The following is a 91,352-nucleotide window of genomic DNA, read 5'->3' on the forward strand; positions in this document are numbered from 1 at the left end:
CGCCGTCGGCGGCCACGTCGAAGTCGATGTAACGTTCACCCCTGGCCACCACCCGGATGGCGTCGGTGAGCCGGTGGGCGGGCGCGTCCTTGACCAGGAAGCCGCGCACCCCCGCGGCCATGGCCCGCTCGAAGTTACCGGGCGTGCCGACACTGGTGAGAATGAGCACCGGGGGCGGCTGTTCCAGCTCCTTGATCAGGCCCGCCGCCTCCAGGCCGTCGATGCCCGGCAGCCCGATGTCCAGCAGCGCCACGTCCGGCTTGGAGCCGACGACGGCGGGCACGATCTCGTCGCCCCTGGACACCTCCTCGACCACGCGGATGTCCCGCTCCTCCGACAGGAGGGCGATCAGGGCACCTCTGATGAGGTCGTGGTCCTCCGCGATCAGAACTTTGATCATCTCCGGTCTCCTGTAGCAGAGGTGAGTGCGGCCGCCGGGAGGCGGCCAGGAACGTCCAGCGACAGCGTGAACCAGCCGTCTTCGGTGTGCCGTCCGCAGCTCCCGCCCACCTGCGCGAGCCGCTCGTCGAGCCCGGCCAGGCCGCTCCCGCCCACGGTCGCCTCGGCGTCCGCCGCTCCGGCGGCGATCGAGTCGCTGTCCGGGCGCACGCCGTCGTTGGCGACGGTCACCGTGATGCGGTCGCCGTCGGTCTCGACCCCGAGCAGGCAGACCGTGGCGTCGCTGTGGCGCAGCAGGTTGGTGGCCGCCTCGCGCACCGCCCAGGCCAGCGCCACGCGGACCTCCGGCGGCAGCGAGGGCGGCAGTTCGGCGAAGTCGCATCGGACGCCGGCGGTCTCCAGCACCCGGCGCACCCCGCTCAGCTCCCTCTCCAGCGACATCTCGCGGTAGCCCTTGACCACCGCCCGCACGTCGTGCAGCGAGCGACTGGCGATGTCGTGGATCTCCGTCAGCTCGCGGCGCAGCCGCCCGATCTCCTCGGGCGGGATCCGTGTGCCCAGCTCGGTCCGCATGGCGATGACCGAGAGGTTGTGCCCCAGCACATCGTGCAGCTCACGGGCGAACCTGAGCCGCTCCTCGGTGATGGCGAGCTTGGCGGCCTCCTCGCGGGTGCGCTGCAACTCGGCGAGCAAGGTCGCGAAGATGGTCAGGCCCGCGAGCGCGCCGGCCGTGAGCAGGTTCTGCAGGGAACCGAAGAGCACCCAGCTCAGGTCCTGCGAGGCCGGCAGGACCAGGCCGGCGGCCAGCGAGGCGAAGAACCCCAGCGCCGCCCACCGGCCCCGCAGTGTGACCGCGAACGCGAGCGGAAGCATGAACCCGACGCTCAGCCAGGTGGGCCCGGCGGCGAACGGCACGGCGAGGGCCGCCACGCACATCACGGCCAGCACCGCGAGATCCCACCGCGAACCCCGGTCGAGCACGGCCCGCACCGCCAGCCACAGGTAGCAGCCGGTGAGGCCGATGATGAGGACGACCGCGGTCACGACCCTGACGGAGGAGTAGGCGCCGAGCGCCTCCGCGAGCGGCACGGCGGCGAAGGCCGCCATGCCGGCGAGGAAGACCCCGGCCGTGGCGCGGGCCAGCCGTACGATGCCCGGCCCGACGCCCCTCAGCCTCTGCGAGGCTCCCACTTGAACCACCTCTTCGCGGCGAGCAATGAGAGGACGAGCCAGGCGGCCAGGACGAGCCACCCCGGCCACATGACCAGGAAGCCCTCCAGGATCCCCACCTTGGGGGGCACGCCGGCCCCGGCGTGTCCCACGTAGTCCCGCCCGAGATAGGCGGTGCTGACCCCCTCGGCCACCCGCCCGAACGGGAGGAAGGAGGACACGATCCGCAACCAGCCGGGGAACGCCGAGACGGGGTAGGCGAACCCGGACAGGCCGATGGCGAGCAGCAGGAACGGCAGGCTCACCACGACCGTGGAGCCCTGCGCGGGAATCCTGCCGCTCACCGCGACGGCCATCGCGGCGAACACCGCGAGCCCGAGGAGCACCGTGACCACCAGCAGGGCGGGATTGGCCGGCAGCTCGACACCGTGCATCACCCTGGCCAGGCCGACGATCAGCACGAGCTGCAGCAGGCCGATCGACAGCACGGTGAGGATCTCCCCGCCGAAGATGGCGAGGTCGGGCAGCTCCGTCCCGCGCAGCCGCTTGAGTATCAGCAGTTGCCGCCGCACGACGAAGGACTCCACCAGGGTCATGAAGCCCAGGTTGGCGATGCCCATCACGATGACGCCGGTCATGATGGCGACATCGACCGGCGCCCCGTCCCTGGTCCCGCCCGGCAGCATCAGCGGCATCAGCCCGCCGAACACGACGGGGAAGAACAGGGCGACGCCGACCGACACCGGCGTGCGCCAGAACAGCGTCTGGGTCAGCCGGAAGTGCGCGAGCGTGTAGGCGGTCACGTCCTGGCCTCCTCCCCGCGCGCGCCGGCGATGTCGAGGAAGACCTCTTCGAGCGTCGCCTGCCGGACGTCCAGACCGCTGAGCCGTACGCCACGAACATGCGCCCACCCGAGCACGGAGTGCGCCACCGACTCGGGCTCGGCGGTGAGGATCACGCACCGCCGCCCGGTCACGGTGAGCGCGTCCTGCTCACCCACCGGCAGCCCGTCGAGGGCGGTGTCCTCGGGCAGCTCGAAGGCGACCCGGCCCGAACCCCGGCCCAGCACCTCCGCCATCGTGCCCTGGGTGACGATGGCGCCCTTGTCCATGATGGCCACCCGGCCGGCGAGCTCCTGGGCCTCCTCCAGGTAGTGCGTGGTGAGCAGCACCGTCATCCCGCCGGCCGCGAGATCCCTGACCAGGTCCCGGACCCGGTGGCGGGCCTCGGGGTCGAGCCCCGTGGTCGGTTCGTCGAGGAACAGCAGGTCGGGGCTTCCGAGCGTGGCCAGCGCGATGTCGAGCTTGCGCCGCTCACCGCCGGACATCCGCTTGACCCGGGTCCGGGCCTGGCCGGACAGCCCCACCAGCTCCAGCGCCTCGGCCACGGGTCTGGCGCCGGTGGTGAACCTGCTCCAGGCGGCCACCGTCTCGGCCGCCGACAGGTCGCCGAACAGGCCGGACTCCTGCAGCACCAGGCCGATCCTGGCGCGCGGGGCGCGGTGTCCCGCCGGGTCCTCGCCGAACACCCGCACCGTGCCCTCGGTGGGCCTGAGGTAGCCCTCCAGGATCTCGATCGTGGTGGTCTTGCCCGCGCCGTTCGTGCCGAGGAGGGCGAACACCTCCCCCTCGCGTACGTCGAAGGAGATGCCGTCCACGGCCGTGAACTGCCCGTAGCGTTTACGAAGTCCGGAGACCTCGATCACCGTCTCGCTCACCGCGTGTCGCCGAAGCAGACCGAATTGCACAGGGCGGTGCCGATCGAGCTGGCCGTGCCGTCCGTCGTGAACGCGACAGAGCCGCCGGCCGACTCCAGCTCGCTGATGTCGAACTCGCCCTGCGGCTGGGGCGGCAGCGGCGGCGTGGGCACCCCCTCGGGGTAGACGATGCCGTACTGGCTCAGCAGGGGCCTGGGGTCGCCGTCATAGCGGCCCCGCAGCCCGCCGTCCTGCCACGCCGCCGCCACCAGCCGGGCGAACTTCCTGCGGTCCTCGTCCCCGAAGACGTACATGCTCTCAGCCATCAGAGGTCTCCTAGTCTGTGTGGATTCCGGACAGAGCGCGATCGCTCAGAACGTGTCGCCCGTCGTGTTGGGGACGCTCGGCCCGGTCATGCTGGTGAGCGTGAGAATGGTGCTGACCGTGCCGGGCTCCGAAGAGCCGGCGGCCGACTCCAGGTCGGTGATGTCGAACTCGCCTTCCGGCTTGGGCGGCAGCGGCGGCGTGGGAACCCCCTCGGGGTAGACGATGCCGTACTGGCTCAGCAGGGCCCTGGGGCTGCTCTCGTAGCGGCTCCGCAGCTCGGCGTCCTGCCACGCCGCCGCCACCAGCCGGGCGAACTTCCTGCGGTCCTCGTCCCCGAGGATGTAGATGCTTTCGGCCATCAGCGGTCTCCTTGTCTGTGCGGATCGGACTCTGCGGGGGCGCCGCCGATGAGGAAGTCCCCGACCGACGACTCGGTGGCCCAGTCGAGGCCGAAGGTGCGGGCGGCCAGGTCGGCGTCGCCGCTGCCGAGGCCGCAGGGCGCCATGCCCATCGCGGTGGCCACCAGGTAGAGGGTCTGGTAGAGCGCGCCGACGGTCTTCAACGTGGCGGCGTAGGCGATCGAGGAGTACTTCCACGACATGCGCTGGAAGCGCGAGGTGATGGTGATCAGCACGTCGGGGCTGGCCGTCCCGCCCGTGGCCAGGCTCGCCGCGGCCAGCATCGCCCGCGCGTCCTCGTCCCTGGCGGGGAGGGTGACGAGCCGGTGGCCGAGCGGGTCGTAGTAGTAGGCGCCGCTGTCCAGGCCCTCGCACCGGGCCACGGTCAGGTACAGCTCCAGCTCGTAGACGGCGCCGCCGCCCGGGTAGGGCCTGCTGCTGGCCTCGTACGGCATGCCGGGCGCCGGCCCGAAGACGCGCCTGACCCTGGCGGCCCGGTAGAGCAGCTCGCCGAGCTGCCGGATCGTCGGCGGGCCGGCGTACTGGCGCACCGATCTGCGCGACTCCAGCACGGTGGTGAACGGCGGGTCTGCCGCGGCGGCCTCCTCCAGGGAGGGCGTGTACAGCTCGACGGCGGCGCCCTCGGGAGGCTGCTTGATCACCGGTGGCGGCGGCGTCTCGTCCAGGAAGCGGAAGGTCGCGCCGAACGGCTGGTCGTGCCGCCCCGCTCTGCTCCTGGCGTGAAAGAGCAGGTCGTGGAAGTCCCACGAGCGCAGCGCGGGGTCGCGTTCCTCGGCGTCTCCGGCGAAGGCCATGCCGGCGGCGACGAGATGGCCGATCGCCTCGGGCGCCTCCTTCACCATGACCGGGCGGCCGAGCGCGGAGAGCAGCGGCATGGCGTCCTCGGTGAGCGTGACGCGGTGCCGGGACAGCGGGGACTCCAGGACGAGTCCCTGATCCGTCCTGCGGACGAGCGCGAACCTCGACAGGCGCACGGTGTCACTCGGAGCGAGCGCGGGCAGCCGGAACCGGGCGTCGCGGGCGATGGGCACCACCCGCAGCAGCGGCTCGACCGCGTGGACGAGGACCGCGCTCAGCCGCGACAGCGTCAGGTACAGCAGGGCAGCGTCGTGGCTGGTGCCGCCCGCCGCGAGGAGCCGCTCGGCCAGATCGTCCTGGTCCGCCAGCGTGCCGGGCAGCTCGCGCAGCAGCGACTCGACGGCCTGCGGCAGGCCGCGCAGGGTGACCGTGCCGAAGGGTTGCGCGATGGTCAGCGCGCCGCCCGCGGACTCGACGACCGCGTCCTCGCGCAGCCCCACCATGGGGAGGGGCGCCGGGCCGGTCACAGGAACATCGTGATGGGGTTCATCTGCTCCTCCGGGGTGGGCTCGGCGAGCCAGCCGAGCCGTACGGGCACGTCGTAGAGGCGGCCGGGGGCCAGCCGCCGCCAGAAGTGGCGCAGGCCGGGCACGATGACCTTGACGACCGGCAGGCCGATGTCGGGCCTGGTCTGGTCGAGCACGAGCATCTCCATCCCGCGCTCCTCGACCAGCGCGCGGGCCGCTTCGACGTCGTCGAGCAGGTCGGCGGTGGCCGGCCGGGCGTAGGCGGACGCGGGCACGGAGATCGAGGTGGGCGAGAGGTAGGGGTGGTCGGCGACGCGCGCGTTCGTCCACCAGTCGACCTGGTCGCGCTCGGGGAACCGGTAACGGGTGACGCCGTCCGGGCCGACGTCGATGACCGCGGGGATGAACTGGTTCAGCTCGGCCAGGGCGCGCTGGACGGCGATGCGCACGTCGAAGTGGGCGCCGAAGGCCATGAGGATGTCCTCGGTCGGCCCGTCGACCCGGCGGCTGACCGCGGCGGCCACCGGGACGCCGAGGTCGTTGGTGAGGTCGAGCACGTGCAGGTCGCGGCCGAGACCGGCGTAGACCTCCTGGAACTCGGAGATCCACGGGTCGGCGAAGGTGCCGAGGTCGAAGGCGGGCCGGCGCAGGCGGTTGTACCACCACACGGCCACCGCGTCCCGCTCGACGAGCTCCATGAAGCCCTGCAGGACGGCGTCCTCCAGGGAGGAGCCGGCGGCGTTGCCGTTGGAGTCGGCCCAGGTGTAGAGCGGGCCGGTGGAGCGTTGGTCGTTGTAGTAGTAATAGAGGTAGCCGGTGGGCAGGTACTTGTGCCGCCGCTCGGTCAGCGACCACACGGGCGTCCATTCGATCGCGGCGTCCTCGTCGAAGGGGTCGTTGACGTAGGAGTAGCTGGAGGTGGCGCGGACCTCCCGGCGGGTGCGGTACTGGGCGTCGCTGTAGAGTGAGCAGGCGTTCGGGTGCACGGCGTCCGCGCCGAGCTCCCGCAGGCTCGCCGTACGCCTGGCCTCGTCGCCCTGGAAGATGCCCGAGTAGCGCTCCATCGCCTCGCACATGGCGCTGACCTTGGCCTGCAGGTCGGTCATGCCCTTGCCGGCGCTCTGGGTCCGCAGGCCCTTGCGCAGCATGGCGAGGTCGCGGGTCTCCCGGGAGAAGTTGTGCCCGGCCACGTACGCCTTGACGAACGGCGTCCTGGTGTCCATCCGGGTGAGTTCACGGATGACGCCGGTGACCGGGCTGACCAGGTGGGCGTACCGCTCGGCGGTGTCCTCCGGGTGCTTGGAGCGGTGGCCGCCGTCGGCGGTGAAGGTCTTGGGCCGTGAGCGCAGCTCGACCGGGGACTGCGCGGCCGCGGCCATCAGGCCGGCGTCGCCGCACTCCGGGCACTGCGGCCTGCGCCGCAGCTCGTGGCGGGTGGCGCCGAGGCGCATGGTGTCGAAGGTGACCAGGTCGCGCTGCTGCGGGTTCCTCGCCCCGGCCAGCCACTTCGCCGCCTCGGCCGCGACGAGCCGCACGCCCGCGCCGCGGGTCAGCGCCAGGTCGGCGGCGGGCAGGGCCAGCGGGCGGCTGCTCCGTAACCTGTCCTCCACGTACGTCAGCGACTGCCGGTGCCCTTCCAGCCGCTGGGACAGGCATCGCCAGCAGCCGCCGTCGCCCTCCCCCGGCTGGAAGACGGGGCCCAGCCAGAGGACGGGGCCGGTCGTGCGGGCCAGCAGCCATGGGCGCTGCTCCGCCAGGTGCCGCCGGTTGACGTCGGCCAGCTCTCCGCGCAGGTAGTCGTCGGTCAGCACGACGGTCAGCGCCGCGTCCTCCCCGGGGCCGGTCACCTCCACCCCCTCGGCGACCAGCAGGTCCCGCAGCTCCTCGGCGGGCACGTCCCCGACGGTGAGCAGCTCGGCCCGCCCGCCGCGCACCGCGGCGACCGCCTCCTGCGCCTGGAGTCCGGCCATCTCCCAGTAGGCGGCCGTCCTCCGATCCACGTCCTCGGTGACGTCGACCAGCAGATCGCGCTGCCTGAGCATGTGGAGCACGTAGTAGACGTTCTCCGGCGGGATGTCCGGCTCCACCGCGACCAGGATGTCGTTGACGGTGTGCTTGCCGTCGAGCAGGCCGGCCACCGCCTCGATCGACCGGCCGGTGAGCACGTGCGTGTCGCGCTCGTTGATCAGGAAGACCCCGTCTCCCTCGATGACCTCGACCCTGAAATGGCGGCGGAAAGCTGGTCGGGCGTCCATAACGTTCCTTTCGGTCAGTGCACGAGGCGCAGCGAGGCGACCTGGTCGTCGGCGAGCCGGAGGAGGGTGAGCCCCGCCGCGGCGAGCCCGTCGGTGGCGGACAGGGACAGGCGGTCGGCACGCCGCCGGTCGGCGAACCAGCGGCCCGTGTGGTCGCGGCGGCGCAGCAGCTCGGCGGCCAGTTCGCGGGCGGACCGCTCCAGCGCCCCGTCGCCGGTCAGGCGGGCCGTGTGCAGCGCCACCTCGGCGTCCACGACGAGCCGCGCGCAGGAACGTCCGGCGTCGGGCGCGCAGTACCTGGCCACGCGCTCCCGCAGGTCGCCGGGCACCTCGCCGGTGAGGAGGTGGGCGGTGGCGACGGCGGCGAGCAGCGAGCCGGGCGTGTCGAGAGCGAACCGGTGCGCCAGCAGCGGCGCGGCGGCAGCGCCGGTCTTCCCGGGGCCGGCCTCCCCCAGCGCGCTCGCGCTGGCGGCCAGCGCCCACACCAGCCCGTCCACCCCGGTGGGCACCCCGTCGAGCGCGGGCACGCCCGGCGGGTACGGCGACCGGGCCGCGCCGCCGCCGGCCAGCTCGGCCAGCAGCTCCTCGTGCAGCCGCGCGGCGAGCGCCTCGGCCGCGGGGACCGCCGTCGGGGCGGCCTCGCGCAGCTTGTGCAGGGCGAGCAGCAGCCCGGCCCGGCCCAGCACGGGTTCGGCGCTGGTCGGCAGGGACAGCTGGGCCTCGGCGAGCGGCACCAGCGCGACCGCCCGCTCCACGAGCCTGGTGTCGGCCAGGGTGGCGCCGCAGCGGCTCAGCGCGTAGATGGTCGAGCCGAGGCCCACGAACGCCCCGACGGGCGCGAGTGTCCCGCACATCCTGCGGTAGACGCCCGACTGCGTGGACAGCGTCGCGAACTCGGCCGAGGCGTCCAGCGCGTCCTGCGCGGCCGTCCAGTGGCCGGGGGCGCCCGTGTTGGCGTACAGCTCGGCGAGGAAGACGGCGAGGCCGGCGGTGCCGGTGAGCAGGTCACCCTGAAGGGGTTCGACCTGGTCCAGGCCGTGCGCGGGATAGGTGACCACGCCGATCCAGCCGGACCGCTCGCCGACGGGGCCGCCCGCGGGCGTGCCGAGCGGGACGGCACTGGCGAGCACCTGGTCGGCGAGCTCGCCGGCGCGGGCGAGCAGCACCTCGGCCTCGGGCTCCGCCCGCCGGCCCGACAGGTCGTAGACGTACTGGCCGATCTCGCGCACCGTGCGGGGCCGGGGCCCGGGGCCGGGGAACAAGGTGGGCAGTTGCCCCGCGCCCGTGAAGTCCAGGCAGGTCTCCAGCACGGCGAGCTGCTCGTCCACCGGGAACCCCGCCAGGTCGGCGAGGCGGTCCTGAACCCGCTGCCACGCCGTGCCCGAGAAGTGCCCGGGGATCTCGACGCCGTCGGAGGTGAACACCGAGTCCGAGCCGGGCCTGGAGACGAACAGGGGGATGTCCATCCGGCGGAACGCGTCGATCTCCTGCTCGACGATCTCCAGGATGTCCTCGCGCCCCGGGTCCCGCCGCAGCGTCTCGCGGGCGCTGCGGAACAGGTGGGCGAAGGTGATCTCCCTGGCCATCCCGTCGATCAGCGCCCCCGGGCTCAGGCTCATGCCGAGCAGCTCGACGCAGTCCCAGGTGCTGCGCCAGATGTAACGGACCGGCGCGTCCTCCAGAAGCGCGAGCGGGCCGCGGGCGTCGGCCAGCAGCTCCCGGTTGCGTGTCAGGCAGTCCTGCATCTGCCGGTAGCCCTCGGCCACCTCGTCGGCGTAGCGGCTCGGGTCGGCCAGCTCGCCCGCGCCCCACGTGGGCCGGTACGGCGGCGCCTCCCAGCCGAGCGGGTACAACTGGGGGTTCTGCGCGACCTGCTCCTGCAGTCCGGCCATGCAGCCGATGTCGTGCGACTGGACGCCGCCCGCGATCACCCGGGGAAAGCTGATGACGGCGGTCTTGACCACCGTCTCCTCGACCTGCCCCCACAGGGACTGGATGCGGTCTCCGATGAGGGCGGGCTTGCTGATGCGGCCCTGGAGGACGTTCTCCAGGTCGATGAAGACCGGCGTGTCCCCCTTGGCGACCAGGTTGTCGGCCCACAGGTCGCGGCACTCCAGGAACTGGGCGAGCCTGGCCAGCATGCCCAGGCGCGTGTAGTAGCGCCGTACGCTGTCCTCGTCGGTGGCGGGCTCGGCGGTGACGTACTCCTCCCAGCCGTAGCCGTCGCGCAGGAGGACCGCGCGGGTGTGCAGGGTGAGCGGCAGCCCGTGGTTGTTCAGCAGGGTGCACACGTCCATCAGCCCGACCACCGAGCGCAGGTCCTTCGGCTTGTAGACGACCCGCTCGCCCGAGGCGAAGGTGAGCAACGTGACCACCCGGCCGTGGTTGTGCGGGTCGCCCGAGTCGCCGGAGTATCCCGTGACCGGTCCAGGGGCGGTCCAGCCCCACAGCGTCCTGCGCAGCTCCGGCAGGTCGGCGTTCAACCGGTCGAAGAGCTCGTGAACGACGCGCCGCCACTGCAGGCAGGCCATGCCCATGACGTAGGCCAGCCCCGGGAGCGTCTCCAGCCGGTCGAGCCAGCCGGACTGGCTGACGTCCAGGCCGGGGCTCTGCAGCCAGGCGGACACGTCGTTGGCGGTGCCGGCGAGCTGCGCCTCGAACGCGAAGCCGGAGAAGCAGACCTGCGTCAGGCGCTCGATCAGCTGGCCCGCGATGTCCTCGCACGCCTCGGGGGTGACGGGGACTCCGCGTACCGTCCCGTCCTTCATGTCCACCAGCCGGTTGACGGCGCGCCTGAACGCCACGAACGGGGAGCCGGGCCGCCCGGACGCGGGGTCGGCCGCGGCCGTGGGCGGCTGGGCGAGCAGGAAGTCCACCAGGGCGTAACCCCAGTCGGGCAGCCTGCCCGGGTCGGCGAGCCGGACGTCGACGAGCCCGGCGCCGAGGTCGCGGCCGGAGCGCCTGCGGTGGTGCAGCAGCGCCCGCTTGGCGTCCTCGTCGTCGCCGACGGCGGCCTTCAGCCAGCGTTTGGTGCGTTCGGACGCCTGGCGCGGGCTGCGCCCCGCCACGGGGACGAAGAACTCTCCCGACACGCGCTCGGGGAAGGGCGCCGCCGCGGCGAGCACGGCAATCAGCCGTTCGTCCCCACCCGGAACCGCGAGCAGGCCCTCGCCCTGCGCTTCGGCGTATCCGGCGTGAACCGAGACCGTCATCTCAGACCTCCTGTCGGCGGACCATGCGGGCGAAGAGCCGGCTGTCGTCCATCAGCTCCTCGAAGGGGCCGTCGGCGACGACCCTCCCCTGGTCGAGTACGTAGATCCGATCCGCCGACTTGATGGTGCTCAGCCGGTGCGCGATCACGATCCGGGTGATGTCCAACTCGGCGATCCTCCGGCTGACCAGCGCCTGGGTGTGGTTGTCCAGGGCGCTCGTCGCCTCGTCGAGGATGAGGATGCGCGGGCGCTTCACCAGCGCTCTGGCGATGAGCAGCCGCTGGAGCTGACCGCCCGAGAAGGACGCGTTGTCCTCTCCGACGACGGTGTGCAGGCCCATGGGCATCGCGGCGATGTCGCCGTCCAGGTCGGCCAGGCGGGCCGCCCACCAGGCGTCCTCCTCCGTCGCGCCGGGCACGTCGCCGATGATGTTCTCCAGGATCGAGCCCCTGAGCACTCTGGCCTGCTGCATCACCACGCCCACCTGGGCGCGCACGCGCCGCAGATCGAGGTCGCGCAGGTCGCCGCCGTCGTAGAGCACCTGGCCGGTGCGGGGCGGTTCGAAGCCCAGCAGCAGCCGTACCAGCGTGGACTTGCCCGCGCCGGACGGGCCCGCGACCGCGACGAACTCGCCCGGCTTGAACACCATCGACACGTCGTCGAGGATCCGCATCGCGGTGCCGGGGTAGGCGAAGGAGACGCCGCTGAGCCGTACCAGCCCGCTCAGCTCGCCCGGGTCCTTCGCGCCCGGCGACGTCTCGGGCGCCCGCTCCAGCACCGGGCGCAGCCGCTCGAACCGGGGCAGGAGGGCGAAGGCCGCTTCCACCGCCCTGTTCATCTGGCCGAGCGCGAGCACGAACTGGCCGAGCGCCACGGCGGCGATCACGAAGGACGCCGTCGGGACGCCCCAGGCCAGGCCGGTGGCGGCGAGGAGCAGCAGCAGCGCCGGCTGCGCCGAGGCGCCGATCGCCGTCGACACCGCCCGCTCGCGCTGGATCGCCTCGGCCGCGCGCTGCTGCGTCGCGAACAGCCGGGACCACAGCCCGAACACCTGGGTCTCCCGGCCCGCGACGTGGATCTTGTCGATCGCGCCGAGGCACGCGTACAGCAGGGAGTAGACCTTCCCGTACTGCTCGTGCATGACCAGCTCGTGCCGCTGCTGCCGGACCGCGCGCCCGGCGAGCACGGCGAGCAGCGCGACCACCCCGCCCAGCGCGACCAGGGCCAGCCGCCAGTCCACGGCGAGCAGCGCCAGCAGGCCGAACAGGGAGAACATGCCGCCGAGGAGGGAGCTGACCGCGGCCTCGCCGAGCGCCTTGCGCATGTCGGAGATCGCGTTGGCGCGCTGGACCAGCTCGCCGGTGCTGTACCGGTTGAAGAACGGCAGGTCGAGGGAGATGAGGTGGCTCCAGACGGCGGGTTCGAGCCGTTCCTGGAGACGTCCGTGGACGCGTACGAGCACCGAGTTGCGCACGGCGAGGAGCAGGGCGCTCGCGCACACCATGGCGGCGATGATCACCGCGGTCCAGATCGTCGCGGGCCGGTCGGCGGGGTTGGACGCGGAGGTCAGCAGGCTGAAGGTGAACAGGGGGACGCCGAGCGCGAGCAGCCCGGCGCCGCCGCCGGCCGCGAGGAGCCAGGCCAGCTCCCTGCCCGCGCCGCGCAGGCCGAACCTGAGCAGCGCGACGGGGGTGGCGACGCCCTCGCTGAGCGGCGGGTAGATCTGCCAGGCGTCCGGGGCGAGGCCGGCGGCCACGGACTCGGTCACCCGGCACGGGTCCGCCGCCGGGTCCGCGGCGCGGTAGCCGCCCCGGTGCGGCAGGAGCGCCACCGGCCGCCCGCCCTCCCGGGTGAAGCCGATCATGGGGACGGTGGCCGTGCGCCACCATCGTCCGGAAAGGCGTACCCGCCGGTGCCTGACCCTGGCGGCGTCCAGCGCCGCGCCGAGCGGGTCGCCGGAGCCGGGGGCACTCTCCCGCACGGCGAACCCGCAGTGGTCGCCGAGCGTCTTGACCACTTTCGCGGCGTGTTCGGCGGTCGTCCGGGGCCGGTCAGGGGAGGGCGGCGCGCCGGCGGCGACCCCGACATCGGCGAACGACCGCCGGAGCGTCTCGCTCGTGGCCGCCACCCTGGCCACGCGCCAGTTGTCCCGGTCGGCCTCCTCCGCCTCGGCCAGCAGCAGCACCTGCTCCAGCGCCCCGCGGTGCAGTGCGCGCAGCTCGCGCTCGCTCGGCGGGTCGAGCGCCGCCGTCCGGCCGCCGCCCGCGACGGCCTGCACACCAGGCTCGTGGAGGCGGCGCGCCCAGGCCGACAGCGCGCCCGCGTCCCTGCGGACGCGGCGCACCGACGTCCCGTCGGCCGGGGAGGCCAGAACGGTGTATCCCTGCGGCAGGTCGGTGGCGGCGAAGCCGTGCATGAGCTGCCCGCTCTCCACGCGGACGACGCGGCGGCGGGGGCCCTGGCCGTCCACGGGCGCCAGCAGGACGTCGACGGAGCCGCTGACCACGTGCCAGCAGGCATAGGGGTCGATCAACTCGATCTCGCTGACGGGATAGCCGTTCATGCCGCTTCCTCGACGAGTGTGCGGTAGGGGCCGGACTCGGCGATGAGCTCGGCGTGGGTTCCCCGCTGGACGACCTTGCCGCGGTCCAGCACGAGGATCAGATCGCTGTCGCGTACGGTGCTGAGCCGGTGCGCGATGACCACGCACGTGCAGCCCCTGGCTTTGAGGTTGGCGTCCACCAGGGCCTCGGTCTCCGCGTCCAGCGCGCTGGTGGCCTCGTCCAGCACCAGCACCGAGGGGGACAGCGCGAGCGCCCTGGCGATCTCCAGGCGCTGCCGCTCGCCGCCCGACAGGTTGCGGCCCCGCTCCTCGACCCAGCCGCCCGACAGCCCGCCCCTGCGGTGGACCACCTCGGCGATGCAGGCGTCGCCGAGCGCCCGGCGCAGCCGGTACGCGGGAACCGTCGGGTCCCACAGCGTGAGGTTGTCGGCCACCGTGCCCTCGAACACCTGCAGGTTCTGCTCCACGTAGCCGATCGAGGTGAACAGCGTCTCCCTGGGCATCTCGTCCCTCGGCACGCCGTCGAACCTGATCTGCCCGGACCACGGCACGGCCGCTCCGGTGAGCAGGCGGGCGACCGTGGACTTGCCGCTGCCGGTGCGGCCGACGATGGCGATGCGCTGGCCGGGCTCCGCGCGCCACGACAGCCCTTCGATCACCGGCCCGTGCTGGCGGTCGTACCCGAAGGTGACCCCGTCGAACTCCACCGTGCCGCGCAGGCCTCCCGCCCCCTCGGGGGCGCCGGGGGGCTCGGCGTGGCGGGGGTCGGGCTCGGCGTGCAGCGCGTCGTCGAGCATGCCGGTCTGCGCGACCGCGACCTGTGCCTCGGCGCCGACCCCGACCAGCGAGGACATGGGTACGAGGAAGGCGCCGACGAGGAGCTGGGCCGCGATGACGGTCTCCATCGTGACCTCACCGCGGGCCATCAGCACCGCTCCGGTGATCACCATGGTGGCCCCGGCGAGCGAGCCGAGCGCGGCGGGCACCACCATCAGCGCCTGCGTGACCCGCATCAGTTCCTGGACGGCCGACATGGTCCGCGCCGACAGCCCCGCCCACTTGGCGAAGAACCATCCCTCGGCGCCGTCGGCCTTCAGCGACTCGGCCATCGAGACGCCGTTGAACGCCATGCTGTCCCTGCGGTGCTCGTCGAAGATGAGCCGCTGCTGGTGCGGGGCGGTGCGGCGGCTGACCGCGCGCATCGCCACCAGATTGACCGCCGCCAGCAGCACGGCGACGGCGGCGAAGGCCGGGTGGAAGGCGAACAGGATCGACGAGTGCACCACCATGGTGAGCACGGCCGCTATGACGGCGGCTACCCGGTCCGACAGCAGCAGGGCCAGCCCCGCGCCGAAGGACGTCCTGGTCACCAGGCCACCGGTCTGCCGCCGGTGGAAGTGGTCGCCCGGCAGCCTGAGCAGCCGCCACACGTACCGGCCGGACAGGTCGGCCGCCATCGCCAGCTGCACGGCGCCGAGCAGCCGCTGCTGCGCCCACATGCCGGCCAGGGTGAAGCCCACGCAGCCGAGCAGCCCGAGGAGCACGGGCGCGGACCAGGCCGCGCCATCGGCGACCAGCACCTTGCCCAGCAGGAGCCGGGTCAGCAGCGCGGTGACCGCCGCGGGCAGGGCCAGCATGAAGGCCATGACGGCGATGGCGAGCAGCGTGGACAGGTACGGCCGCACCTTCGCCAGCACCGAGCGGGCCATGGGGAACCGCGGCCCGCCCGGCGTGAAGCCCTCGCCCGGACGCGGTACCAGGACGATCCCGCTGAATCGCCGCCGGAACTCCTCCCTGCTCAGCCGGATCCTGCCCACGGCGGGGTCGTTGAGGTAGGCCCACCGCTTGCGCATGCCCTCCAGCACCACGTAGTGCCGCTGGTCGACGAAGATCATCGAAGGGACGGGGAAGCTCTCCAGCTCGTCGGCCTCCACCCGCCAGCCGCCGATGGTGAAGCCGTACTCCTCGGCCGCCGCCTTGAGCCCGGCTCCCGTGAGGCCGTCCCTGCCCACTCCGCACCGTTCTCTGATCTCGCGTACGGGGACGCGCAGTCCGTGGTGGGCGAAGATCGTGCTCAGGCAGGCGGGCCCGCAGTCGGCGTCCTCCATCTGCGGCCGGCGCTCGGTGCGGACCGGCCGCGGCCTGGTCGCGTGCTCAGCCACGACGTCCTCCGGCGAACAGGGCGTCCACGGGGCGGACGACGGCGACGGTGATCTCCCCCGACACCGGGGTGAGCGTGGCGCCCGGCCAGGCCTGCCGGTCGAGGTCGACGGTCACCAGGTGCCGCCCGTCCGCCCGCAGGGCCTCGCCGAACAGCGGGCGCAGCAGCTCGCCCGAGGCGGGGTACGGTTCGACCGCGCTCACCCGGCCCCGCGCGCCCGTGCCGCCGAACGTGACGGTCTGGCCCGGGGCGAGCGCGCCGATCCTGTCCCGGCCGACCATGAGCAGCGCCCGCAGGGGGCCGGCGGCCGGGTCGACCGCCGCGACGGTGCCACCCGCGGCGAGGACCGCGCCGGGGGCCGCCGTACGCAGCACCCGTCCCCTCGCGGTGCCCGTCACGACGTGCCTGCGTCCCCGCTCGTCGGCCAGCACGGCCAACGGCGTCGCCGGGGTCACCTCCTGGCCCACGCGGACCAGGACCTCGGCCACGCTGCCGGGCACGGGGGCGGCCACCGGCACGGGACCGGCGCCCGCCACCAGCACGCCGGTGCCGGCGACCACGTCACGAACCTGTCCCAGCAAGGCCCAGCTCGCCGCGCAGCCCGCGACCAGGATGAGCGCGGCCGCGGCGAGCCAGGCCTTGGCCCGCACCGTGGAAACGAGCTCGTCGATCCGCTCGCCTCCTGGCGCCTCCGTCGCGGTCATGGTCATCGCGTGTCACTCTCCCGGGGTCGGCGTGTACAGGCAGAAGCAGAGGCTGAGCAGGCACGGAGGGGGCGGCGGCATCTCTGCGGACCCGTCGAGGATCTCGATGACGAGCTCGGCGCCGGGCTCCGGCGGCAGCGTCGGGGCGCCTGCCCCGTCGGCCGGCCGGAGGTTGTACTCGGCCAGGACCGAGAGGGGATCGCGCTCGTACCGGAGTCTGAAGTCGGCGTCGAGCCATGACCTCGCGGTCAGCTCGCCGAACGCCCTGCGCTGAGTCGTGTCCCAGCCGATCATGTCCACAGTCATCACAAGTCCTCCCGCCGCGGGTGTGTGAGATGCTGGTCTGGCGAGGTGGTGGGCATCTGGACTGCCCACCACCACGCCTTGCGAGGTCGTCAGGCGCTCTGTCCGCCGGAGAAGCATCCGGTCGGGCAGCTCACCGTGCCGATCGTGCCGAGGGCTCCGCCCGCGGACGATTCGAGGCTCTCCAGGTCGATGGCCTGGCCGGGTTGGTCAGGCAGGTCGGGCGGGGGCAGCTCACGCGGCCAGTCGACGCCCGCTTCGGCGAGGGCGGCGCGCGGGTCTCGTTCGAACTCCCGCCTGAGCGACTCGTCGGACCAGGCGCGTGCGACGAATCTGGCGATCTGCCTGCGCAGTTCCGGGGACAGGGTGGGGTCTTCTGACATGAGGTCACCTCGTTGGTGAGGCCCCGGGGTTCCGGGTGGGTCGGGGGCGGCCGCCTACGAGGTCCAGATTCGTCATCAGCGGCAAAAGCCGCCAGAAACAACTAACACCGACATATCGTGATGTTCATCATTTCTGGTAATCAGAATTTCCCGATGGGAGCTGCTGCTCCCGATGCGCGAAACCGCGCATCTCTCTCTGGGCCTCGCGGGCCATGTCGAGCATGCGGCCCAGCTCCTTCTTGACGTTCTCCGCGTCGCCCTCCACGCCGGCGACGGCCCTGCGGCCCTGCTCGGCGATGGCGTCGATCCGGCTGCCGAGGATGCCCTCCAGCTCGCCCATCGCCCGCGCGCGCTGCGCCGCCACCTCGACCATGGCCAGCTCGGCCCTGGTCGCGTAGAGGACCCGCGCCGTTTCCGCGAAATGTGTCAGACCCGCCAGGGGGATGGCCGCCACGGAGAGGGACAGGGTCCAGGACAGCCCGCCCACGAGATCGTCGCCGAGCACCATCGACTTGGCCGTCTCGGCGACGGCCACCAGCAGGGACGCCGGCAGGGGGTACGGCCTGGGCAGGAGCCCCAGAGCCATCGCGGCGAGGAAGACGCCCGACGCGGCCCACCACTCGCCCAGGAACGGAAGCGGCAGGTAGACCAGGAGCGCCATGACCCCCACCGCCCACCGGTGCCACGGCCCGCGCGGGCCGGTGCAGCCGGCCGCGATGTAGAGAGCGAGGACCGCGATCGCCAGGAGGATGCCTGGGATGCGCCAGGGATGTGGATTCTCGATGTAGTAACCGAATGTGGGAAAGATCAGGTAAACGGCGAACGCCACGATCGCCGCGCGGCCGAGCCGCACCTCCAGTGGCGCGCGAGCCGCCGCCCTCGAACCGGGAACCCCTGTCTGGGTCACAAGCGGATCATGACAACCGATCTCGGCGGAGGCAACGCATCACTGGTTACTTTTCTCGCATATCGGATTTTTCGCGACTTCCGCACCGAACAGTCCGGCGCCGTTGATGCCGACGCCGCTGACCGGAGGCTTGACCGTCGCCCGCGAGCCCGCCGCGACCACCAGGCCCGCAACGGCCGGGGATGGGGCGGTGGTGGCACCCGGCGGCGGCGGGCCGCCGGGTGCCACGGCAAGGGCGCGGGAGCGCGCCGGACCGCGCCCCCCGCGGCACTGTCAGGTCTCCGCCACGCCCGCGCAGCCGAAGGTGGAGGCGGTGGCGACGCAGCCGGTGAAGCAGCTGACCGAGCTGGCGGAGCCGAAGCAGCCGTCGGCCGGGGCCTCGGTGCCGGCCGCGACCTCGAGCTCCTCGATGCTGAACTGACCGGCGGGCTTCGGGGGCAGCGGCGGCGTGGCCACACCCTCCGGGTACGCGATGCCGTACTCGGCCAGCATCAGGCGAGGCTCGCGGCCGTAACGGGTCTTCACGTCCTCCTCCGACCACGCGGCGGCGATCAGCCTGGCGAACTTCTTGCGGTCCTCGTCACCGAGAATGTAGAGGCTTTCGGCCATCGGGCCCACTCTCCTTCCGCCTCGGCTCGCAGCCGAGATCCGATGGGAGTGGCAGCGGGCATCTGGACTGCTCGCTGCCCCTTGTTGCAGGTCAAGCCTCGCCCGCCGGGCCCCTTCGCCGGTAGAAACAACTAACACGAACCCCTGTGACAACTGTCATGTGACACCTCCCTCAGGTGACGCCGGCGGGCGCGGGAAGACCCGAGAGGCGAACGCGCCATCGAGTGTCAGCGGGACGTGTCCGATACGGACGCACGTGGTTGCTGCGCCGGCGGTAGAGCGGTGAAGCGCCGGGTCGAGGTGGCGACGAGGAGTCCGAGTGCGGCGTAGGCCGCGCCGAGCAGGCTGGCGGCCGGCCATCCGGCGGCGCTGTAGGCCCAGGTGGTGGTGATCGCACCGAGCGCGGAGCCGAGGGAGTAGAAGGCCATGTAGGCGCCGATGACGCTGCTGCTCTGGTCGGGGCGGGCGTTGGTGAGCAGGTGCTGGCTGCTGACGTGAACGGCTTGCACGGCGAAGTCCAGGACGATGACACCGACGATCAGCGGCCACAGCGACGACCCCGCTTGGGCGATCAGCAGCCACGAGGCCGTGAGCAGGGCCAGCGACCAGCCGGTGACCGAGGACGCCAGCCCCCGGTCGGCCCATCGGCCGGCCCGGGCCGCGCCCAGCGCCCCGGTGAGACCGGCGAGTCCGAACAGTCCGATCTCGGTAGTGCCCAAGTGCCACGGCGCGGCGCCGAGCGGGAGCGCCAGCCCGCTCCACAGCGTGCCGAAGGAGGCGAACAGGAAGAACGCGACCAGTCCCCGGCTGAGGAAGAGCCGGTCGCCGACGACCAGACGACCCAGCGATGACAGCAGCTGCCCGTACCGGGCCCGGGGGCGGCGGATGTCGGCCTCGAGGGTGAATCGGGCGGCGAGCGCGAGCATCCCGCAGAGTCCGGCGATCACGAGGTAGACCATGCGCCAGTCGGCCAGCTCGCCCAGCGTGCCCGCGACCACCCGTACGCCGAGGATCCCGATGACCACGCCCGAGGTGACCGCTCCGATGTTGCGGCCGCGCTCGCCGGCCGGTGAGACGGCGGCGACGTAGGCCACCGTGATCTGGACGACCACGGCGAACAGTCCGGCCAGGGCCAGGCCCGCGATCGCGACGACACCACTGGGTGCGGCGGCGGCCACCCCCGCACCTACTGCTGTGAGCAGCATGTGCACCGTGATGAGTCTGCGGCGGTCGAACAGGTCACCGAGCGGGACCAGCAGCACCAGCCCCGCGAGATAGCCGATCTGGCCGGCGGCGACCAGCCACCCCAACGCTCCTTCCCCCAGCCCGAGGTCCTGGCCCGCGGCCTCGATGACCGGCTGGATGCCGTAGATGGTCGACACCGCCACCGCGCACACCAGCGCGAGCACGGCCCGCTGCCTCCCGGTCAATCCTGACGACATATCACCCTCCAGTAAGTTGCAAAATGCAACTCATCTGAAGCTAGGGCATACTGGTTTCATATTGCAACTCATCTTGGAGGGGGCCGGTGGACGTCGCACTTGCCGCAGGAAGCGTTTGGACCGACCCGGCCTGCCCGGTCGCACGGACCGTCGACCTGATAGGCGACCGGTGGAGCCTGCTGATCATCCGCGACGCGATGGACGGGGCGACGACCTTCACCGAGTTCCTTCAACGGCTGGGGATCGCCCGCAACATCCTCACCGACCGGCTCCGCAAACTCGTCGAGCACGGCATCCTTGACAAGAGCGCCGCGGCCGACGGCAGACGGCACACGTACCGGCTCACCGAAGCCGGGCTGGACCTCTTCACGGCCGTCGTCGCCCTCCGCCAATGGGGCGAGCGCCACGCCTTCGCCCCGGACGAGTCGCACTCCGTTCTCGTCGACGACCAAGGGCGGGAGCTTCCCGAACTCCACCCGCTCAGCCGAGACGGCGCGCCGCTCTCCGCCGAGGCGTCGCACGTTCGGAAAATTGCCTGAGCCCAGCCGCGCCAGTACCTGCCCCATCGGGCTCGCCGGGGTGGGTCACCCTGACGCGTCGGACGGACGTCGTTACTCGAGTGCACGGCGGAGCCCGCGAACGGCATTGATGAGCGCAGGCCCTCCAGTGGCTTCTTCGTAAGAATCAAGTAAGGCACCCCGCAACCCAGCACCCCTCCTCCGAGAGGCAGCCATGCAGTCACCGACCTACCTGCACGACCTTCTGGTCTCGACCATCTTCACCGAAGGGCTCGATGGCGAGATGGACCTGTGGGCGCTGGGATTCAGCGCCATGTGGGTCAAGGGCGCGGACCTCGACGCACTCGCCCTGGACTGGTGCCTGGACCTCGCCACCCGTACCCCGTGCCACCTGAGCGAGATCCTCGATCACAACATCGACGACGGATCCACCTGGGTTGCCGAGGCCAACGGCTGGATCGGCATCGTGCCGGCGCATGCCGACGGCGAGTGCCTGCGTTCCATCACCGAAGGTGGCCGGCAGGCTCTCGGCCTCCGCATGGACATCAACGGGAACGCATATTTCGATTACGCCCGTGACGGGCACATACTCGTCTCATTCGACCCGACCTGGCCGGAGAAGCGGTACGGCGACGACCCGCACGCGCTCGATCACCTGATGGACGGACTGCGCTTCCAGATCAGCGATGACGACGTCCTCGACGATCGTGTGGAGGAAATGGAGAGCATCAGCTCCGCCTTGGCGCTGATCGGACGTATCACGGAAACCGACATCGCCATCGACTGGTTCCTGGCGCAGCACTCATGCATGAGGCCCACCTCCTGACGTGCTCGCCGCCGGTTCCCGCACCATGAAGACGTCGACCGGGTCCTCGGTCTCCACCGTGAACCCGTGGCGTTCGTACAACCGTTGCGCGGCGCTCCCCCGCAGGACGTTCAGCCGGACGGTCAGGCCTTCGGCGTCGGACCGCTCCAGCAGTTCGCGCAGCACGGCCGAGCCGAGGCCGCGGCCCTGGAGTTCCTGGGCGAGGTAGAAGTGCTCGAACCACCACGCATCCTCGCCCGGGCGGAATGTCACGCAACCCGCGAAGTCGCCGTCCGTCAAGATGACCGACGTGTAGTCCGGGGAGAAGGCGTCCCGGAACCGCTGCCGGACCCGGTGCTCGTCGAAGCGGCCCAGCCGCTGCAGGTCCGGGCGCATGACCGACGCGCGCAGGTCCGCGATCGCCTCGACGTCTGTCGGCTCCGCGCGGCGCAGCGTCCACGTCATCGGGTGGTCCGACCCGATCCCGTGCGTCGCGAACCCCGGCCGCCTCCCGTCTGTTGTCATGCGCGGGAGTATCCCAGAGGGCCGTCCGCGGGCTGGTAGCCGGGGGTGGCCCGTCGGGCCCGCAGGCCGGGCGACCGAGGGTGGGCGGGCCCGCCGGCGCCGGTGACCAGGGTGGGTGGTCTGGCAGGCCGAGGGCCGGGATGGTGGGCTCGTAGGCCGGTGACCGGGGTGGGTGGGAAATGGGTGGCAGGCGGCGGGTCGTGGGCGGTTGACTTGGCCGATCTTCGTCGGAGGGAGTTCCATGATCGTGGTCACCGGGGCGTCCGGGGCGCTCGGTCGTCTGGTCATCGACCGGTTGTCCGGTCAGCCCGATGTGGTGGCCGTCGTGCGCGATCCCGTACGGGCCCCGCAGGGCGTCCGGGTACGGCGGGGCGACTACGACGAGCCGGACAGCCTGCGCGAGGCGTTCGAGGGGGCCACGCGGCTCCTGCTCATCTCGTCGCCGGAACTCGACCCGGCGCGCAGGATCAAGCAGCACCTGGACGCGGTCGCGGCGGCGGCCGACGCCGGGGTCGGCGCCATCGCCTACACGAGCCTGCTGGGAGCGGGCACCGTCGCCACCGGCGCCACCGAGGCCCATCACGCCACCGAACGGGCCATCCTCGACAGCGGCCTGCCGTACACGCTGCTGCGCCACCCCTACTACGGCGATGCCTTCGTGCCACAGGTCTCCGGCGGCGAGCTCGCCGGCAGCACCGGCGGGCGCGGGCTGAACACCGCTTTCAGGTCCGACCTGGCCGAGGCCGCCGTTCAGGTGCTGACCGGGGACGGGCACCTGGGGCGGGCGTACGACTTCACCGGGCCGTTGTGGACCTACCGGGAGGCGGCCGAGGTGCTGGGGGTGCCGTACCGGGAGGTGCCCGATGCCGGGCCGGGGCCGATGAGCTGGCTCAATGCGCAGGTACGGGCGGGGGCACTGGAGTTCCAGAGCCCGGATCTGGCCCACGTGCTGGGCAGGCCCGCAGAGTCGATGCTCGATCGGCTGCGCGAGCAGCACGCCTGACTCCTCGGGCCTCAAGTTTCGCCCAAGTCCCGCACAACCCTCTCCCGCCAGACTCCCGGGATCAGTCCGATCTTGAGGAGATTGAGGAGATCGAGGTGCGTAGAGCATGGACGGCGCTGGCCGCCGCCCTGGCGCTGGCAGGCGGCCTGACCGCCACGCCGGCGCAGGCTGCGGCCGCATCGGTGAAAGTGGGCAGGGTGACGGCCTCACCTGCCCGATATGCGGGCTCGTGTCCGGCCACCACGGCGTTCGCGGCCAAGGTCGCGGTGCGCGGCGCGAACAGGGTCACCTACCGCTGGCTGCGCGGCGACGGCACCAAGGGGCCGATCCGCACGGCCCAGGTCAAGGGCGGGGCGGTGGTCGTACGGGATCGGCAGATGTTCGCGGCGAGCACGTCGGGGTGGCAGGCGCTGCAGGTGCTCAGCCCCCGGAAGGCGACCTCGGCCAAGGCCCGCTTCACGGTGTCGTGTGACCCCCTGCGACTGGAGGACGTTTCCGAAGACAGAACGCGCATCGGGGTCACGCTGGCCACGCCCGCGCCGTACCGGGGAGCGTGCCGGGCTCCCGGCCGCACGGTGACGTTCGACGGGCGGATCACGGTGTCGAGGACGCCGGCGGCGGTGGCGTACCGGTGGGTGGACGGCGACGGCGGCGCCGAGCCGGTCGAGCGGCTGTGGCTCACCGCGCGGAGCACGGCGGTCAGCTCCCGCCGGACGTTCCTGACCGGCCATTCCGGCCACCGCCGACTGGAGATCCTGGACGTCAAGGGCCGCGTGACGGACTCCGCCCAGGTCCCCTACCGCGTGACCTGCACCGACCCGCCCGAGCCGGGCCCGGTCGCCGCCGCCGCCAACCCGCGGGTGACGCCCGCGCGGTACGAAGGGCCGTGCGGACGGCCGGTGGAGTTCGTGTTCCGCGTCGACCTCGCGGTCACCAAGCCGGCCAAGGTCACCTACCAGTGGGTACGCGGCGACGGCACGACGATCCCCGGCGAGGTCATGCTCGGAGGAGACCTGACCACGGTGCTGGAGACCACCTGGAAGGTGACGGACCCGTCGAAGGTGAGCGGCGGCTCGGCGTACTTGCGCGTCCTCACCCCGAACGCGACCACCACCCAGCCTGCCGCCTTCACGATCACCTGCCGGGACGGCGACGCGGTCACGATCACCGGAACCCAGGTCATCGAAAGCCGGAACCCGCAGCCCTGTCCGGGAACGTCCAAACAGTTCACGATCCTCTCGCAGGTCACCCCGACGCCCTCCGCGTCGCTGCCGCTCACGATCAGCTACCGGTGGCGCTGGGCCGACGGCAGCCACACCGCGCCGTTCACCCACACCTTCACCCAGGCCGCCGCACTGCGTCCGCAACGGGTCTGGGACGAGTGGATCAGCAAGACCGGCAAGATCTGGCTGGAGGTGACCGCGAACGGCAGGGTCACGCGCGGCGAGGCGATCGGCTACGCGGTCGACTGCGGTGGCAAGCCGCCCGCGGATTCATACCCGCACGTGGTCTCGGTCACCGAAGCCTCCATTACCCCGGCGACCTACCGGGGCGAGTGCCCGGTCACCTTGAAGGCCCGGGCCAAGGTGACGGTGTCGGCGCCGATGGAGCAGATGGTGTACGCGCAGTGGTACTTCGACGAGTCCCTGGCCCCTTGGCTCGACGGCGCGGCCTTCCCGCCGGGTGATCCGCTGACCAAGGTCATCGAGCGCGAGTTCACGGTGGACGAGTCCACGGGCAGGACCGTCACCGGATACATGGAGACCAGGCTGCCCAACGTCGTCGCCTCCGGCCCGATGACGTACTCGGTCACCTGCACCTAGAAAAACCCTAATTCCCTACCAATTCAATTGACTTCAGAGGTGGGGCGATCTACGTTTGATGGCGTGACGACGACGGCTCTGACCATCAGGGGTCACGTGGACTTCTGCCGCGTGGCCAGCGCGCTCTGTCCTTCCTTCCGAACGCAGGCAATCCCTCTAACGGAAGGAAAAATCCCATGTCATCCCTGTCCATCATCCCCGTCGCCGGCCGGATAGGCGCGGAGATCTCCGGCGTACGGCTCGGCGGCGATCTGCCTGCCGACGTCGTCGCGGAGATCCGCCTGGCGCTGCTCGGACACAAGGTGGTCTTCTTCCGCGGACAAGACCATCTCGACGAGCAGAGCCAGGTGGCCTTCGCCCGGCTGCTCGGCGAACCGACCGCCGCCCACCCGACCGTCCCCTCGCTCGACGGGAACGACCACGTCCTCGACCTCGACTACCGCGACGGCCAGAAGGTGGATCGCTGGCACACGGATGTGACGTTCGTGGACCGGCCGCCGCTGGCGTCGGTGCTGCGGGCCGTCGCCGTTCCGGCGGCCGGCGGCGACACGCTGTGGACCAACACCGTGGCCGCGTACGAGCACCTGCCCGCCGAGCTGCGGGACCTGCTCGACCGGCTGCGGGCCGTGCACACCAACCAGCACGACTACGTCCGCATCGCCACCTCCGACGATCCCGAACGGGCGCGGGAACGCGCCGAGGTGTTCGCCTCCACGGTGTTCGAGACCGAGCACCCGGTGGTGCGGGTGCACCCGGAGACCGGCGAACGCTCGATCCTGCTCGGGGACTTCGCCAAGCGGCTGGTGGGGCTGTCGGCGCACACGTCCGCCTCGCTCATCCGGCTGATCCAGGAGCACGTCACCGAGGTCGAGAACACCGTGCGCTGGCGCTGGGCACCAGGCGACGTCGCCATCTGGGACAACCGGGCGACGCAGCACCGGGTGGTGCACGACTTCGGCGACCGTCCGAGGCGGCTGCACCGGGTCACGATCGCCGGTGACGTGCCGGTGGGCGTGGACGGCCGGCCCAGTGTCGTGCTGAAGGGCGACGCGGCCGCCTACTCCCCGATCGCCGCCTGACCCCTGCTCCTTGCGTATGGCCCTGGCCCCGATGACGTGGCCAGGGCCATTCACATGTCCGGGCCCTGTGGGTGGAAATGGAACGGCCGCCCGGCGATGTGCCGGGCGGCCGTTCAGTCGTTTCTCTAGGGGTGGGCGATGAAGCGGCCGAAGCGGCCCTGGTGGTAGATGAGGGGACGGCCCGGGCTGTGCACCCTGGCCTCGGCGACCAGGCCGACCACCAGGGTGTGGTCGCCGACGTCCACGGTCTCGTGCGGGAGGCAGATGAGGTGGGCGGAGACGTCCTGGAGCAGGGGCGCGCCCAGGGGTCCCGGACGCCAGCGGGTGGGCTCGGCGAACCGGTCGATGTCCTTGCGCGCGAACCTGGCGGCCAGCTCGGCCTGGTCGCTGGCCAGGACGTTGACCGCGAAGTGGTCCGCGTCGCGCAGCCAGGGCCAGGTGGTGGAGGACTGGTCGACGTAGAACGAGACCAGGGGTGGGTCGAGGCTGACGGAGGAGAAGGATGTCGCCGTCAACCCGACGGGGATGCCGTCGTTCTGGGCGGTGATGATGACGACCCCGGCGGCGTGTACGGCGAGCGCCCGGCGGAACCCGTCGGGGTCGACCGCACTCCTCTCCGGCTCCTCCGGGACCGGGCGCGTCGCGGGCACCGTCGGCGCCTCGGACGCGTGCCCATTGCGGGAGCCAGGCACAGGGCGGGAGTCGGACACAGGGCGGGAGTCGGGCACAGGGCGGGGGTCTGAGGTGCGGCGGGCGTCCCGGGCCTGGCGGGCCTCTCTGGCTCGGCGGGCCTCCCGGGCGGCCACCGTCTCCGTCACGAAAGCGCCCCTTCCTTGAGCACAGCGGTCACCTGCGGCGCCACACGATCGGCCCACCCCGCCACCACCTCTCCCAGCTCCGGAATCTGCGACTCCAGCACCGCCAGTCCCGGTGTCGGCACGAAGGCGCCCAGTTCCACCAGCAGCGGGCGCAGGTGCACCTCCACCGCCAGCGAATGCTTGGGATCCCCCATGACCAGGAGCGGCAGCGCCGCCGTGCCCGCCAGCGCGTCCGGTGGCAGGCGGTCGAGGAACGACTTCAGCAGCCCCGTGTAGGTGCCCTTGTAGGTGGGGCTCGCCACCACGACGACGCTCGCGCCGGTCACCAGTTCCAGGGCCGCGCGGACCTCGGGGTGTGCGACGGGCGAGAGCAGGTGGGGCGCGAGGTCCGACAGGTCCACGACCTCGTACGCCTCCGAGGCGGCTCCCAGGCGGTCGCCGACGGCCTGGGCCGCGGTGGTGGCCACCGAGAGGGTGCGGGAGCCGGGCCGGGGGTTGCCCACGAGGGTCACGATGCTCATCGCGCCACCGCCACTTCGCGCCGAGCAGCCCGACCGGCGGCGGCGTAGCGGGACGGGGGTCTGGGCAGGCCGTAGTTCTCGCGGAGCGTGCGCCCCTCGTACTCGTACCGGAACAGGCCCCTGATCTGCAGCTCCGGCACCACGTGGTCGACGAAGTCGCTCAGGCCGCCGGGCAGGATCGGCGGCATGACGTTGAACCCGTCGGCCGCGCCGGCCAGGAACCATTCCTGGAGCTGGTCGGCGATCTGCTCCGGCGTTCCCGCGACCACGCGGTGGCCCCGGCCGCCCGCCAGGCGGTTGAGGAGCTGCCTGACCGTGAGGTTCTCGCGCCTGGCCAGGTCCACGACGAGCTTGCGGCGGCTCTGCGCGCCCTCCGTCTCCACGGGCACGTCGGGCAGGGGGCCGTCCAGCGCGTCCTCGGTGAGGTCGATGCCGGTCATGTGGGAGAGCTGCGCCAGCCCGTACGCGGGGATGATCAGGTCCTCCAGTTCCTTCTCCAGCCGCAGCGCCTCGCGCTCGGTCGAGCCGATGATCGGCGAGATGCCCGGCAGGATGAGCACGTCCTCGTGCCGCCGCCCGTAGGCGGCCAGCCGCCGCTTCAGGTCGGCGTAGAACTCCTGCCCTTCCCGCAGGGTCTGCTGGGCGGTGAAGACGGCCTCGGCGTAGCGGGCGGCGAAGTCCTTGCCGTCCTCCGAGGACCCGGCCTGGACCAGGAGCGGGTGGCCCTGGGGTGAGCGGGAGGTGTTCAGGGGGCCGCTGACCGAGAAGTGCTCCCCCGCGTGCTCGATCGGGTGGATCTTGCCGGTGTCGGCGTAGTCGCCGGCGACGCGGTCACCCAGGATCGCGTCGTCCTCCCAGCTGTCCCACAGCTTCCGCGTGACCTCCAGGAACTCGCCGGCCCTGGCGTAGCGGTCGGCGTGCGAGGGACGGACGATGCCGAAGTTGCGGGCCTCGGCCTCGCCGGCGGAGGTGACGATGTTCCAGCCGGCCCGGCCGCCGCTGATGTGGTCGAGCGAGGCGAACTTGCGGGCCACGTGGAAGGGCTCGTTGTACGTCGTCGACACGGTGGCGATGAGGCCGATGTGATCGGTGACGGCGGCCAGGGCCGACAGCAGGGTCAGGGGTTCGAGGCCGCCGAGCGCGTTGTGCCGGACGTTGCCGTGCAGGGCCACGCCGTCGGCGAGGAAGACGGAGTCGAGCTTGCCGCGTTCGGCGATCCTGGCGAGCTCCTGGTAGTGGCGGACGTCGGTGAGGCGGGCGGGTTCGGTTCGGGGGTGTCTCCAGGCCGCCTCGTGGTGGCCGACGCCCATGAGGAAGGCGTTCAGGTGGAGCTTTCTCGTCAAGTGGTCCTCCAGGTGGAGAAGCGGCGCTCGACGCCGACCAGGAGCAGGTTGAACAGCAGGCCGAGTACGGAGATCGTGATGATTCCCGCGTACATGTCGGGGATGCGGAAGCTGGACTGGGTGTCGAGGATGAGATACCCGAGTCCGGCCTTGGCGCCCACCATCTCGGCGAAGAGCAGGACGAGGATCGAGTACGCGCCCGCCAGCCGCACCCCGGTGAAGATGGTGGGCACGGCGGCGGGCAGGATCACCTTCTGGAACAGGCGGACCGGGCCGAGGCCCATCGACCTGGCCGACTTGATGAGCAGCGGCTCGACGGTCTTCACGCCGCTGATCGTGTTGAGCAGGATCGGCCAGGCGCACGCGTACAGCACGAAGGTGACCTTCGTCGTCTCCCCGATGCCCAGGATCAGCGTGAACACCGGCAGCAGCGCCACCGCAGAGGTGTTGCGGAACAGCTCCAGCAGCGGGGTGAGGAAGTCGGCGACCGGCTTGTACCAGCCGATCAGCAGGCCGAGCGGGATCGCCAGCACGATGGCCAGGCCGAAGCCGGACAGCGAGCGGGCGAGGGACGCCTCGAGGTGCTCGGGGAGCTGGCCGCCGACGAGGAGGTCGTACCAGGCGACGAGGTTCTCCGAGAGCGGCGGGACGAAGACGGGGTCGACGACGCCGAGCCTGGGCAGCACCTCCCAGGCGGCGAGGAGGAGCAGGATGGCGGTGGAGTTCGTGACCGCTCGCCTGAGCCACCGCCCGCCGGAAAACCGCCGACGCGACGGCTCCGTCAAGGCCAAAGCCGAGGTCGGAGCCGGAGTCGAGGCCGGAGTCGAGGCCGGGGTCGGGGCCGAGGCCGGGGTCGGAGCCGAGGTCGGGGTCGGAGCCGAGGTCGGAGCCGGGGTCGGGGTCGGGGCGGCCTCGTCGTACTGGTGGACGTCGCCGGGGAGCAGTTTCTGGTCAGCCACGACTGGTCGCCACCTTCCGCTCCTGCACCTGCGCCGCCGCGACCTCTTCCCGCAGCAGCCCCCACACCCGGTGCCGGTATTCCCCGAACGCCGGATCCGCCCGCAGATCTCCCTCGCGCGAGGCGAAGCGCACGTCGATGACCTCCTTGATCCGCCCCGGCCGGGAGGTCATGACGGCGACCCGCTGCCCGAGGTAGACGGCCTCGTCGATGCCGTGCGTGATGAACACGACGGTCTTGCCGGTCTGCTCCCACACGTGCACGAGCTCCTCCTGGAGGGACTCGCGGGTCTGCGCGTCCAGGGCGGCGAACGGCTCGTCCATCAGCAGCACGTCGGGGTCGAACGCGAGGCTGCGCGCGATGGCCACCCGCTGGCGCATGCCGCCGGACAGCTCGTGCGGATAGCGCTCCTCGAACCCGGCCAGCCCCACGAGCGCGAGGTGCTCGCGGGCCTGCCGCGCCCGTTCCTTCCTGGGCACGCCCTTGGCCTCCAGCCCGAACTCGACGTTGGACTGCGCCGTGCGCCAGGGGAACAGCGCGTACTGCTGGAAGACGATGCCCCGGTCGAGCCCGGGCCCGGTCACCTGCGCGCCGTCGATGAGGATCTCCCCGGACGTCGGCGCGGTCAGCCCGGCGATGAGGTCGAGCAGGGTGGACTTGCCGCAGCCGCTGGGGCCGACGAGCGTGAGGAACTCGCCCTCGCGCACGTCGAGGTCGATGCCGGACAGCGCGGTGAACGGCTGGTCGGCGTCCCTGACCTGGAACGTCTTGGCCACGTTCCGGATGCTGATCTTGGTCATGACCCGCTCCCGCCGGCATAGGGGTTGAACTGGTTGGTGTAGAGGTCGGAGACCTTGACCTGGCCGGGCTTGATCTCGCCCTCGCGCTCCAGCCAGCCGGTCCAGGTCTTGAACTCCTGGTCGGCGATGACACCGCCCTTGGCGGCGATGCCGGTGCTCTTCCAGAACCGCACGGCGTCGGCGCTCTCGTTGCGGCCGCGCTTGGCGATGATCTGCTGGAACTTGGCGACGACCTCCTCGCGCGAGTGGGTTTGCGCCCACTCGATGGCCTTCGCGAAGCCGGTCACGAACGTCTTGACGGTGTGGGGGTTGGCGGCGATGAAGTCCTCGCGGAGCACGACGGACCCGGCGGTGAACGGGCCGAACAGGTCCACGTCCTTGAACAGGGGGCGCAGGCCGCCGCGCTCCAGCGCCTTGTCCCTGAGCACGCCGCCGAGGGTGCCGACGTCGAGCTGCCCCTGGCGCAGGGCCTGCTCGGTGTTGACCGGCGGGATCACCACGAGCTGGACCTGCTTGACCTCCTCGGGCGTCAACCCTTCGCGCTTGAGGTACTCCTTGATGACGGCCTCGTGGTGGGCGCCGAGGGTGTTGACGCCGATCTTCTTGCCGATCAGGTCCCGGGCGGACCTGATCGGGCTGTCCTCTTTGACGTAGTAGCCGTTGTAGGTGGCCTGGTCGGAGCCGTAGTAGCCGATCACGGCCTTGATCGGCGCCTTGGCGGCCTTGAGCTTGACGATGGCGCCGTTGAAGGCGCCGCCGAAGTCGGTCTGCCCGGTCGCGGCCGACTGGATGTCCTGGGGGCCGGAGGTGGTGTTGCCGACCCACTTGAGCTTGACGTCGCCGAGATAGCCGAGCTCCTCGGCCAGCTCGGGGAAGGTGACGTTGCCGGCGCTGCCCTGGTAGCGCAGCACCTTCACCTCTTGTTGGGGGTTCGCCTGGGCCGTGCCGCAGGCCGCCAGGACGGCGGACATCAAGGCGGCCAGGAGGGCATGTCTGGTCTTGATCACGTTGTTTCCTCTGAAGGGGAGAGAGGGGGGTTCAGCGGTACGTGATCAGCGACACTGCGCGCTGGCGACGTGGCCGAAGTCCACGTGCGGGCGCCGGGTCAGGTAAAGGCCCATGCCTACGAAACTACGTTCCCCGGTCCCTAAAGTCAACTTTTCCTACTGGACATACATGAATTACCCCCAGGCGTCCGCGAGCAGCTCATACGAGCGGACGCGGTCGGCGTGGCCGTGCGTGATGGTGGTGATCAGCAGCTCGTCGGCCCCGGTGACCCGCTGGAGCACCCGCAGCCCGTCCGCCACCGCCTCCGGGTCGCCGACGAACTGGGTGTCGAGGCGGTCGGCCACCAGCTTCCTGTCCTCCTCGCTCCACACGTGGGCGTCGGCCTCCTCCGGAGTGGGGTACGGCATCGCGCCCTGCCCGGTGCGGATGCTGCGCACCCACAGGCCGTAGGGCTTGGCCAGCTCCCGCGCCGTGGCCGCGTCCCGCGCCACGACGACGTCGGCGGACACGATCACGTACGGCTCCTCCAGGACGTCGGACGGCTTGAACGCCTCCCGGTACGCCTCCACCGCCTCCAGCACACTGGCCGGGCTGACGTGGTAGTTGGCGGCGAACGGCAGGCCCCGCTCCCCCGCCACCTGCGCGCTCTGGCCGCCGCTGCTGCCCAGGATCCACACCTCGACGTCCGCGCCCTCGCCCGGGATCGCATGGGCGCTCCGCCCGTCGGCGGAGGTGTAGGTGCCGGCCAGGAACGCCTGGACGTCGTCGAGCTGGTCGGCGAAGTCCGGCGTCTCGGCGCCGGGCTGCTGGAGGAGGGAGGCCTGGACGGCGAGGTGCGGCGCCGCCCTGATCAGCGCGGAGAAGTCGAACGGGGGCGGGATGAGCAGCCCGTCCACCACCCTCGCCTCGGAAGGAGGAGACTCCGGGGGACGTTCCGAGGGGCGGGCGAGCTCGGCGCGGCGCTGGCCGGAGCGGCCGAGACCCAGGTCGATGCGCCCCGGATGGGCCGCGTCCAGGAGGCCGAACTGCTCCACCACCGCCAGCGGCGTCTGGTGGCCGAGCTGCACCGCCCCCGAGCCGACCCGGATCCGGCCGGTCGCCGCGGCGACCAGCCCGATGAGCACGGCGGGCGCCGAGCTGGCCACGCCGGGCGCGAAGTGGTGCTCGGCCAGCCAGTACCGGCGGTAGCCGAAGGACTCGGCCCGCCGCGCCAGGTCGACGGTGTTGCGGATGGCGTCCCGGGCGGTCCCGCCGGAGGGGATCGGCGCCAGGTCGAGGATGGACAGGGGGACCGTCATGAGGAACCTCCCGGGAACGGCCTGCTGGGTATCTCCTTGCGCAGCACGGGAGCGATGTCCGACTGGAACAGCTCCAGCGCCGAGCGGTGCTGCGCGTCCGTCAGCCCGTCGGCGTCCGCGTGCAGGTGCATCACCTCGTGCCCGAACCGGTCGTGGTAGCGGTGCACCTTGTCGATGATCTGCTGCGGGCTCCCGACCAGGATGGAGCTGCGCTCGATGGCGTCCTCCAGCGAGTGGAAGACGAGCGGGGCGCCGTACCGCTTGAAGGTCTCCTGGCGGGCCTCGAAGATCGGCCGGTACGTCTCGATGGCCTCCTGCGAGGTCTTCGCGGCGTAGTAACCCGCGGTGCCCGCTCCGACCAGGGCTTCGGCCGGGTCGTGCCCGTAGTGCGCCCACCGCTCCCGGTAGTGGTCGATCAGCTCGGCGTAGGGCTCGATGGGGTTGGTGACGTTCGCGGAGAAGAGCGGGTCGCCGAAGCGCGCGGCCAGGTCCACCGACTCCTTGCTGGTGGCGCTGCCGTGCCAGACGCGCACCGGCCGCTGGAGCGGGCGCGGCCAGGTCTCGGCCTCGGTCAGCGACGGCCTGAACCGCCCCTCCCAGGTGACCTTGTCCTCCCGCCACAGCCTGCGGAACAGCTCGTACGACTCGCGGTTGCGCTCCCACTGGTCCTCGGCGGTGACGTGGAAGAGCTGGGCCTGGGCGGCGCCGTTCCCCTTGCCGATGATCAGTTCGAGCCGCCCGCCGGACAGGTGGTCGAGGGTGGCGTAGTCCTCGTACGCCCGGACCGGGTCCAGCAGGCTGAGCGTGGTGACCGCGGTGAACAGCCGGATGTGGGAGGTCCGGGCGGCGATGTGGCTGAGCACCACGGGCGGGGAGGAGGAGATGAACGGCCGCTCGTGCCGCTCCCCCACCCCGAACCCGTCGAACCCGAGCTCCTCGGCCAGGACCGCGTTGGAGACGACCTCGCGGAATCGCTCGTTGGTGGACGTGCGGCCGTCATGAACGATCAAGGTGATGGCCAGAAATTTCACGCAATATCTGCTTTCTGGGAGGCGTAACGGTTGATCGCGCGCGGCAGGCCGAGGTGCCCGCGCAGCGTGGCGGCCTCGTACCGGCTCCTGAAGGCGCCGCGCCGCCGCAGCTCGGGGACCAGCTCACGGGTGATCGCCGCCAGGTCGTGCGGCACGGCGCCGGGCCGCAGCCGGTACCCCTCGATCCCGGCCTCCTGCCAGTCCAGCAGCAGGTCGGCCAGGTCGGCGGCGGTGCCGGCGAAGGTGTACGCGTCCGATTCGGGCGGCGCGGCGAGCCCGTCGAGCCGGGCCCTGCGCTCGGCCGCGTCGTCGCCGACGTGGACGAGCAGGTCGGCCAGGATCTTGAGCGGGTGCCCGTCCCTGGGACGGCTCCTGACCTGCTCGACGATGTCCCGCGCGTGGTCACGGCTGTGCGGGGTGACGAAGACGACGTCGGCGGCGCGGGCCGGCAGCTCGTACGGCACCGGCGACCCGCCGTGGTCGAGCACGGTCACGACCGGCTGCCCCTGCGGCGGCCTGGGCGTGATCGACGGCCCCTTGACGGAGAACCGGGATCCGGCGAAGTCGATGTAGTGGAGCTTGTCCCGGTCGACGAACCGGCCGGTGGCCACGTCGCGGATCTCGGCGTCGTCCTCCCAGCTGTCCCACAGCCGCCTGGCCACCTCCACGGCGTCGGCCGCCTCCTCGAAGAGGTCCGCGATGAGCTCCCGGGCCCGCTCGTCGGGCTCCCACCGGCCCGCCGTGTCCCGTTTGGGGATGAGCGCCGGGATCTCCCTGCGGCCGAAGTGGGCCGCCTCCCAGGCGCGGGCCGAGACCTGGACCCGCCACCCGGCGCGCCCCAGGCTGACGTGGTCCAGGCTCGCGATGCCGACGGCCACGTGGAACGGCTCCGTGTGCGTCGTCGTGGCCGTGGGCACCAGCCCGATGCGCGTGGTCAGCGGCGCGAGCGCCGCCGCGAGCAGCACCGCGTCGAACCGGCCGCGCACCTGGTCGGTGCGGTCGTCGGGCCCGTCGAGGCCCGAGGACTGCAGCCCCAGAGCGTCCTCGATGGTGACGAAGTCGAGCAGCCCGCGCTCGGCCTCGGCGACCAGCCCGGCCCAGTGGCGGGCGGTGAACAGCTCCCGCGCGTCGACGGCGGGGTCCCGCCAGGCGGCGGGATGCCAGCCGGCGCCGTCGAGCGCGACGGCCAGGTGCAGGGGCGGCCGCGTCATGCCGCGCCTCCCAGCCCGAGGTGCTCGCGGAGCGTGGCCCCCTCGTAGTCGGTACGGAACACGCCGCGTTCCTGCAGCAGCGGCACCACCTCGGCCACGAAGTCGTCCAGCCCGCCCGGCGTGAGGTGCGGGACCAGGATGAATCCGTCGGCGGCGTCCGTGCGCACGAACTCCTCGATCTGCGCGGCCACGGTCGCGGGCGAGCCCACGAACGACTGCCGCCCGGTCATGTGGATCACCAGTTCGCGGATGCTCAGCTCCTTCTCCTCGGCCACGGCCCGCCATCGCGCCGCCACGGCGACCCGGTCGGCCACCTGCACCCGGCCCTGGGAGACGCCCTGCTCGACGGCGGGCTCCACCTCGGGCAGCGGCCCTTCGGGGTCGTAGGCGGACATGTCCCGGCCCCAGATCTGCTCCAGGAAGGCGATCGCGGTCTGCGGCCCGACCTGCTGGCGGCGGATCTCGGCGGCGCGCTCGGCCGCCTCGGCGTCGGTGTCGCCGAGCGCGAACGTCGCCGCCGGCATGATCTTGAGCTGGTGCGGCTGCCGCCCGTACGTGGCCAGCCGGCGTTTGACGTCGGCGTAGAAGGCCCGGCCCTCCTCCAGCGTGCCGTGGCGGCTGAAGATGACGTCGGCGTTGGCCGCGGCGAACTCCCTGCCCTCGTCGGAGTCCCCCGCCTGGATGACCACGGGGTGGCCCTGCGGGCCGCGCGGGACGTTGAAGCGCCCCTCGACGGTGAAGTGGCGGCCCCGGTGGCTGACCGCCGAGACGGACCCGGGCCGCAGGAACCGCCCGCTCTCCTGGTCGGCGAGCACGGCGTCGGGCCGCCAGGAGTCCCACAGCTCGCGCGACAGCCGGACGAACTCCTCGGCCCGCGTGTAGCGCTCGGAACGATCCAGGTAGCCGCCGCGGCGGAAGTTCTCGCCGGTGAAGGCGTCGGAGGTGGTGACCACGTTCCAGGCGGCCCGGCCCGCGCTGAGGTGGTCGAGCGTGGCCAGCCGCCTGGCCAGCTCGTACGGCTCGTTGAAGGTCGCGTTGGCGGTGGCGGCCAGCCCGAGGCGTTCGGTGACGGTGGCGAGCGCGGCCAGCACGGTGAGCGACTCGGGACGGCCGACCACGTCCAGGTCGTGGATGCGGCCCTTCAGCTCGCGCAGCCGCAGGCCCTCGGCCAGGAAGAAGAAGTCGAACTTGCCCCGCTCCGCGGTGCGGGCCAGGTCGGCGAACGACTCGAAGTCGATCTGGCTGCGGGAGCGGGGGTCGGTCCAGACGGTGGTGTTGTTGACGCCGGGGAAGTGCGCGGCCAGGTGGACCTGCTTCATGCGACCTGCTCGCGGCGGCAGGGGACGTCACATTCGGTCATGATGTGCTCCTTGGCTCAATACCCAGTTAAACAGTAGGAAAACTGGGTATCGCTGTCAACGGAGCGCGGAAGCAGGCAGCGGGATGGCGGGGAACGGATTGTCGGGCAGCAGGATGACGCGGCGCGGATGGTCGGCCTGACCTGCGGCGTCGAGGTGGAGGAGGGCGGCGCCGATGCCGGCCGCGCCCACCATGTAGCCGGTGTCGGCCGTCACCTCGCCCGGCCGCAGCCGCCGGTAGGCCTGGTACCAGCGGTAGCCGCGCCCGTCGTGGTCGGTGGCCCGGCCGATCAGGTCGGTGGCGAGCCCGCGGGCGTACTCCAGGTGGGACTCCTCCCCCGTCGCCGCCCACAGCCCCACGAAGAACTCGATGAGCCCGGCCGTCCCGCAGCACTGGCAGGCCACGTTCCAGTAGCCCTCGGTACGGCGGCGCGGCACGCCGCTCTTGACGATGCCACTGGCCAGCCGCTCCACCCACTCCAGGTCGCCGGGGTCGCCCCCCACCCGGTACAGCTCGTAGAACATCCTGGCAACGCCCGCGGAGCCGGAGCAGAAGCCCAGGTAGTGCAGCTCCCTGGCGTGCGGCACGTGGTGCGGCACGACCGCGCAGCCGCCGGCCACGACGCTGACCTCGCGGACGAAGGCCGCGCCGCTGCGCGCGGCGAACAGGAAGCGCTCGTCGCCGGTCACCCCGTACAGGCGGGCCAGCAGGAACGCGGTCCCGGCCGTGCCGGCGAGGAAGCCGGGCGTGACGGCGTCCACGGGCAGGTCGGCGCAGTCGCCGAACCGGTGCCCGGGGACGGGCAGCCGGGCGATCCGCAGGCCCGCCTCGACGGCCGCCTCCTCGTACGCGGGCACGCCGAGGTGGGCGGCGGCCCGCAGCAGCCCGAGGATGACGCCGCCCTCGCCGCGCTGCGCGGGATCCCGCGACCAACCGACACCGCCCTCGGACTCCCGGCCCCGGCGGACGATCACGTCCGCGATGGCGGCGGCCTCGGCCTCGAACGCGCCGTCGCCGAGCACCCAGCCCGCCTCCATGAGCGCGACCATCGTGCCGGTCAGCCCGTGATAGAGGGAGACGTCGTCCTGCTCGCGCCAGGTGGCGGCGAGCCTGCGGGCCCCCTGCCTGGCGTCCTCCAGGTACGCCTCGTGGCCGGTGGCCGCGGCCAGTTCGAGGAAGAACAGCACGACGCCCGCCGCCCCCGAGTAGAGGGACGAGGGCTCGGAGGTGACCGCCGACCCGCCGTGCGGATCGGGATTGGCCAGCCAGCGCCTTCCGAGCTCGTCGTCCGCCGCGGCGGATCTGATCCATCGCCCCGCCAGGATGGCGGCGGTCAGCGGGGAATCGGCTCGGGCGCTCGACGCGCGGATCCTGTCCAGACTCACCCGTCCAGTATCCCACACATTTGGTAGGAAATTCAGGAAAGCCGGGGAACCGCCGCGACCAGTTCCCGCGTGTACGGGTGCCGGGGGCGGGTGAACACCTCCGTCACGTCGCCCTCCTCGACCACCCGGCCGTCCTTCATGACCAGGACCCGGTCGCTGACGTGGTGCACCACGCCGAGGTCGTGGCTGATGAACAGCATGGCAGTACCGTACTCGGCCTGGATCTCGGCGAGCAGGTCCAGCACCTGGGCCTGGATCGAGACGTCCAGCGCGGAGACCGGCTCGTCGCAGACCAGCACGTCGGGGCGGGGTCCGAGGGCCCTGGCGATGGCGACACGCTGCCGCTGGCCGCCCGACAGCTCGCGCGGGTGGCGGCCGGCGACGCCGGGCGGCAGGCCGACGCGTTCGAGCAGGTCGAGCACCCGCGCCCGGCGCCCGGCCGCGGGCAGGTCGAGCGGCTCGGCGACCAGGCGGCCGACGGTGTGGCGGGGGTCGAAGGAGTCGAGCGGGTTCTGGGAGATGAGCTGGATCCGGCGGCGGAGCGGGCGACGCTTGCGTTCTGGCACCTGGCTCCACGGGCGGCCGTGCAGGGTGACCCGGCCCGCGTCCGGTTCGAGCAGGCCGAGGGCCAGGCGGGCCAGGGTGGTCTTGCCCGAGCCCGACTCGCCGACGACGCCGAGCGTCTCACCCTCGTACAGGGTGAACGAGACGTCGTCGACCACCCGGCGCGGCCCGTACGACCTGGACAGGCCGGTGCCGGCGAGCACCGGCGCCGACAGGTCCGGCGTGCGGCGCGGCAGCGGCGAGCCCGGCGGCGCGGTGGACAGGGTGGTGGACAGGCGGGTGCCCCGGGAGGCGGCCGACGGGACGGCGGCCAGCAGCGAGCGGGTGTAGTCGTGCGACGGCGCCGGCAGCACGCTCCCGGCAGGGCCCTCCTCGACGACGCGGCCGTCCTTCATGACGAGGATGCGGTCGGCGATCGAGGCGACGACGGCCAGGTCGTGGCTGATCAGCAGCAGCGCGCAGCCGGCGGCCCGGCGCGCGGCCAGCAGTCGCAGGATCTGGGCCTGCACGGTGACGTCGAGCGCGGTGGTCGGCTCGTCGGCGATGATCAGCTCGGGTCCGGCCGCGATGGCCGAGGCGATCAGCACCCGCTGCCGCAGCCCGCCGGAGAGCTGGTGCGGGTGCTGCCCGACACGCAGCGGCGGATCGGGCACGCCGACCGCGTCGAGCAGTTCGAGCGTCCTGTCGCGGCGCCGTGCCCGCGGGACGACGTCGTGGACGGCCAGCACCTCACCGATCTCGGCCCCCACGGTCCGCAGCGGGTCGAGGGAGACCAGCGCGTCCTGCAGCACCAGCCCGGCGAACCCGCCGCGCAACCCGCGCCACTGCGCCGGTCCGAAGCCGAGCGCGTCCCGGCCGCCGACACTGAACGCGGCCGCCCGCACGGTGGCGCCCGGCCCGGCCAGGCCGAGCAGCGTGCGGGCCGTGACGCTCTTGCCGGACCCGGACTCGCCGACGACGGCCACGCACTCGCCGGGGGCGAGCGACAAGGAGAGGCCGCGCACGACCTCGGTCCCGCCGAAGCTCACGCGCAGGTCCTCCACGGCGACCAGGGTGGCGACCGTCGGAGGGGAGGCAAAGGTCGTCATGGGGTTCTCCCCTCGAAGCGGCGTTGGAGCCGGCGGCCGACGACGGTGAGGCTGACCACGGTCAGCGTGATCGCGACACCGGGGAATAGCGCCTCCCACCAGGCCACCCGCAGGTAGTTGCGGGCCTCTGAGAGCATCGCGCCCCATTCGGCGGCCGGGGGCTGCGGGCCCATGCCGAGGAAGCTGAGCCCGGAGGCGGCGATGACGGCCTGGCCGAGCCCGATGGTGGCCAGGACGGGGATCGGCCCGAGCACGTTCGGCAGCACGTGCCCGGCGGTGATCGCGGCCCTGGACCGGCCGAACGTGACGGCCTGCTCGACGTATCCGGCGTGGCGCACGACGAAGGTCTGAGCGCGGATGACGCGGGCGTAGTTGGGGATCTGGGCGACCGCGATGGCGAAGATGACGTTGCCCGTGCCGGGGCCGGTGACGGCGATGACGAGCAAGGCGAGCAGCAGCTCCGGCAGGGTGGACAGGACGTCGAACGACCTGGCCAGCGCCTCGTCCAGCCACTTCGGCGACAGCCCGGCGGCCAGGCCGAGCAGCACCCCGGCGGTCACGGCCAGGGCGGTCGCGGTGACGCCGATGCTGAGCGAGTGGCGGGCGCCGTGCACGACCCTGGACAGCACGTCGCGGCCGAGGTGGTCGCTGCCGAACCAGTGCGCGCCGCCCGGCGGCGCGAGCGCGCTCACCGGGTCGGCCGCCAGCGGGTCCACGCCGGTCAGCAGCCCGGGGGCGGCCACCGCCACCGCCAGCAGGACGAGGAACGCCGCGGGCGCGAGCAGCGAGCGCGACGAGGTCACGGCCGGCCTCCGATCCGGGGGTCGATGGCGCGGTAGGCCAGGTCGAGGAGGGTGCTGATGGTCACGTACACGATGGCCGACAGCAGGACGACGGCCATCACCACCGGCATGTCCCGGCCCGTGACGGCCTGCATCGCCACCTGCCCGAGCCCCGGCCGGCCGAAGAGCACCTCGGTGATGACGGCCCCGCCGAGCAGCGTGCCGGTGAACCACCCGGCCAGCGTCACGGCGGGGATCAGCGCGTGCCGGAGCGCGTGCCTGGCCACCAGCCGCGGCTCGCTCAGCCCGCGGGCCCTGGCCGTGACGGCGAACGGCTGCTCCAGCGCCCGCTCCAGGCCGCCGCGCAGCACCTGGCCGAGCACGCCCGCGATCGGCAGGCCCAGCGCGAGCGCGGGCAGCACGAGCGCCTGCGGCCCGGACGCCCCCGACACGGGGAACCAGCCGAGCGTGAACGAGAACACCGCAAGCAGCACCAGCCCGATCAGGAACGGCGGCACCGACACCGAGACCAGCTCGGCCGCCGAGGCCGCGCCGCGCAGCCACCGGCCCCGCCCCGCGGTCACGACGGCGATCACCCCGGCGAGCGACACCCCGACCCCGGCCGCCGCCAGCGTGAGCTGCAGGGTCGGGCCCAGCTGGGTGGACAGGATCTCGCCGACGCCGAGCTGGAGCTGGTACGAGCGGCCGAGGTCGCCGTGGAGCAGCCGCCACAGGTAGGACACGTACTGGACGACCTCCGGCCGGTCGAGCCCCCATTCGGCGACGATCCGCGCCCGGATCTCGGGGGTGTCGGGGCCGTCGCCGACCAGGATGTCGATGGTGTCGCCCGGCGCGAGCAGCAGCGCGACGTACGAGGCGCTGGCCGCCGCCCACAGCACGGCGAGCCCGGCGAGCACCCGCTTGACGACACCCCTGCCCCGGGCTTTGACGGCGTCCCTGCCGCGGGTTTTGGCGGTGTCCCTGTCGCGGGCCGTCACCGGCTGTCCGGTCATGTGCCGATCCGGACGTCGTACGCGCTGCGCGGCGTGCCGGAGCCGGCCTCGAAGCCCAGGCCCTGGACGCTCTTCTGCGCCGCGATCTGGTCGGCGGGCACGTAGACCGGGAACACGATCGCCTTGTCCTTCACCACGGCCTGCTGCACCTTGGCGTACAGCGCCTTCCGCTCGTCCAGGGACGCGGAGGCCGCGGCCGTGGCCAGCCACTTCTCCACGTCGGGGTCGGAGAAGCCGGTGCGGTTGATCGGCCCCTTGCGCGGCAGGATCAGGTTGAGCGCAGCGCCCGCGTCGGCGTCGCCGCGGGAGTTCTCGAAGATCTCGTACTCCCCCTCGGTGTAGGCCTTCTGCGCCGTTCCCTGGTCCACGATCTTGACCTGGAAGTCGATCCCGGCGCTCTGCTTGACCTGCGCCTGGATGGCCTGGGCGAGGATGTCGCGGCGGTCGCGGACGAACGGCGCGGAGGCGACGGAGCGCACGGTGAGCCGCCTGCCGTCCTTGACGCGGTAGCCCTGGGCGTCGCGCTGCTTCCAGCCGGCCGCGTCGAGCAGGGCGTTGGCCTTGGCGGTGTCGCCGCCGAAGGCGCCCTCCAGCGAGGCGTCGTAGAACGGCCCGCCCTTGGTGACGACGCTCCACGCCCTGGTGGCGGTGCCCTGGTAGACGGCCTTGAGCACCGCGTCCACGTCCACGGCCTCGCGGAACGCCTCCCGTACGCGCTGGTCGTCGAAGGGGGCGTGGGCGGTGTTGAAGTAGTAGGAGAAGGAGGTGCCCGAGTTGAGCGAGGTCTGGTACGTCAGACCCGGATCCTGCTTGATCATGGCGGCATCGGTGGCCGGGACGCCCTCGATGACCTGCACCTGCCCGGAGGTGAGCGCGCCGACGCGCACCGCCGCCTCGGGCAGGAACCGGTACGTGATCCGCGACAGGTAGGCCGGCCCCTGGTGACCGGACCCGGCGGGTGGCCACTTGTAGTCCGGGTTGCGCCGGTAGCGGATCTCCTGGCCCCGCACGTACGACTCCAGGATGAACGGCCCGGTGCCGACCAGGTCGGGCCCGCCGGACTTGAGGTCCTTGGCCGCCTTCAGCGACTTCGGCGAGACCTGCCCCGCGAGGGGCGAGGCGAGGAAGTCGAGGAAGAGCGCGTCCGGCTCCTTCAGCGTGATCTCGACGGTGGTCGGCGACTTCACCTCGGCCCTGGCGAAGGACTTGAGCTGGATGGAGGCGATGCCGGGGTTGTAGCCGGGCACCAGGAACTGCTCCAGGTTCGCCTTGACCGCCGCCGCGTCGAACTTCGTGCCGTCGTGGAAGGTCACGTCGTCGCGTAGTTCCAGCGTGTACGTCAGACCGTCGTCCGACACCTTCCACGACTTGGCCAGCCATGGCTGGAACGTGCCGTCCTTCTGGCGCGAGAGCAGCGCGTCGAACTGGTTGAACACGAGCAGCCGGACCTTGTTCTGACCCCATTGCTGGGGGTTCAAGGTGAGCGGCTGGGTCTCGATGGCCCAGGTCAGGGAGGCGTCCTGGGTTTGCTGGGCGGGCTGCTGAGAGCCGCAGGCGGTCAGGGAGACGACGAGGACGAAGGGGACGATGCCCTTGAGTCTCTTCACACGCATTCCTTGGGGCCGAGGCATTACCTAGCCAAACGGTAGGTAATGCATGAATGCCTGTCAACGTCATCTCGATACGCTTGATCCCCACGGACTCGAAGGAGGCAGCCCGATGATCTTCATTACCGCCAAGTTCCGCATCCTGCCCGAGCACGCCGACCGCTGGCCGGAGATCGTCGCCGACTTCACCGAGGCGACCAGGGCCGAGCCGGGCTGCCTGTGGTTCGACTGGTCGCGGAGTGTCGAGGATCCGGTGGAGTACGTCCTGGTGGAGGCGTTCCGCGACGGCGACGCCGGGGCGGCGCACGTCCAGTCGGCCCACTTCAAGCAGGCCCAGCAGACGCTGCCGCCCCACCTCGCCGAGACGCCGCGCATCGTGAACGCCACCGTCCCGCAGGACGACTGGTCCCTGCTCGGCGAACTGGCCGTCCCGGACCGCGACTAGCGCCCCGGACCTGGGGGCGGCGGCCGCCCCTCCGAAGCCCCAGGGTCCGGGCGCGGCGGCCGACCTTCCGAAGTCCAGGGGCCCACGTGTGACGGCCGGCCCTCCGAAGCCCGAGGGCCCGAGCGCGGCGCCCCTCCCCCCTCGAAGGGACCTTCGCCGGAGTACGGCGGTCAGCGGCCCTGGCGGACGTTACCGTAGGCGAACAGGCTGACCGGCCCGGGACCCGTCACGGGCTGCTCGGCGGTGACGGCCAGGGCGATCGTGTTGGTCCCGTGCTCGTCCAGGATCCCGGCGGGGAGCACGAAGTCGCGCTGCGGGCCGATGTCGCCGCCGTACTGGCCGACGTTCCAGCCGTTCAGGAAGATCTGCACACGGTACGCGGGCGACGGGTCGCCGCCGAAGCGGAGCCCGACCGGCGCGTCCTGACCCTTGGGGAGGTCGAGGCGGAACGCGGTCCGGAGCCAGGTGACGCCGGGGGTCAGCTCAGCGCTGGCGGTTTTCCAGGATTTATCGGGATAAGTCGGGAGATGCCAGCCGGTGCGCTCCCCGTACAGGCCGCCGTTGTTGAGCGGCCCGCGCAGCGGGTCCGTGCCCGGTGAGCCCTGGATGCGCCACGAGATCGGGGTGCCCCCGACAGGGCCGCCGACGGTGCCGCCGACGGTGGCGGCCACCAGGCCGCGCGGCTGCTTGAAGCGCAGGTCGTCGGCGATCCAGTCGTCGTTGTGGCCCATGTTGGCGACGAGGACGGAGATCACGTTGTCCACGCCCGGCCTGAGCACGCCCGCCGGGAGGTCGAAGTGGCCGGGGCCCGGGTCGGGGTTGGGCGGGGTCGACGCGTCGCCGGAGTCCGCCTCCACGCCTCCGGCGGCCGAGCCGAGATAGCGGCCGTTCAGCCAGACCAGGTAGTTGCCGCGCAGGCCGGTGACGGCGTTCAGGTCGATCCTGGTCTCGGATCCGGCGGCGGTGAAGTGGCCCCGGTACCAGACGTTGCCGTAGTGGTAGCCGTAGTCGTCGGCGTACAGGACGGGCAGGGTCTTCGGCTGGTGCGGGCTGACGGTCGTGGTGTGGTCGGCGGCGGTCCAGCGGGAGTCGTCGAAGCCGGGCGCGGCCTCCGGGGCCTCGGCGCGGGAGCGCCAGGCGGCCAGCGCGGGCAGGCGGACCGGTTCGGGGGCGCGGGTGGAGCCCAGGAGCGAGCCGCTCGGGGTGCGGGTGACGGGTACGTCCTCCGCGCCGATCCGCAGCCGCCTCGCCGCCGGGCCCGCGAACACCTCGACCAGCCCGCCCGCGGTGTCCGCCGCCAGCCTCAGGGTGTCGCCGCTCGCCGAGGCCGAGCGGACCAGCGCGGTGCCGCGGACGAGCACCGGCCCCGCCCCCGTCTCGGCCCGCCAGAACCCGGCCGCCGTCTCGTCCGTGCCGAGCAGGAGCAGCAGCGGCCGCCGCCCGCCGCCCGTGACGAGCACCCGGGCCAGGCCGTCGTGCGTGTAGTCGAGGCGCAGGTCGCCCCCGGTGTACTCGGCCCGTACGTCCCCTTCGAGCACCTTGACCGCCGGCCGCGAGCCGTAGCGCAGGATCGTGGCGCCGGGCGAGCCCGCGGTGCCGTACAGGACGGCGACGTCACGGCCGCCGATGGAGGCGTGCGTCATGATCTCGGACGTGGACAGGACCAGGCGCTGGCCGCCCAGGTCGTACCCGGCGACCAGGACGTGCGCGTCGCGCCCCTTGACCCGCACGGGCACCCGGTGGCGGCCGTCGGGGGCGGCCCAGTCGAGGGTGGCGTCGTCCGTGCCGGTGGCGGCCCGGTCGGCATGTTTGACCAGGACGAACTGGGTGCCGGTGTCGGGGTTCGCGCGGGCCGTGGTGGTGAGGGCGGGGTTGTCCGGCGCGGCCGGCGAGGTGACCGAATCGGTCTTGGCCAGCGGCGCGACAGCCTCCAGGAAGTAGCCCTGGCGCTTGAACTCGTCGTACTTGGGCGTGAGCTGCCGGGCCTCGGTGATGGCGGCGCCGTAGTCGTAGGAGGTGTAGACGTCGTTGGGCTGGGCCAGCCAGCCCCAGTTCGTGCCGCCGTACCCCATGTAGTACGAGAACATGGTCGCCCCGGTCGTGACCAGGTTGTTCTTGTAGAAGTACTTCATGTAGGCCGGGCCGGTCAGCTCGCGGCACCTGTCGTACCCGGCGTTGCCCAGGTCGATCGCGCCCGCCTGGTACTCGGCGGCGAACACCGGGATGTCGTCGCGCAGCCGCTCGGTCAGCCCCTCCCCCCAGGGCCCCCAGACCTCGGGAGTGGCGCACTCGAAGGACTGCGGGTAGTCGTCCACCCCCGGGATCTGCACCGCCCCCGGGCCGGTCGCCCACGTCGAGCTCCAGCTCCCGGCGTCGCAGCAGTCGTTGGTGGTGATCGGCACGTCGATGCCGTCCGCCCGCGCCTGGTCCTGGATGTCCTGCATGTACGCGGCATCGGTGTTGACCTGGTACTCGTTCTCCGCGTTGTAGAGGATGACCGGGCCGCCGCCGGTGACCTGGTGCCTGGCGATGATCGGGTTGATCCGGTGCAGCCACTCGCGGTAGGCGGCCTGGTAGCCGGGCGCGCTGCTGCGGGCCCGTCCCGGCACGGTCTTCACCCAGGCGGGCAGGCCGCCGCCGGTGCTCTCGGCGTTGATGTACGGCCCGGGGCGGGCGATCACGTACAGGCCGGCCTGCCGGGCGGTCCGCAGGAGGCGGTCCACGTCGCGCACGCCGGTGAAGTCGTACACGCCGGGCTTCGGCGAGTGGTACGCCCACGAGAAGTAGATCGAGACCGCGTTGAACCCGGCCGCCCTGAGCTTCTCCAGCACGTCCCGCCACAGCTCGGGGCTCGGCAGCCGGAAGTAGTGGAACTCGGCCGACTGCAGGACGAGCCGCTCGCCGTCCACCTTCAGCGAGTACCTGTCGTACGTGACCTCGTGCGCGGCCGCGCCGACGCCCGCAGGCACTCCCAGCAGGACGCAGAGCAGGACCGGGAACACCGCGAGCAAGCGCCTCATGGTCGCCTTCCAGGGTCGGCTGCGGACTGTCTTTAATTTGGCGATCATCCAAACAAAAGTCAACGGATCGGGCTTGCGGGGCGATCACCGCGCACGGCCTGTTACCGGAAAGTTACGAGCGCCGCGAAACCCTTCGCACGGCGTTCTCCCAGCTCATCGCCATATTTGTGGTTTTTTCCGGGTTATTGACGAAAAACACGCTAGGTCGGCACACTTCGCGTTATGTCACACCCCCGTGGTCCCTTGGCGCAGCTGAGGCGCGGGCACGAAGAGCTCGTGCTCGGGCTGCTGCGCAAGCACGGCCCGCTCAGCCGGGGCGAGCTCGGCAAGCTCTGCCAGCTCTCCCGCACGACCCTGTACGACATCCTCGCCGGGCTGGTCGCCGGCGGCGCGGTCGTCACCTCCAGCCCGCAGGACGCCCCGCGCGGCCGCGGCCGGCCGGCCGAGACGCTGACCCTCAACCCTGAGGCCGGCCAGGCCATCGGCATCGACTTCGCCCGCCGCGCGGTGCACGTCGCCGCCGTCAACCTGGCCCACGAGATCGTCGGCTCGGCCAGCGAGCCGCACGACGCCGACCTGCCCTGGTTGCAGCGGGTGGACCTGGCCGAACGGCTCGTCGGCTCCCTCAACGACGGCGGCCTGCGGCTGGGCGCGCTCAGCGCGATCGGCGCCGGCGTGGTCGGCCCGGTCGGCTGGCGGGAGCCCGAGGACGACCTGGAAGCGCCGGAGCCCGAGGACGACCTGGAGTCGGACGAGCCCGCCCACCCCGTGCAGTCGCTGCTGCGCGAGCGGTTCGGCGCGCCGGTGCTGCTGGACAACAACACCAGGCTGGCCGCCCTGGGCGAGGCGATCTGGGGCGCCGCCGCCGGCGACCGGGACGTGCTCTACCTGCGCCTGTCCCACGGTGTCGGCGGCGGCCTGGTGGTCGGCGGCGCGCTGCACCGGGGCGCGTACGGGCTGTCCGGCGAGTTCGGCCACATCACGGTCGACCCGGACGGCGCGCCCTGCGACTGCGGCGGCGCCGGCTGCCTGGAGACCGTGGCCTCGATAAGAGCCGTGCTGGACGCCTACCGCGCCGCGGGCGGGCGGGCCGACGACGTGCCCGAGCTGGTGAAGGCGATCAGGGCGGGCGACGGCACGGCCCTGACCCTCCTGAAGGACGTGGGCGGCGCGATCGGCGGCGTGCTCGCGGCCGTGTGCAACGCGATCGGCCCCTCCGCGATCGTGGTCGGCGGCGAGCTGGCGGAGACCGGCCCCGCGCTGATCGAGCCGGTCGAGCGGGCGCTGCGCGCCCGGGTCATGCCGGTCTCCAGGCACCGCGTCAGCCTGCGCCGGGCCACGCTCGGCGAGGCCGCGGGCGCCCTCGGCGGCATCGCCCTGGTGCTGCACGAGTCCCCGCTGCTGTCCCGCTCCCCCGCGGGCCCCGATCTCGCGCCCGACCTCCTCGAGGAAACCAAGCAGAGGCAACCATGACTCAGCTCACCACGCTGGCCAAATCCCCGGCGGTGCGGCGCGCCCCCAGGCGTCCCCAGCGGGCCGTCGCGCTCAACCTGATCGCGGTCGCCGCCGGGCTGGCCGTCTGGACGCTGCTGGGCGTTCTGGGCGTGCAGGCCCTGCCGACCCCGCTCGAGGTCGCGGCCAAGGCAGGCGAGCTGATCGCCGACGGCACGCTCCTGGGCGACGCGCTGGCCAGCCTGCGCAGGGTGCTGCTGGGCTTCCTGCTCGGCACCCTGCTGGCCGTCCCGATCGGCTTCCTCATGGGCTGGTACGCCACCGCGCGCGGCCTGCTCGAGCCCTACATCCAGTTCTTCCGGACCATCCCGCCCCTGGCCATCATCCCGCTGGCCATCGTGCTCCTCGGCATCGGCGAGGTGCCGAAGGTCTTCGTGATCTTCCTGGCGGCCTTCCTGTCCAGCGTCGTGGCGACCTTCCAAGGCGTGGTGGACGTGGACAGGACCCTGATCAACGCCGCCCGCGTGCTCGGCGCGTCCGACCGGACGATCTTCCTCAAGGTCGTGGTGCCGGCCTCCACGCCGTTCATCCTGGTCGGCATGCGGGTCGGGCTCGGTTCGGCCTGGGGCACGCTGGTCGCCGCGGAGCTGATCGCCGCCCAGGAGGGCCTGGGCTTCCGCATGCAGCAGGCCCAGCTCTACTACGACCTGTCCACGATCTTCGTGGGCCTGATCGCCATCGGCGTGCTCGGCCTGCTGATGGACCGGCTGCTGCTGCTGGCCGAGCGCCACCTCACCGACTGGCAGGAACGCCGATGAACAGCAAGATCTCGTTCCGGGACGTCATCAAGACGTACCCGATGAAGGACACCACGTTCACCGCGCTCGACCGCGTGTCCCTGGACATCGCCGACCGCGAGTTCGTCACGGTCGTGGGCCCGTCGGGGTGCGGCAAGAGCACGCTGATGAGCATGGCGGCCGGGCTGGTCGAGCCCACGTCGGGCGAGGTGCTGGTGGACGGCGTGCCGGTCACCGGGCCGGGGCCCGAGCGGGGGGTGATCTTCCAGCAGTACGCGCTGTTCCCGTGGCTGACCGTGCGCAAGAACGTCGAGTTCGGCCTGAAGCTGGCAGAGCTGCCCGCCGACGAGCGCAGGCGGCGGGCCGAGCGGGCGATCGAGCTGGTCGGGCTGTCCGACTTCGCCGACGCGCTGCCCAAGACGCTGTCCGGCGGCATGAAGCAGCGCTGCGCGATCGCCCGCGCGTACGCGGTGAACCCGCAGGTCCTGCTCATGGACGAGCCGTTCGGCGCGCTCGACGCGCTCACCCGGGTGCAGCTGCAGGACCAGCTCCTCGACACCTGGAGCCAGGAGCAGCGCACGGTCATGTTCATCACCCACGACGTGGACGAGGCCGTCTACCTGGCCAGGCGCGTGATCGTCATGGCGGCCAGGCCCGGCCGCGTCCAGCAGGTCATCGACGTGGACCTGCCTTACCCGAGGACAGAGGAGATGCGGCTGTCGCCCGAGTTCGGGCGGATCCGCAACGAGGTCTGGCACTCCGTCTACCACCAGGCACCCGCGGCCTGACCCTCCACCCTCCCCCTCCCCCGAAAGGAGCCACCCGCCATGCGTTCTCTTCGCCGCGCCCTGACGGCCGCCACGGCGGCGACCGTGCTGGCACTCTCCGTGACCGCCTGCTCCGGCGACGGCAGCACGGTCCGCTTCGGCTACATCAGCGACTACAACGGCGCCAGCCTGCTCGCGATCGCGAACAAGCAGGGCCTGTGGCAGAAGCAGGGCCTCACTCCCGAGATCAAGGTCTTCACCAACGGGCCGCTGCAGATCCAGGCGCTCGGCGCGGGCGACCTCGACTTCGGCTACATCGGCCCGGGCGCCATGTGGCTGCCCGCCACCGGCAAGGCCAAGGTCGTCGCGATCAACACGCTCGCGTACGCCGACCGCGTCATCGGCCGCCCCGGCATCTCGACCATGCAGGACCTCAAGGGCAAGAAAGTCGGCGTGCCCGAGGGCACGTCCGGCGACATGGTGCTCAACCTGGCGCTGAAGAAGGCCGGGATGACCGCCCAGGACATCCAGAAGGTGCCGATGGACCCGGCCACCGTCGTGTCGGCGTTCTCGGCGGGGCAGATCGACGGCGCCGGCATCTGGTACCCGCTGATCGACACGATCAAGCAGAAGGTGCCGGGCACGGTGGAGGTGGCCAGCACCAGGGAGTTCCCGGACAACTCGTTCCCGACCGCGTTCGTCGGCGGCCCCAAGGTGGACCAGGAGCTCACCGGCAAGGTCATCAAGGTGCTGCAGGAGGCCAACGACTGGCGGGCCGCCCACCCCGACGAGGCGATCACCGAGGCCGCCACGCTGCTCAAGCTCGACCCGGCCAAGGTCAAGGCCGACGCGGCGAACGTCCAGACGATGACGACGGCCGACCTGGTCGCCAAGACCAAGGACGGCACGGTCGCCAAGTGGCTGAACAGCCTGGGCGACTTCTTCGTCGGCACCGGCCAGCTCAAGTCGCGGCCCGACCCGGCCACGTACTACACCGGCGACCTCTACGAGAAGGCGTTCAGCAAGTGAACCTGCTGTTCCTGATGACCGACCAGCACCGCGTCGACACCCTGGGCTGCTACGGCAACCCGCACGTGGCCACGCCCAACCTGGACAGGCTGGCCGCGACCGGCACCCGGTTCGACCGGTTCTACACGCCGACGGCCATCTGCACGCCGGCGCGGGCCAGCCTGCTCACCGGGCAGGCGCCGTTCCGGCACCGGCTGCTGGCGAACTACGAGCGCAACGTCGGCTACCTGGAGGATCTGCGGGAGGACGCCTTCACCTTCCCCGGCGCGCTGAAGGAGCGCGGCTACCAGTTGGGGCTGATCGGCAAGTGGCACGGGGGCACCACGCGCAACGCCGCCTCCTACGGCTTCGACGGGCCCGACCTGCCCGGCTGGCACAACCCGGTCGATCATCCCGACTACCTGGCGTACCTGGAGGAGCGGGGGCTGCCGCCGTACCGGATCTCGGACCTGATCCGGGGCACCACGCCCAACGGCAACCAGGGCAACCTGCTGGCCGCCCGGCTGCACCAGCCGGAGGAGGCCACGTTCGAGCACTACCTGGCGACCCGGACCATCGAGCACCTGGACAGGTACGCGGCCGACGGCCGGCCGTTCTTCCTGGCCGCGCACTTCTTCGGGCCGCACCTGCCCTACCTGCTGCCGGACGAGTACTTCGACATGTACGACCCGGCGCTGGTCGAGCTGCCGCCGTCGATCGCGGAGACGTTCGAGGGCAAGCCGCCGGTGCAGCGCAACTACAGCGAGCACTGGACGTTCGACACGATCCCGATCGAGGTCACGCGGAAGCTGATCGCGGTCTACTGGGGCTACGTGACGCTGATCGACCGGCAGCTCGGGCGGATCCTCGACCGCCTCGACGAGCTGGGTCTGTCGGATCAGACCTCGGTCTTCTTCACCGCCGACCACGGCGAGTTCACCGGCGCGCACCGGCTGCACGACAAGGGCCCGGCCATGTACGAGGACATCTACCGCATCCCCGGCATCGTCCGGATCCCCGGTGCGGAACCGCAGGTCAGGACGGAGTTCGTGACGCTCACCGACTGCACCGCGACGATCATGGAGCTGGCGGGCTGCGACACCGGGCCCGCGGTGGACAGCCGCAGCCTGGTGCCGCTGGTCCGCGGCGAGCGTCCGGAGTGGCCGGGCGAGCTGCTCGCCGAGTTCCACGGCCACCACTTCCCCTACCCGCAGCGGATGCTCCGCGACGACCGCTACAAGCTGGTCGTCAACCCGGAGTCGGTCAACGAGCTGTACGACCTGCACGCCGACCCGTACGAGCTCAGCAACCGCTACACCCACCCCGAGCTGGCCCCGGTCCGCCGCCGCCTGATGCGCAGGATGTACGACCTGCTGCGCGAGCGCGGCGACAACTTCTACCACTGGATGACCCCGATGTACGACATCGGCCACTCCGACTACGACCCCACGCTGAGCGCTTTCGAGAAAGAGGACACCACGGCATGAAGATCCTCTTAGGCGTCGCCGCCCTGCTGTCCGGGCTGTTCAGCAACCCGGTCTCGGCCGGCGTGGTCGACTCCCTCCCCGACCCGACGGTGATCCACGCCAGGGACGGGCTCTGGTACGCCTACGGCACCCAGAACCCCGTGTTCAGCAGCAAGGGCGAGGCCGGCGAGCGGATGCTGCCGATCCTGCGCTCCAAGGACCTGGTGAGCTGGGAGTACGCCGGCGAGGTCTTCACCCCGCAGACCAAGCCCGCCTGGCACGCCGGCGCCCGGCTCTGGGCCCCCGACATCCGCTACGTCGGCGGGCAGTACCACCTCTACTACTCGCTGGCCTCCGGCGACGTCGGCCTGGCCACCGCGCCGGGCCCGACCGGCCCGTGGACGGACCGGGGCGACGTGATCCCGGCCGCCGCCCAGGACGCGTGCCCGACGAACACCATCGACCAGGCCCAGTTCACGGACGTGGACGGCGGCCACTACCTGTACTGGGGCAGCTACGACACCATCTGCGTCGCGCGGATGAACGCCGACGCCACCCGCGTCGAGGGCCCGGTGACGCAGGTCGCCAGGGGCCGCCGGATGGAGGGCGGGTACGTGGTCCGCCGCGGCGGCTTCTACTACCTGTTCTACTCCGACGCCGGCTGCTGCGACGGCTCCTACAGCGGCTACCAGGTCAAGGCCGGCCGCGCGACCAGCCCGCTCGGCCCGTTCACGGACGACGAGGGCGTGGACCTGATGGAGCTGACCTCCAAGGGCGCCATCGTCGTCGGCGCGAACGGCAACCGCTGGGCCGGGCCGGGCCACAGCGGCTTCGTCACGGACCTGTCCGGCCAGGACTGGCTGGTCTACCACGCCATCTCGACGGCCGACCCGGACTTCCCGCCGATCACCAACGGGCCGTCGGGGCTGACCAAGCGCCCGCTGCTGATCGACCGGCTGGACTGGATCGACGGCTGGCCCGTGGTCCGCGCGGGGGCCGGGCCGTCGGAGGGCGCCCAGCCCGCGCCGGTCACCTCGTACGACGCCGGGGGCACCTTCGGCGACGGCTCGCTGAACGGCTGGCAGGCCGGGCCCGGCTGGCAGGCGAGGACCGGCCAGGACGCCCACGGGTACGCGGGCCACACCGGCGCCCTGTCTTACCTGGTCTCGGCGAAGAAGACGCCGTCCGCCGACGTGCGGGCGCAGGCGGACCTGCGGGTGTCCTCCGGCGCGGCCGGGCTCACGCTCGCCCACGTCAACCGGAACAACCACGTGGCGGCCTGGCTCGACCGGGACCGCAACGCCCTGGTCACCGACGTGGTGATCGGCGGCACGAGTCGCGGCGCGCAGGTGACGGCGCTGCCCGCCGGATTCGACCTCGGCACCTGGCACACCGTGGTCGCCGAGTTGCGCGGCACCCGGCTGACCGTCCAGGTGAGCGGTGACAAGCTCGGCGATCCGGTCGCGGAGCAGACGCGCTCCCTGCCGCGGGCCGCCGCCCGCCCCGGCTCGGTCGGCGCTGTGGCGCGCGGCGCGGCCGACGCCGACAACGTCGGGGCCGCCAGACTGTACACGCCCGTCACCGAACGGGTGCCCGAGCCGTCGCCCGGGGAGCTGCTGCCGGAGTTCGGCGACGAGTTCGACGGCACGGCGATCGACGCGAAGTGGCAGTGGGTGCGCGGCCCGGCGCCCGGGGTCGCCGTCTCCGGCGGCGCGCTGTCCTGGCCCACCCAGAACGCCGAGCTGCACCGGGGCACCAACACGGCGTCGGTGCTGCTGCGGGAGGCGCCGCAGGGCGACTACACGGTGGAGGCGAAGCTGGACTTCGCGCCGACGCAGGGCAACCAGCAGGCCGGGCTCGTGCTGTACGAGAACGACGACCGGTACTTCAAGATGGCCCACTCGGTGCTGCCGCTGGCCCGCGGCAACGGGGCGATGCTGCAGGTCAGCGAGTTCTCCAAGGAGGGCGAGCGGCCGACGACCACGCCGCCGACCGCCGTGTTCAACGGGCCGATGTTCGGGGGGCCGACGGCCGGGACGATGTGGTTGCGGATGTCGTACCACTTCGACGCGGCGAACGGCGAGAACGAGGTGCGCGCGGCGACCAGCCGGGACGGCCGGCGCTGGGTGCGCAACGGCGTGTGGACCCTTCCGGCGAAGGGGCCGCTCAGGATCGGGCTGATCTCGATGAACCGGTCGGGCGCCCTCGCCGAGTTCGACTACGTCCGCACGTACCGCGACTGACACACGCCATCCCGTGGGCGCCCCCTGACGGCGGGTCAGTGGGCGCCCACGTCGGTGGACAGTCGCTGGGCGAGGTAGACCGGCGCCACCGAGGCGACGATCAGCGCGGCGGCCACCACGTTCACCACCGGCGCCTGGTTCGGCCTGAAGAGGTTCTCGAAGATCCAGATCGGCAGCGTCCGGACCCCCGCCCCCGCCGTGAAGGTGGTGACGATGATCTCGTCGAACGACAGCGCGAACGCCAGCAGCCCGCCCGCCAGCAGCGCCGAGCGCATCATCGGGAACGTCACCAACCGGAAGGTGGTGAACGGGTCCGCCCCCAGATCCGCCGACGCCTCCTCCAGCGAGCCGCCCATCCGCCGCAGCCGCGCCAGCACGTTGTTGTAGACCGTCACCACGCAGAACGTGGCGTGCCCCACCACCACCGTGAACAGCCCCAGGCCGATCCCGAACGGCTCCAGCACGGTGCGGAAGGCGTTGTTCAGCGCGATCCCGGTCACGATGCCCGGCAGGGCGATGGGCAGGATGATCACGAGGGAGACCGTGTCGCGCCCGAAGAAGCGGTGGCGCTGCACGGCGAAGGCCGCCATCGTGCCCAGCACCAGCGCGACGGCCGTCGCCCCCAGCCCCGCCTGCACGGACGTCCACAGCGCGTCGCGCACCCCCGACGAGTTCCAGGCCGCGCCCCACCAGCGGGTCGTCAGCCCCGGGGGCGGCCAGCCGAAGGTGCGGTCGGCGTTGACGGAGTTGAGCAGCACGACGAGCAGCGGCACGTAGATCACGCCGAGCCCCGCGAAGAGCGCGAGGCGGAACAGCAGCCGGGCCGTGCGCGAAAGGTTCACAGGTTCTCCAAGGCCCCGGTACGGCGCACCGCCGCCAGGTACGCCAGCATGATCACGACGGGCACGGTCGCCACCGCGGCCGCGAACGGCAGGTTGTTGGCCGCCCCGATGTTGTCGTAGACGACGTTCCCGATGAGCTGGCTGCGCCCGCCGACGATCTTGACGGCGATGTAGTCGCCGAGCGACAGCGAGAAGGTGAAGATCGACCCCGCGACCACGGCGGGGAACGCCAGCGGCCACACCACCGTGCGGAACACCCGCCACGACCGCGCCCCAAGATCCCCGGCCGCCTCCAGCAGCGAGTCCGGCAGCCGCTCGAGCCCCGCGTAGATCGGCAGGATCATGTACGGCAGCCACAGGTACGCCAGCGTCAGGATCGTCGCCGTCACCCCGAACCCCCACCCCAGCAGCCCGCCCGACGACAGCATGACCCGCCACGCGTATGCCTTGACCAGGTACGACGCCCACAGCGGCGTCAGCACCGCGATCACCAGCCAGCGTCGCGCCCGCGGCGAGGCCAGCTTGGCCATGGCGAACGCCATCGGGAAGGCCACCACCAGGTCGATCGCGGTCACCGCGAGCGCCACGCCGACCGAGCGCAGCGCGACCGTCCTGTAGACCTCGACGGTGACGAGGTCCCGGAAGTTCGCCCAGGTGAACGTCCTGACCAGGTTCCCCGTGAAGGTGTCGGTGGTGTAGAACGCGGTGACGAACAGCGCCGCCAGCGCCCCCAGGTACGCCAGCCCGAGCCACGCCAGCGGCGCCGACAGCAGCAGCGACAGCCGGACCCCGGCCCGGCGGTGCAGGAAGCCCGCGAGCCACCGCCGCGCCGGGCCCCGGGCGGCCGCTCTCACCCCTTGATCTCCGTCCAGGCCCGCGTCCATTCGGCGTAGTCCTTGCACTTCACGTCGGTACGCCCGTCGAGGCACTGCGCGATCGGCGTCGTCCAGTAGTGGACCTTGGAGAAGTACGCCTCGTCGGTGGCGTGGAACGTGTCGCAGTGCTTGGGGTCGGCGGTCTCCCGGCACGCCTTCGCGTTCGACGGCGCCTCCCCGAAGTACTCCGCCACCTGGGCGTTCGCCTTCGGCGAGATGATGTGGTCGAGCCACTTGTACGCGCAGTTGGGGTGCGCTGCCTTGGCGGCCACCATCCACGTGTCCGACCAGCCGGTCGCGCCCTCCTTCGGCAGCGTGGCCTGGACCGGCGCCTTCTCTCCCTGCGCCACGTTGACGATCACCTGCCAGGTGGTGCCGACCACCGAGTCGCCGCTCTTGAACGCCTGGATCTCCTTGGTGTAGTCGGACCAGTACTCGCCGACGATCTGCTTCTGCTGCTTGAGCAGGTCGACCGCGGCCTGGAACTGCCGGTCGTCCAGCGCGTACGGGTTCTTGACGCCGAGCTCCGGCCTGGTCGCCATCAGGTAGACGGCCGCGTCCGCGATGGAGATGGGCGAGTCGTAGGCCGTCACCTTGCCCTTGTACGGCGAGGCCGGGTCGAACACCACGCTCCACGAGTCGGGCGCGGGCTTCACGGTGTCGGTGCGCCACATCAGCAGGTTGGCGCCGCGGCCGTGCGGGACGCCGTAGGGGACGCCGCCGACCGAGTTCCACGGCTTCTCCTTCAGGCCGTCGAACACGTCCGCGTAGTTCGGGATCAGGGCGGTGTTGACGGGCGCGACCGTGCCGGCCGCGATCAGCCGCAGCGAGGCGTCGCCGGAGGCCGAGACCGCGTCGTACTGGCCGGTCTTCATGAGGTTGACCATCTCGTCCGAGGTGCCCGCGACCTTGGTGTTCACCTGGCATCCGGTGGCCTGCTCGAACGGGGTGACCCAGTCGACCTTGGGGTCGTTGCCGCCGTCCTCGACGTACCCGGCCCAGGCCACGAGGTTGACCTGGCCCTCGCCCGCGCCGAGGCTCCCCAGCGCGTCGATCTTGGGCGGCACGAAACCGCTCTGGCCCGGCGCCGGCGCGCCGCCGGTCGTGGCGGGGCCGCCACCGCAGGCGGTGACGAGCGCGAGTGCCGCCGCGGTGATAGCTAATCCGCTCGGTCGCATGTCCTCTCCTTACCTGGACGTGATCGCGAACTCGTGCCGCCGCTGCCACACGAGCCGGACGCGGGCACCTCGCAGGCCCGTCACGTCCATGGACGAGACCTGGAGGTTCTGCTGGAGCGCGATCAGCCTGCCGCCGGCATCGAGGTCCACGACGAACCTGGTGGCGGCGCCGGCGTACACGATCTCCGCGATCGTGCCCGCGGCCGACTGCTCCCCCGGACCGGCGTCCGGGGCGCCGTCGAGGGAGACGCGCAGCTTCTCGGGGCGGATGCTGTAGGTGCCCGCGCGGCCGAGCACCTTCTCGGCCGCGGCGCCGGAGATGAGGTTGGAGGTGCCCACGAACCCGGCCACGAACTCGGTGGCGGGCCGCTCGTAGACCTCGGCCGGCGTGCCGACCTGCTCGATCCTGCCCCGGTCGAACACGGCCACCCGGTCGCTCATCGTCAACGCCTCCTCCTGGTCGTGCGTGACGAACAGGAAGGTGATGCCGACCTCGCGCTGCAGCTCCTTCAGCTCGACCTGCATCTCCTCGCGCAGCTTGAGGTCGAGCGCGCCGAGCGGCTCGTCCAGCAGCAGCACGCGCGGGCGGTTGACCAGCGCGCGGGCGAGCGCGACACGCTGCCGCTGGCCGCCGGAGAGCTGGGCCGGGCGCCGGTCCTCGAAGCCCTCCAGGCGTACGGAGCGCAGCGCGTCCCGTGCCCGCTCGCGCCGCTCGGCCCGCGGCACCCTCTTCACGCGCAGCCCGTACTCGACGTTGGCCAGCACGTTCATGTGGGGGAAGAGCGCGTAGTCCTGGAAGACGGTGTTGACGTCCCGCTCGAACGGGGCCAGGCGGGTCACGTCCCTGCCGTCCAGCTCGACGCGGCCCGCCGTCGGCGCCTCGAATCCGGCGATCATCCGCAGCACGGTGGTCTTGCCCGAGCCGGACGGCCCGAGCATGGCGAAGAACTCCCCGTCGCGTACGTCCAGGTCGATGCCGTCGACGGCCGTGACGGGTCCGAACTCCTTGCGCAGCCCGCGTAGCCCGACGGCCGTCTCGCTCATATTCATGAACATAAATGCGCATCCCGGACAAAGCCATGGTCCGCAACAGAACGCAAGTTCACGCAAGAAATCATCAGATTCGCGAAACTACTTCACAACATCTTGTGTATCGGTGTGCGGACGCCTACTGTCGCCTCACCCCCGAGAGAAACGAGCACCGGATGCCACGCACGGTTCTGGCTGTCTTATGCGCGGCCGCGACGGCCCTCTCCGTCTCCCCGGCCCACGCCTCTTCCGGCCCCGCCCCCGTCGTGACGCGGGCGGCCCTCGATCCGGCGCTCGTCGCGGGGCGGGGCGCCGCCGTGGACTTCCTGGAGCAGGAGGCGGAGAACGCCGTCACGAACGGCACGGTCATCGGCCCCGACCGCGGCGCGTACACGCTGCCCGCGGAGGCGTCGGGCCGGAAGGCGGTGCGGCTGGCGCCGGGGCAGCACGTGGAGTTCACGCTGCCGCGCGCGGCCGACGCGATCACCGTCCGCTACAGCATCCCCGACGCGCCCGGCGGGGGCGGCATCACCGCGCCGCTCGACGTCACGGTCAACGGCAAGGGCCGCCGGACCATGACGCTGACGTCCCAGTACGCGTGGCTGTACAACCAGTACCCGTTCTCCAACGACCCCGGCGCCGGCCTGCTGCACCCCGACTGGTGGATCACCGAGTGCTCGTGCGTGCCGAGCGCCACGACGCCGCCGCCCGTGATCGCGAAGCCGTTCCGCCCGAACCACTTCTACGACGAGCAGCGCCTGCTGCTCGGCCGCACGTACCGCGCGGGCGACCGGGTACGCCTCACGGCCCCCGCGGGGAGCGCCGCCGCGTGGACGGTCATCGACCTGCTGGACTCCCAGCTCGTGGGACCGCCGCGGGTCAGGCTCGCGGCGGCCGATGTGGTGGCGTTCGGGGCCGACCCGTCCGGACGGCGCGAGTCGTCGGACGCGTTCGACCGGGCCATCGCCTTCGCCAAGCGCAAGCGGCTGGAGGTGTACGTCCCGCCGGGCACGTACCAGGTGAACCGGCACATCATCGTGGACGACGTGACCATCACGGGCGCGGGGAACTGGTACACGATCATCAAGGGCCATGAGGTCCCGCTCGGGAGCCCGGCGCCGGACGGCTCGGTGCACACGGGCGTCGGCTTCTACGGCAAGCCCGGCGGCAGCACGAACGTGCACCTGTCGGGGTTCGCCATCGAGGGGGACGTGCGGGAGCGCGTCGACACCGACCAGGTGAACGCGATCGGCGGCGCGATGAGCGATTCCACCATCGACGGCCTGCACATCCGGCACACCAAGGTCGGCATGTGGTTCGACGGGCCGATGACGAACGTGCGGATCACGAACAACGTGATCGTCGACCAGATCGCCGACGCCGTGAACTTCCACACCGGCGTCACCGGCTCCGTCGTGTCGAACAACTTCATCCGCAACAGCGGCGACGACGCGCTGGCCATGTGGTCGGAGAAGAGCGCCGACAGCGGCAACACGTTCGACCACAACACCGTCCAGACGCCCGTGCTCGCCAACGGCATCGCCGTCTACGGCGGCAGGGACAACACGATCTCGAACAACCTCGTGGCCGACCCGGTCAGGGAGGGCAGCGCCATCCAGGTCGGCTCCCGCTTCGGCGCCGAGCCGTTCACCGGGCGGCTGCTGATCACCGGTAACACCACGGTCAGGTCCGGGACGTACGAGCTGAACTGGAACATCGGGCTCGGGGCCATCTGGTTCTACGCGCTGGAGAGGGACATCTCCGCGGACGTCCAGGTGGTCGGCAACGACTTCCTGGACAACACGTACAACGCGATCATGCTGGTGAGCGAGTGGTCGGTGAAGGACCTGTACTCGATCACGAACGTGCACTTCAAGGACATCCGGGTCGACGGGACCGGGACGTCGGTGGTGAGCGCGCGGGTGAAGGGGTCGGCGACGTTCGAGAACGTGGACGCGCGGAACGTCGGCGCGGTCGGGGTGAACAACTGCGGCTCGTTCGGCTTCCCGCCTGCGGGCTCGGAGTTCGCCCTGACCGATCTCGGCGGGAACGACGGTGGCGGCGCGGCGGGGCCCTGGCTGGCGCCGTGGCTCCTGCCGAACACCATCACCTGCGACGACCGTCCGCCGGTCGTGGCGCCCCCGCCTCCGTCTCCCTGGTGACCGGGCCGGCGCGCTCGCCGCGCCGGCCCCGCCGGGGGCTCACACCTGCCGGTGCATGGCCTCCAGGCCCCTGACCACGGTGGTCGTCAGGATGCCGATCTCGGCGATGCCGATCGACACCGTGTCGCCGTCCTGCAGCGTGAACGGCAGGTCGGGCACCAGGCTGGTGCCGGTGGCCAGCACGGCGCCGTCGGGGAAGGAGTCGGCGCGGAACAGGTAGCCCGCCAGCTCGTCGAGGCGCCGGTGCAGGCCCGACGTGGACGCCTTGCCGTCCCACACCGTCTCGCCGCCCCTGGCGATCGTGAGCGTGATGTCCAGCGCGTACGGGTCGGAGACCTCCCACACGGGACGGATCGCCGGGCCGACCGCGCACGCGCCCAGGTAGATCTTGGCCTGCGGCAGGTAGAGCGGGTTGACGCCCTCGATGGTGCGCGAGCTCACGTCGTCGACGACCGTGTAACCCACGATCTCCCCGGCCGTGTTCAGCACCAGGCCGAGCTCCGGCTCCGGCACGTCGATCTCGGAGTCCGACCGCACCGCGATGCGCCCGCCGTCACCCGAGACCTTCCAGGCCACCGACTTGAAGAACAGCTCCGGGCGCTCGGCGTCGTAGACCAGCTCGTACACGTCGGCGGCGCGCTCGCTCTCCAGCACCCGCGCCTCGCGCGAGCGCCGGTACGTCACGCCGGCCGCCCAGACCTCCATCAGCCCGTCCACCGGCGTGAGCCGCCGCACGGACGCGGACGGGTGCCCCTGCCCGTCGGCCCCCGCCAGCCGCTCGCGCAGCCCCTCGACCGGGAGCCGCAGCAGCTCGGCCACGGTCGTGACGCCGGCCAGCTCCACCACCTGCTCGCCGTCGTCGACGCCGACCGCGGGAGCGTCGGTCAAAGGGCTGACGAACCGTACGATGTGCATGCCTGCTCCTCATTCTCATCAGACGAGTCTGATGAGAGTCTTCCCTACCCGGCCGGGCAGGCTTCTGGTGGGTCAGATCACCTCGAAATCGGCCATCATCGCCATGTCCTCGTGCTCCAGGTTGTGGCAGTGGAGCATGTACCGGCCGCGGTGGCCGTCGAAGCGGGCGAGCACGTCCACCACCTCGTACGGGCGCACGTCCACGGTGTCCTTCCACCCCGCGTCCGAGGCGGCGGGGGCCCGGCCGTTCCTGGCCAGCACCAGGAAGTGGGCCAGGTGGACGTGCACGGGGTGGTGGAAGTCGCTGGACAGGCGCCAGACCTCGGCGGTGCCCAGCCGGGGGCGGGCCAGCGGGACGCCGGGCCGGTAGGGCCGGCCGTTGATCGTCCAGACCCCCTCCGCCGACCTGCGGAAGTCGAACCCGCGGGTGGTCACGGGCGCCACGCGACCGGGCGGGCGGGACAGCACGGCCGGTACGGCGGTGTCGTCGGCGGCCCGGCGGGCGACGACGAACCGCATGACGTTCCGGGCGGGGCCGTCGGCGAGGGTGTTGACGAGGGTGACCGCGGTGCCGACGGGATAGGCCGAGAAGTCGACCACCACGTCGTACCGCTCGCCCGGCGAGATCGGGAGCTCGTCGTGCGCGACGGGCGCGGCCAGGAGGCCGGAGTCGCTCCCGATCTGCGTGAACCGGCCGCCCGGCGTGAGCCGGAGCCGGTAGCGGCGGGCGTTCGAGGCGTTCAGCAGCCGCAGCCGGTAGCGGGTGGCCGTCACCTCGGCCACCGGCCAGGGCGCCCCGTTGACGAGGATCACGTCCCCCTCGACGCCTTCCATGTAGTCGCCGTCGACCGCGGCCATGTGGCCGCCCATGTGACCGCCCATGTGACCGGTGTGACCGCTCTCGGGCGGGCTCGGGTACCGGAAGGAGCCGTCCTCGTCGAACGCCCGGTCGCAGATCATCAGCGGCAGCTCCCGCTCCCCTCTGGGCAGCGGCAGCGCGTCCTCCTCCTTGTCGCGCACCAGCGCCATCCCGGCCAGCCCCCGCCACACCTGCGGCCCCGTGAAGTCCATCCGGTGGTCGTGGTACCAGAGTGTGGCGGCCCGCTGCTCCAGCGGGTAGTCGTAGTCCTTCGTCCCGCCTCCGGGCGCCACGAGGTCGGTCGGGTAGCCGTCGGAGCCGGGCGGGGTGACGCCGCCGTGCAGGTGGGTGGAGGTGGGCACGCTCAGCTCGTTGCGCACGGCGACCGTGACGCGGCTGCCGCGCCGCAGGTCGAACGTGGGGCCTGGAAAGGTCCCGCCGTAGCCCAGGACCTCGGTGGTGGTGCCGGGGATGATCTCGATCCTCGCGGCCCGCTGCGTCACCTCGTAGCGGCCGGGGCGTACCGGGCGGGCGACCTCGGGGATCGGGAGCGGCACGGTGAACGGCCGGGGCAGGGTCAGCCGGCTGCGCAGCAGCTCTCCCGAGATCTCGGCGCACCCGGCGGCGGCCAGCGCGGCCCCGCCCAGCACCCCGAGGAACCCCCGCCTGGTCAGGGCGCTCACGCGGCGCTCGGGCGGTCCGCGCCGACGCCGCGTGAGACCTTCGCACCGGCGCCGCGGCGGAACGCCCGCCAGGTCCAGACGGTGAAGACGGCGGACAGCCCGAAGATCGCCATGCCGATCGGGAAGTGCAGCCCCAGCACCCGCCACTGCCCCAGCGCCACCTGCGCCGTCTCCAGCGCCACGAGGCCCAGACTGGCCGGCGCCGGCCAACCCGGCCCCCGCCCCGGCCGCCACAGCAGGACGGCGGCCACCAGCTGCAGGTAGAGCAGGCCGTGCGTGAACCCGGCGTTGTTCTGGTGCCAGGCCAGCAGGTCGACGTCGCCGGTGACGAAGAGCCCGGCCAGCGCGGCCTGCCCGAGCACTCCGGCCAGGTGCCCGGTGGCGAGCACCCGCAGCGACCAGACGATCCAGCCGGGCCGAGGGGAGGGTGATGCGGTCATGCACGGAATGCTCCAGGCAGGCCCCCTGGAGCCGCGTCCCACGCAGGAGGGCTTCCGGGCATACGCCCCGTGGAGTACGCCGCCCGTCCGGGGCCGCGAACGTACGACCGTGGGATGACACCGGGCCTGCACCAGGGCCGCGAACATACAACCGTGGGGCGACGACCGGCCCGGGCCCGGTCGCCTACCTTGTGAGCATGGACAGCCGGAGAACGGACGCCCTCGTCGCGGCGGCCGCCCTGGCGGCGATCACGGGAGGGACGTACGCGAACCTCTCGTGGACCGGCCCGCTGGAGCGCCCCCTCGACCCGATGGGCCTGACGCTGATCGTGGTCGCGTCGCTGACGCTGGCCTTCCGGCGCGCCGCGCCGCTGGCGGCGGGCGTGGTCGCGGCGGCCGCCGGGGTCGTCTACTACGCGCTGCACTACCCGGGCGTGTTCACCTCGGCGCCCGCGCTGGCCTCGATCTACACGCTGGCCTCGCTCGGCCGCCGCAAGGCGGCGATCTGGCTGTCGCTGGCGCTGGCCGCGGGGATGTACGGGCTCATGGCGATCGGCGAGGACGATCCGCCCCCGGGCAGCTGGATGGGGCTGCTGAGCGGGTGGCTGGTGGCCATGGTGGTGATCGGCCGGCTGACCGGGCAGGGCCGCGCGTACCTGCGGGCGGTGGAGCAGCGCGCCGAGGAGGCCGAGCGCACCCGCGAGGAGGCGGCGCTGCGCCGGGCCGGCGAGGAGCGGCTGTGGATCGCGCAGGAGCTGCACGACTCGCTCACCCACAGCATCTCCGTGGTCAACGTGCAGGTGGCGGTGGCCATGCAGTTGCTGGAGCGCGACCCGGCGCGGGCCAGGGAGTCGCTGGTCGCGATCAAGGAGTCGGGGCACGAGGCGATGCGCGAGCTGCGGGCCACGCTGGGCGTGCTGCGCCAGAGCGAGCCGGAGGAGGCGGGGCTGTCCAGGCTGCCGCGCCTGGTCTCCAGGGCCGAGGGGGCGGGGCTGCGGGTGGCGCACACCGTGGCCGGGACGCCGTACGCGCTGCCGCCCGAGGTGGACCGGGCCGCGTACCGCATCGCGCAGGAGGCGCTGACCAACGTGCTGCGCCACGCGGGCGCCGCGACGGTCACGGTCGCGGTCGAATACGATCCGTCCAGGATCGTGCTGCGGGTGGAGAACGACGGCGAGGCGGGCACCGCCGGGCCGGGGATGGGGTTGATCGGGATGCGCGAGCGCGCGGTCGCCATCGGCGGCTCGCTCACCGCGGGGCCCCACGAGAACGGCGGCTTCGCGGTCCGCGCCGAGCTGCCCGTCCGGGTCCCGGCATGACGGCGTCCGACGGGGGCGGCGGTGACGGTCCCGACGTGACAGCGGCCGGCGGCGCGGGTCCTGCGGTGATCAGGGTTCTGCTGGCGGACGACCAGCCGCTGATCCGTGCGGGGTTCCGGGCGCTGCTGGAGCTCACCGACGACATCACCGTGGTCGGCGAGGCGGCCAACGGCGTGGAGGCCGTGGAGCTGGCCAGACGCCTGCTCCCGGACGTGGCCCTGCTCGACGTGCGCATGCCGCTGCTCGACGGCATCCAGACCACCCGCAGGATAGGCGCCACCCCCGACCTCGACGGCGTCCGCGTGGTGATCCTCACGAACTACGCGCTCGACGAGTACGTCTTCGCCGCGCTCCGGGCCGGGGCCAGCGGCTTCCTGCTCAAGGACATCGAGCCCGGCGACCTGCTCCAGTCGGTGCGGGTGGCCGCCCGCGGCGACGCGCTCCTGTCGCCCTCGGTGACCCGCCGCCTCATCGAGGAGTACGTCAGCACCCCTCCCCGCCCCACTCCCGCGCCCGGCCTCGAACGCCTGACCGACCGCGAACGCGAGATCGTGGCCCTGGTGGCCCGGGGCATGTCCAACGAGGAGATCGCCGAGCACCTGGTGATCAGCGGCGCCACCGCCAAGACCCACGTGAGCAGGTCGATGACCAAGCTCGGCGTGCGCGACAGGGCGCAGCTGGTCGTCGTCGCGTACGAGTCCGGCCTGGTGGTCCCGGGAACGAGCGCCTAGATCGTCAGCAGGAACTCGTAGGCGTTCAACAGCCAGACCAGCAGCCACAGGGCCACGGCGGGAAGCCGGGCCATCACCCGTCCGATTCCGTCATTCAGCACGCAGGTTCACAACGCCCTTCTCTCGACGGCGATGACAATTCCGGTGTGCCTCCCAGACCATGCCCGGCCCGGATGGTGACGTAACAGGGTGATCCAGGACGACTAGCTGTTGACCGGCTTGCCCAGGGCGCTGCCCGCCAGCCAGTCGTCCCACGACTTCGCCCACGGCGTCGGGCCGTTGCCGAAGCGCAGTTTCCGCGACGTCCCCTTGACCTCGATGATGTCGCCTCGCTGCGTGAACTCGTAGAACCAGCGGGCGTTGGCCGGGCTGGCGTTCACGCAGCCGTGGCTGACGTTGCTGTTGCCCTGCGCGCCGGTCGACCAGGGGGCGGCGTGGAAGAACGTGCCGCTGTAGGTCATCCGGACGTTCCACTTGGTGGTGATGCGATATTCGCCCGGCTTGCCGATGGTGGCCGAGTCCATGACGGTCGACGCGGCCTTCTCCTGGGCGATCATGACGCCGGAATAGCTGTCGTCCCCGGGCTTGCCCAGGCTGACCGGGATGGTTTTGACGACCTTGCCGTTCTCCCGCACGACCGCCTGGTGGGTGGCGTTGCTGACCTCGGTGATGTGCTCGTCGCCGACGGTGAACGCCAGGCTGCGGTCCTTCGTGCCCCACAGGTCCCGGCCCGCCCGCAGCCCGGCCAGGTGCGCGACCACCGTGACCTTCTCGCCGACCGGCCAGTACTCGCGCGGCCTGAACTGGACCTCGCGGTCACTCACCCAGCTCCACGCGCCCTCGACCGGCTTCGACATCCGCACCACCAGCGACTTCTCGACCGCGACCCGGTCCTTCTCGGCGGTCACGGGCTGCGAGAGCAGGAGCTGGACGGGCATGCCGACGCCGACCTTCTCGCCGTCCAGCGGGGACATGCCGCTCTCCAGCACCCGCTTCGGCTTGAGCGTGGTGAACGTGGCCTGCGCACTGACGGGCTTGCCGTCCGTGCCGGTCGCCTGCGCGCTCACCGTGTACGCGGTCGAGGGCCGCAACGGCCACGTCGGGTGCCACGTCCCGTCCGCACCGAGGGTCCCGCGCACCTCACGCCCCTTGGCGTCGGCGACGGTCAGCTTGGTGACCTTGCCGTCGGTGGCCTTGACGCTGACCCCGGCGTCCGGGGCCACCTTCTCCGTGCCGTTCGCGGGGGTGATCGACAGCTTGGCCACCGGTCCTTGCTCCTGCGACGTGCCGGGCGCGCCGGGGCCGCCGCCCGAGCCTCCACCCGAGGTGCAGCCGGCGGCCAGGACCAGGGCCGTGGCGAAGGTGCCGACGAGTACGGTCCGGGCGTTCCGCATCGCTAATGCCTCCCACAACCTGACAAATAGGGACATTTCACACTAGACGGTATTTCTATAGCCCGGTCCAGTTCTGCCCCGAACGGCTGCGGACATGCGGTGCGCCCGGACTTCCAGCCGCAGCCCAAGATCGGGTACGGCGACGCCCGGCCCCGGGTGAGCGTGACCCCGAACTCCGGCCAGGTGACGGTGAAAGCCGTGATCGACGACCCGGCCACCCGGCCCAGGGGCTTCGTCGCGAAGGGAGAGCCGCCGCGTGTGAGATTGCCGTGCCATCCGCCCCGGACAATCATGGGGCGGATGGACTACTACCTGATCTCCGGCCCCGACGGGATCCTCGTGGAGGAGTTCGCCCTCCACCAGGATTACACCGCCGCCGGCATCGACAGCGCCGCGTGGAGCCCGGAGGCCGGCAGGTGGTCCGCCTCCCCCGACCTGAGCCGCGAGCTGCGCTCCGACGCCCGGCTCCGCGCGCTGGTGACCCCGATGGGCCGGCGCGCGGCGGCGCAGGCGTACGCGCGGCTCGGCGGGGGCGAGCTGCCCGGGGAGGAGCGGCTGCGCGGGCTCTTCCGGCAGCGCCAGCCCCTGCCCACGACCGCCCCGCTCGACCTGGGCTCGTCGCCGGACGCGCACCGCTACCGCATCCTGTTCGCGGGCGACTTCGACGCGGACGGGCTGGCGAACGCCCGCGCGGCCCTGCGCCTGGAGCCCGCCGACGACCCGCGCGTGGCGGGCCGGGCGTCGGGCGACGGCTTCGCGTGGGAGCTGCGCAGGATCGGCGCGGGCATCGCGTGGTGCGTGGACGTGACCGTACGCCTCGGGAGCGGCCCGGCGGGCGTGCTCGGGGCGCTGCTGGACCACCACCGGCAGGCGATCCGCGAGCAGGGCCTGATTCCGGTCACCGTAGAACGTTTCGCCTGACTGTCACATTTCCCAGCCCTATTCCGTCTTGTCTGTGACGTACCCATCCAGTCATAGGCGGGGTGATGATGAAGGCCAGCTCACTGGCCCAGGCGCTCGACGATCGGATCGGCGGGGCCGGGTTCCTGAAAAAGGCGATGCGGAAGGTCTTTCCCGATCACTGGACGTTCCTGCTGGGCGAGATCGCGCTGTACGCGTTCGTGATCGTCCTGCTCACGGGCGTCTTCCTCACGTTCTTCTTCAAGCCGACCATGGAGGAAGTCGTCTACGACGGCGCCTACGTGCCGCTGCGCGGGGTCCAGATGAGCCAGGCGTACGCCTCCACGCTGGACATCAGCTTCGAGGTGCGCGGCGGCCTGCTGATGCGGCAGATGCACCACTGGGCCACGCTCGTCTTCCTCGGCGCCATCGTCATCCACCTGCTGCGCAACTTCTTCACCGGCGCCTTCCGCAAGCCGCGCGACCTGAACTGGCTGATCGGCGTGGCCCTGTTCGGGCTGGTGATGCTCAACGGGCTGTTCGGATATTCGCTCCCCGACGACCTGCTGTCCGGCGCGGGGCTGCGCATCCTGCACGGGGTCACGATCTCGGTGCCGCTGGTGGGGACGTACCTGGCGATGTTCCTGTTCGGCGGCGAGTTCCCCGGCGCGGACATCATCTCCCGGCTGTTCAGCCTGCACGTGCTGCTGATCCCCGGGCTGCTGCTCGTGCTCCTGCCGCTGCACGCGGTGGTGCTCACGTGGCGCCAGACGCACACCCAGTTCAGGGCCAAGGGGCTGAACGACGGGGTGGTGCGGGGCGCGCCGTTCTTCCCGGCGTTCCTGGCCAAGACGACGGTGTTCTTCCTGTGGGTGCTCGCGGTGGTGGCGGCGCTGGCCACGGTGTTCCAGATCAACCCCATCTGGCTGTACGGCCCGTACGCGCCCAGCACGGTCAGCGCCGGCTCGCAGCCCGACTGGTACATGGGCTTCCTCGAGGGCGCGCTGCGGGTCATGCCGCCGTGGGAGTTCACGGTCTTCGGGCACACGGTGACCATGAGCGTGCTGATCCCGGCCCTGGGGGCGCCCGGCCTGCTGTTCACCGCGCTGGCGGTCTACCCGTTCGTGGAGCGGTGGATCACCCGGGACCACGCGATCCACCACCTGCTGGACCGGCCGCGCGAGGCGCCGGCCCGGGTGGGCCTCGGGGTCGCGGGGATCGTCTACTACGGCGTGCTCTGGCTGGCCGGCGGCAACGACGTGCTCTCCTCGACCTTCCACATCTCGCTGTACGCGACGACGTGGATCTTCCGGGTCCTGGTGGTCGCGGGGCCGGTGCTGGGGTTCGTGATCGCCCGCCGGATCTGCCTCGGGCTGCTGGCGCGCGACCGGCACACGGTGGCGCACGGGGTGGAGACCGGCGTGATCGTGCGCGGCGCGGACGGCGCGTTCACCGAGATCGAACGGCCGGTCACGGACGAGGAGTCCGCGGTGCTCGTGCCGCCCGCGCGGCCCGCGCTCCCGGTGGCGGCCGACGGCGACGTGCCTCCCCCGGCCCGCCGCCGCGTCCACGACGCCGTCCAGCGCTCCTGGTCCCGCTGACGAGGCTCGCTCGCCCTCGGGACAGCCGCAGGCGCCATTCGTGAGGGCGGTGGCGCCGCGGATTCGTCACGGGACGGCGACGGCGGGGATCGTGACCGGGCCGAGGAGCGGGTTGAGCACGTCCGCCTGGGACCGCCCCGGCGGGACGAGCACGTCGAGGGCCTTGGGCACCGTGCCGGGGTCCACCGAGCACAGCGGCCCGGCACCACCCTCGGCGCAGACCCCGAACTGGTACGGCTGCGGCGTCGCCGCGAACCCCCTGGCCTGGTCGGCGCTGAAGCCGTCCTGCCCGGTGAGCACCACGGCGAAGCGCCACCCGGGGCCGGGCGTCCCGAAGACAGCCTTGGGCAGGGCAACCGTGACGGTCCGCGTCGTCCCGGACGAGCGCACGGCCGCGCCCGCCTGGGCCGCGCCCGCGGCCGTCACCCAGACCGGGGCGGCGAACCCCTGCACCTCCACCCGCTGCGACCAGGCGTCCCCCAGGCGGTAGTTGCGCTGCGGGAACGCCGCGTCGCCCGACCGCGTGGCCACGGCCGGGTCCTGCGCGTAGACGTCCAGCAGCTGGGCGCCCAGCTGGTTGCCGAAGGTCGGGGTGAGGTCACGCAGCTCGGCCCGCAGGTAGACGGTCGTCGCGTCCGTGATCACCTGGAACCTGCGCAGGTCGAACGCCCCGGCGTGGAAGTCCCCGGCGGTCGGGTACGCGTACGTGCCGGGCCCGTTGTCGTCGCCTTCCGGGTCGGCCACGTCGAGCACGGTCGTGGCGCCCACGATGTCCCCGACGACCGTGCGCCGGGCGTAAGCGGTGCGGCCATCGGGGGCGGTGGCCGTCACGGTGAGCACGACCTCGCCGAACGAGACCGGCGCCTGGGTGGTGAAGGCGCCGTCCGGCCCGGCGCGTACGGAGACGACCCGGGTGGGCGCGCCGGTGTCGACGGGCGTGGCCGCGACCTCCACCCGCGCCCCCGGTGACGTGCTGCCCTCCACGGTCGCCGACGTGCCCGCGACCGCCGTGCCGTCCGCCGGGGCGGTGACGGTCAGCGGGGCCGCCTGGGGCAGGCCACGGGCGGCATAGCGGAGCCGTACGACGTCCGGCTGCTCGACGGGGCGGGTGGAGCCGAGCGACAGGACGAGCCGGACGACCTGGGCCTGGGCCCAGGTCAGCGGGGACGCCGAGCCCGCCGGGCCGCCGTCGCGGAACCCGATCGAGGCGGTGGCCGGGTCGGCGCCGTACGGCGAGGCGGCCAGGTCCGGGTTCTCCCACGCCTGCTCGGGGATCAGTCCGGTGCCCGACGACATGCCGCGCATGGCCGCCAGCAGCGTGACCGCCGTGCCGGAGTCATGGGTCTGGAGCGCCTGCTCGGCCCGCTCGCCCGCCAGCACCGGCCACAGGTGACCGGAGCCCGTGTTGCCGGTGGGCCAGGGGCGGCCCGACGGCGCGCACGAGGTGGGGTCGGGCTCGTGGCAGTCGCCGTAGCCGTCCTCGGTGCCCGCGGTGTCGGAGCCGTAGCGGTACCAGCCGGGGCCACTCGCCGTCGTACGCCTGAGCGCGCGGTCCACCACCGGCAGGCTGGCCAGCACGTCGGGGTCGTCGGCGGGCAGGATGCCGAGCCGGGTGAGCTCGAGGAAGCCCGCGTCCACCACCCTCCGCTGGTCCTCGGTGGGGCCGCCGTTGCCCAGGTTGTACGACGCGGCCGCGTTCGGGTCGCCGCCGCGTGACAGGCGCAGGAAGTAGCGCGGTGCGTACGGGCCGGTGGTCGTGACCGTCCACGACTTGACCGAGCGGGCGAAGTGGTCGGCCGTGCCCCGGTAGATCCGGGCCCTGGCCTGGTCGCCGGCCCGGGCGGCCAGCTCGCCCGCCGCGACGAGCCCGGCGATCTCGGCCGCGATCGTGGACGGCGAGTGGCCCGACTGCTCCTCCCACCGCTCCACGCCGAACGCGGGCCCGTGCGCCACCAGGAAGTCGGCCGCCGCCCGCACGCGCTCCCACACCCCGGTGAGCCCCGACTGGTAGGCCATCAGGATCGGGTACGCGGTCTCGTCGAGCTGGTCGCCGCCGGAGTCGGGCGCCAGTTTGCCGTTCAGCAGCGAGTTGCGCGGCATCCGGCCGTCGGGCAGTTGCTGACGTTCCAGGAGGAAGCGGGCGGTGTCGCGGGCCGTGGCCACGTCGCCGGCGGCGAGGAAGCCGGTGAACGCCTCGTACAGGTCGCGGGCGAACACCTCGCGGTAGGAGCCGAAGTAGACCGCCTTGCCGCCGACGAGCTCGCCCGCGCCCACCGCCTGCCCCCAGGGGCTGGCCAGTGACGCCACGACCGCGCCGGGGAACGTCTTGTCCTCGCTGGCCTTGAGCACGTTCGCGGACAGCCGGTAGAGGTCGGCGTGCTCGCCCGGCGGCCTGCGCAGGCGCGCGTCGTAGGCGGCCCAGCCGGACTCGTACCGGGCTCGGGTGCTCTCGAACGGCCGGGCGGCGGCCTCGCCCGCGGTCCGCAGCGCCGCGGCCCTGGTCCGCCCGAACCCGAGCGCGAACGTCACCTCGCCCCTCCCGTCGATCGGCAGCCTGGCGGTGGCGACCACGTTGCCGGCGGGGGCCTCGGTGTAGGGGGTGAGCTCGCGGGCGGCGTCGAGCTGGGCGGCGCCGTCGCCGGGCGTGCCCGCGTAGCCGACGCTCGCCTGCGGCAGCCGCCGCTCGGCCCGCAGTGCCAGGTGGGTGGGCACGGCGTAGTCGCGGGCGGGGGCGGAGGTCTCGGTGTTCTCGTCGGAGATCACGGGGGCGCCGGTGGGGCCGTCGACCACGCCGGTGTCGGGACCGCCGTTGGGCTGCCCGCCGCCGCCGTTGCCGTTCACGCTCGCGTCCAGCCGCACGTACAGCCGCAGGCCTGCGGGCTGGAGCCGGGTGCGCACCACCACGGCGTCGCGGTCGGGGTCGGTGACGTAGGTGGTGGTCAGGCGGTAGCGGCCGCTCCTGCTCGCCGAGGTGACGGTGCAGGTCATGCCGGAGCGGTCGGTGCTCACCTGGTACGTGGTGTCGCGGGCCTGCAGTTCGGTGAACGTCCTGCCGTCGGTCACGACGAACTGCATGGTCTCGACGTTCGTGTTGTCGATCGTGGGCTCGTACACGTCGGACAGGACGCCGCCCGCGACGGTGTACCAGACCTTGGACGTCCTGCCGGTGGCCGTGCCCACGCAGTCCTTGCGGGCCAGGCCGAAGTGCGACGGCGTGCCGGGCGCGCCCGGCGCGGGAGCGGCGGCCAGGACGGGATCGAGCGGTACGGCGACCAGCGCGGCGGAGACGAGCAGGGCAAGGACGGACCGTCGGATCGCAGGCATGCGGGACTCCCCTCCAGACCCCCGATGGGTAGAGACAAGACCAGCCCCACCCCCCTGTCAAGCCCATAGGGTCGGTCGCTGCCGGGTTTCGTCATCTGTCATCTGGAAAGCGGTCTCCGGCGAACCAGGAGTGGGCGGCGGTTGTCGTACTCAGTGGAACGATCCCCGCCGGGGTCGTCACTATGGGGAGACGCGCCGGGGGCGGTGCGCGAGGGGGATCGATGGACATCGGTGCGAGGTCATGCCCGCCCTTCCTGGGCGGGGCCAGGCGGGGGACGGCCAGGACGGTCGCCACTGCGGTGCTGGTGGCGATGACCTGCGGCGCGAGCACACTGGCGGCGCCTTCCCAGGCCGCCCACGCGGCTCCACCACCGGCCGCGGCCACGAGCGCGGCGGTATCCGAGGCGTGGGGCGCGGCGGCGGCCGGAGCTCAGGGCGTGGTGGCGATGGCCGCCCCCGACGACAGGGCCGAGGTCCGGCCGCGGCCGCGGCCCCGCGTGGACTGCCGCCGCGTCAAGTGCGTGGCGCTCACGTTCGACGACGGCCCCGGCCCCTACACCGACACGCTGCTGGCCTACCTGGCCGCCTACCACGCCCAGGCCACGTTCTTCGTCGTGGGCAGCAACGTCGTGACGTACCCCAGAGTCCTGCGCCGCACCGTCGCGGCCGGGCACGAGATCGGCAACCACACCTGGTCGCACCCCGACCTGACGAGACTGTCGCCCGCCCGGGTGCGCTCCCAGCTGGGCCGCACCGACCAGGCGATCAGGGCGATCACCGGCATCGTGCCCGGGCTCGTCCGCCCGCCGTACGGGGCGATCAACGCCACCGTGCGCCGCCAGACCGGCCGACCCATGGTGCTGTGGAGCGTGGACACCCTGGACTGGCGCTACCGCAGCAGCGCCACGGTGGCCCGCCGGGCGCTCAGGTCGGTGCGGCCCGGCAGCGTCATCCTGTTCCACGACATCCACCCGACGACCGTGCGGGCCATCCCGCGCGTGCTGCGGAAGCTGGCCGGGCGCGGCTACCGGTTCGTCACCGTCAGCCAGCTGTTCGGCGGCCACCCGCCGCGCCTCGTCTTCAATGCCGCCCCGCCTGACCTGCACTGATCGATCCTTCCGGCCAAGCGTGAACTCTTCTCGCATCCTCCGCGTATCTCCGGGTGTGAGCGGTGATCGCGCTTAGGCGCCGACCAGAAAGGATGCGTCACCGGCAGCAGGGACACCGCGTGGGCCGGCCGGGCTGCCGGCCCGCGCGGGCTGCGGGGGTCCGGCCGGTCAGCGGACCGGGGCGAGGTTCCAGGTGCGGGCGGTCTGGTCGCGGCTGCCGCTGACGGCGACCGGCCGGCCGTCGAGCAGGCCCACCGCCACCGACCAGACGCAGTCGGAGTGCCCGGTGAACGGGCTGCCGAGCGGTCTCCTGGTGTTCAGGTCCCACACGCGTACCGTTCTGTCCTCGCTCCCCGTGACCGCCACGGGCGTGCCGTCGAGGTTGCCCATCGCCACCGACCAGACGACGCCGGTGTGGCCGGTGAGCGGGGTGCCGAGCTGCTTCCAGGCGATCAGGTCCCAGACCCGGACGGTCATGTCCTCGCCGCCGGTGACCACCACGGGCGTGCCGTTCAGGAAGCCCAGCGCCACCGACCGCACCCAGCCGGAGTGGCCGGTCAGCGACCGGCCGAGCTGCTTCCTGGAGGCCAGGTCCCAGACGCGCACGGTCCCGTCGTCGCCGGTGGTGACGGCCACGGTCGTGCCGGCAGCCTGGCCGACGGTGACCGCCCACACCCCGCTCTCGTGGCCGGTCAGCGGGTCGCCGTACTCCTTGGCCGTACGCAGGTCCCAGACGCGGGCGGTGCCGTCGGTGGAGGCGGTGACGGCGACGTGCCGGCCGCCGATCCGGCCGGTCGCCACGCACTTGACGTCACCCTTGTGCCCGGCCAGGACGCGGGACGCGCCGGCGGGGAGGTCCCAGACGCGGGCGGTGTCGTCGTCGCTCGCGGTGACGGCGATCGGCGCGCCGTCGAGCTGGTCGAGGACGACCGATCTGACCCATTCGGTGTGGCCGGCGAGCGGGGGGCCGATCTGCCGGGAGGTGCGGAGGTTCCACAGGCGGGCGGTCTCGTCGTCGGAGCCGGTCAGGGTGACGGGGACGCCGTCGAGGGTGCCCAGGGACACCGCCCGCACATCGTTGGTGTGGCCGGTCAGGGGCTTGCCGAGCTCCGCGCCGAACCGGAGGGCGGCCGCGGCCGGGCGTACCGGATCGCGCTCGCGCGGCCATATCGCCACGGCCACGGCCGCCGCCGCGGCGGCCACTCCGACGGCCAGCACCGCGCGGCGCGGCACCCGGCGGGGCGGCGCGTCCTCGAAGTCGGGCGGCGAGGCGTCGGGCATGGTCAGGGTGTCGTCGCCGGTCAAGGCGCGGACCAGGTCGTCCGCCGTGAGCCGCCGCGCGGGGTTCTTGTCCAGGCACGTGGTCACCAGCGACCGGAGCGACGCGGGCACTCCGGACAGGTCGGGCGGGTCGTACAGGAGCGCGTGCAGCACCGCCGCCACCGACTCCCCGGCGAACGCCCGCCGCCCCGTCGCCGCGAACACCATCGTGGCCGCCCAGCTGAACACGTCGGCCGCAGGGCCCACCTCCCCGCCGCTCACCTGCTCGGGCGCCATGTACCCGGGTGTGCCGAACACCCCGGTCTGCGTGACGGCGTGGTCGAGCGCCCGCGAGATGCCGAAGTCGATGACCACGGGGCCCTCGGGCCCGAGGATGACGTTGCCCGGCTTCAGGTCGCGGTGGACGACTCCGGCGCGGTGGATGGCGGCCAGCGCCGTCGCCGTCGCGACCGCGAGCCGTTCCAGCCCGCCGCCGGTGCGGGGGCCGTCCTTCCTGACGGCGCGTTCGAGGGACTCGCCGCGTACGTACTCGCTCACGATGTACGGCCGGTCGGCCTGCATGCCCATGTCCAGCACCCGCGCGGTGCAGAAGGGGGCGACCCGGCGGGCGAGGTCCACCTGCCGGAAGAACCGCCGCCGCGCCTCGGGATCGTCCGAGAGCCGGGCGTGCAGCACCTTGATCGCGACCTCGTCGCCCGACGGGCTCAGGCCCACGTAGACCACGCCCTGCCCGCCCTCGCCGAGGAACCGGACGAGGCGGTAGGCGGCGATCTGACCGAGGTGATCCCCCGATTGCGGACGCGACACTGCTTCCCTCTTCGAATCGCGCAGGAGCTTCAGCACCGGATACTACGATTCGGAAGGCCCTCATGGATGACCCCGGAGGGCGACATAAATGGACATATTTGCCCTGGTCAGAGAAACGTCATGCGCTGTTTCCCGGTGATTCATCTCCCGGAGAGCGCGGGCGGCCCCGTACCGGACGGGGCCGCCCGCGGCGTCAGGCGAGCAGGCCCGCCAGCGCCAGAACGGGCTCCGGGTGACCGGCCAGGAGCGCGGCGACCTCCCCGCGGCCCGGCGCCGGGGCCTGCCACGAGCCCTCGCAGCCGAGCAGCCCCGCCACCGCGTCACACGCGGCCGGATGTCCCAGGAGCAGCTCGGCCACCGGCCCCGACGCGACCGGCCCTGACCCGACCGGCACTGCGGCCGCCACGGCGGCGGGACGCGCCGTCCACGGCGGCACCCAGCCGTCCACGGCGGCCAGCGTGCCGGGGAACGTGCGCCCGGCCTCGCGGACGAGCACCGGCATCAGCTCGCCCGCCTGGTCCCGCAGCGTCGTGATCAGCTTCGGCAGCCACGGCAGCAGCACCCGGTCGGGCAACTGCCCGAACGCCTTCGAGATCACCTCCACCACGAAGCCCGACAGGGTCGGGACGGGCTCCATGGCCTGCACGAACCCCAGGATGTAGAGCGGGAACGACGGGACGACCAGCGGGTTGGCCAGCAGTTCGTCGCACCGCGCCCGCAGCTCGGCCAGCGGCAGCAGCCCGAGCTGGGTCCGCGCCGCCCACAGCAGCGCCACCTTGTCCGGCGCCTCCGGGTGCGACTGCTGCACGGCCAGCTCCAGCTGGGCCCGGTCGCAGCCCAGCGAGAGCGCGAGGCTCTCCATGGAGAACAGGAACCCCAGCATGGCCGCCACCTGCCGCGCCCCCGTGTCGTCGGACACGAAGGCTGTCGGCAGGAGGGTGCAGTAATGCGCGTATCCGGAGGTCGCGAACTCCTCGCACCAGGCCGGCAGCTCCGGCTCGTGGGCGCGGTAGTAGGACATCAGCCGCCGGATCCTGCGCAGCACCTCGGGCGCGTCGTCCACGCTGCGCTCGGACGCCAGCAGCTCCACGGCCCGCTGCCCCAGCTCGTCGGCGAAGCGGCGGCTGCCGAGGAAGAGCACCGCGTCCTCGACGGCCGCCAGCGCGACGGCCGCCGTGGCCTTGGGGTCCCACACCGAACGGCGCAGCCGCTGCTCCATCACCTGCTCGATGGTGACGCCCTCGTAGCCCAGCTCGATGATCGAGCGCTGGTGCTTGCCGAACGCCAGGTCCCAGCTCTCCTGGATCGAGCGCTCGCCCAGCCCGCGCTCGCCCATGATGGGGCGGACGGCCTCCGACGGCAGCAGGTACCGCAGCATCCACAGCAGGTCGGAGCAGGGCACCAGCTCGGGATTGGCGTTGAGGTCGAGCAGCGCCCGCTGGATCGTGCGCTTCTCCAGGTCGAGCTTGAGCGGCGCGAGCCGGTCGTACACGTCGCGGGCCAGCGGCGGCAGGGCGTCGTAGCCGACCTCGCCGACGCGGTCGCCGCCGAGCATGATCTCGCACAGCCGCCGCACGTCTCGGCGGCCCGGCACGACGTCCTTCTCGATGCAGGTGACGGCCGCGTCCTGGAAGTCGTACGGGGTGGGCCTGGCCCGGTTGCGCATGCCGGCGAGCAGGATCGAGGTCTCGAACACGGCGATGGCGTCGGCGGTGCTGGCCAGGTAGCCGTTGCGGCGGGCCAGCCGGACGATCTCCACGCTCCAGCCGAGCAGCTCGGCCTCGTCCAGCTCGTCGAGCGCGGGCGGCTTCGACAGGAACCCGGTCAGCTGGTCGGCCACCTCGCCCTGGGGGACGGGCGCGGGCAGCTTGGCCACGCGTTTGCGCGCGCCCCTCTGCCCGGCCAGCTGGAACGGGGTCAGCTTGCCGCGGGTCAGCGCCTTGTCCCAGGTCGCCGCCGCGATCGACACGGAGCCGGAGGCCAGCCCGAACTGCGCCTCGATGGCCGAGTGGCTGGACGGGATGAGGCCGTACACCCATTTCGTGCCGGTTCGCGGGGTGATCTCGAACGTCGCCGTGGACTTCAGCCCGAACTGCTCGACGTGGCTGGCGGCGTGGAAGGCGCCGCACACGTACAGGCAGTCGGCCGGGTCGGCGCCCGAGGTGGCCAGGTGCTCGCGCATCCTGGTCCACATGTAGCGCTCGCGGTCCTCGTCCACGGTCCGCCGGCCGCCGTCGCGGTCGAGGCGGCGGAACAGGCTGCCGATCAGCACCATGACCTGGCGGTAGGTGTCGTAGTCGGCACCCGACAGCGGCTGCTCGACGTACTGGTCCCACCACTCGGACCAGTGGCGCACCTTGCCGTGGTGCAGCAGGTGCTCCTCCAGCTCGGCGAAGCGCGGGCGCAGGTCGCCGAGCTCGACGCCCACCGCGTCGCCGTGCAGGCCGGCCTCTTCGGCGTGCTCCTTCTTGCCGGGCTCCTCCTTCGGCGCCCACTGGAAGACGTGGTCCGTCGAGCGGTCGACCAGCACCAGCTCGACGCCGGGGGTCTCCAGCGCGTATGAGATGGCCTGGTACTCGGCGGACGCCTCCGTGATGGGCGCCACCACGCTGAGCGGCGCCCACGACGGCGGGAAGCCGTCGATGTCGGTCGCGAACGCCTGCACCGCCACCGGCAGCCGGCAGTTGCGCAGCTCGGTCAGCAGCGGCCGCAGGTCCTCGCAGAGCTCCAGGTAGATGACCTTCGGCTGCTTCTCGCGCAGCCTGCGCACCATCGCCAGCGCCGAGGCCGGCGAGTGGTGGCAGACCGGGAAGATCTCCAGCTCCTCGCGCAGCGCCCGGTCCACGTCATCCACCAGGCCGGACAGGATGTCCGACACGGCCACGGGACTGCCGGCGAACGCGCCGGCGGCGTCGAGGAGCTGCTCGCGGAGCGCGCCGAACGGGCTCGTCTGGCCGGTCATGAGAGGGTGGCGATGGCCTCGCGGCCGCCCTCGAGGAACTCCGGCCACTCCCCGCCGTCCTTCTTGCTGCGGGGCTCGACGACGCCGTGCCAGTACTTGTTGAGGATCGCGAGGTCCTCGGGGCTGCGCCGGGCCAGCGAGCTGACCAGCGAGCCGGCGAGGGTCTGCGCGCGCAGCACGCGGTCGCCGAAGAAGTTGCTGTGCAGGATGGCGTCCTCCAGCACGCCGATCTGCTCGGCCGTGGACAGCGCCGACTCCAGCTTCTCGTCGTCGCTGGTGGCCGACGCGGCGGCCGAGCGCAGGTCGGCGAAGCTCTGCAGCAGGATGTCCAGCAGCGTCGGCGGCAGGTCGAGCTCGATCTTGTGCCGGCGCAGCAGCTCCTCGGTGCGGAAGCGGACGATCTCCGCCTCGCTCTTCTTGTTCGTCACGACGGGGATGCGGACGAAGTTGAAGCGGCGCTTGAGGGCCGAGGACAGGTCGTTGACGCCCCGGTCGCGGCTGTTGGCGGTGGCGATGATGGAGAAGCCGGGCTGGGCGAAGACGATGTTGTCGTCGTCGAGCTCGGGGATGGAGACGTACTTCTCCGACAGGATCGAGATCAGCGCGTCCTGCACGTCGCTGGTCGAGCGGGTCAGCTCCTCGAAGCGGCCGATCACGCCCGTTTCCATCGCCGTCATGATCGGCGAGGGGATCATCGACTCGCGGGACTGGCCCTTGGCGATGACCATCGAGACGTTCCAGGAGTATTTGATGTGGTCTTCCGTCGTGCCCGCCGTGCCCTGGACCACGAGGGTGGAGTTGCGGCAGATGGCCGCGGACAGCAGCTCGGCCAGCCAGCTCTTGCCGGTGCCCGGGTCGCCGATCAGCAGCAGGCCCCGGTCGGAGGCCAGGGTCACGATGCTGCGCTCGACGAAGCTGCGGTCGCCGAACCACTTCTGGGAGATCTCCCGGTCGAGCCCGTCGGAGCGCTCGGAGCCGAGGATGAACAGCCTGATCATGCGGGGGCTCAGCCGCCACGAGAACGGCTTGGGGCCGTCGTCGATCGACTCCAGCCAGTCGAGCTCCTCCGCGTACTTCACCTCTGCGGGGGCGCGCAGCATGTCGTCACTCATGGGTGAGGTCTCCTAAGCGAGGAAGTTCTTGAGCTCGAGGACGAGCTTCCGGATATGGCCTGAGATCACGGGAGTGCCCAGGTCCTTGAGTTTCTGGCGGTACCACGGGTCGACGCTCGCGTTTCCGGAGCTGTTGACCGAGCCGACGGGGATGAACTTGACCCCCGAGCGGTGGATCGCCTCGAAGTCGTTGATCAGCGATCGGTTGTCGTAGAAGTCGGAGATCCACACCATCACGGTGTTGCGCGGATCGGTGATCTTCGGCCGGCCCAGGGCCATCGCGACCGTGCCGTCGGTGCCGCCGCCGAGCGTGGTGCGCAGCAGCACCTCGAACGGGTCGTGCACCCACGGGGTCAGGTCGATGGCCCGGGTGTCGTACGCGATGAGGTGCACGTCCACCTTGGGCAGCCCGGTGAAGATCGACGCCAGGATGGTGCAGTTGACCATCGCGTCCACCATCGAGCCCGACTGGTCGACGACCACGATCAGGCGGGCCGGGGTGGTGCGGCGGGCGGTCTGCTTGTAGTAGAGCCGGTCGACGTAGAGGCGCTGGTCCTCCGGGCTCCAGTTGGTGAGGTTCTTCCAGATGGTGCGTTCGATGTCGAGGTTGCGGAAGACCCGCTTCGGCGGCACCGACCGGTCGATGACGCCCGCGCTGGTCTTCTCCACCTGGGTACGCAGCACCTCGGCGACCTCGTCCACGAACCTGCGGATCAGCGCCTTGGCGTTGGCCAGCGCGACGCCCGACAGGTTGGACTTGTCACGCAGCAGCTGCTCGATGAGCGACATGCTGGGCGTGAGCTGCCTGGACAGCGCCGGGTCGGCCAGCACCTCGCGCAGGTGCATGCGCTTGACCAGGTCGCCTTCGATGCCCGCCAGGACCGCGGCCACCTCTTCGTCCCCGGGGCTGTGGCGCAGCCCGCCGGGCTCGCTGCCCATGCCGCGCTCGAACCAGCCGGCGTCCTTCTTCCAGCTCTCCAGCCGGCCCGCGGTGACGTTGCCGGTGCCCGTCGAGAACACGTTGAGCAGCAGCTTGGAGACCAGGGCCGCGCGGCGGACCTCGCCGCCGTCCTCGTGCTCCTTCTCGGCCATGAGATCCTGGAGCTCGTCGGCCAGGCCGGGGAAGCGCTGCACGAGGTTGTCGATCGAGACGCCGGGGTCGAGCAGGGCGGCGGGGAGGCCGAGGTCGTCGACGATGGCCACGCTCGCCCGCTCCAGAGTGGGCTGCTCGTCGGCGCCGAACACGCGCGACAGCAGGCGCCAGTAGAGCACCTGGCGCCGGGTCGCGTCGGCGTCCTGCACGCTGTCGGTGTCGTTTGCGGTGTCGGTCATTTCCGCAGCAACCGCCCTGCCCGCTCGCGCAGCACGGCGACCACGTCGCCGGCCTTGGCCTCGGCCTTGACCACCTTGGGGTCGGTGGGGCCCATGGCCCAGTCGCCGTTGTGCGCGGTGACGGCCTTCTTCTTGACCGTGGCCTGCACGGCGAGCGGCTGCAGGAGCCACTGCCCGCCGTCCCAGCGCATCAGGCCGATGCAGGCGGAGGAGGCCGACACCAGCTCGGGCGTGAGCGGCCCGCAGGCCGGCAGCCGGTCTAGGGTCACCGGGAGCGAGCTGCCGCCCAGGTCGAGCGTCTCGTCGCGGATCGTGTAGCCCTCCAGGAAGACGGGCTCCGCGATGCGTACGGGATGGCGGTCGAGCGGCGGGGTCGCCGGGGCCACGGCCTCGGCGAGCTGGACCCGCGCGGTCGCGAACGGGTCGGCCGCCGCGCCGGCGCTCGCCTTGCCGTCGTGCCACACCAGGTCGCCGCCCGGCAGCAATGGCATGTCGGTGAGCTCCAGGCTGAGGTGCCCGGCCAGCGCGCCCATGAGCACGGGGTGGTCGCCCATCAGCCGCCACACGGACGGGCCGGAGATCGTGTCCACCTTCGCGGCCGCCACGCTCGTGCGTACCAGCCGGGAGGGGGCGCCGCCCGCGGGCTCGAGGATGCCGTGGACCTGCACCCGCACCACGGTGGCGTGCTCGTGCACGTCGGCGCCGAGGATCAGCAGCCGCCCCGAGACCGGCTCGGCCGCACCGTGCCACGTGCCCTTCTGGGACAGCAGCAGGGCGCGCGTCCACAGGTCGGCCCACCTGCGCACGGGCAGCCGGTCCATCGTGCCCACCGGGCAGGATGCCCGCAGCTCCGCCGCCAGGCCGTCGAGCAGCACCGCCAGCCCGCGCAGCCCGGGCGTGGCCAGCAGCGCCTCGATGGCCGGATCGGCGGAGGAGACCACGTCGTGGTCGACGCCGCGCCAGCCGGTGATCGCCAGCTCGCGCAGCCAGCCCCGGCACGCGGCCAGCACGCCCGCCGGGTCGCCCGCGTCTCCGGCGGGCTCCCAGGCCGCGCGGGTGCGGCCCAGCGCCGTGTCGAACCGGGCGAGCAGCGCGTCGTGCACCGCGCCGAGCAGCGCGGCCCGCCCGCCGGCCAGCGCCGCCAGGTGCTCGTCGCCGACCGACCCGGCGCTCACCTTCTCCGCCGCCTCGGCCAGCCGGTCGCCGAGCGGGCTGCCGGCCAGCGCGCCCGCCAGGGCGGCCAGCGCCCCGGACGCCTCCTCGCCGAGCCGGGCGAACCCGTGGGTGAGCGCGTCGTCGAACCCCGTCACCAGGTCGAGCGCCTCGCCGGCCCCGGCCGGGGCGTCGCCCTGCAGCTCTCCGAGCTGTACGTCGAGCATCACCGCACCACCCTCGTCGCGGGGAACCAGTGCAGCTCGGCCAGCGGCTCCGTGCTGTCGGGCACCTCCAGGTAGGCCAGGTGGCGCAGGAACCTGCTGAACACCACGGCGGCCGGGGTGCGCTCGACCGGCCCCTTGATGGAGGACATCAGGAACTGGCCCTCCGGCACCTCCACCCCCAGGTAACGGGCCACCCGGTCCAGCCCGTACTGCAGGACCGCCTCGTCGGCCAGCTGGTGGATGTGCTTGCAGGCGTAGCCGTGCAGCGCGCCGCACGGCCGGTTGTTGTTGGTGCTGCAGCTCAAAGCGTGGGTGCCGGCGGTGATGGACGAGACGTAGACCCGTTCGATGTCGGATCCGCTCGACACGACCCCCTGCAACCGCCCGTCGGCCAGCTCGACGAAGGGAACCTTCGCCAGTTTCCTCGGCTCGACAGGCGGCACCACCCGTACCACGCTGTGCTGCTCCCACGCGGCTCTGTCCGCGTCCACGACCTCGAACCCTCCCGCCCCGGCCGGTTCACGGGCGCAGGCGGGAATGCCCGCGCCTTCGCGACCGGCTGATCAATGATCCGGGAACTTACCGGAGCTCACCGACAGACCGGGTCTAAACGATCAAAGCCCAAGGTCCGCGCGGGTTCAGGCCTCCTGGGATAATTGTCGATAATATTGTCAACGAAGCTCAACTACGGGAGGATTCCGTGACCCCTGAGTCCCCGCTGGAGGAGACGCTGACCGACCGGCTCAGAGCGGCCGTGCTCGGCGGGGACTTCGTGCCCAACCAGCGGCTGGTCGAGGCCGACGTGTGCGAGCAGTTCGGGGCCACCCGCGCGGCCGTGCGCGAGACGTTCAGAGAGCTGGCCTCGGAGGGGCTGGTCGAGATCCTACGCAACAAGGGCGCCCGCGTACGGGCGATCTCCAAGGCGGAGGCCATCGAGATCACGGAGGTGCGGATGGTGCTGGAGGGCCTGTCCGCCGCCAAGGCCGCCGAGCGCGTCACCCCTGAGCAGGCCGGTCGGCTGCGGGAGATCGTCGCCGAGATGCGCGCCGCCGTGGAGCGCAACGACCTCGACCGATATTCCGAGCTCAACGCGACGCTGCACGCCAAGGTCCGCGAGATCGCCGCCCACCAGACCTCGGCGTCGATCATCGAACGGCTGGGGGCGCAGGTGATCCGGCACAAGTTCCGCCTGGCCCGGCAGCCGGGGCGGGCGGCGCTGTCGTTGCCGCAGCACGAGCTGATCGTGGCCGCCATCGTCGCCCGCGACCCCGAGGCGGCGCAGACGGCCATGCAGCAACACCTGCGCAGCGTCGCCAAAGCCCTCGAGGCCACCGACTGACGAGCCACCACCACCCCGGAGACCACCAGCCGAGGGGCCACCACCACCCCGGCGGCCACCCAACGGGCCACCATCACCTTGGAGGCCACCGACCGACGGGCCGCCATCACGACCTGCCCGGGGAGGGTGGGACGCCGGTGCGGGTCACCTCTTCCAGGGTGGCGGCCGTGGCGGCGGTCATGGCGTGCGGCACCCCGAGCGACTCCAGCATCCGGGTGGCCGCGTGCATCTCGTGCACCCGGCGCACGCTGTGCTGCCCCGCCCCCGCCAGCAGCCGCACCACGAACCGCTCGTCGGCCGCGGACACCGTCTCCAGCAGGTGCTCCCAGAACCACTCCCCCACCCCCGCCGCCTCGGCGGCGCGCCGGGACTCGATGACGAGCGCGCTCAGCCCCTTCACCAGCACGCTCCGCAGCAGCTTGCGGGCCGCCGCGTCGCCGGGCGAGCCGCCGATCGGCGTCACGTCCATGCCGTGGCGGCCGGCGAAGTCGGCGAAGCGGGCCGCGTCGTCGCCGCTGGCCAGGATGGGGGTCGCCAGGCCCCGCAGCGGGATGGGCGCCATGATCGCGCCGTCCACGGCCGACGCGCCCGCCGACGCCACCAGCTCGGCGATGCGGAGCTTGTCGCCGGGCGCGCTCGTGGACAGGTCGGCGTAGAGCGCGCCGGGCCTGAGGTTGGGGCGCGACTCCTCGCAGGCGGTAAGGCTGTCGGCGCCGGTGGTCACGGCGATGACGACGTCGGCCCCGCGTACGGCCTCGGCGTTGCACGCGACCAGCGGCGGCCCGCCGGACGGCGACGGCGGGTGGGCGGGGTCGTAGACGCGGAGGGGGACCCGCGGCGCGAGGCCGCGGGCGAGGACGTGGCCGACCTCGCCGTAGCCGAGCATCGCCACCTGCATGAGAGAAGCCATATCGTTGACAATATTGTCGAAGTCCACGCTCGACCAGGCATGATGTTGCGCTAGAGGCAGATTGCCGATGAAACTGTTGACAATCTGATCGATCGACTCGTAGCGTCAGCGAGTGACCTCGGCAAAGACCCCCACACTTCTGGTGATCAGCGCCCACGCGGGCGACTTCGTCTGGCGCGCGGGCGGCGCCATCGCGCTCGCGGCCGGCCGCGGCGAGCGGGCCAAGGTGGTCTGTCTCAGCTTCGGCGAGCGCGGCGAGTCCGCGAAGGCGTGGCGCGCCGGCCGCACTCTCGACGAGATCAAGGCGATCCGCCGCGAGGAGGCGCAGAACGCCGCCGCGGCCCTGGGCGCCGAGATCGAGTTCCTCGACGCGGGCGACTATCCCCTGGTGGAGACCCCGGAGCTGGTCGACCGGCTGGTGCGGATCTACCGGGAGGTCGAGCCCGACGTGGTGCTGACGCATCCGCTGGCCGACCCGTACAACGGCGACCACCCCGCCGCGGCCCGCATGGCGTTGCAGGCGCGGGTGCTGGCGCAGGCCGCGGGCTACGACGCGCCGGGCGAGCCGCTCGGCGCGCCGCCCGTGTTCTTCTTCGAGCCGCACCAGCCCGAGCAGTGCGACTTCAAGCCCGACGTGCTGCTCGACATCACCCCGGTGTTCGACAGGAAGCGCAAGGCGATGGAGTGCCTCCCGGCCCAGCAGCACATGTGGGACTACTACACCGACCTCGCCAAGCGCCGCGGGGTGCAGCTGCGCCGCAACGCGGGCCCCAACCTCGGCCTGCCGCACGACACCATGGGCGAGGCCTACATGCGGCTCTACCCGCAGGTGACGGACGTGCTGGCATGAGGCACGTGGTCGTCACCGGCACGCCGCGGGCGAGCCTCGACCGGATCGACACCCTGGCCGCGTACGGCGTCGCGACCGTCCACGAGGCGCTCGGCCGCACCGGCTACCTGGGGCCCGGGCTGCGCCCCGCATGGCCCGGGTGCAGCGCGGGCGGCAACGCGGTCACGGTGCTGTGCTGGCCGGGCGACAACCTGATGATCCACGTCGCGGTCGAGCAGTGCCAGGAGGGCGACGTCCTGGTCGTGACCACGACCTCGCCGTCCACCGACGGGATGTTCGGTGAGCTGCTGGCCACCTCGTTGCGCTCCCGGGGCGTGCGCGGGCTGGTGATCGACGCGGGCGTGCGCGACGTCGCCGGGCTGCGGGCCATGGGCTTCCCGGTGTGGAGCGCGGCCGTCAGCGCCCAGGGCACGGTCAAGGCGACCCCCGGCGCGGTCAACGTGCCCGTCACCGTGGGCGGGCAGCTCGTCCGGCCCGGCGACACTATCCTCGGCGACGACGACGGGGTGCTGGTGGTGCCGCGGGGCGACCTGGAGCGGGGCATCTCCGCCTCCGCCGCCAGGGCCGCGAAGGAGGCGGCGGCCCGCGAGGCGTTCGCCAAGGGCGAGCTGGGGCTCGACCGCTACGGCCTGCGCGAGCGCCTGCCCGGGCTCGGCATCACCTACGTGACGGCCGCCGACTACGGACCGATGTGACGGGCGTGGGCGACGACGACGACCGCCGACCACGGACCGGTGCGACGGGCATGGGCGACGACGACCGCCGACCACGGACCGGTGCGACGAGCATCGGCGGCGACGACGACGACCGCCGACCACGGACCAGCGCGACGAGCATCGGCGACGACGGCGGCGTGCGGTGCATGCTGATGCGCGGCGGCACCTCCAAAGGCGCCTACTTCCTGGCCGACGACCTCCCCGACGATCCCCGCGAGCGCGACGACCTGCTCCTGCGTGTCCTTGGCAGCCCCGACCCGCGCCAGATCGACGGCATCGGCGGCGCCCACCCGCTCACGAGCAAGGTGGCCGTGGTGTCGCCCAGCGCCGATCCCGGCGCGGACCTCGACTACCTCTTCCTCCAGGTCGCGGTGGACGAGCCGGCCGTCTCCGGGCGGCAGAACTGCGGCAACCTGCTCGCCGGCGTCGGCCCGTTCGCCGTGGAGCGCGGCCTCGTCCGTCCGCGAGGCGACGACACCGAGGTCCGCATCCGCCTGGTGAACACCGGCGGCCTCGCCACCGCCCGCTTCCCCACCCCGGGTGGCCGCGTCGACTACCGCGGCGGCACGGCCATCTCCGGTGTTCCGGGCACGGCCGCGGCCGTGGTGCTCGGGTTCGAGGACACCGCCGGCTCGGGCACGGGGCGGCTGCTGCCCACCGGCCGCGAGGTGGACGTGATCGACGGGATCGAGGTGACCTGCGTCGACAACGGCATGCCGGTCGTCGTGGCGGCCGCGGAGGACCTCGGCATCACCGGCTACGAGCGGTACGAGACGCTCGCGGCCGACGCCGGGCTCCGCGAGCGCGTGCAGTCGCTGCGCGTTCAGGCGGGCAAGCTCATGGGGCTCGGCGACGTCACCGGCGAGGCCGTGCCCAAGACCACTCTGGTCGCGCCGCCCCGCGACGGCGGCGCGCTGTGCACCCGCACGTTCATCCCGGTCCGGCCGCACACCGCGATCGGGGTGCTCGGCGCGGTCAGCGTCGTCACCGCCGCGCTGCTCCCGCACGGCGTGGCCCGGCGCTTCGCCCGGCTCCCCGGGGGCGCCCGCGTGGACGTCGAGCACCCCACCGGCCATCTGGAGGTCGAGGTGGAGCTCGACCTGTCCACCAGCCCGCCGACCGCGGTGCGGGCGGCGAACGTACGCACCGCGCGCAAGCTCTTCGACGGCACGGTCTTCCCCCGCCCCCAAGGTTGAGATGCCGCCCGACGTGGAGATACCGCCCGACGTGGAGATGGCCGCAAGATCGAGATGCCGCCCGAGGCCGAGATGCCGCCCAAGGTCGAGATGCCGCCCGAGGTTGAGATGCCGCCCGAGGTTGAGATGCCGCCCGAGGTTGAGATGAACGCTCTGCTGCACGACATCGCCCACCTCGGCCACGTCGAGCTGCTCACTCCCGAGCCGGGGCGGAGCCTGTGGTTCTTCACCGAGGTCCTCGGCATGACGGCCGCCGGGCAGGACGGCGACTCGGTCCACCTGCGCACGTACGACGACTACGAGCACCACAGCCTCACGCTGACGGCCCACCGCACCTCGGGCATCGGCTCGACCGGACTGCGGGCGAGCAGCCAGGAGGCTCTGGAGCGCCGGGTGCGCGCGATCAAGGACGCCGGGCTGGGCATCGGCTGGCGCGACGGCGCCCCGGGCCGCGGCCCGACGTACGCCTTCCGCGACCCCGACGGCCACGAGCTGCGCCTCTACTGGGAGTCGCAGTGGTACGAGGCGCCCGAGGAGCTGCGTCCCGCGCTGAAGAACCAGCCGCAGGCGTTCCCCGGCCGCGGGGTGGGCGTGCGCCGCCTCGACCACGTCAACTTCCTGGCCGCCGAGGCCGCGACCGCCGGGGCCTTCGTGCGCGACGTGCTCGGCGCCCGGGTGACCGAGCAGATCATGCTGGACAGCGGCCGGATCTCCGCCCAATGGCTGCACTTCGCGAACAAGTCCTACGACCTCGTCTACACCGACGACTGGTCGGGCGCCTCGGGCCGGCTGCACCACCTCGCGTTCGCCACGAACACCCGCGAGGACATCCTGCGGGCCGCCGACCTCTGCCTGGACAGCGGCGTGTTCATCGAGACCGGCCCGCACAAGCACGCCATCCAGCAGACCTTCTTCCTGTACGTCTACGAGCCCGGCGGCAACCGCGTCGAGCTGTGCAACCCGCTGACCAGACTCATCCTGGCGCCCGACTGGCGGACGGTCACGTGGACGGAGGCCGAGCGGGCCAAGGGCCAGGCGTGGGGGCTGAAGACCATCGCCTCCTTCCACACGCACGGCACCCCGCCCATCCCCCCCGGATGATGCTCAGCGGTGCACGATCAGCCAGGTGGCGACGGCGGTGACGGTGCCGGAGCGGTTGCCGATGATGTGCGGCCGGCTGCACGGGAAGGTGATCGAGTCGCCCTTGGACAGGGTGATGACCTCCGACTCGAACTCGATGGTCAGCTCCCCCTCCGTGACCGTGCCCACCTCGTACCCCTCGTGCTTGAGGAACTGCCCGTGCGCCGTGGAGACGGCGTTCGGCGGGTAGGTGGACTCGAAGAACTCCACGTCCGGCGTCGGCCCCGGTGACAGTCGGCGGAACGTCACTCCCCCGCTGAGCTGTATCGGTGCGACCTCCCAGGCCCGCCTGATCGCGAAGCCGGGCGACGCGGAGCTCGTGCGGGGCTCCTCCTGCGCGTCGAAGACGGCCGCCAGGGGCACCCCGATGGCGGAGACGTACGCGATGAGCCGGCTCACCGAGGGGCGCATCGTCCCCCGTTCGATCTGCGACACCGCGCTGGCCGAGATGCCCAGCTCGCGCGCCACCGCCCGCAGCGACTTCCCCGAGCGGGTGCGCAGCTCGCGGAGCCGCTGACCGAGGCGCTCGTTGCCGACCGCTTCCAGGTCAGTTCGGCTGTCCATCGTCTCCGTCACACGGGATTAACACAGGCGCAATCATCACCCGGCCGTCAAGGCATACATTAACAAGAGGTGTTAAGTGGTCACTTAACACTCGGATGCAGGTCACCCCCCAAGGATGCCGCACATGACAGAGCCCACCGTCTCGGTAACGCAGTCCCCTCCCTACGACCCGCGGCTGACGAACGAGGACCTCGCGCCGCTGCGCGAGCAGACCTGGTCGTCGTACAACATCGTCGCCTTCTGGATGTCCGACGTGCACAGCGTCGGCGGCTACGTCACCGCGGGCAGCCTGTTCGCGCTCGGGCTGGCGAGCTGGCAGGTGCTCTTCGCGCTGCTGGCCGGCATCGTCATCGTCAACGTCTTCTGCAACCTGGTGGCCAAGCCCAGCCAGGTCACCGGGGTGCCGTACCCGGTGATCAACCGCGCCGTCTTCGGCGTGCTCGGCGCGAACATCCCCGCCATCGTGCGCGGCGCCATCGCCATCGCGTGGTACGGCGTGCAGACGTACCTGGCCTCGCAGTCGCTCATCATCGTCTTCCTCAAGTTCTGGCCGGCCACCGCCGCGCTGAACGAGCCGAGCTTCCTCGGCCTGTCCGCGCTCGGGTACATCTGCTACGCGATCCTGTGGGTCGCGCAGGCGGCGGTGTTCTGGCGGGGCATGGACGCGATCCGGCGGTTCGTGGACTGGGCCGGGCCTGCGGTGTACGTGGTCATGGTCGTGCTGGCCATCTACCTGGTGAGCAAGGCAGGCTGGGAGAACATCAGCCTGGACCTGTCGCAGGGCGACAGCCTCGGGTTCGGCGAGTCGATCCCGGTCATGCTGAGCGCGATCGCCCTGGTCGTGTCGTACTTCTCCGGGCCGATGCTGAATTTCGGCGATTTTTCGAGGTACGGCCGGTCATTCCGGGCGGTGAAGCAGGGCAACCTCCTCGGCCTGCCGGTCAACTTCCTGTTCTTCTCGATTCTGACGGTCATCACCGCCTCGGCCACGGTCCCCGTCTTCGGCGAGCTCATCACCGACCCGATCCACACCGTGCAGCGCATCGACACGCCGTTCGCGATCCTCCTCGGCGGCCTGACCTTCGTGATCGCGACCGTGGGCATCAACATCGTCGCGAACTTCATCTCGCCCGCGTTCGACTTCTCCAACGTCAACCCGCAGCGGATCAGCTGGCGCACCGGCGGGATGATCGCGGCGGTCGGCTCGGTGCTGCTCACGCCGTGGAACTGGTACGGCAACCCCGACGCCATCCACTACACCCTCGGCCTGCTCGGCGCGCTGATCGGCCCGCTATTCGGGATCCTCATCGCGGGCTTCTACGTGTGCGCGCGGCAGCGGGTGGCGGTGGACGACCTGTTCAGCCTCGATCAGTCCGGCCGCTACTGGTTCAGCAAGGGTTACAACCCCAACGCGATCTGGGCCACCGTCGCGAGCGGCGTGCCCGCCATCGCCTCCGTGCTCGTGCCCAAGATGCTGCTCGACCTCGGAGTCACGACGGCCGACCTGTCGTGGATCGCCGACTACAGCTGGTTCATCGGCTGCGGGCTGGGCTTCGTGGCGCTGGTGGCCCTGGAGCGGCGCGTGCCAAGGATCGCCGCGGCATGACGTACCGCATCAAAGTGATCAACCCGAACACCGCCCTGGCCATGACCGAGTCCATCGGTCGATGCGCCAGGGCGGTGGCGTCGCCGGGCACCGTCGTCACGGCCGTCAGCCCGAATATGGGGCCGGAGTCGATCGAGAGCCACTACGACGAGGCGCTCGCCGTGCCGGGGGTGCTGGCCGAGGTCGCGGCGGGCGAGCACGACGGCGTGGACGGGTACGTGATCGCCTGCTTCGGCGACCCGGGCCTGGACGCGGCCCGCGAGCTGGCCATCGGCCCCGTGGTCGGGATCGCGGAGGCCGCCATGCACGCCGCCACCCTGGTCGGGCGCTCGTTCAGCGTGGTCACGACCCTGTCCAGGACCGTGGGCCGGGCCTGGGAACTGGCCCACCGGTACGGCTTCGCCGCCGCCTGCCGAGGCGTGTACGCCTGCGACATCCCGGTGCTCGACCTGGAGAAACCGGCCGCCCGCAGGACCGTGTCCGAGCTGTGCGCCGCGGCGGTAGAGCGCGACGGGAGCGACTCGGTGGTGCTCGGCTGCGCGGGCATGGCGTCGTTCTGCGCCGAGGTGTCGCGCGAGACGGGCGTGCCGGTGATCGACGGGGTGACGGCGGCGACCAAGCTCGTCGAGTCGCTGGTGTCGCTCGGGCTGCGGACGAGCACGCGCGGCGAGTACGCCCCGCCGCCGTCGAAGCGGTACTCAGGTTTACTCCGGGATTTCACTCATTGACGCCTCCACAGGCAGAGGCTAACGTCGTCTCATAACTTAAAGGAAACTTTCCTAATAGTTTCCTGACATCCCACCCCTCGTACACCCCCAACCGGATGTCGGAGAGTCATGAGACACAGCGTCCTGAGCAAGATCCTGGTGGCGTTACTGCTGCCCCTCACCGCCGTGGCGGTCGCCCCGCCGCCGGTCTCCGCCTCGGCATACGCCGCCCTCGCCGAGTGGGCCCCGTGGACGGCGTACACGGCGGGCACGCACGTCACGTACAACGGCGTCGAGTACGAGTGCATCCAGAGCCACACCTCCCAGCCCGGCTGGGAGCCCCCGAACGTGCCCGCTCTGTGGAAGCCCTCGACCGGCGGCGGCACCGACACCACCGCCCCGTCGGTGCCCGGCAACCTGCGCTCGACCGGTGTGACCGCCAGCAGCGTCTCCCTGGCCTGGGACGCCTCCACCGACA

The 91,352-nt window shown here is 72.1% G+C and carries 77 protein-coding genes (1 of these 77 running past the window's edge); 26 read left to right on the plus strand and 51 right to left on the minus strand.

Features of this window, described 5'->3' with window-relative positions:
• From AB0J87_RS19470 to AB0J87_RS19550, 17 genes are all read right to left on the minus strand, one after another.
• A protein-coding gene (locus AB0J87_RS19470; RefSeq protein WP_363966947.1) for a response regulator transcription factor crosses the window boundary here: on the minus strand, positions 1-400 show its 5' portion. Its footprint begins 239 nt before the window's first position; only the first 400 of its 639 coding nucleotides appear in the window; its start codon is at positions 398-400; the stop codon falls past the left edge of the window.
• Complete coding sequence (locus AB0J87_RS19475; RefSeq protein WP_363966949.1) at positions 397-1,590, minus strand: histidine kinase; 1,194 nt, start codon at positions 1,588-1,590, stop codon at positions 397-399. Before AB0J87_RS19475 ends, AB0J87_RS19470 begins: the two co-directional genes overlap by 4 nt.
• Complete coding sequence (locus tag AB0J87_RS19480) at positions 1,569-2,372, minus strand: ABC transporter permease (RefSeq protein ID WP_363966951.1); 804 nt, start codon at positions 2,370-2,372, stop codon at positions 1,569-1,571. The genes AB0J87_RS19475 and AB0J87_RS19480 overlap by 22 nt, the downstream gene beginning before the upstream one ends.
• Entirely contained in the window at positions 2,369-3,286 is a 918-nt protein-coding gene (locus AB0J87_RS19485; RefSeq protein WP_355201272.1) for an ABC transporter ATP-binding protein, read from the minus strand. The genes AB0J87_RS19480 and AB0J87_RS19485 overlap by 4 nt, the downstream gene beginning before the upstream one ends.
• Positions 3,283-3,591: a hypothetical protein gene (locus AB0J87_RS19490; RefSeq protein WP_363966953.1), complete on the minus strand. Its 309-nt coding sequence runs from the start codon at positions 3,589-3,591 to the stop codon at positions 3,283-3,285. Before AB0J87_RS19490 ends, AB0J87_RS19485 begins: the two co-directional genes overlap by 4 nt.
• Before the next feature lie 45 nt (positions 3,592-3,636).
• A complete protein-coding gene (locus AB0J87_RS19495; protein WP_363966955.1) occupies positions 3,637-3,951 on the minus strand; it encodes a hypothetical protein in 315 nt (104 codons plus the stop codon).
• Positions 3,951-5,336, minus strand: a complete 1,386-nt coding sequence (locus tag AB0J87_RS19500; protein ID WP_363966957.1) for a SagB family peptide dehydrogenase — start codon at positions 5,334-5,336, stop codon at positions 3,951-3,953. Before AB0J87_RS19500 ends, AB0J87_RS19495 begins: the two co-directional genes overlap by 1 nt.
• A complete protein-coding gene (locus AB0J87_RS19505) occupies positions 5,333-7,591 on the minus strand; it encodes a TOMM precursor leader peptide-binding protein (RefSeq protein ID WP_363966959.1) in 2,259 nt (752 codons plus the stop codon). Before AB0J87_RS19505 ends, AB0J87_RS19500 begins: the two co-directional genes overlap by 4 nt.
• Before the next feature lie 14 nt (positions 7,592-7,605).
• Positions 7,606-10,803: a type 2 lanthipeptide synthetase LanM gene (gene lanM, locus AB0J87_RS19510; RefSeq protein WP_363966961.1), complete on the minus strand. Its 3,198-nt coding sequence runs from the start codon at positions 10,801-10,803 to the stop codon at positions 7,606-7,608.
• A 1-nt stretch (position 10,804) separates the two neighbouring features.
• Positions 10,805-13,366 (minus strand): ATP-binding cassette domain-containing protein, encoded by a 2,562-nt coding sequence (locus AB0J87_RS19515; protein ID WP_363966963.1) that lies wholly within the window; start codon positions 13,364-13,366, stop codon positions 10,805-10,807.
• Positions 13,363-15,528: a cysteine peptidase family C39 domain-containing protein gene (locus tag AB0J87_RS19520; protein WP_363966965.1), complete on the minus strand. Its 2,166-nt coding sequence runs from the start codon at positions 15,526-15,528 to the stop codon at positions 13,363-13,365. The genes AB0J87_RS19515 and AB0J87_RS19520 overlap by 4 nt, the downstream gene beginning before the upstream one ends.
• Positions 15,521-16,237 (minus strand): hypothetical protein, encoded by a 717-nt coding sequence (locus AB0J87_RS19525; RefSeq protein WP_363966967.1) that lies wholly within the window; start codon positions 16,235-16,237, stop codon positions 15,521-15,523. Before AB0J87_RS19525 ends, AB0J87_RS19520 begins: the two co-directional genes overlap by 8 nt.
• Positions 16,238-16,243: 6 nt before the next feature.
• Positions 16,244-16,537: a hypothetical protein gene (locus AB0J87_RS19530; protein WP_363966969.1), complete on the minus strand. Its 294-nt coding sequence runs from the start codon at positions 16,535-16,537 to the stop codon at positions 16,244-16,246.
• Positions 16,538-16,626: 89 nt separating this feature from the next.
• Entirely contained in the window at positions 16,627-16,917 is a 291-nt protein-coding gene (locus AB0J87_RS19535) for a hypothetical protein (RefSeq protein WP_363966970.1), read from the minus strand.
• Positions 16,918-17,044: 127 nt separating this feature from the next.
• Positions 17,045-17,824, minus strand: a complete 780-nt coding sequence (locus tag AB0J87_RS19540) for a hypothetical protein (RefSeq protein WP_363966972.1) — start codon at positions 17,822-17,824, stop codon at positions 17,045-17,047.
• A 273-nt stretch (positions 17,825-18,097) separates the two neighbouring features.
• Positions 18,098-18,433 carry a thiocillin family RiPP gene (locus tag AB0J87_RS19545; RefSeq protein ID WP_363966974.1) on the minus strand — a complete coding sequence of 112 codons (336 nt, stop codon included), beginning with the start codon at positions 18,431-18,433 and terminating at the stop codon, positions 18,098-18,100.
• Between the two features lie 227 nt (positions 18,434-18,660).
• Positions 18,661-19,875, minus strand: a complete 1,215-nt coding sequence (locus AB0J87_RS19550; RefSeq protein WP_363966976.1) for an MFS transporter — start codon at positions 19,873-19,875, stop codon at positions 18,661-18,663.
• 86 nt (positions 19,876-19,961) lie between these two features.
• On the opposite strand from AB0J87_RS19550, the gene AB0J87_RS19555 reads away from it, so the two are divergent.
• Both AB0J87_RS19555 and AB0J87_RS19560 read left to right on the plus strand, forming a co-directional pair.
• Positions 19,962-20,414 carry a helix-turn-helix domain-containing protein gene (locus AB0J87_RS19555; protein WP_363966978.1) on the plus strand — a complete coding sequence of 151 codons (453 nt, stop codon included), beginning with the start codon at positions 19,962-19,964 and terminating at the stop codon, positions 20,412-20,414.
• 262 nt (positions 20,415-20,676) lie between these two features.
• Complete coding sequence (locus AB0J87_RS19560; protein ID WP_363966980.1) at positions 20,677-21,219, plus strand: DUF6461 domain-containing protein; 543 nt, start codon at positions 20,677-20,679, stop codon at positions 21,217-21,219.
• On the opposite strand, the gene AB0J87_RS19565 is transcribed toward AB0J87_RS19560, so the two are convergent.
• Positions 21,196-21,723: a GNAT family N-acetyltransferase gene (locus AB0J87_RS19565; RefSeq protein WP_363966982.1), complete on the minus strand. Its 528-nt coding sequence runs from the start codon at positions 21,721-21,723 to the stop codon at positions 21,196-21,198. The two genes, AB0J87_RS19560 and AB0J87_RS19565, sit on opposite strands and share 24 nt — an antisense overlap.
• Positions 21,724-21,964: 241 nt before the next feature.
• Here AB0J87_RS19565 and AB0J87_RS19570 point away from each other — a divergent pair, with 241 nt between their 5' ends.
• From AB0J87_RS19570 to AB0J87_RS19580, 3 genes are all read left to right on the plus strand, one after another.
• Positions 21,965-22,726, plus strand: a complete 762-nt coding sequence (locus tag AB0J87_RS19570) for an NAD(P)H-binding protein (protein WP_363966984.1) — start codon at positions 21,965-21,967, stop codon at positions 22,724-22,726.
• A gap of 95 nt (positions 22,727-22,821) precedes the next feature.
• The gene (locus AB0J87_RS19575) at positions 22,822-24,549 is read left to right on the plus strand and encodes a hypothetical protein (protein ID WP_363966986.1); all 1,728 of its coding nucleotides are present in this window, start codon (positions 22,822-22,824) and stop codon (positions 24,547-24,549) included.
• A 176-nt stretch (positions 24,550-24,725) separates the two neighbouring features.
• Positions 24,726-25,628 carry a TauD/TfdA family dioxygenase gene (locus tag AB0J87_RS19580; RefSeq protein WP_363966988.1) on the plus strand — a complete coding sequence of 301 codons (903 nt, stop codon included), beginning with the start codon at positions 24,726-24,728 and terminating at the stop codon, positions 25,626-25,628.
• Between the two features lie 125 nt (positions 25,629-25,753).
• Here the strand turns inward: AB0J87_RS19580 and AB0J87_RS19585 are convergent, their stop codons facing one another.
• The 15 genes from AB0J87_RS19585 to AB0J87_RS19655 all read right to left on the minus strand — a co-directional run bounded on the left by AB0J87_RS19585 (position 25,754) and on the right by AB0J87_RS19655 (position 42,414).
• The gene (locus tag AB0J87_RS19585) at positions 25,754-26,278 is read right to left on the minus strand and encodes a flavin reductase family protein (protein ID WP_363966990.1); all 525 of its coding nucleotides are present in this window, start codon (positions 26,276-26,278) and stop codon (positions 25,754-25,756) included.
• Between the two features lie 164 nt (positions 26,279-26,442).
• Positions 26,443-26,967, minus strand: a complete 525-nt coding sequence (locus AB0J87_RS19590) for an NADPH-dependent FMN reductase (protein WP_363966992.1) — start codon at positions 26,965-26,967, stop codon at positions 26,443-26,445.
• Entirely contained in the window at positions 26,964-28,310 is a 1,347-nt protein-coding gene (locus AB0J87_RS19595) for an LLM class flavin-dependent oxidoreductase (RefSeq protein ID WP_363966994.1), read from the minus strand. Before AB0J87_RS19595 ends, AB0J87_RS19590 begins: the two co-directional genes overlap by 4 nt.
• Positions 28,307-29,269 (minus strand): ABC transporter permease, encoded by a 963-nt coding sequence (locus AB0J87_RS19600; protein ID WP_363966996.1) that lies wholly within the window; start codon positions 29,267-29,269, stop codon positions 28,307-28,309. Before AB0J87_RS19600 ends, AB0J87_RS19595 begins: the two co-directional genes overlap by 4 nt.
• Positions 29,262-30,068, minus strand: a complete 807-nt coding sequence (locus tag AB0J87_RS19605; RefSeq protein ID WP_363966998.1) for an ABC transporter ATP-binding protein — start codon at positions 30,066-30,068, stop codon at positions 29,262-29,264. Before AB0J87_RS19605 ends, AB0J87_RS19600 begins: the two co-directional genes overlap by 8 nt.
• Positions 30,065-31,075 (minus strand): ABC transporter substrate-binding protein, encoded by a 1,011-nt coding sequence (locus AB0J87_RS19610; RefSeq protein ID WP_350736880.1) that lies wholly within the window; start codon positions 31,073-31,075, stop codon positions 30,065-30,067. Before AB0J87_RS19610 ends, AB0J87_RS19605 begins: the two co-directional genes overlap by 4 nt.
• A 174-nt stretch (positions 31,076-31,249) precedes the next feature.
• The gene (locus AB0J87_RS19615; protein ID WP_363967000.1) at positions 31,250-32,374 is read right to left on the minus strand and encodes an LLM class flavin-dependent oxidoreductase; all 1,125 of its coding nucleotides are present in this window, start codon (positions 32,372-32,374) and stop codon (positions 31,250-31,252) included.
• Entirely contained in the window at positions 32,371-33,396 is a 1,026-nt protein-coding gene (locus AB0J87_RS19620) for an LLM class flavin-dependent oxidoreductase (protein WP_363967853.1), read from the minus strand. Before AB0J87_RS19620 ends, AB0J87_RS19615 begins: the two co-directional genes overlap by 4 nt.
• A 5-nt stretch (positions 33,397-33,401) precedes the next feature.
• Positions 33,402-34,616, minus strand: a complete 1,215-nt coding sequence (locus tag AB0J87_RS19625; protein ID WP_363967002.1) for an LLM class flavin-dependent oxidoreductase — start codon at positions 34,614-34,616, stop codon at positions 33,402-33,404.
• A complete protein-coding gene (locus AB0J87_RS19630; protein ID WP_363967004.1) occupies positions 34,613-35,935 on the minus strand; it encodes an NtaA/DmoA family FMN-dependent monooxygenase in 1,323 nt (440 codons plus the stop codon). The genes AB0J87_RS19625 and AB0J87_RS19630 overlap by 4 nt, the downstream gene beginning before the upstream one ends.
• 96 nt (positions 35,936-36,031) lie before the next feature.
• Entirely contained in the window at positions 36,032-37,360 is a 1,329-nt protein-coding gene (locus tag AB0J87_RS19635) for a lanthionine synthetase LanC family protein (RefSeq protein WP_363967006.1), read from the minus strand.
• A gap of 32 nt (positions 37,361-37,392) precedes the next feature.
• Complete coding sequence (locus tag AB0J87_RS19640; RefSeq protein ID WP_363967008.1) at positions 37,393-39,012, minus strand: ABC transporter ATP-binding protein; 1,620 nt, start codon at positions 39,010-39,012, stop codon at positions 37,393-37,395.
• A complete protein-coding gene (locus tag AB0J87_RS19645; protein WP_350736863.1) occupies positions 39,009-39,815 on the minus strand; it encodes an ABC transporter permease in 807 nt (268 codons plus the stop codon). Before AB0J87_RS19645 ends, AB0J87_RS19640 begins: the two co-directional genes overlap by 4 nt.
• Positions 39,812-40,807 carry an ABC transporter permease gene (locus tag AB0J87_RS19650; RefSeq protein WP_363967010.1) on the minus strand — a complete coding sequence of 332 codons (996 nt, stop codon included), beginning with the start codon at positions 40,805-40,807 and terminating at the stop codon, positions 39,812-39,814. Before AB0J87_RS19650 ends, AB0J87_RS19645 begins: the two co-directional genes overlap by 4 nt.
• Positions 40,804-42,414: an ABC transporter substrate-binding protein gene (locus AB0J87_RS19655; protein WP_363967012.1), complete on the minus strand. Its 1,611-nt coding sequence runs from the start codon at positions 42,412-42,414 to the stop codon at positions 40,804-40,806. Before AB0J87_RS19655 ends, AB0J87_RS19650 begins: the two co-directional genes overlap by 4 nt.
• A 112-nt stretch (positions 42,415-42,526) precedes the next feature.
• On the opposite strand from AB0J87_RS19655, the gene AB0J87_RS19660 reads away from it, so the two are divergent.
• A complete protein-coding gene (locus AB0J87_RS19660) occupies positions 42,527-42,859 on the plus strand; it encodes a putative quinol monooxygenase (protein WP_357745995.1) in 333 nt (110 codons plus the stop codon).
• A 170-nt stretch (positions 42,860-43,029) separates the two neighbouring features.
• Here AB0J87_RS19660 and AB0J87_RS19665 read toward each other — a convergent pair whose 3' ends face one another.
• On the minus strand, positions 43,030-45,879 hold the full coding sequence (locus tag AB0J87_RS19665) for a beta-galactosidase (protein WP_363967014.1): 2,850 nt from the start codon (positions 45,877-45,879) through the stop codon (positions 43,030-43,032).
• Between the two features lie 243 nt (positions 45,880-46,122).
• Between AB0J87_RS19665 and AB0J87_RS19670 the strand changes: the two genes are divergently transcribed.
• The 6 genes from AB0J87_RS19670 to AB0J87_RS19695 are packed head-to-tail and all read left to right on the plus strand — an operon-like array spanning position 46,123 to position 53,612.
• Positions 46,123-47,352, plus strand: a complete 1,230-nt coding sequence (locus tag AB0J87_RS19670; protein ID WP_363967016.1) for an ROK family protein — start codon at positions 46,123-46,125, stop codon at positions 47,350-47,352.
• A complete protein-coding gene (locus AB0J87_RS19675; protein ID WP_350736847.1) occupies positions 47,349-48,149 on the plus strand; it encodes an ABC transporter permease in 801 nt (266 codons plus the stop codon). The genes AB0J87_RS19670 and AB0J87_RS19675 overlap by 4 nt, the downstream gene beginning before the upstream one ends.
• Positions 48,146-48,916, plus strand: a complete 771-nt coding sequence (locus AB0J87_RS19680) for an ABC transporter ATP-binding protein (RefSeq protein WP_363967019.1) — start codon at positions 48,146-48,148, stop codon at positions 48,914-48,916. Before AB0J87_RS19675 ends, AB0J87_RS19680 begins: the two co-directional genes overlap by 4 nt.
• Positions 48,917-48,955: 39 nt before the next feature.
• Positions 48,956-49,924, plus strand: a complete 969-nt coding sequence (locus tag AB0J87_RS19685) for an aliphatic sulfonate ABC transporter substrate-binding protein (protein WP_363967021.1) — start codon at positions 48,956-48,958, stop codon at positions 49,922-49,924.
• Positions 49,921-51,390, plus strand: a complete 1,470-nt coding sequence (locus tag AB0J87_RS19690; RefSeq protein ID WP_363967023.1) for a sulfatase-like hydrolase/transferase — start codon at positions 49,921-49,923, stop codon at positions 51,388-51,390. The genes AB0J87_RS19685 and AB0J87_RS19690 overlap by 4 nt, the downstream gene beginning before the upstream one ends.
• Positions 51,387-53,612, plus strand: a complete 2,226-nt coding sequence (locus AB0J87_RS19695) for a family 43 glycosylhydrolase (protein ID WP_363967025.1) — start codon at positions 51,387-51,389, stop codon at positions 53,610-53,612. The genes AB0J87_RS19690 and AB0J87_RS19695 overlap by 4 nt, the downstream gene beginning before the upstream one ends.
• A 35-nt stretch (positions 53,613-53,647) precedes the next feature.
• On the opposite strand, the gene AB0J87_RS19700 is transcribed toward AB0J87_RS19695, so the two are convergent.
• The 4 genes from AB0J87_RS19700 to AB0J87_RS19715 are packed head-to-tail and all read right to left on the minus strand — an operon-like array spanning position 53,648 to position 57,551.
• Positions 53,648-54,454: an ABC transporter permease gene (locus AB0J87_RS19700; RefSeq protein WP_363967027.1), complete on the minus strand. Its 807-nt coding sequence runs from the start codon at positions 54,452-54,454 to the stop codon at positions 53,648-53,650.
• Positions 54,451-55,308, minus strand: coding sequence for an ABC transporter permease (locus AB0J87_RS19705; protein ID WP_363967029.1), 858 nt, complete (start codon positions 55,306-55,308; stop codon positions 54,451-54,453). Before AB0J87_RS19705 ends, AB0J87_RS19700 begins: the two co-directional genes overlap by 4 nt.
• A complete protein-coding gene (locus AB0J87_RS19710; RefSeq protein WP_355201341.1) occupies positions 55,305-56,507 on the minus strand; it encodes an ABC transporter substrate-binding protein in 1,203 nt (400 codons plus the stop codon). Before AB0J87_RS19710 ends, AB0J87_RS19705 begins: the two co-directional genes overlap by 4 nt.
• Before the next feature lie 9 nt (positions 56,508-56,516).
• Positions 56,517-57,551: an ABC transporter ATP-binding protein gene (locus AB0J87_RS19715; RefSeq protein ID WP_363967031.1), complete on the minus strand. Its 1,035-nt coding sequence runs from the start codon at positions 57,549-57,551 to the stop codon at positions 56,517-56,519.
• 161 nt (positions 57,552-57,712) lie between these two features.
• On the opposite strand from AB0J87_RS19715, the gene AB0J87_RS19720 reads away from it, so the two are divergent.
• The gene (locus tag AB0J87_RS19720) at positions 57,713-59,698 is read left to right on the plus strand and encodes a glycosyl hydrolase family 28-related protein (protein ID WP_363967033.1); all 1,986 of its coding nucleotides are present in this window, start codon (positions 57,713-57,715) and stop codon (positions 59,696-59,698) included.
• Positions 59,699-59,737: 39 nt separating this feature from the next.
• Here the strand turns inward: AB0J87_RS19720 and AB0J87_RS19725 are convergent, their stop codons facing one another.
• From AB0J87_RS19725 to AB0J87_RS19735, 3 genes are all read right to left on the minus strand, one after another.
• Positions 59,738-60,613, minus strand: a complete 876-nt coding sequence (locus tag AB0J87_RS19725) for a fumarylacetoacetate hydrolase family protein (RefSeq protein WP_363967035.1) — start codon at positions 60,611-60,613, stop codon at positions 59,738-59,740.
• Between the two features lie 72 nt (positions 60,614-60,685).
• A complete protein-coding gene (locus AB0J87_RS19730; RefSeq protein WP_363967037.1) occupies positions 60,686-62,155 on the minus strand; it encodes a multicopper oxidase domain-containing protein in 1,470 nt (489 codons plus the stop codon).
• On the minus strand, positions 62,152-62,595 hold the full coding sequence (locus AB0J87_RS19735) for a hypothetical protein (RefSeq protein WP_363967039.1): 444 nt from the start codon (positions 62,593-62,595) through the stop codon (positions 62,152-62,154). The genes AB0J87_RS19730 and AB0J87_RS19735 overlap by 4 nt, the downstream gene beginning before the upstream one ends.
• A gap of 197 nt (positions 62,596-62,792) precedes the next feature.
• On the opposite strand from AB0J87_RS19735, the gene AB0J87_RS19740 reads away from it, so the two are divergent.
• Together AB0J87_RS19740 and AB0J87_RS19745 are read left to right on the plus strand one after the other, a co-directional pair.
• Positions 62,793-63,914, plus strand: a complete 1,122-nt coding sequence (locus AB0J87_RS19740; protein WP_363967041.1) for a sensor histidine kinase — start codon at positions 62,793-62,795, stop codon at positions 63,912-63,914.
• A gap of 65 nt (positions 63,915-63,979) precedes the next feature.
• Entirely contained in the window at positions 63,980-64,645 is a 666-nt protein-coding gene (locus tag AB0J87_RS19745; protein WP_355201456.1) for a response regulator transcription factor, read from the plus strand.
• A gap of 203 nt (positions 64,646-64,848) precedes the next feature.
• Here AB0J87_RS19745 and AB0J87_RS19750 read toward each other — a convergent pair whose 3' ends face one another.
• Positions 64,849-66,039 (minus strand): Ig-like domain-containing protein, encoded by a 1,191-nt coding sequence (locus tag AB0J87_RS19750; RefSeq protein ID WP_363967043.1) that lies wholly within the window; start codon positions 66,037-66,039, stop codon positions 64,849-64,851.
• A gap of 99 nt (positions 66,040-66,138) precedes the next feature.
• Here AB0J87_RS19750 and AB0J87_RS19755 point away from each other — a divergent pair, with 99 nt between their 5' ends.
• Positions 66,139-66,960 carry a hypothetical protein gene (locus tag AB0J87_RS19755; protein ID WP_363967045.1) on the plus strand — a complete coding sequence of 274 codons (822 nt, stop codon included), beginning with the start codon at positions 66,139-66,141 and terminating at the stop codon, positions 66,958-66,960.
• A 65-nt stretch (positions 66,961-67,025) separates the two neighbouring features.
• On the plus strand, positions 67,026-68,540 hold the full coding sequence (locus tag AB0J87_RS19760) for a cytochrome b N-terminal domain-containing protein (RefSeq protein ID WP_350736812.1): 1,515 nt from the start codon (positions 67,026-67,028) through the stop codon (positions 68,538-68,540).
• A 66-nt stretch (positions 68,541-68,606) separates the two neighbouring features.
• Here AB0J87_RS19760 and AB0J87_RS19765 read toward each other — a convergent pair whose 3' ends face one another.
• Positions 68,607-71,864, minus strand: coding sequence for a glucodextranase DOMON-like domain-containing protein (locus tag AB0J87_RS19765; RefSeq protein WP_363967047.1), 3,258 nt, complete (start codon positions 71,862-71,864; stop codon positions 68,607-68,609).
• Positions 71,865-72,085: 221 nt separating this feature from the next.
• Between AB0J87_RS19765 and AB0J87_RS19770 the strand changes: the two genes are divergently transcribed.
• A complete protein-coding gene (locus AB0J87_RS19770) occupies positions 72,086-72,973 on the plus strand; it encodes a polysaccharide deacetylase family protein (RefSeq protein WP_363967049.1) in 888 nt (295 codons plus the stop codon).
• 168 nt (positions 72,974-73,141) lie between these two features.
• Here AB0J87_RS19770 and AB0J87_RS19775 read toward each other — a convergent pair whose 3' ends face one another.
• The 6 genes from AB0J87_RS19775 to AB0J87_RS19800 all read right to left on the minus strand — a co-directional run bounded on the left by AB0J87_RS19775 (position 73,142) and on the right by AB0J87_RS19800 (position 82,337).
• Entirely contained in the window at positions 73,142-75,061 is a 1,920-nt protein-coding gene (locus AB0J87_RS19775; RefSeq protein ID WP_363967053.1) for a serine/threonine-protein kinase, read from the minus strand.
• Between the two features lie 193 nt (positions 75,062-75,254).
• Complete coding sequence (locus tag AB0J87_RS19780) at positions 75,255-78,023, minus strand: DUF5682 family protein (protein ID WP_363967055.1); 2,769 nt, start codon at positions 78,021-78,023, stop codon at positions 75,255-75,257.
• A complete protein-coding gene (locus AB0J87_RS19785; protein WP_363967057.1) occupies positions 78,020-79,135 on the minus strand; it encodes an AAA family ATPase in 1,116 nt (371 codons plus the stop codon). The genes AB0J87_RS19780 and AB0J87_RS19785 overlap by 4 nt, the downstream gene beginning before the upstream one ends.
• 12 nt (positions 79,136-79,147) lie before the next feature.
• Positions 79,148-80,467, minus strand: a complete 1,320-nt coding sequence (locus AB0J87_RS19790; protein ID WP_363967059.1) for a VWA domain-containing protein — start codon at positions 80,465-80,467, stop codon at positions 79,148-79,150.
• A complete protein-coding gene (locus AB0J87_RS19795) occupies positions 80,464-81,846 on the minus strand; it encodes a hypothetical protein (protein WP_363967061.1) in 1,383 nt (460 codons plus the stop codon). The genes AB0J87_RS19790 and AB0J87_RS19795 overlap by 4 nt, the downstream gene beginning before the upstream one ends.
• Positions 81,846-82,337 (minus strand): hypothetical protein, encoded by a 492-nt coding sequence (locus tag AB0J87_RS19800; protein ID WP_363967063.1) that lies wholly within the window; start codon positions 82,335-82,337, stop codon positions 81,846-81,848. Before AB0J87_RS19800 ends, AB0J87_RS19795 begins: the two co-directional genes overlap by 1 nt.
• Positions 82,338-82,546: 209 nt before the next feature.
• Here AB0J87_RS19800 and AB0J87_RS19805 point away from each other — a divergent pair, with 209 nt between their 5' ends.
• A complete protein-coding gene (locus AB0J87_RS19805) occupies positions 82,547-83,185 on the plus strand; it encodes a GntR family transcriptional regulator (protein ID WP_350736787.1) in 639 nt (212 codons plus the stop codon).
• A 106-nt stretch (positions 83,186-83,291) separates the two neighbouring features.
• Here AB0J87_RS19805 and AB0J87_RS19810 read toward each other — a convergent pair whose 3' ends face one another.
• Positions 83,292-84,095 (minus strand): DUF1932 domain-containing protein, encoded by an 804-nt coding sequence (locus AB0J87_RS19810; RefSeq protein ID WP_363967065.1) that lies wholly within the window; start codon positions 84,093-84,095, stop codon positions 83,292-83,294.
• Positions 84,096-84,207: 112 nt separating this feature from the next.
• Here AB0J87_RS19810 and AB0J87_RS19815 point away from each other — a divergent pair, with 112 nt between their 5' ends.
• Genes AB0J87_RS19815 through AB0J87_RS19830 form a run of 4 tightly spaced genes read left to right on the plus strand, consistent with a single transcriptional unit; the run spans position 84,208 to position 87,958 of the window.
• Positions 84,208-84,945 carry a PIG-L deacetylase family protein gene (locus AB0J87_RS19815; RefSeq protein WP_363967067.1) on the plus strand — a complete coding sequence of 246 codons (738 nt, stop codon included), beginning with the start codon at positions 84,208-84,210 and terminating at the stop codon, positions 84,943-84,945.
• Complete coding sequence (locus AB0J87_RS19820) at positions 84,942-85,640, plus strand: 4-carboxy-4-hydroxy-2-oxoadipate aldolase/oxaloacetate decarboxylase (protein ID WP_363967069.1); 699 nt, start codon at positions 84,942-84,944, stop codon at positions 85,638-85,640. Before AB0J87_RS19815 ends, AB0J87_RS19820 begins: the two co-directional genes overlap by 4 nt.
• 5 nt (positions 85,641-85,645) lie before the next feature.
• Complete coding sequence (locus AB0J87_RS19825) at positions 85,646-86,857, plus strand: 4-oxalomesaconate tautomerase (protein ID WP_363967071.1); 1,212 nt, start codon at positions 85,646-85,648, stop codon at positions 86,855-86,857.
• Between the two features lie 54 nt (positions 86,858-86,911).
• Positions 86,912-87,958, plus strand: a complete 1,047-nt coding sequence (locus tag AB0J87_RS19830) for a VOC family protein (protein ID WP_363967073.1) — start codon at positions 86,912-86,914, stop codon at positions 87,956-87,958.
• A gap of 3 nt (positions 87,959-87,961) precedes the next feature.
• Here AB0J87_RS19830 and AB0J87_RS19835 read toward each other — a convergent pair whose 3' ends face one another.
• Positions 87,962-88,561 carry a helix-turn-helix domain-containing protein gene (locus AB0J87_RS19835; RefSeq protein WP_363967075.1) on the minus strand — a complete coding sequence of 200 codons (600 nt, stop codon included), beginning with the start codon at positions 88,559-88,561 and terminating at the stop codon, positions 87,962-87,964.
• Between the two features lie 124 nt (positions 88,562-88,685).
• Between AB0J87_RS19835 and AB0J87_RS19840 the strand changes: the two genes are divergently transcribed.
• The 3 genes from AB0J87_RS19840 to AB0J87_RS19850 all read left to right on the plus strand — a co-directional run.
• Positions 88,686-90,167, plus strand: coding sequence for an NCS1 family nucleobase:cation symporter-1 (locus tag AB0J87_RS19840; RefSeq protein ID WP_363967077.1), 1,482 nt, complete (start codon positions 88,686-88,688; stop codon positions 90,165-90,167).
• Complete coding sequence (locus tag AB0J87_RS19845) at positions 90,164-90,895, plus strand: aspartate/glutamate racemase family protein (protein ID WP_363967079.1); 732 nt, start codon at positions 90,164-90,166, stop codon at positions 90,893-90,895. The genes AB0J87_RS19840 and AB0J87_RS19845 overlap by 4 nt, the downstream gene beginning before the upstream one ends.
• 108 nt (positions 90,896-91,003) lie before the next feature.
• Positions 91,004-91,352: carbohydrate-binding protein (locus AB0J87_RS19850; protein WP_363967081.1), on the plus strand; the 349-nt coding region annotated here is incomplete at its 3' end.

Origin of the sequence: Nonomuraea sp. NPDC049625 (genome assembly GCF_040675285.1) — a bacterium.
Lineage (GTDB): Bacteria > Actinomycetota > Actinomycetes > Streptosporangiales > Streptosporangiaceae > Nonomuraea > Nonomuraea angiospora_A.

Excerpts from the sequence above, each read along its gene's own strand:
- AB0J87_RS19490 (WP_363966953.1), bottom strand. The coding sequence starts at position 3,591 with ATGGCTGAGAGCATGTACGTCTTCGGGGACGAGGACCGCAGGAAGTTC.
- AB0J87_RS19495 (WP_363966955.1), bottom strand. The coding sequence starts at position 3,951 with ATGGCCGAAAGCATCTACATCCTCGGGGACGAGGACCGCAGGAAGTTC.
- AB0J87_RS19505 (WP_363966959.1), bottom strand. The coding sequence starts at position 7,591 with ATGGACGCCCGACCAGCTTTCCGCCGCCATTTCAGGGTCGAGGTCATC.
- lanM (WP_363966961.1), bottom strand. The coding sequence starts at position 10,803 with ATGACGGTCTCGGTTCACGCCGGATACGCCGAAGCGCAGGGCGAGGGC.
- AB0J87_RS19515 (WP_363966963.1), bottom strand. The coding sequence starts at position 13,366 with ATGAACGGCTATCCCGTCAGCGAGATCGAGTTGATCGACCCCTATGCC.
- AB0J87_RS19525 (WP_363966967.1), bottom strand. The coding sequence starts at position 16,237 with ATGACCATGACCGCGACGGAGGCGCCAGGAGGCGAGCGGATCGACGAG.
- AB0J87_RS19530 (WP_363966969.1), bottom strand. The coding sequence starts at position 16,537 with ATGACTGTGGACATGATCGGCTGGGACACGACTCAGCGCAGGGCGTTC.
- AB0J87_RS19535 (WP_363966970.1), bottom strand. The coding sequence starts at position 16,917 with ATGTCAGAAGACCCCACCCTGTCCCCGGAACTGCGCAGGCAGATCGCC.
- AB0J87_RS19545 (WP_363966974.1), bottom strand. The coding sequence starts at position 18,433 with ATGGCCGAAAGCCTCTACATTCTCGGTGACGAGGACCGCAAGAAGTTC.
- AB0J87_RS19550 (WP_363966976.1), bottom strand. The coding sequence starts at position 19,875 with ATGTCGTCAGGATTGACCGGGAGGCAGCGGGCCGTGCTCGCGCTGGTG.
- AB0J87_RS19560 (WP_363966980.1), top strand. The coding sequence starts at position 20,677 with ATGGACCTGTGGGCGCTGGGATTCAGCGCCATGTGGGTCAAGGGCGCG.
- AB0J87_RS19565 (WP_363966982.1), bottom strand. The coding sequence starts at position 21,723 with ATGACAACAGACGGGAGGCGGCCGGGGTTCGCGACGCACGGGATCGGG.
- AB0J87_RS19570 (WP_363966984.1), top strand. The coding sequence starts at position 21,965 with ATGATCGTGGTCACCGGGGCGTCCGGGGCGCTCGGTCGTCTGGTCATC.
- AB0J87_RS19580 (WP_363966988.1), top strand. The coding sequence starts at position 24,726 with ATGTCATCCCTGTCCATCATCCCCGTCGCCGGCCGGATAGGCGCGGAG.
- AB0J87_RS19590 (WP_363966992.1), bottom strand. The coding sequence starts at position 26,967 with ATGAGCATCGTGACCCTCGTGGGCAACCCCCGGCCCGGCTCCCGCACC.
- AB0J87_RS19605 (WP_363966998.1), bottom strand. The coding sequence starts at position 30,068 with ATGACCAAGATCAGCATCCGGAACGTGGCCAAGACGTTCCAGGTCAGG.
- AB0J87_RS19615 (WP_363967000.1), bottom strand. The coding sequence starts at position 32,374 with ATGACGGTCCCCCTGTCCATCCTCGACCTGGCGCCGATCCCCTCCGGC.
- AB0J87_RS19625 (WP_363967002.1), bottom strand. The coding sequence starts at position 34,616 with ATGACGCGGCCGCCCCTGCACCTGGCCGTCGCGCTCGACGGCGCCGGC.
- AB0J87_RS19630 (WP_363967004.1), bottom strand. The coding sequence starts at position 35,935 with ATGAAGCAGGTCCACCTGGCCGCGCACTTCCCCGGCGTCAACAACACC.
- AB0J87_RS19640 (WP_363967008.1), bottom strand. The coding sequence starts at position 39,012 with ATGACGACCTTTGCCTCCCCTCCGACGGTCGCCACCCTGGTCGCCGTG.
- AB0J87_RS19650 (WP_363967010.1), bottom strand. The coding sequence starts at position 40,807 with ATGACCGGACAGCCGGTGACGGCCCGCGACAGGGACACCGCCAAAACC.
- AB0J87_RS19660 (WP_357745995.1), top strand. The coding sequence starts at position 42,527 with ATGATCTTCATTACCGCCAAGTTCCGCATCCTGCCCGAGCACGCCGAC.
- AB0J87_RS19665 (WP_363967014.1), bottom strand. The coding sequence starts at position 45,879 with ATGAGGCGCTTGCTCGCGGTGTTCCCGGTCCTGCTCTGCGTCCTGCTG.
- AB0J87_RS19675 (WP_350736847.1), top strand. The coding sequence starts at position 47,349 with ATGACTCAGCTCACCACGCTGGCCAAATCCCCGGCGGTGCGGCGCGCC.
- AB0J87_RS19680 (WP_363967019.1), top strand. The coding sequence starts at position 48,146 with ATGAACAGCAAGATCTCGTTCCGGGACGTCATCAAGACGTACCCGATG.
- AB0J87_RS19685 (WP_363967021.1), top strand. The coding sequence starts at position 48,956 with ATGCGTTCTCTTCGCCGCGCCCTGACGGCCGCCACGGCGGCGACCGTG.
- AB0J87_RS19695 (WP_363967025.1), top strand. The coding sequence starts at position 51,387 with ATGAAGATCCTCTTAGGCGTCGCCGCCCTGCTGTCCGGGCTGTTCAGC.
- AB0J87_RS19710 (WP_355201341.1), bottom strand. The coding sequence starts at position 56,507 with ATGCGACCGAGCGGATTAGCTATCACCGCGGCGGCACTCGCGCTCGTC.
- AB0J87_RS19715 (WP_363967031.1), bottom strand. The coding sequence starts at position 57,551 with ATGAGCGAGACGGCCGTCGGGCTACGCGGGCTGCGCAAGGAGTTCGGA.
- AB0J87_RS19720 (WP_363967033.1), top strand. The coding sequence starts at position 57,713 with ATGCCACGCACGGTTCTGGCTGTCTTATGCGCGGCCGCGACGGCCCTC.
- AB0J87_RS19725 (WP_363967035.1), bottom strand. The coding sequence starts at position 60,613 with ATGCACATCGTACGGTTCGTCAGCCCTTTGACCGACGCTCCCGCGGTC.
- AB0J87_RS19735 (WP_363967039.1), bottom strand. The coding sequence starts at position 62,595 with ATGACCGCATCACCCTCCCCTCGGCCCGGCTGGATCGTCTGGTCGCTG.
- AB0J87_RS19740 (WP_363967041.1), top strand. The coding sequence starts at position 62,793 with ATGGACAGCCGGAGAACGGACGCCCTCGTCGCGGCGGCCGCCCTGGCG.
- AB0J87_RS19750 (WP_363967043.1), bottom strand. The coding sequence starts at position 66,039 with ATGCGGAACGCCCGGACCGTACTCGTCGGCACCTTCGCCACGGCCCTG.
- AB0J87_RS19760 (WP_350736812.1), top strand. The coding sequence starts at position 67,026 with ATGATGAAGGCCAGCTCACTGGCCCAGGCGCTCGACGATCGGATCGGC.
- AB0J87_RS19765 (WP_363967047.1), bottom strand. The coding sequence starts at position 71,864 with ATGCCTGCGATCCGACGGTCCGTCCTTGCCCTGCTCGTCTCCGCCGCG.
- AB0J87_RS19770 (WP_363967049.1), top strand. The coding sequence starts at position 72,086 with ATGGACATCGGTGCGAGGTCATGCCCGCCCTTCCTGGGCGGGGCCAGG.
- AB0J87_RS19780 (WP_363967055.1), bottom strand. The coding sequence starts at position 78,023 with ATGACCGGCCAGACGAGCCCGTTCGGCGCGCTCCGCGAGCAGCTCCTC.
- AB0J87_RS19785 (WP_363967057.1), bottom strand. The coding sequence starts at position 79,135 with ATGAGTGACGACATGCTGCGCGCCCCCGCAGAGGTGAAGTACGCGGAG.
- AB0J87_RS19790 (WP_363967059.1), bottom strand. The coding sequence starts at position 80,467 with ATGACCGACACCGCAAACGACACCGACAGCGTGCAGGACGCCGACGCG.
- AB0J87_RS19795 (WP_363967061.1), bottom strand. The coding sequence starts at position 81,846 with ATGCTCGACGTACAGCTCGGAGAGCTGCAGGGCGACGCCCCGGCCGGG.
- AB0J87_RS19810 (WP_363967065.1), bottom strand. The coding sequence starts at position 84,095 with ATGGCTTCTCTCATGCAGGTGGCGATGCTCGGCTACGGCGAGGTCGGC.
- AB0J87_RS19820 (WP_363967069.1), top strand. The coding sequence starts at position 84,942 with ATGAGGCACGTGGTCGTCACCGGCACGCCGCGGGCGAGCCTCGACCGG.
- AB0J87_RS19830 (WP_363967073.1), top strand. The coding sequence starts at position 86,912 with ATGCCGCCCGAGGCCGAGATGCCGCCCAAGGTCGAGATGCCGCCCGAG.
- AB0J87_RS19835 (WP_363967075.1), bottom strand. The coding sequence starts at position 88,561 with ATGGACAGCCGAACTGACCTGGAAGCGGTCGGCAACGAGCGCCTCGGT.
- AB0J87_RS19840 (WP_363967077.1), top strand. The coding sequence starts at position 88,686 with ATGACAGAGCCCACCGTCTCGGTAACGCAGTCCCCTCCCTACGACCCG.
- AB0J87_RS19845 (WP_363967079.1), top strand. The coding sequence starts at position 90,164 with ATGACGTACCGCATCAAAGTGATCAACCCGAACACCGCCCTGGCCATG.